The following is a 114,608-nucleotide window of genomic DNA, read 5'->3' as shown; positions in this document are numbered from 1 at the left end:
CGATGTGGCGCTCTGGAATCGAATTGTCCGCGGACAATAGCTCTGTGTTCCGCAGCCCAATGGGTGCGGTTGCCTGTTTAAATGCCATGTTTTTTCACGACAACCTGGTCTGAAAGGCCCCGTCAGGTCCTAAATCAGAAAAAAGGCAACAAAAATGGGTCAACCGAATCGGTTGTTGTTGACTGACGTGGAGAAGCTGGTAAATCTGAAAGTGCAAAGAACAGATTGGGCTCTCCTAGGGAAACCTTGGGGGGCTCTTTCTTTTTGGGCTGTTGGTCGTGCTCCTTTTGATGTGGTTCTGCTCGTTTATTGGTTAGTCCGGCGTTTGCGCCGACTGCCACGCCTCATAGAGACGCGTAAGCTCAGCTTCTGCGTTGTTACGCATCCACTGAGCAAATTCTGGGGCTTCGGACTTTGACAGTTTAAATGTCAACGCGCGGGCCGTTTCTTTAATTTCAGCCGAGACTGTTCCATCACCCAGTTTGATCGTCAGGGTAGGGGAGGGGGCTGGTTTTGCCGCCGCTTTGGCCGTCAGGGATTGTGCAACCGCATCACTGATCAATCCAAACCGGTCGTCAGAAGTCTTGGCAGTGTCGAGGTCAAGTGTGTGAGCGATCTGTTCAAGATCGACATCATGGGTGCGCATCTGATCGGCAAGCTCTTCCCAGCGACGCCGTCCGATGCCATGGGCGGACCCAATCCGCTCGATGACGGATTGGGGAATGGAACGCGCGACCTTGGTCATGCGCGACAGCATCGGTTTGTCGACGGCCAAGGCATCAAGAATGATCGCTTGCTCATAGCCGCTTGTGGCCAACTCAGCCGCAAAAAGCGCCTTTTCAATGAAACTGGGGTCCAGGCGCTGTGTGTTTTCCTGGCCTTGGGCGAGAATGGCCTCCTCGTCAGACAGAGACCGAACAAGGGCCTTTGCGGGGAGCCCAAGAGACCGTAAGGCCCGCAATCTGCGGCGACCATACACAATCCGATAATGTCCGGGCCGATCCGCGAGAGGTCGAACCATGATGGGGACTTGTTGACCATGGGCCTTGATGCTCGCCGCAAGGGCTAAAACATCGGCATCCGTAAAGGACAGGCGATCCTTGGGACCGTTCTCTTCAATGACATCGACCGAAATTTCTCGCACAGCATTGCTTGCGACATCCTTCAAGGTCGATTTGACACCACTCATGGCACCGGTATTGGGAAAGCGCGGTTTTTGCTCGCCGCTGGACGTCGCGGCGCTACCAGTATTAGGTGGGGCAGGGGGCTGGAACAGGTTTCTACGGGCCATCAGTCAGTCTCCCTTCCCCAAGCGTGCTGAATCGTCTTTTCAAACTCGTCAGCGACGCCGTTCACGCTTTCAAGGATGCGATCCAGCGTCTTTTTCACAACCTGTGACGGCTCCAGCTCATAGATGGTTTGCTGTGTCATGCCGGCGTCAGAGATTGCCGTGGATTTAAGCATCGGCGTGGTCAAAACCTGATCGAGCAAAATCGACCTCAGGAAACCCGCCATTTGCGATTGCGGGACGTCCGTTGGTTCATATCTGGCAATCAAGAATTTGAGGAAATTCCAGTCAATCGGACCGGCCGCCTCTTCTAGGGTTTGGACCGTTTCTCCAGCCATTTCAAGGAATTGCGCCATTGAGGCGACATCCAACATGCTTGGAACGACTGTGATCAACAGGCCGGTTGATGCCAACAATGCCGTCATGGTCGTGAAGCCCAGTTGCGGTGGGCAATCAATGATCACGAGATCGTAGTTTGCCTCAACTTCGTCGAGGGCGATCACGAGGCGCTGAGTAAAGGGGGGATCGACCCTATGCTGAAGCGCATAGGCGGTTTCTGTCTCGTACTCAGACAACAAAAGCCCCGCAGGCGCGAGGTCGAGATTGTGAAAATAGGTCTTTCGGATGACTTGGCTTAAGGGAACGGGGTCATCGTATTTGAGCGCGTCATACACTGTGCCGCTCTCAGCAAATTCGATCTCAGGACGATATCCGAACATCGTCGTCAAGCTGGCCTGCGGATCCATATCGACGGCCAGCACCCGATAGCCTCGCAAGGCGTAACGTTGCGCCAAGTGGATGGCGCTGGTCGTTTTGCTTGAGCCACCTTTAAAGTTCACGATGGAAATCACCTGAAGAGCGTCATTTTCGCGACGGCCAGGGAGATAGGTATCGCCATTTCGACCTGTTCGGGCCATCACATGGCGGATTTGGTCGATCTCTTCTGCGCTGTAGAGCCTACGGCCTCGGGTATCTGTCTCGACATCCGGGAAATCGCCTTCCTGATGCCGTGTTCTGAGATTTGACATGCTGATGCCAGTGAGCTCAGATACTTCGGCAGGGTGGAACTTGCGCAGCGCTTTCCGGCTGTCTGGCTGAAAGCTATTGCGCATATGGGTGTTGAGCGCTTCCGACAAGCGCGCAGCATTTGACGCAATGGAAGCTGCGATGGAACTGGAATCTTCAGTTTTCATGTTTAAATTCACTCTGCCTTGTTGACCTCTTACTGGGTCTTTCTCGTTTCGTCGCTAAACGGCGCTATTTACGGCACATTGCGACAACTCAACTCATGACACGCAAGTTATCACGAGGCAATATTTTTTTATCTTTTGCCCATCGGGGGAAGGGTGTGTGTGTTAAGGCTGTGCTCTAACTTTTTCCGTTAACATTATGATAATATAGAATTTTTAAGTAATTTGTGAGGTTTCGCAACATGTTGTGGGAGAACAGCCTCGAACCTCAAGCGCTGGTCATGGATGCGCGCTTCGAATCGGCTCTTTCTTCTGAATATCCCACATGTGACCCGGGAGGGGATGATTGTGGGGTGGGAAGCGATCCAGCCCGACGTGTCACCATAGGCCGTTAACTTGACCATGCCAGCCCGGCCTTTGTCCATCATCCGCGCCCATTTTTTAAAGTTTACTCTTTTTGTCGGTTAATATATCGTCTAAATCGTTTCTACATATTGATGCATGACTGCCCTCCCAGCCGCCGCCACGAGTCAGTCTTTCTTAAAAGAAAGCAAAGCGATGTTTGGACAACTCCTAAAGGGGGTCGCATGTGCGATTGCCTTTGCAGCCCCTGCGGCTGCGGCAGAAACACAATTGACCACACTGGCCGGCAAAGTCACGGTTCAGCCCGACCCGACTGAGGTGATCACATTCGACCTTGGCGTGTTGGACACCCTGACGGCGTTGGGTGTTGATGTGACGGGCGTTCCCTCACCAATATATGTTCCGGCTTTGGAACACTTAGATGACGGCACGCGGCCCCGTATCGGGACCTTGTTCGAGCCGGATTATGAGCAGGTCTTTGCCCTCAAACCTGACCTCATGCTCGCGGGATCGCGCACGCGTGAAAAAATTGCGGCCTTGGAGAAAATCGCGCCAACTGTGGATATGTCGCCATTCTCCGATGATATTGAAAAAGTGGTCAAAACCCAAACCACTGAGCTTGGTGCCCTGTTTGGAAAAGAGGCCAAAGCGACGGAGCTGGTCGATGACCTTCACACGTCGCTCGTAACCCTGCGGGCTCTGACGAAAGACGCTGGAAAAGGTTTGATCATCATGACCAATGGCCCGAAACTGTCCGCCTTTGGGCCGGGATCGCGCTTTGGTTGGGTGCATGAGACCTTTGGCGTGGAGCCGCTTTTGGACAACGTCGACGCGGAAACCCACGGCGAGGCCATCAGTTTCGAGTTCCTGCATGAGGTCAACCCGGATTGGTTGATCGTCTTTGACCGCACCAAAGCCACGCGCGGCGATGGCGCAACCGCAGATGTGACCCTGAACAATGAGCTGGTGGCGCAAACCACGGCGATGCAAAAAGGGCAGGTGATCTATGTCCATCCGGCAGATTTTTACATTGCCACGACCGGGGTGCGTTCGCTGCAAGACACGGTAGACCAATTTATCGCCGCCTTTGGCGCCGCTCAATAAGCGTTTGTAGCGTGAAATCTCTGCATCTTCATATGGGGCTCGCCTTGACCAGTATTTTGGTCATGGCGCTTCTGTCTTTGACCATCGGTGTCGCTGATATGTCTTTCGGTGCGGTGCTTCACGGTCAAGTCGATGATGCGCTCATTCTGCTGGCAAGCCGGGTGCCCCGCACCATGGCGCTGATCCTGACCGGGGCGTCTATGGCGATTGCCGGTCTGATTTTTCAAATGCTGACGCGCAACAAATTCGTTGAACCTGCCACGGCCGGAACGGCCGAAAGTGCGGGGCTCGGCCTGCTTGTTGCGGTGTTCTTTTTGCCGACCGCACCGATGTTGGCCAAAATGCTCCTTGCATCCGGCTTTGCCATTGCGGGCACGGTGCTGTTTTTGCGTCTTCTTGATCGGTTGCCACGGCATCAACCGTTGCTCGTGCCTTTGGTCGGGCTGATGTTGGGCGGGGTGATTGGCGCTGTGGCGACGTTTTTCGCCTATCAGACCGATTTGCTGCAATATCTCGGCATTTGGACCACGGGTGAGTTTTCCGGCGTGTTGCGTGGGCGCTACGAACTCCTTTGGATCACCGGCGGTTTGGCGTTGATCGGGTATCTCTATGCGGATCGGTTTTCGATCATCGGCATGGGCAGCGATGTTGCCATCACACTGGGGCTGAACCATCGCGGGGTGATGTGGTTGGGGCTTTTGGTCGTCTCTGTCATCACTGCCGTTGTTGTTGTCACCGTCGGGTCGATCCCGTTTCTCGGTCTCATCGTGCCGAATATCGTCAGCCGGATGGTGGGAGACAACCTGCGGGCAGCGGTGCCATGGGCGGCGAGCCTTGGCGCGGGGCTGTTGTTGTTCTGCGATATCTTGGGGCGGGTGTTGCGCGCCCCTTATGAGGTGCCGATTGGCACAATTCTAGGAGTGCTTGGATCGGCGGTGTTTTTGATGCTTCTTTTGGGACGGCACAGCCATGCCGTCCGATAGGTTTGTACAGATTGCCCTCCCACAAACGGGTCAGGCTCCACTGGATCGGGCGCGCGCACGCGTGCTGATCCTTGGCGCGCTTTCTCTCGTGGCGCTCGGGCTTTTTCTCACTCTGGGCGTGCCGGGCGGGGCATGGGGATTTGCACTTCCGTTTCGGGCCGGGAAACTCGTGGCCCTTGTGCTTGTGGCCTATGCCATCGCCACCTCTACCCAGCTTTTCCATGCCGCCACCCGCAATCAAATTCTTACCCCCGCCATCATGGGGTTTGATGCGCTTTATTTGATGCTTCAGGCCGGGTCGGTCTTTTTCTTCGGGGCTATGGCGACACAAGATCTTGACCCGATCCTCAAATTTTCCCTCGAAGTGATCGTGATGATGGTGTTTTCCACCGGGCTGTTCCTGTGGCTTTTTTCCGCGCAGGCACGCGATTTGCATCTTTTGGTGTTGGTTGGGATCATTTTCGGCACGCTGTTTCGCAGTCTGTCCAGTTTCATCTCCCGGATGATTGACCCCAATGATTTCGTTGTCGTGCAAGGGGCAACCTTTGCGCAGTTCAACACGGTCAATATTGATCTTTTGTGGATCTCACTGGCGCTCTGTGCGTTTACATTGCCCGCTCTGTGGGCGCTACGCCACCAATTTGACGTGCTGGCACTGGGTCGGGACATGGCGATAAACCTTGGGCTGCCCTATCGGCGGGTCATGATGATCACCTTTGCGACGGTTGGCCTGTTGGTTTCGGTGTCGACCGCGCTTGTCGGGCCCGTCACGTTCTTTGGTCTGTTGGTCACCCATCTGGCCTATCGTCTTTTGCCCGGTGCGCGGTTTGGGCCGACATGGATCGCCGCGAGCCTTGTTGCGGTGATCTCTCTTGTCGGCGGTCAGGCGGTTTTTGAACATGTGCTCGACTTCAAAGGCACGCTCTCCGTGGTCATTGATTTGCTTGGCGGTCTCGTTTTTCTCACCCTCTTGCTCAAAGGCGCGCAGCGATGATTCAAATCTCCGATGTCAGCCATCAGATTTCGGGTCTTCCGATCCTCACCGATGTGACATTCACCTTGCCAAAGGGTGGGATCACCGCCTTGATCGGGCCAAACGGCGCAGGCAAATCCACGCTTTTGTCGCTTATGGCGCGGCTGAGTAAACTGCAAACCGGCGCAATCTCCTTTGATGGCGCGGATGTGTCGACGACACCAACACAAGCGCTGGCCAAGCGCCTGTCCATCCTACGCCAGGACAATAGCGTTTCCGCGCGTCTCACGGTCGAAGATCTCGTGGGTTTTGGCCGCTACCCGCATCACAAAGGCCGGCCCGACGCGGAGGATCATCGCCTTGTCCAAGAGGCGCTTACGGCGATGGCACTGATGCCTTTGCGCCAAAGATTTTTGGACGAACTTTCCGGCGGTCAACGTCAACGCGCCTTTGTCGCCATGGTTCTGGCTCAGGACACGGATTACGTTTTGCTCGATGAGCCGTTGAACAATCTGGATATGAAACACGCCCGCCAGATGATGGAACGGCTGCACGACACCGCCCGCGAGCAGGGCAAAAGTTTCGTGATCGTGATCCATGACATCAATTTCGCCGCCGCCTATGCCGACCGCATCGTTGCCTTGAAAAACGGCCGTTTGCACGCCGTCGGCACACCGAAAGACATCGTCACACGCCCGATGCTCAAACAGGTGTTTGACCTCGATATCATCGTTGAAAACATTCGAAACCTTCCCGTTGCGATACACCAAATCGCGCCTTTTCCAGAGAGACAGGAGCACCCATGACCGAGACATCTGCAACCTGCTATGGCCTTGCCGCTGGCGCATTTGCCGTGCCCCGCTTTGATAAAATCGCCCTGCAATTGTCCGAACACGGATGTGAGTTAAAGCGCAATGAGGCGTGGATGAGTGGCGCAACAGACCGCGGGCAGTTCGAAATTCTGGGCGAGGAGGGGGCAATCAAAATCAGCCTCTCGGCCAAGGATGCCAGCACATTGTTCATGCTGCGCGATCAGATTCTCCATATTGTCGATCACGCCGACCCAGATCTTTTGACCCAATTCGAATGGACCGGCACCTTGCCGGATCAAGGTCCGCCAGCGAATTTTCGTCTGGCTGAAGTGGTGGAGGTGACACAGCCTTTCCCGCATTTTTATCGCGTGACGCTTAAGGCCGACAACATGGCGCATTTCGCCAGCGGTGCGATGCATTTTCGTCTGTTGTTGCCACCACAGTGGCGCAGCCCGGTTTGGCCGGCGATCGACGCGACGGGCCGCACCCGGTTTCCGACCGGCGAGGATCAGCTCCACAATCCGGTTTACACCTTTGTGTCGATTGATGTGGCGACCGGAATTTTTGCCTTTGATGTGTTCATCCATGACGGTGGCCGGATCACTGAATGGGTGCGTGGGGCGCAGGTCGGTGACACGATTGGCATGATGGGACCGGGGGGAGGGCAGATGCCGCAGGCCAAGGTCCTGACTCTGGTCGGTGACGAAACCGCACTGCCCGCGATCCGGCGTATTTTGGCGGAGGCCGCGCCGGAAGTGGCCGGGCAGGCTTATATCGAAGTGGACGGGGCGGAGGATATTCAGGATCTCATCAAGCCCGAAGGCATTACGGTGACATGGCTCATGCGTGGCAGGGATCTTGGGCCTGTGGACACGCTGTTTGCGCTCTATGGTGATGGGCCTGTCGACCCGATGCCGTTCATATGGTGCGGAGCGGAAAAGTTTCAGGTTCAGCGCGCCCGCAAACATTTTCGGGAGACGCTTGGGATCGGTCCCGAGCAGAGCTATTTCTCAGGTTATTGGCGGAAAGAGGGCTAAAGAGGCACATAAAAACCGGGCCAGCGCATGCGCATGGCCCGGCGGAGTTGCCGACGATCATATCATCGGTGCCTGATTTTAGTCGCCCGTTCCGAACAGATGCAAAAGCCCCTCGGCCAAGGGAAAGGGCACGACAGTGTCTACGCCAAAGCGTAAGGCCAGCATGAAAAACACCACGTCGATCATCGGTGTCAGACCGGGTTTACGCTTTGGTCGCGCGGTGAGGCCGAGATCAATCATGGACCTTTGCCACTTCAATGCGCGCGCTTGGGTGTGGCAACGGCGCTATGAAAATCCGGGCGGCGAGGTTTTCAAGATCCTGCCTCAGGGCGTCGAGCACTGCTTCAAACCAGGTCAGTGCCGCAGACGCGGGGATCGCCACCGCCATCCCGGCCGCGGTGGTCAAAAGGGCTTCCCAAATGCCACCTGCCAAAAGTGCAGGGGCGGCTTTGCTTCCGGCCTCTTGCAGCGCCTGAAACGCCGAAATCATGCCCAAAAGGCCCAACAAAGGCGTGATCGTGGCAATCGGTTCCAGCGCGCGCAACCCGCCCGAGGCTTGCCCCAAAAGAAGTTTGGCGATGCGGGCGGTTTCTTCGCGCGCGGTCTCATCCGGTGGATTTTGCCGGGCTGTCATTGCGGTGGCGGCGAGGCGGCTGCGGTAGCCCTTGCGTCCAGACACGATGCCAAGGGCATCTCGGGTCTGCCCCGCTTCCCAACGGGTCACCGCGCGCGCAGAGGTGCGGCGCGACCACGCCCCGATCAAAACATAGCGCCAGAGTTTTCACAGGATCAGCGCTACCGTTGCTACAGACAGAGCCGCAATGGCCCAGATCGAAGGGCCATCATTGATGAGGAATGTCATGGCGCGATTGTGTGCCGCAGCCACCAGACCCGTCGGGGCGGTGGCGGGGGTTCTGATGTCGCATTGACCAAGGGCGCCGGTGCGGGATAGGGACCGCAGGTCTCTGGTCCGGTTCTTCAACAGAGCCTTCAGGCGATCCATCGGACAGGGGCTGAGGGGCTGAGGGGCGGGCAAGGCATCAATGGCAGGGGATTGAAACGCAGGAGGTTGAAAGCCGGGCGTCTCAGGCGCGGTGCTGAGCTGAGGTGTCGTTTCCTGCGCGTGTGCGGTGCTGACAGGTGTGGCGAGCGCAAGGACCAAGGCGCAGCAAAACTGGCGCGCACTCGTGCCCAAGGCTATGCTAGGCTGGTGCTGTGTTTTTAAAAATCGTTCATTCGCCGCCCTTCACTTTTGTCATTGCAAAGGTATGGGCATTTGCCAAAGGCATGAACCATCACCGTAAGACGTCCATGTCGTCAGATGCTTTATGTTCGATGGATCGTGCGGTCACCTTGCCTAAAACTCTGCCCACAGGTTCGGATGTGAACGCAGTCGGGCGTGATGGCTGATCGAGGTTCGGGGCCTAAAGCTATGATGGTCCGACGATTTGCTTTTGCGGTTCTATAGAAAACCTCTGATGGCAGGCCAAGAGTAGCTTACTAAATTACTAAGACTTAAAATTGCGCGTTTGAACAGAAATCAAAGACCTCTTCGCAGCTTTGTCATGTGCTGAAAACGTCACAAGTACTTTGTGCTCGCCCAATGCCCCTGCCAAATGGGCTCAGCCATGGCGTCGCCGCCTTGGTCGTAAGCAACAGGCTGCGATCGGCGTTTGCGCAGATACCACCATGTGGCCAAACGTTGATAGAATGAGCAATTTTCAGGATGTCGGAAAATCACAACGGCATCGGCCCGCGCTTTCTCCCACGCCGCTTGTTTTGCCTCAAGGGTGCTGAAAGCACGGGTTTCGATCTGTTCGTCACTCAAGTCCAGAATCAGCGTTCCGGAGGGGGTAGAGGGGATTTTTTCATGTTTCATATCGGGTCACCAAACAACTGACCTTCAGATTGACATGGCGTCCTTAATATTGAAAATTCAGACTTAAAATAGATCATATTGGAAAAACTTATATGCTCACGCATCGTCAGATTAGGTACTTTCTTGGGGTGGCCGAGGCGGGCCAAGTGTCGGCGGCAGCGCGCGCCTTGAACGTATCGCAATCGGCCGTGACACTTTCGATCAAGGACATGGAAGCTTTTCTTGGTACGGCATTGTTTGAGCGTTTGCCAACAGGTCTGAGGTTGACCCGGGCCGGACAAAAATTCAGGCACCACGCACATGATATTGTCGCGTCCTTCGAGGCGGCCGTCAAAAGTGTAGAAGCTGATAGCGATACGATTTCGGGTCATGTGCGTCTCGGAATGAGTTGGACGCTTTCAAGCTATTTCGCCTTTCCTGTCATAGAACATTTCACCCGCCAGCATCCTCAGGTCGACGTCCAACTCACAGAGCAACCTAGAGAGATCCTGGAACAGGCGCTTGTTGATGGCCAGCTCGACTTGGCTTTGATCCTCACCTCGAATTTGACATCTGACATTGGTTTGAAAAGTAAGACGTTTCATAAGTCACAGCGACGCCTGTGGACCAGCCTGGATCACCCGCTGACAAAACAGGCGAAGGTGACGTTGGCTGATGTTGCCAAATACCCCTACGCCGTCTTGCATTCAGATGATGCCGAAAAACAGGGCTTGGCACATTGGACAGAAGAAACCGGCCATCCTGACATCAAATTGACCTCCACCTCCGTTGAGGCCGTGCGCAGTTTTGTCGCCACCGGTCAAGCCGTTGCGATCCTGAGCGATGTTGTCTACCGCCCTTGGACACTGGACGGGCGAAGGGTGGAGAGGATTGATCTGGCCAAATCCATCCCGTCCATGGATGTCGGCATCGCTTGGAACGCAGGCCGGGGTCTCAGCCCTGCTGCCAAACGCCTGCGCGAAGCATTTGATAAATCAATGCCTAAAATGTGATTCCGTCTGTCGCCATTTTTGGCGCTTTTTGGGTGACGGCAAAAGAGCTGCTGCACCGGCCAACAGCTCTTTTGCCCTGCAGGTGTGGTTCTGAACATTCTGGCTTGGCATTGCGAGCCGCCGCCGTTGACAACCACAACCTGCACGCCCTGCGGCTCTCGTGCGGGTCCGTCGCCTACTGCGATCAGTATGACGGATTGAGGAGACAGACGAATGAAACGATCAGACGCATGAAGTTTGCAACGCTCTCAGGGTTAGCGCACCCTCGAAGAGGCTCCGGTCTACAGAACGCGAAGATGCTCTGGTTGTTCGACCAAAGGTCCAAGCAGCACATCGCCAAAGATGGGCTGATACCTCTTGCGGATGTCCTGATCTTCTTCAAAGGACAGGGCATATTGCCCGATTTGGTGGAAATAGGTGAGGCGCGCCCGCACTGTGCTTTCGTCATCGGAATAGCCCATGGCCAAAAAGGCCCGGACCAAAAGATCAATGCGCAGAGTGTCGATGTCTTTGATCTCACGCGCGACGGTCGCATCTCTGCGAGACCATTCCCGGACAGCAAGGTCAAGGCGCGGACTAAAAGGGTTCTCGTCGACCCAGACATGGACAATGTCGCTAAAGAACTGGACACCGTCGATGTCTTTGGCGTCCTGCAATTTTAGGAACGGGGCGCAATTTGAAGCCCGCCACACATTCATGAGGCCGTCGTGAAGATCCTGCAAACTTGAAAAGTGAAAATAGAAACTGCCACGGGTCACACGGAGCAAGCGCGCGAGCCGATCAATTTTTACCGAAGAGATCCCGCCGGTTTCGAACGCCTCCCGGGCGGCGGCAATCCACGCCTCGCGTGAGAGTGTCTTGCGCCCTTTCGAGCGCTGAGGCTCATCTTTTGCCTCCCCTGCGGGACTATCATCGAGATCAGACACAACACTCTCCTTTGCGGTGGAGTATACGGATGACCAAGCGGGGCACAAGGTATTGTGCCTCCCACAGGGGGAACCGCGTTGTATCGCTGCGCGAAGGATTACGGCAGGCTGCCAATGCGCTCCGCCATAAGGGCAAAGAACGGTTCAGGATCAATTCGGCGCAGCACGTTGCAATTGCGCTCTTGGCCCGTGACATGCCACCAATCGACGACCGTCATGCCGATGGTGACGGGAGAGGAAATGTCGACCGTCACATGGCATTGGCGTTGCTCGAAAATCTCAGGCTTTAACAAGTAACCGGTGACGCAAGCGTCATGGATCGGTCTGGCCTCTGTCGGGAACTTATGGCTGCCATAAATACGAAAAAAATCGGCCAAGTTCGCGGCCTCAGTCGCGGTGCGGCTACCCGTGTCACGCAAGCTGTTGATCCAACCGGGGGTCATCTGCGCCGTATAGGTACAGTCGATACCCGCCATCGTGATCGGCACACAGGAGGCGTACACCTTATGGGCAGCATGTGGGTCAACAAAGATGTTGAACTCGGCGGCAGGCGTCGCATTGCCGCCTTCAAAGAACCCGCCGCCCATCGACACGACTTCGCGAATCCGGGGAATGATACGCGGCTCCATGGTCATCGCCATTGCAAGATTGGTCATCGGCCCAAGCGTGCAGACCGTCAGCTCGCCTTCGGGGGCTGCCATGATGGTCCGGACCAGATAGTTGACCGCATGTTCGGATTGCGCGGCCGTTGTGGGTTCCGGCAAATCGGCACCATCCAACCCCGTTTCGCCGTGGATATTCTCCGCCGTGATCAGTTTGCGTACGGTCGGCCCAGGGCAGCCCGCATAGACTGGAATGTCAGGGCGTTGTGCAAGTTCCAGAACTTTCAAAGCATTTGTCGTTGTGCGGGCCAAAGGGACGTTTCCGCCAACTGTGGTGATGCCGATGACGTCAAGCTCTTCGGGGGAGCCCAGAGCAAAGAGGATCGCGAAGGCGTCGTCCTGACCGGGATCGGTATCAATGATTATTTTTCTGGCTGCCATGATCCGATGAGTCCTTTTTTCTGATTATCTATTGCCGACTGCGCTTTGATATGTAGAAATACAGTACTGTATTGTATGTTCAAGTGGGGGCTCGAAAATGAACACCAATGATCGTGGGGATTTTTCCGAAATTCCGGTGCTGGACGTTGCGCCGCTTTACGGGACGGACCGCGAAAAAATTGCCGCAACCGCAGCGCAGTTGTGCGATTATCTTGAGAATATCGGCTTTCTCTATGTGGTCGGGCATCAGGTCGCGGCACAAAGCGTCGAAGCGGTGCGCGAGGCAAGCAAGGCCTTTTTTGCTTTGCCTGAAGAGCAGAAACTTGACGTCAAAATTGACAAGAACTTTCGGGGATATTTGCCCTTTGCCGGGTCAACCATCGTGACCTCATCGGTGGAAGCCGTCAGCAAGCCCAATCAAAGCGAGTCCCTCTTTTTCATGCACGAAGTCGATGAGACCGACCCGCGTTGTCTTGCGGGGGAGCCTTTGCAGGGGCCAAATCAATGGCCGACAGAGGACCTGCTACCAAACTTTCGCCCGACCATTGAGCACTATGTCGACGGCATGAGCACGCTGGCCCGCAAGATGGTGGGGGCCATTGCCCTGTCGCTTGGGCTGCCTGAGGACAGTCTTGATGCTCATTTCGAAGACCCGACAATTTTTCTGCGGTTGCTGCATTATCCGACACAGCCCAAAGAAGAGGGGCTGTTCGGCTCGGCCCCGCACACGGATTATGGCTTTATCACGCTTCTGGCGCAGGACGATGTCGGCGGGCTTGAGGTCAAGAATAAAGACGATGAGTGGATCGCGGCCCCGCCGATCCCGAATGCTTTCGTGATGAACGTCGGAGACATTCTTGCGCGTTGGTCGAACCATCGGTTTGTCTCGACGCCGCACAGAGTGGTGAATTACTCAGGCCGGGAGCGCTATTCGCAACCCTTCTTCTTTGACCCGTCGATGGACGCGATGATCGAAACGATTGAGGCCTGCGTCCCGACCGGAGAAACGCCAAAGTCAGGTCCCGTGCGCTATGGCGACTACCTGATGGAACGGATCGACAAAAATTACCATTATAGAAAAAAAGCGAGCTGAACCAACAGCCGCCCCCGCCGGAGCGGCCCAATTGGCCGCCTCCATCACGCACAACATGGAGAAAGAGATGAACGATACAACACTCACGGCGGCCGCCTTTGTGGCCCTCGCCCTTGCGGCCACGCCGAGCTTTTCTCAGACGGTGACCCCCAGTGATTCCGTTCGTGAAAGTGGATTGCTGTCGGTGGCCAACACGCTTGATTTCGCGCCTTTCGAATACCTCGATGAGACCGGTGAACAGACCGGGATCATCATTGAGCTTGCAGAAGAGGTTGCGGACTTGGTCGGTGCAGAACTTGACATTCAGCGCACGCCGTTTCCCTCGATGATCCCCGGTCTCGCCGCAGGCCGGTTTGACATCGCGTGGGAAACCTTCTCGGCGACACCGGATCGGCTCAAACAGGTTGAATTTGTGATGTTCCTGAAGGCAGGTGTTGCCGCGTCAACGCTGCCGAGTCTGGTGGACACGTTCTCTGGGGATCATCCTTTGTGCGGCAAACGCGTTGGCGTGTCGGCTGGCAGTGCCTCTGATTTCCTTGTGGACGAATTGAATGTGACCTGTGCGGACAACGATCTGGAACCGATCGACAAATCCGTGTTCAATTCTTCAACCGATATTGTTCAGGCGGTCATGTCCGACCGGGTGGACGCCCGGATGGATGATGCAACCGCGTCGAGCTATTTCGAAGTGACCAGTAAAGGACAACTCGTCGTCTTGCCCACGCTCTATAACGTCGCGCCGCTTGGCTTGGCGGTGAGCAAAGGCGATAGCGCAACAGCCGAGATGATGGTCAGTGCGCTTGAAACCCTGTTCGAAAACGGCACGTATCAAGGCATCCTTGAGTCCTATGGCATGGGAGCCTACGCCATTGACGCGCCGTATCGCGTCGACAGCATGGACGATTTGCGCGCGGAATAAGGCCATAACACCCGGCCCGTCTGGTCGGGTGTCCACATATCTACCAAATGAGGGCACAGGTGGTGACCAGACCGGCTCAGCCAGACGCACAGGGACAGAAGACCCAAATCCATGGGGTGGACGCACTGACCGTGGTTCCAAGGCGCAATTACGCGATCTGGATCGGCACTGTGGTGGTGTTGGTCCTTGCGGCGCTGATCCTCAGAGCCTTCGCCAGCAATCCGGCTTTCGCTTGGGGCACAGCCTGGGGTTATATGTTCCATCCGTCGATCCTGCGTGGCCTTGGCAACACGTTGTTGCTCACGGTTTTGATCATGTCGGCCGCCACGCTGATTGGCACCGCCGTTGCGATCATGCGCGTGTCGCCAAGCCCAATTCTACGAACCTTCGCCGGTGTTTACGTCTGGTTCTTTCGCGGGGTTCCCTCGCTTATCCAATTGATCTTCTGGTTCAATCTGTCTCTACTGGTGCGCGAAGTGTCTCTGAGCTTGCCGTTCATTGGCGAGGTCTTCTCGGTGCGCACCAATGATTTTATGACGCCGTTTTTCTCGGCTGTGGTGGCGCTCGCCCTCTGTGAGGCGGGCTATATGGCCGAGATCATCCGCGCAGGCATCAAGTCCGTGCCGTCTGGTCAAGCGGAGGCCGCCCGGGCGCTGGGTATGCCGTATCGCAAAATCCTAAAACAAATCATCTTGCCGCAAGCGATGCGGTTTGTCGTTCCGCCGACCGGGAATGAGGCGATCAACCTGTTGAAAATGACATCCCTCGTGACCTTCATCGCCGTCGATGATCTGTTCTATTCGGCTCAAAGCATCTATGCCCGCACCTTTGAAACCATCCCGCTGCTGATTGTCGTCGCTGTTTGGTATCTTGCTGTGGTCAGCATTATGTCCGTCGGCCAGTTTTACATCGAACGATATTTTGGTCGTAGCGACAGTGGTCACGAGCCGGAGGCTCTGCTGTCTATTGTGTCGCGCGGTCTCTTCTTGGGGCGGAGAAAGGAACGCGACAATGTCTGAAGCGCGCAAGATGAACGCAGATCGGTTTGGTGTGCCCGCTGAGTCGATGATCTTTGCGCGCAATGTCCGCAAGACATTCGGTGCATTAGAGGTTCTTAAAGGCGTCGATCTTGATGTGCCAAAGGGGTCGGTCGCCTGTATCATCGGCCCGTCCGGGTCAGGAAAAAGCACCTTCCTGCGCTGTATGAACCACCTCGAAAAGCTCACGGGTGGTATTATTCTCGTTGATGGGGATTTCGTCGGCTACGATTTGGTGGGGGATAAGCTCTACGAATTGAGGGAAAACCAATTGTGCCGTCGCCGTGCGGAAATTGGCATGCTTTTCCAATCGTTCAATCTGTTCTCACATATGACGGTGATGGAAAATCTGATCCAAGCCCCGGTTCAGGTGCGGGGCACGCATGTGGAACAGGCGAAGGAAGAAGCCGCCGCCCTGCTGGCTCGTGTCGGTCTGTCCGACAAAGAGGCCGCCTATCCGCGCCAACTGTCTGGCGGTCAACAGCAACGTGTCGCCATTGCCCGCGCTCTGGCGATGAAACCGAAAGTCCTGCTGTTCGATGAGCCGACATCGGCGCTCGATCCTGAACTCGTGGGGGAGGTTCTTGGCGCGATGCGCGATCTCGCCGAGAGCGGGATGACGATGGTTGTCGTGACCCACGAAATCGCTTTTGCCCGTGAAATCGGGGATCAGCTTGTGTTCATGGACCAAGGCCAAATTGTCGAACGCGGCAATCCGCGAGAGATGATCAGCGACCCGCAATCGCCTCGGACACGGGAATTTCTGTCGCGCGTGCTTTGAGGGTTGGATCACCCCGGTGATCGCCTCACAGTGAGACTGGCCGCTATGGCTTATCTTCACTGCGCCCCTGATGAAAAGCTGCCGCCGTGCCGCCCGCAGTGTCCATTGTAGGACACGGCGCGCCCCAGCGCTGTGTGCAAAAAGACAAATCCCGGCTCTCACAATATATCACACTCGACCGCGCAACGTGGTCCTGCCGATCGACGCAAGCACTGAGACTACGCCCGCTTCGAGCGGAACTGATTTTGCACTTCGATGCCATTTTTAGCACCTGTGATTACTTTCTGTTCGTCATCCCTCCCTTGCATTTTTGCTTTTCTCATTTTGATTACGTCAGACTTGCATGGACGCGCTGCAGAATGGCTAAAGTACAGTACTGCATGTTGACTGCTGAAGTCAGCATGAAAGGCAATAAAACATAGGATTTTCAATGACTTTTAATGCACAAGGGATGTCCCGCCGGTCATTGCTCGGCATGATTGGCACTGTTGCTGGCAGCGCGGTCATGTATAGCGCTATGACTGAAATGGGGTTGGCTCAATCCTCCAATTGGGCAAGTCGACCGGAGTTGAGCGGCGCGCCGAAAGGCACGCGAATTTTGGTCCTTGGGGCTGGTCTTGCCGGTATGACTGCGGCGTTCGAGTTGCGGAATGCTGGCTATGAGGTGAAGGTTCTCGAATACCGTGAAAAGGCTGGCGGGCGATGCTGGACACTGCGTGGGGGCGACACTTACACGGAGCTTGGGGGATTTGAGCAAAAGGTTGAGTTTGAGGACGGCAACTACCTCAATCCCGGTCCTTGGCGCATCCCAAGCGACCACTTCGCGGTGCTTGATTATGCGAAACGGTTTGGCGTGGAGCTGGAGCCGTTCATTCAGGTCAACTACAACGCCTATGTCCACAACACCGAAGCCTTTGAGGGTAAACCGCAGCGGTTCAAAGAAATTGACGCCGATTTCAGAGGCGGTGTCAGCGAACTTTTGGCCAAGGTTGCGGATCAGGGCAAACTGGATGGGCTGGTCAGCGCCGAAGATGCGAAAATCCTTGTCTCGGCCTTGAAACGCTATGGCGCCCTGGATGAAAACGCGGCCTATGTCACAGGCGAGGACTCGTCGTCCCATCGCGGTTGGTCCAAGGCAGAAGGCGGCGGTGCCGACGGTGAACCCATCCCGTCCGAGCCGCATGATTTGTCCACCATTCTCAATTCCGATTTGTGGAAGAGCCTCACGGGCGGTCTGCACCTGCACATGCAGACGACCATGTTCCAACCTAAGGGTGGCATGGACATGATTGCGCAGGGCTTTGAAAAACAGATCAAAGACCTGATCACCTACAACGCCAAGGTTGTGAAAATTCGCAACACCGACGACGGCGTCGATGTCACATGGGTGCCGTCAGATGGGGCAGGGGCCGCGGTGGTGGAAAGTGCAGATTACTGTATCTGCACCATTCCCTTCTCCGTTTTGGGGCAGATTGATCATGATTTTTCTGCGCGGATGTCTCATATCATTTCGACCATGCCCTACGCCTCTTCGACCAAGGTTGGTTTGGAGTTCAAGCGGCGGTTTTGGGAGCAAGACGAGCACATCTATGGTGGGATCAGCTACACCAACTTGCCGATCTCGCAAATCTCTTACCCGTCTACGGGATATTTCAGCGATGGCCCCGCTGTGCTTTTGGCGGCCTATAGCTGGGGCGCGTATTCTTATCAGTTCAACGCCTTGCCGCCTTCTGAACGGGTGGCCAAAGCCTTGGAATATGGGGCGCAGATCCACCCGCAATACACCGAAGAGTTCAAGACCGGCGTAGGCGTTGGTTGGCACCGCGTGCCATGGACGCTCGGCTGTTTCGGCCTGTGGAATGACCGCGAGGCCGACTACATGGAGGCGACGAAAATGGACGGACGCACATTGATGGCAGGCGAACATATTTCCTACCTCCCGGCGTGGCAGGAAGGGGCGATTTTGTCTGCTCTCGATGCCATCAAACGCCTGCACGCCACAATCATCGAAAACTGAGAACAGGAGAGACATCTATGAAGCATATATTTATGGCTGCCCTTGCCGTCTCAGTTTTTGCTGTGCCGCTTTGGGCCGACGAGGTCCGTCCTGACACTTCTGGCTGGTTTGAGAACCCGGCTAAGTTGGATCAACGTGGAGGTGAAGATATCTACCGCGCGGTCTGTGCAGCGTGCCACATGCCTGACGGCAAGGGCGCGCAAGGGGCGGGGATGTATCCGGCCTTGGCGGGAAATCACAACCTCGAATTCGCGGACTACCCCACCCACGTCGTGCTCAACGGGTTGCGTGCCATGCCCGCTTTGGGTGGCCAACTTGATGACGCACAAATTGCCGAGGTCGTAAACTACATTCGCACGAGCTTTGGCAATAGCTACGTCGAAGATCCCGCCACAAGCGATCTGGTTGCGGCGAGCCGCTGAACCTTCTGGCGCCGGGTGATCGCCCGGCGTCCTCTCTCCCTACATTCAAAAGGAATATAACATGTTGTCCATTAAATCTCTGCTCTCCGCTTTGGTTCTGTCCAGCTTGGCCGTGCCTGTTCTTGCAGAGGAGCCTGTGCGTCACCCGCTGCCGAACTCGACCTTTCCGATCCTTCAGGCTGTGGAAGTTCCTGCGACTGCGACCACGGTTTACCTCTCGGGCACTGTCCCGGGTGTGTTGAACGCAGACGCGGAAAAGGGCACAATCGCGGCCTATGGCACAATGGAAGAGCAAACCGTCTCCGTGCTGAACCGCATTCAGGCCACTTTGGAGTCGCTGGATATGAGCATGGGCGATGTCATCAAGATGCAGGCTTTCCTTGTGGCTGAGGACGACAAACTGGTGGATTTTAGCGGCTTTATGGACGGCTATACACAGTTTTTTGGCACAGAAGACCAGCCAAACCTTCCTGTGCGGTCTGCTCTGGTTGTCGATGCTTTGGCGAATCCGGGCTTTCTTGTCGAACTTGAAGTGACGGCTGTCCGTCCTTGATCTGACGCGTCAAATCTATGACAACCTCCGAAGCCACAGTGTGTTCCGTGGCTTCGGAACGGCGATTGTCCCGAGAGACTGCCGATGGAATCCACCGGCGCGTCATCGGTTGGGCTGTCAACGACCGGATGAAACGCGACCTGGCCATCCTCAACGATCACAGCGGGCAAAGCAGATTCAACCGGTTGTCGCAGCACCATTGATCATATCCTGTTTGAGCAGTTGGTCGAGTACTTCTGCTGGTGTTCGCCAGCCGCGTGTTTTGCGTGGTCGCGTGTTCAGGGCATGGGCAACCGCATTCCATTCGTCTGTGTGATGCTGATCGAGCTCCGTTTCTGTGCGGAAGCATTGTCGGCGCAAACCATTGGTGTTCTCGTTGCTGCTGCACCGCCAGTGGCTTTGCAGGCCGCAGAAGCAGACGTCAAGCGGGAGCCTGGGTGAATTGTAGCCACATATGGGGCAATTTCGCCCAATTATTAGTCGACTGAATAATTTATTTACAAGCAACCGTAATTTTTACTTGTCTGAATCAGTTCGCTTAGAGATCGTTGTTATACGAACAAAAACACAGCCAGTCTCAATTGGCCAAGTGATGTACATATCCAACAGGAGCGCACTATGAAGAAGGACATCGTTTCCCAATCTTCCCTTTCCCGCCGTTCGCTGCTGCGCGGTGCTGCCGGGGCTGGGCTTTTACTGTCAGCGCCCGGCCTCATCGGTCGCGCGCATGCACAGTCCGGCGACGCTATTCGCCTCGGAGCCCCGTTCCACCGCACTGGCATCGGTGCCTCTTATGGGCGCTGGTATGAACGCACAGCAAACGCTGCCCTTCAATTGATCAACGAGCAGGGCGGCATCAACGGTATGCCGGTTGAAATGATCGTTGAGGATGATGGCACCGACCCGAAACGTGGCGTGGAGGTGATGGAGAAATTCGCAACCGAACACAGAGTCGACGCAGTTTTCGGTCACCTCTATTCCCACGTCGTCGCTGCCACGGCGCCGCGCGCGGGCGAATTGAAAATGCCGTATTTCCTTTGCTCCGAGGCGCACACTCTCGCGTCTGGCGCCTTCAGCCGCTATTGTTTTCAGCCCTCGATCACCGATGTGAAAAGCCAAGTCGTCTCGATGGCACCGTGGATTTCCAACAATCTGGGCAAGAAAATCACCCTGATCTACCCGGATTTCAACTTTGGCTATGATCATCGCGACAACATGACTGCCGCGATTGAAGCGCAGGGTGGTGAAGTTGTGGCATCGATCGCGATTCCGCCGACCGAGACCTCCTTTACCCGCTACATGCCAAAAATTCCGTTCAACACCGAAGCGATCTATCACGTGATGGTGGGCCCGGCTGTTCTGACCTTTGTGAAAGAACTGGGCGAGCATCTTGGCAGGAACCGCCCGGAAATCTTTGGCTTTATCGACAGTCTCGAAGGTGTGGATATGAATATTCCACAGCTTGAGTACCTCGAAGGCACCTACTTCTGGGAGGCCATGCCGCGCTATGCACAGGCAAATCAATCCGAGTTTGACAAGTTCTTCCGCGAAAAAGTTGGCGTGGATTCCAATGGCGCTTCGCTTGGCGATCCGAAAGACATCGCGACCTACGCGCATATGTTCTCCGTCTGGGAGACCTTGTTTGCGATGAAGGCGGCGATGGAAAAGGCCGACTACAAAGGCCCGGATCAAAAGATCGACTTCTTGGAGGCGATGGAATCCATCACCGGCTTCGAAGAATCGAACGAGTTCCCGCAGGGTGACAAGCTGTTCAACGGCAAAACGCACCAGTCCTTCGGGCATCAGAACATCTCCAAAGTCACGGACGGCAAACTCGATGTGGTGTATCGCACCACGATCGAAGAAACGCTCTACCCGGACGAGACCGACTACACGCAGATGTCGTTCTGATCTCATCTCTCTGCGAAGGCTGATTCATGACGGCCTTCGCCCCTTAAACTTCAAAAAAATCGGACGGGTTTGCTTTCATCGGCAGGAACGAACCGATTGGAGTACGCACAATGGACATCGCTCCATATCTCTTGCTCGCCACATTGGAAGGGCTGGTTCAGGCCTCCGTTTTGATGCTGACGGCGCTTGGTCTTTCGCTGGTGTTCGGCGTGATGCGCGTTGTGAACGTCGCGCACGGCGAATTCTTCATGGTCGGTGCGCTGATCGCCTGGGCCTGTGGGGTCTATATCCCGGGCCCGCCTGCTGTAGGCTTTGTCATCGGCTTGGTGGTCGCGCCGCTGTTCGTTGGGGGGCTTGCCTGGTTGGCCGACTGGGCCGTTCTCAAACGCATCAATTACAACCCCGAGGGCACCATCGTTTCGACGATCGGGATGCTCTATATCATCCAACAATTCGCGCTTTTGACCTTTGGTCCCGATGCGCGCGCCGTCGATGCGCCATTCTACTACACGATCCGCACGCCTTGGTTTGGGTATTCGAGTTACAAGCTCTTTATCATTGTGATCGCCTTGGCGCTTGTCGCCGGTCTGTGGTTCATGCTGCGCCGCTCCAAAGTCGGTTTGCTGATGCGGGCCACCCAGTTTGACAAAGAAACGGCGCAGAATTTTGGCATTCCCGTGGACAAGGTCTATTCCGCTGTCTTCGCCATTGGCGCCATGCTGGCCGCCATCGGTGGGGTGCTCGTCGTGCCGAACCAACAGGCGCATTACCTGATGGGCACCGATCCGCTGCTTCTGTCTTTTGTGGTCGTCATCGTCGGCGGACTGGGCTCGATTCCGGGCACCATTGCCGCCGCCGTGCTCATCGGCCTCTCCGATGGTTTGCTCTCTGTGTTCTTCTCTCCGACACTGGCCAAAATCGTATCGACACTGCTCGTCGCCATCGTTCTGGTGTTCAAACCGCAGGGCCTGTTCTCCGGAAAAGGAGCGCGCGCATGAGCCTGCACTCCACAGAAATTTCCTCTGTCAAGGCCGCGAAAGCGGCTGAGGCGAAGAAAGGGAAGGATCGCTTCATGATCATCCACAACGGCAGGCTACTTGCCCTGTCCCTCGCCACGCTTTTCGTGATTTTCGTGTTGCAGTTTGCATTGAGTGACTATTTGGTTCTCGCTTTGACGCGTATTTTGATCATGTCGATCTTCGCCATGGGATATAATATGTTGATGGGCTACACGGGTCTCCTGAGCCTTGGACATGCGATGTTCTTTGGTTTTGGGCTCTATGCGGCCGGGTTGTCGAGCTACTATTTTGGCACATCCCTACCCGTGTCCTTTGTCATCGCGATTGCCGCCTCTTTGGTGTTCTCCTTTGTCATCGGGCTTTTGGCGCTGCGCACCGAGGGCGTGTCCTTTATGATCGTCACCTTGATGTTCGCCCAGGCGGCCTATCTGGCGACGCTCTATTTCTCGAAAATCACTGGCGGTGATCAGGGCCTGACCCTGCCGACCGATGCGCGTTCCTTCTCCTTGCTCGGGGCCAATTTTGACATGACCTCGGATGTGGTGCGCTTCAATCTGGCGTTCGGTATCTTTGCCGTGGTGCTGATTTTCTTCTTCTTCGTGACCCAAGGCCCACTTGGCCGCCTGTTCACCGCCGTGCGCGAAAACGAACCGCGCACCCAGATGTTGGGCTTTGACACCTACCGCGTGCGCCTTGCGGCCTTTACCCTGTCGGGCACCGTTTGTGGCCTTGCCGGTGCGCTCTACGCCCTGATGTTTGGCTATATTGGCTCGGCCTTTGCGGGGTTTCACTACTCGATCGAGGCGCTTTTGTTCACCCTCGTCGGTGGTCCCGGCACGCTTTTGGGTCCGCTTTTGGGCACCGGCATCATGACCATGCTCATCGACCGTCTGAGCGGCATCACCACCGCCTATCTGATCATCATCGGGATCATCCTCATCGTTGTGAACATGTGGTTCCCCAAAGGCATTCTTGGCACCATTCGTGAAAGGTGGGTCCCATGGCTGAAGTAACTCTTCTTGAAACGCGTGGTCTTGCGCGCCATTTCGACGGGCTCAAAGCGGTGGATGGGGTGGATTTCACCCTCAACGTCGGAGAAATCCGCGCCATCATCGGGCCGAACGGGGCGGGCAAATCCACTTTCGTGAGCCTGCTCTCCGGGCGCATCCCCCCCTCTGCTGGTCAGGTGTTCTTTGACGGCAAAGATGTCACCAATCTTCCGGCGTTCAAACGCGTGCGCCTCGGCATCGCCTATACGTTTCAGATCACCAACATCTACCCCAGCCTGACCGTGTTGGAAAACATCGAAATCGCGGTTCAAAACCGGCTTAAACCGTCGCTGTTTGGCGGTGCGAGCGAAGCGCAAATTCAGTCCGAGGCGGCCCTTGCCGCACAGGCTGTCGGGCTTGGCGACCGGATCGGGGACACAGCGGGCAACCTCGCCTATGGTCACCAGCGTCTGCTGGAAGTGGCGATGGGGCTTGGTCTTGAGCCGAAATTGTTGATCCTCGATGAACCCACACAGGGCCTCTCGGATGCCGAAATCAAGAACTTCATCGAAGTGGTGAAACGGGTCAATGAAACCGCCACCGTATTGATTATCGAACACAATATGGACGTGGTTTTGGCGCTGGCCGACCGCATTACCGTGCTCGAACGCGGTCGTCTTTTGGCCGAAGGCACGCCGGATGAAATCGTCGAAAACGTCGCCGTGCAGGCCGCCTATTTGGGAGAACCGGCATGAGCATGATGTCTGTTAAAGGCTTTGACGCCTTCTATGGCCGCAGTCAGGCGCTGCGCAATTTTTCGATTGAGTTGAAAAGTGGCGAGGTGCTTTGCCTTTTGGGGCGCAATGGCGCGGGCAAAACCACAGCGCTGAAAACCATCATGGGCACGGTGCGCCCGGCGGCGGGTACGCTGATGCTCGACGGCAAGGATTTGACCGGCGTGCCAGCCAAGGACATTCCCCGCGCGGGCATCGGCTATGTGCCACAGGGACGGCGGTTGTTCACCGAGTTGACGGTTTGGGAAAACCTCGAAATCGGCCTGTGGACCCGCAACACCGACGTCAGCGCGCTCGATCATGCGTTGGAACTTTTTCCAGTGCTCAAAGAGCGGATGACTCAGCGCTCCGGTACTTTGTCGGGCGGCGAACAGACCATGTTGGCCATGGCGCGCGCCATGTGCATCAATCCTTCGGTGATCATGCTTGATGAGCCGACCGAAGGCCTGATGCCCTCCGCCATTGCCGGAATCCGCGATGCGGTGATCAGGTTGCGTGACGAAGGTGTCGCCGTACTTTTGGTAGAACAGCGCGTCGATGCCGTTCTTTCCATCGCCAATCGCGTCGCTTTTATGGACCACGGCGAAATCAAAGCCGAATTCGATATCGAAGAGGTGCGCGCCAACCCGGAGCTTCTCCACCACTATGTGGGGGTCGGTCGTTAGGCCGTCCTCCCTCCGTCGTCCAAAAGGGGAGTAAAGTATGAACCAGTTTAGCCCTGCCGAGCTGTCCCCGGATGGCGAACTTATGTCGGAATCGATGCGCTCTAGATATGACTTTATCGTCTGTGGCGGAGGCACCACCGGCAGCGTGGTGGCGCGGCGCCTCGCCGAAGATCCAAACGTCTCGATCTTGTTGATTGAAGCGGGCGGATCAGATCGTGTGCCGCAGGTGATCGACAGCACGCAATGGATGTGGAACATCGGCACATCGCGCGATTGGGGCTATAAAGCGGCTTCCTCCAAAACCGTCAACGGTCGCACACCGCTTTTGCCGATGGGCAAAGTCTTGGGCGGCGGTTCGTCGATCAACAGCTCGGTCTGGGCGCGCGGCCATATGAACGACTTTAACAACTGGGCCGCCGCCTCGGGCGAAGAGGGCTGGAATTACGACAACATCTTCAAGGTCTATTGCAAGATCGAAGATTGGCAAGGCACCCCGGAGGCAAAACGCCGCGGCCAGGGTGGGTTGTTGAACATCCTTCAGCCGGAAAATCCGTTTCCGCTCGTTGCAGGTCTGATCAAAGGCGCTGAGCCGGAAACCACAATGGGACCGCTGAGCTCGTCGTGTCAGTTGCAAAAAGTCATGGGCTATCTCGACGAAGGCAAAACCGTCGGGGCAGAAACCGTGATCGGCGGCGGGCGCATTGGTGAGAGCGGTTTTTTCATGGAGCCGACGATCCTTGCGGGCACTACAGATGACATGTCCGTGTTGTGTGGCGAAATCTTTGGCCCGGTTCTGGCCTGTCAGGCCTTTGCGGCGCCTCTCTCGATAAAGTTGCCGCCGAAGCCAACGACATCGATTTCGGTCTTGCGGCCTCGATCTGGACCCGTGACATTTCCATCGCGCATAAGCTGGCGAAAAAGGTCAAAGCGGGCTCCGTTTGGATCAACCAACATAACTTTTATGATCCGGCCTTGCCGTTCGGCGGTTACAAACAATCCGGTTGGGGACGTGAGGAGGGCTCTGAAGCCTTCTGCACCTTCACCGAAGTCTAAACCGTCTGTGCCGCACTCTAAGCCGGACCAAGGTCAGGGCGTTAGGGTCCTCTCGGATCGCTCTGGCTTTCCTTTGTTTCTACAGGATGAGGGCCATGACCCTTTTGCATCTTCGTGGGTCGCAGAACACAGTCCCTGTGTCGTTTGACCATCGGTTTCTACGCGCCATGACTCGCGCCATGACCGCGTTTCTCTGCGCCATGCCTGCCGCCGCCATGGCCCATGAGGCGGCGGGTGGGTTCATCCTGTTGATGCCAACGGAGATTTATATCTTCGGTGCGGGTCTTGCGGTTTTGGCCAGTTTCCTAATCCTCGCAATCGTGCCCGCCGCCCGGTTTCATCGCCTGTTTGCCTTAGAGGTCCGCGTCTCAACCGCTCCGTGCCGCATCCCAACTGCGCCGCTGTCGCTCCTGTCGCTCCTGTCGCTCGGCTTCACCCTGTTTTTGCTCTATGCTGCACTGGCGGGTCCGGATGATCCGCTGACCAATCCGATCACCCTCGGGGTGTGGACCTTGGGATGGATCGTCCTGTCTGTGATGACGGTCGTGTTTGGCAATCTTTGGCTTTGGCTCAATCCATGGACCGGCCTGTTACAGATTTTGGGACTTGGCAAACGGCCCATTTTGACCCTACCCAAGCAGATCGGGTTTGGCGTCGCCTTGGTGCAGATGTTCTACCTGGTCTGGATTGATCTGATCTCGCTCCATGCCACCGATCCAGAGGCCTTGTTCGTGCATGTGTTGTGGTTTTTGGTGCTCAATGGTTTTGGCATGATCCTGTTTGGCACAGAGGAATGGACACGGCGCGCCGAGCCTTTGCATGTGCTTTTTTCCCTGCTCGCGATCCTCTCGCCCTTTGCCTGTACGCAAGGTGGTAAGTTGGGTTTGGTGTTCCCCGGTGCGCGCGTGTTGCGTGACGCGCCGCTCTCTTTGAGTGCCAGTGCCTTTGTCATTTTTATGCTGGCCTCCGGCACGTTCGATGGGGTGTCGTCCACGTTTAAATGGTTGCAGCTTTTGGGCGTGAACCCGCTTGATTTTCATGGCCGTTCTAGCGTGATGTGGCCCAATTCTTTGGGGCTGGTCGGGGCCTTTGTCTTGGTCGCTTTGGTGTTTTTCGGTGCGATTTGGCTGGGCGGTTGCATGGTCCAAAGCACCGTGTCCTTTGCTGTGCTCGCGGGACGCTGTGTCTATACATTGGTGCCGATCTATGTGGCCTATATGCTGTCGCATTTTGCCACCCGCCTGATCATGGATGCGCAATATCTGTGGATTGTGCTCTCTGATCCTTTGCACAAAGGCTGGGATATTTTCGGCACCGCCTACAACCATCCGAGCCAATCCATGTTCAACACCGAATCGGGTATTCATCTGATCTGGGCGTTTCAGACCGGGGTGATTACGCTTGGTCATATCGTCGCCGTGCTCATGGCTCATGCCGTCGCCTTGGACACTCATCGCCGTCCGCGCGATGCGGTTTTGGGCCAGGTGCCGTTGGCGCTTTTGATGGTCGGATATACCTCGCTCGGGCTGTGGCTTCTTGCCGCGCCGCGGCTGTGAGGGGAAGAGGTCATGCTCTGTCTTTTGCTGGAGGTTCTTGGGGGTTTTTTGCGCAAACCCGTGAAATATCGGTGTTTCGCGTTCGAAAATGCTTTCGTGATCCGCTTTTATTCATTAGCATACTAACAAATAATACCATCCTCAAATCGCACAAGGATTCCAAAAATGGATGAGATCGAACATGTCGACATTGCCGTCATCGGTGCAGGTCTTGGGGGCGCCGCTGCCGCCGCACTTTTGTTGAACGCAGGCTTTTCTGTGCACACGTTTGAACAGGCCCCCGAGTTCAGCCGTCTGGGCGCGGGTATTCATGTCGGCCCAAACGTGATGAAGATTTTCCGCGAAATCGGCCTTGAACAACGCCTGTCTGAGATCGGATCGCATCCGGATTTCTGGTTCTCGCGTGATGGCAACACCGGCGAATACCTGTCCAAAATTCCGCTCGGAGATTATGGCCGCAAAGAGTACGGCGCCTCCTATATCACCATTCACCGAGGTGATTTGCACGCGGAACAGATCAACATCCTGCCCAAGGATAAAATCCATTTTGACCACCGTCTGACCGGGATCGAAGAGCGCGACACGGATGTGCTTTTGACCTTTGCCAATGGCAACCGGATCGCCGCCAAAATCGTTGTTGGCGCAGATGGTATCAATTCAATGATCCGCGAGACGCTTTTGGGCGTTGAAAAACCGCGCTATTCCGGTTGGGTTGGACACCGCGCGCTGGTCAATATGGACAAGCTGAAATCGACCGGGATCGACTTTGAGCCCTGTGTGAAATGGTGGTGGGAAGCCTCGCGCCACATCATGGCCTATGCCACCAAGGGCGATGGGTCCGAATATTATTATGTCACCGGCGTGCCTGCCGACACATGGGATCACGACACCAGTTTTGTCGACAGTTCGCGCGCAGAAATGGAAGCGATCTTTGGCGGCTCGCATCCGATGGTGCAGGCGCTGATCGACGCGACAGAAGAGGTCACCAAATGGCCGTTCTGGAACCGGGATCCGATGAATCTCTGGAGCCGGGGCCGTCTTGTGATGTTGGGCGACGCCTGCCATCCGATGCGCCCGCATATGGCGCAAGGGGCCTGTATGGCCATCGAGGATGCCGCCGTTTTGACCCGGGCTTTGTCGATCACGGGGCTGACAGATTACGCCAGCGCGTTTAAAACCTACGAGAGCACGCGCATCAAACGTGCCACCAAAGTGCAAAGAATCTCCAACGCCAACACATGGCTGAAACAGCCTGAAGACCCTGCCTGGGTCTATGGCTATGATCCGATGACGGCGGAACTGAGTTGACAAAAGCGGCCCCGGAAACGGGGCTGCTTTTATGTGGACCAGAGAGTTAGGTCAGAGGATTAAAGCTTAGGCCGCCGCATTTGAAATACCGTTTCAATCGCGGCGAAATCCTGGTAGCCAAGCCTGCTCAGAGGGGCGTAGGACAAGACGTCAAAGCGGCCGTCTTCGGTCAGGCAGTCGTCGCGCAAATGGATGGCCTCGACCCGCGCGAGGATCATCAGATTGCCCTCACCCTCAAGATCAATCGGCTGTGTCAGGCGGCACTCCATTGACGCAGGGGCATGGGCGAGCCTTGGGCAATCTATGGTCTCACATTCCGCCATCGGCAATCCCAGCACCTCAAATTCGCTTTGATCCGCGGCATAGGGCGCAGAGGAGGCATTCAACGCGTCGCGGTCGGCAAGCCCGGCGATGTTGATGCAAAATACGCCCGTTTCCAGAATATGACTGTAGCTGTCCTTGCCCTTGTCCCGATCCGATTTGCCACCAATGGACGAGACAATCACCTGCGGCGGCGTATAGGCCACGGCGTTGAAAAAGGAATAGGGCGCAAGGTTGGTCGCGCCACTGCTGCCACGCGTGGATATCCAAGCAATCGGGCGGGGGGACACGATGGCAGAAAACGGATCACGCGGCAGACCGGAGCCATCTCTTGTCAGGTAGAACATCACTTTACTCCTGTGTCGAAGATATTCAGGGAATTATCTCGTGCTCGGCACCTATGCGATAGGGGCGAAACTGCACAGCGCTTGTCGGCTCAGGCCCCTGCGCGTTCGGTCGGTGGCAGCGGCGCGGGCAACTCCGGTCAGGGGCCTTGGTCGAGCGGAGCCCGACCAAAGTCTTTTCAGGGTATAAAGTTGTATCGCTTACTGGGTCGGTTCTCCGGCGGACAGCAGGCCCGCTGAGATACCGACGCTGCCCAAGATCACCTCGGACGGCGCACTGGGGCAGCTCCAATTTGAGGTGTCGTTCACATCGCCCTCGCCCGAATAGTGCGCCTGTGCCGGATAGGGACACAGGGGCATCGAGCGGGTGACGTCCCCGGCCTCAGTCAGCTTTTCAGCGGCGATGGTTGCAGGGGCCACGCCGTTTTCCACCCAGTTCTCAAGGGCTGCCAGCGTGTTGAAGCTGTCGGGGCCCGTCCCGCCGGAACAGTGACCCATTTCCGGCACCATAAAGAGGCGCGCGCTTTGTGAGAGTGCGTCATAGCCGCCTTTGCGGCGGGCGAGATCATCCACGAACCGAACGGTGCGGAACGGGCTGAGCGCATGATCGCCCCAACCGTGGTAGAGGATCATCTTTTTGCCCTGATCGAAAAAGGCTTCTGTCTCATCAAGGCCGGAACCGTTGCCATCCTGTGTCATCTTGATGAAATATGCGAGGGCATCGGACGGGATGGTCCCGTCGGCATCAATGCCAAAATCGCGCACATTGTAATCGGGGTCCTGCATCACGAGATACTGGATGATGTGGTCAGAAAACGCCCATTCGATCGGCGCAGGCGGGTTGCCGTCATTGCCCCAAGGCTCCGCCGCCGTGATGTCGTCAGCTGAAACACTGCCGCCTTGGAACAGGCTGAAGCCGCCGTCAAAGAGGACCGGCGCATAGCCGGGATAGACCAGACGGCCATCGTCGGTATGAAGCGCTGTGAAATAAGCGCGAAGCGCTGCGGCCTGCGGTTTCGTCAGACAATTATCACTGTCCGCGCCATCGCAAATCAGGCTTTCGGGCGCAAAGGAACACGCCGCCGGATTCTGGATCATACCGTCTGTCACCCCGTCGACTGCATCACAAGATGCCATGACTGCGTTCTGGATTACGGGCAGCGTGTTGGGGAGGATCTGGGCATCGTCGGCGAGAAGCTGATTGATCTGGAAATGCTGGATTTTCAGCATGGATGAGACATCCATGAAAGCCGCGCCCGAGATGACCCCATCGAAGTCGTCGGGATACCGGGCGGCGGCGACTTGTGCCATGCGGCCACCTGTCGAGCATCCGCTCAAATAGGAATAGCCGGGGCTCTCGCCATAAACCGCTTGGGCAAAAGCTTTAGCCGTGTTGGTCACAACATGTGAGGCACGATAGTAGTAATCGGCGATGGCGGGCGCATTCGGACTGCCGTCTTCGATCAGGGCAAAGCTTGCGTCAAGACCGCTTTCGGCGGTGTGGCCAAGATCGGTCATGGCGGTGACATAGCCAGAGTCATTGGCGTAGGCCACATCAACCGTGTTGGCCGAAGCTTTAACAGTGCCCGCGAGGCCGCCGTTGCCCAGCATTAAAAATCGGTTATTCCATTTTTGCGGCAGGCGAATCTGAAATTTTGCAAGCCCTTCGCCGATGTTATTGCCTTTGGTAATGACCGTACCGTCAACCAGACAAGCAGGGGTTCCCGAGGCTGTCGCGGTTACCTCGGTGACCGTCACCCCGTCAATATCGTAAGATTGTAGGCTGATACCGAACATTCAAAGGCAAATGCGTCTGTTGCTGTGCATAACTGCGCCGATATAAGTCCTGTGATAAGGACACCTTTGGTGTGCATGTTTTCATCTCCATGTTGGGGAAGGGAGCGCGCAAGATGGCGCGGTATGGCCCGTTTCGGGTCCGATTGGGGCCACCCTTTTTGTGGGATGTGCCCGGCTTTCAGGCTGGCTGAGAGACGATTTATAAGTGGTTCAGCCAAGTTAGAATATCGGCACTGTCGGTGACATCGGCGTATTTCTGATCCATGTCGTAGAGGTTGGCCTCATGCGGTGCCTTGGCGCGATCCGCGCAGCAATCGCGCGGCACCAGAACATTATAGCCCGCCTGCACCGCATCGACGACAGTCGCACGCACACAACCTGATGTGGTCGCTCCAGTCACCACGACAGTGTCCACACCCGCGCCGGTCAACAGCGCATTCAGCGTTGAGCCGAAAAACGATGAGGCGCCTTTCTTGGTGACAATCGCATCCTTGGGCTGAATGCCAGTGGCGGCGTCGATCTCCACCAACCGTGTGCCCTCGATCAGTGCGCGCATGCCAGTGGCCTTTTTCAACCACGGGAGCTTGTCCAACTCGCCAGGATGGTAGGCGATGGTGGTGAAGATCACCGGAAAGCCCTTGGTCCGCGCCAGATCGCAAATCTCTTTGGTTCGAGCCATCTGAGCGCTGGCATCCGAGGCGGTCGGATATTGCACATCCGTGAACCCGTAGGAGAAATCCACCACGACGATGCCGGGGCATATCCCGCGCGGAACCGGCGCGCCAAACCCTGCGGCCTTATAGATGTCTGTCTGGGACATAGTGTTTCCTTCGGAAAAAATGGGGCGACCACAAAGTGGTAAGCAAGAGGCCGCCCCGGATGCGTCTGAGACCGGGGAAGCCTCAGTGCCGCTCCATCTGAATCTCTTTGACCACGATGTCGCCGTCGATCACGATCGGTTCGTCATCTAAGAACAAAGAGCAATTGCGCATCGGGATGTCGAGATGACAGGCGGTGTCGTTCGGCCCGCCCAACTCGTTGTTTGGACCCGTCGAGAACATCACGTTGCCGTAGAAACTGCGCGGTTCCATACCCATGCCGCCCGGGAAAGCCCCCGGCACCATGTTGTGCCACTTTGCGTTCGGGTTCATCCCCCAGCCGACATGGCTCATGCCAAGCCCGCGCGGATCGTTAAACGCATCCATGTAGGACTTTACCAGTTCGGCATCGAGACCGCCACGCATATCCGTGATCCAACCTTTTTTGATCGTGTAGGTGATCGGCGAGCTGACATACATATTCTGCGGCAAAAGCACGTCACCAGGGGCCACGACGATCGTCCCGTCTACCCCGTCATCATCGCCGCCCGTGAACACAAAACCCGACGGCCAGTGATCCCAACGCCCCGGTTCATCGGTGCAGGCATATTCCGTCACTGCCGGATAGGTGTTGAGTTTGTAGGTCACATCGGTGCCATGCCTTGATGTGATGCGCATGACCTTGGCTTTCGAGAGCATCTCTCCGGCAATAGTCACTTTCTCTTTGATTTCCTGCGTTGGCAACATCCGCGCCAGAAGTTCGGGTGGCTCGACTGCGGTCAAAATCCGGGTGCCAGCCGCCTGAATCGCAAATTGTTCCGGCGAGAACAACAAGAAGATACAGTCGATCAACATATCGCAATTTTTCAGCGCCTCGACCGCATCGGGCAGGGCGGCCAGCCCGGTTTGACCCACGGCCCATTCCCCGATGATCGGCGGTGCGGGCAGGCGCATGTGATACATGCTTGCGCCAAGCATCCGCCCGGCGGCCATAAACGCATCGGCATAATCGAGGCGCTCATTGCCTTGGGTCAGTACGATGAGGCGTTCATCGCTTTGCACGCCCGACATCTTCAGCTGATGCAGGCAGATTTCCGTGAAACTGGCGTGATCCATTTCTGTCGTCCCTGTCTGTTTATGTGATCGGTCTCAGGCCGTGAAATCCATGGTGGCGGCAAGGAAGCCTTCAAGGTTGTCCCAAGGGATCATGTGTCCCGCGCCCTCGACCCTGCGTACCTCCATCGACGGCAGGAGCGCTTTGAGTTCCGCCTCATCCTCGTCTTGGATGACTGGCGCATTGCCTGCGATCACAAGCCGGGTCGGGATTGTGAGTTTCGGCACATCGGCGTGAATGTCGTCAGTATGAAACCCGTCATAGGCGGTGCGAATTGCGCCCCAATGACAGGTGTGTAGCCATTCGGCCCGCAGTGCGAGCTGTTCGTCGCTCCATGTCGGGCAATAGGCGCGCATGTCCTCTTTGGTGCACCCCTTCACAGCCATTTTGATCGAGTCGCCATACCAGGCCCAAGGCGACGGGTAGGCGCGGCGGTTTGGGCCGGAGACCGGCGGATCGACCAGAATGGCACCTTTGAACACATCGGGTTTGGTCGCCACCGCACGGATCGCGGTGCGCGCGCCCATCGAATGGCCCATGACGATGGGCTGTTCCAAGATCTCGGCCAGTGCCACCGCATCAGCCGCCATAGCATCGAGCGTGTAATCCAGGTCTCCCGTCTCGCTCAACCCGCGCCCACGCACGTCGAGCACATGCACGTCAAATGCCTCCGCGAGGCGTTCGGCGACGAAGCCCCATGTGATCGCAGGCGATGTGATGCCGGGGATAAGCAAAAGCTGCGGCCCTTGCCCCTCATAGCGGATCAAATGATGACGAATGCCGTTGGCGTGCAGGTTATATCCAAATCCCATCTCAACTCTCCTCAATACGCGCCGGACAAAAGCGTCCCGCCACCCGGCACACGGGTGTCAAGGTTCAGCGCTTTGAGCATCTGCCATGTCGTGGCGATGGCGGCAGTCAAAACCGGTTTGCCGGTGATCGCTTCGGCCATGGAAACGGCCGGCAGTGACGGCATTTGGACGCAGGCCGACAGCACCACGGCGTCCACATCGTCGGTTTTCAACCGCTTGACGATCTCCGGCAGGTTCATCGGATCATGTGCCGCAACAGCCAAATTGTCCTGAATTTCAAGCGCAATGTAGTCGCTGACCTCGATGCCTTCGTTGCGGATATATTCCACCACCATTTCGGTCAGCGGCTTCATATAGGGCGCCACTAGGGCAATGCGTTTTGCGCCGAGCGCCCGGATGCCTTCGATCAGCGCCCCTGCCGAGGTCACAACCGGGGCGGGGGCGTCATTGTCGGCGGCAACCTGTGCCAGACGCGGGCCCGACACGCAGTGATAGCCTTTGCCCATGGACATGATCGCCACGAGACAGGCGTAGCCCATCACGTCGACCTTGGCATCGGACAGCTCAAGTGCGCAGCGGTCGCTGTCCGCGTCCATTTTCGCGAGCTCTTCCTTGGTCACATGCTTCATGCGCATCCTTGAAGAGTGAAAGGTGAACCGCTCCGGCTCAATGGCTTCGCGGGCTTTCAACAAGGCTGGAATTTCCGTTTCCATGGTGACGTTTGAACTGGGGACAATTTGCCCGATACGAAAGCTTTTCAATTGCGTGTCTCCGCTGTGACGTTAGGAGCACGTTAAATTAATCATATGTATAATAACAAGTCTAAATATTGAGCAGAAATAGGACTTATTCTGCTGTGGGTTAGCTGTGGTTCAGGGGGCGGCGCGCATGCCTGCGGACAGGAATGTCACCAGTTGGTGCAGCATGTCTTCTTTTCCGAATCCATTCAGATGCCCGTCAGTCAGGTCGTCCAAACGCCCCAAATCATTGAGCATGAAAAGGTAGGTGCCGACCAAAAAGGCCATGCGAGTCGAAATCACATCGCGCGGAATATGTGGCAATGCATCGCACAATGCGCTGATGTAGCGCTTGACGGAGGCGTCGTAGACCTCTCGGCGCAGACGCAGGGCATGTTCTTCGGGCTCGGCGTGAAGCCGCGCTTGCAAAGCGACGAAGGCCGCACCGTTGGGGCCGGAATATTTCATATCCCACTGAGGCTTAAGGTAAGCCAAGAGAATATCTTCGACCTCGGGATTGGGCGTTTTCTCCAAAAGTCGGTCGAGATTGACATGGCGATGCCCGGCCAAAAACCCGCCACGCCGCAGGAAACAGGCGTCAAACAGATCCGCTTTCGAACCAAAGTAATAGCGCGTCAAAGCTTGGTTCACATTGGCGCGCCCGGCGATGTCGCGCAGGCTTGCGCCCTCAAAGCCAAACTCCGCAAAAGCCAGTTCCGCCTGATCTAGAATCACATCGCGCAAATCTTCGCTTTTGGAGGGGCGACCGGGTTTGCGGTTCTGAGAGAGTTTGGAGGCCGTTGCCATACTGTAAACCTTTAACGCGTCTGGGTCGGTAAAAATTATCTAACTGTATAGTCAGGTGAGCTTTTTGAGCAGATCGACAAATTGTTTTGCTTCATGCGGGGTCAGCGGGGCAAGCGTGTCTTCGGAAATCTGTTGCATCCGTGGCAGCGTATCTTCAATCAGAGCACGCCCCTTTTGCGTTGTGGACAACATATAGCGCCGTTTGTCTGTCGGGTCTTTTTCCATCTGGATCAACCCCCGGCTGATCAATCGCGAGACCACGCCTTTGGTGGTGGCGGCATCCATGCCAACAAGGCGCCCGAGGGCATTTTGCGACATCGGCCCGGCCTCGTTGCGCAGGCGAAACAGGGTTGAAAATTGCACCGAAGTCAGGCCGTCGACGATATGCTCGGCGAAAATACTCAGGTGGCGTTGGTTGGCAAGCCGGAGCAAATAACCGACTTGCTCTTCAAGCACATAATGCTGTTCCTGGCTTTCTGTCATCGGTCTGACGAATCCTTCGACGTTTTTCAGAGCTCCGCGGGGGTGCTATGGGGTTAATGTGTAAAAACACGCAGGACGCGCAAGCACAAGCCTGTGGACGTTTTTCATTTGGTCCAAGTATTCCACGCATTCGGAAAAGAAACCTAGAAATTCGTGTGAGGCGGTGTGGATGGCTTTGACGGCTGCCTGTCTATTGATCGAAAGCTGATTAAAATTTAGGCGTGTTTGTCAAATTATAATATTCAATCGAATAATTTGCAATTAACGTTTGCATGCATACGAATATCTTGCTCACACTGGATCATATAATTGCGCAAAACCGCAAACTCATGGCCAAACATGGGGCAAAATGAAACGCACGCTCACTATAACTCTGAACGGGGTCGAGGTCACCACAGAGGTGCCTGCGCACGCACTGCTCTTGGATGTGCTGCGTGAGACCTTTGGTCTGAATGGCCCGAAATACGGCTGTGGCAAGGCTCAATGTGGTGCTTGTACCGTTCTTGTGGATGGCGTCCCGGCGCGCGCCTGCATGTTGGCGGTCAGCCGGGTTCAGGGTGCAAGGATCACGACACTCGAAGGTCTGGTTGATCCCGAAACCGGCGCGCTCTCGCCGGTGCAACAGGGGTTTTTGGACTGTGAGGGTGCGCAATGTGGCTATTGTCTCAACGGCATGGTGATGGCTGCGACCGCGCTGCTGAAGCGTAGTCCCGATCCCAAAACCGAAGATATTGTTCAAGCTTTGCGTCATAACCTATGCCGTTGCGGCACACATAAAGAGATCATCGCTTCGGTCAAACGCGCTGCTGAATTGATGCGGAAGCGTGCCAATGCCTGATGTCGTCCCATCCGCATTGGCCGTGGTGATCGAGGGCCCAAACGGGCCACACACCTATATTTCCCTCGACGCAAAGGGCAGGGCAACCGGATTTAACGGCCATGTGGATTTGGGCACGGGTATCACCACGGCGCTGGCGCAGATCGTCGCGGAGGAATTGGACCTGCCGCTGTCCAACGTCGAGATCGTCCTTGGCGACACGGCGCGCACCCCGGACCAAGGTCCGACGATTGCCTCTGAGACCATTCAAGTCGCCGCGATCCCGTTGCGCAAAGCGGCCGCTCAGGCGCGCATTTGGTTGGCGGATCGTGGTGCACGGGCGTTGAATGCGCCGTTGGGGCAGGTCGCGCTCAAAAACGGTGTGGTCCATTGGAAAGACACTCAGCGCAGCTACGCCGACTTGCTTTTGGACCAGAATGTAACGCTGACCTATGATCCCGACACGCCCACGAAAGACCCCAAAGACTATACCATCGTCGGAACAAAGACTCCGCGCCGTGATCTTGAGGACAAGCTGCGCGGGGCGCATCTTTATATCCACGATCTGAACGTCGAGGGCATGGTGCATGGTCATGTCTTGCGCCCGCCCTATGCCGGGCGTGACAGCGGGGATTTTGTCGGCAGGAGCCTGATTGGTTATGATGAGAGCGCGGTGCAGGACATGCCCGGCTTTATTGCCGTGGTGCGCGAGGCTGATTTCCTCGGTGTCGTGGCCGAGACCGCAGCCCTGGCTCAAGCGATTGCTGAAGCCCTGCCGACTCGTTGGCGGATGCCGCCGAACCTGCCCGATATGTCAAAACTTGCCGACACCATCCGCCACCAACCGGCCACGCCGCGTGTGCTGGATGGAACCGGTGATTTCGACACTGCTTTGGAGCAGGCGGATCATGTAAAAACCCGCAGCTATATCTGGCCCTATCACGAACATGGCTCCATCGGCCCGTCCTGTTCCATCGCCGATTGGAACGGTGCACAGCCGATCATTTGGTCCGGCACCCAAAACCCGCATATGCTGCGTGGCGATCTGGCCGAGCTTGTCGGGCTGAATGCTGAGGCGATTGAAATCCGGCGCTATCAGGCGGCGGGCTGTTATGGCCGCAACTGTGCCGATGATGTGGGCGCGGATGCGCTTTTGCTGTCGCGTGCGGTGGGCAGGCCTGTGCGGGTGCAACTGACCCGGGCACAGGAGCATCTTTGGGAACCCAAAGGGGCGGCCCAGGTGATGGATGTGCAAGGAGGGCTGAAAAAGGCGCGGCTTGATGCCTATGCGATTGACACATGGTATCCATCGAACCGGGCACCGAACCTTGGGTTGTTGCTAACCGGGCGGGTCGATCCCGCGCCGCGTCCCGCCGATATGGGCGACCGCACCATCGTGCCGCCCTATGAAATTGCCAACAAGCGGATCACCGTGCACGATATGGCGCCAATTGTGCGCGCCTCTTGGATGCGTGGCGTCTCGGCCTTGCCCAACACCTTTGCCCATGAAAGTTTTATGGATGAAATGGCGTTTGAGGCGGGCGAAGACCCGGTCGCTTTCCGGCTCAGGCATCTCAAAGACCCGCGGGCAATGGATTTGGTGCGCCGGACCGCTGAGGCTGCGGGCTATGTCCCGCATGATGGTCCGCGTTTGCGGCGCGAAGGGCGGATGGCCTATGGTCAGGGCTTTGCCTACGCCACCTATGTGCATGGGCCTTTTCCCGGCACAGCCGCTGCCGCTGCCGCTTGGGTGGTGGATGTTGCGGTCGATCTCGAGACCGGAGAGACCACCCTGTCGCGGGTGTTTGTTGGCCAGGATCAGGGCTTGGTGATCAACCCGGACGGTGTGCGTCAGCAAATCCATGGCAATGTCATCCAGACCGCCAGCCGGGTGATGGCCGAAGAGATCACCTTTGACGAGATCGCGCCTAGGGCACAAAGCTGGGCCGCCTATCCGATCCAAACTTTCCCCGCTGTGCCCGACATCGAGACGATGCTGATCGAGCGCCCCGATGAGCCGGCTTTGGGTGTGGGCGAAAGTGCCGCGGTGCCGTCTGCTGCTGCCATTGCCAATGCGATTTTCGACGCCACGGGCGTGCGGATGCGCGAAGTGCCGTTTACGCCCGAAAAGCTGCGCCGGGATTTGGCGGTTCAGGCCGGGGTACGGTTGAGGCTGCCATCGACCCAAACCCACCCCGCCAAAAAAAGCCGCAAGATCGGGGCTTTGGTCGCGGCCCTTGGTGGTGTGTTGACATTGGGTGCGGTTTCAGTGCCGCTGCACCGCAGCATTCCCCCGACAACGCCGCCCGCGCCGGCCACCTTCTCTGCCGAGACCCTCGCGCGGGGCAAAGAGGTCTTTGCTCTGGGGGATTGTGCCGTCTGTCACACCGCCGAGGGCGGGGTGAAAAACGCGGGCGGCAGAGCGGTCCCAACGCCCTTTGGCACGGTCTACACCACGAACCTGACGCCCGATCCTGAAACGGGGCTTGGCAGATGGTCGTTCGAGGCCTTTGAGCGCGCCATGCGCCACGGCATCAGCCGCGAGGGTCACGCTCTCTACCCGGCCTTCCCCTATACCTCCTTCGCCAAAATCGACGGCGCGGATATGTACGCGCTTTATGCTTATCTGCAAACGCTGCCCGCCGTTTCCGCGCCGACGCCCAAGGCTCAAATGATTGCCCCTGCCAATCTGCGTAACGGGGTTGCGGCGTGGAATTGGCTCTATCACGATGCCACACCTTTTGCGCCCGATCCGGCCCAATCTGAGGCCTGGAATCGTGGCAAATATCTCGTTGAGGCGGCGGGTCATTGTTCCGGCTGCCACGCGCCGCGCAATGGGGCAGGAGCGGAAATGCCCAATATGACCGGCGCTGTGGTCGAGGGGTGGTATGCACCGCCGCTTGAAGGATTGGCCAACGCACGGATGAATTGGGACGAGGCAAGCCTCTTTGCATATTTGCGCAAAGGCCACGCGCCGAATGCCAGTGCCTCCGGCCCGATGGCCGAGGTGGTCGAAAGCCTGCAAGAGGTGCCCGATCCCGACATCCGCGCGATGTCGGTCTATTTGGCCTCGCTGATGGCCCCCGCACCAGACTCTCTGCCTGAAACACGCGCCCTGCCGCGTGAGGCCGATCTGCCGCCAAGCCGCGCCAGCCGGCTGTTTGAAAGCGCCTGCGCCTCCTGTCACGATCCGGTATTTGCCGACAGCCTCACCGTGGCGCGGATACCCCTGACACGGGCTCCGGTCTTGCGCGCGCCGACATCCGAGGCGTTGACGAGCGTACTCAACGAGGGCCTGCGCGCCCCCGAAGGTCTTGATCTGCGCGATATGCCGTCTTTTCGGGATGAGTTTTCTGACGCCGATCTGACCGAGTTGACGCAGTACCTGCGCGCCCGGTTCGCGCCCGATTTGCCCGCCTGGCGATGACTTCGGCTTTGAACAGGTCATTGATCGTCTCGGCCCGCGCGCTATCGACCTCGGTCTTCTTGACCCAGTCGTTCAGGGTGTGAGCTGCGCAGCCGATCTTTGCCGCAATTGGCATGATCGTCGGCCAACGCGATCCGTCCTGACTCGTGTTGTCGAGGACCAGCCGCCCATCACCGTTCGCCCGGCTGAGGGCGGCGATGATCTCGCTGCATCATAAAAGAGCGGGCCTTTGTTTGGCCTCGGTTGACCGTTTCCGTGTCGCTGGCATGGGACGGTGCCTTCGTTTCACGCATTACGGATCGCGGACCCAAGATTGTGCGGAACTGCAAGGGGACGATAGCCACTTTCGTTCACGGTGTCTTCCACGGCGCGCCATCAGCCAACTCATCCGCCAAAAAGTCGATCAGTGCCCTCAATTTTGCGGGCATCGGGTGAATGTGTGGCCAAACAGCGCTGATCGGCATATCGCGGGTTGTGGCCTCGGGCAGGACCTGCTCAAGCTGCCCCGACGCGATGGCGGGGAATGCGATGAAACCCGGCAGCATGGCGAGACCAATCCCGGAAATTGCGAGATCACGCATGGTTTCACCATTGTTGACCATGGCGGCTTCACGGACGGCCGGATGCACGTCGCGACGACCGGTGCGAAACCGCCACAGCGTGGAATTTGGCATGTGGCTATAGCCGATAACGGGCTGACCAGTCAGATCCAGCGGCGTTTCGGGTCGGCCATGACGGTCAAGATACGCGGGAGAAGCGCAGGCAACCGAGACATCGTTGCAAAGTTTCCTGGCCATTAGCGCGCTGTCCTGCAACGGACCGATCCGAACGGCGAGATCGAAACCCTCACGCGCCAGATCCACTGTCCTGTCGTCATATTCGATACGCAGGCTCAATGCGGGATTTTGCGCGGCAAACTGTCCAAGGATCAAAGAGAGGTGCAGTGTGCCAAAACTCATGGGCGCGGCAATCGACAAGGTTCCGCGCAGCTGTTCTGTACTGCCCCAGGCCGCCGCTTCGGCGGCGGAGCGCAAATCGGCGAGTGCGGGGCGGATACGCTCGGCAAATCTCTGAGCGCTTTCTGTTGGGGCGATCCGGCCGGCATTGCGCCGAAACAGGGCGGTTCCCAATTCAAGCTCCAAGTCGCTGATCCGTTTGCTGATCACGGATTTCGACAGGTTGAGCCGCGCGGCGGCCGCCGTCACGGTTCCGAGTTCGAGAACGGCGAGGAACGTTTCCAGTTGGTCGAGATCATAACGCATAGGGGAGGAATACCCGTGTCGTTCGCATTTGTCGAACGCCATGTGCGGCATTGGCTGTCTGGATAGAACCGTGTCCCGTCCCCAAATTCGACGCAACGAAAGGAGGCCGATCATGCAACTTACCGGTATACATCACCTGACGGCCATCACCGCCGATGCGCCCGCAAACAATCGCTTTTATACCGAAACTTTGGGAATGCGGCGGGTCAAAAAGACCGTCAATCAGGACGACACCTCTGCGTATCATTTGTTCTTTGCCGATGGCGCGGGCCGCCCTGGAAGCGACCTGACCTTTTTTGACTGGCCGGTTGCGCCCGAACGGCGTGGCACGCATTCGATCAGCCGTACTGGTTTGCGGGTGGCTGAAAACAGTCTGGAGTATTGGGCCAATCGCTTGCGCGATGCCGATCTGACGGTTGGAGAGATTGCCGCACTTGACGGGCGCGCAAGCCTCGACTTCGAAGATCCCGAAGGTCAAAGGTTTCGCCTGATCGCGGATCAACCGGGAACGGCCCATCCTTGGGATCGCAGCCCGGTTCCGGCGCCTACCAGATCCGGGGTCTGGGTCCGATCACGATCTCCGTGCCCGATCTTACGGCAACAGATCTGATCCTGACCAAGGTCATGAACATGGGGAAACTCCGGGAATACGCCAGCCCTGATGGCGTCGGGCAAGTCCATGTCTATCGCATGGGCGATGGTGGCCCATCGGCGGAACTGCATGTCGCGGTCCAGCCGGATCTGCCGGTGGCCCGTCAAGGGGCGGGTGCGGTGCACCATGTCGCTTTTCGCGTGCCGGATGTACCGACGCTCCACAGGTGGGCGCAACGGTTGAATGACTTTCACGTGCCGTCCTCCGGCGAGGTCGAACGGTATTACTTCCGCTCGCTCTATTTCCGCGAGCCAGGCGGCAATCTGTTCGAAATCGCCACAGACACACCCGGTTTTGCCGTGGATGAGCCGTTCGAGACCATGGGCGAGTCACTGTCCCTGCCGCCCTTCCTCGAAACGCGGCGGGATCACATTGAGGCGGGATTGAAGCCGCTGGACTGACCTTTTGAAGAGCTGCCGATTCCGGCGGCTCTTTGCATGCACAGCAAAGTTGCTAACCATTCGATAATTTTGCAAGATTTCAGGATGAGCAGGGGACGTAGCAATGACTGAATTTCCAATCTGGCGAAAGCCGCAACACCACATGGATGCGGAAAACCCGACAAACCACGTTCATTGGGTCGAATTGTTCTTTGATCTCGTCCATGTGGTCACAATTTTCCTGTTGGGGAATTTCCTGTCGCATCACTTGGACTGGCACGGGTTCCTGATCTTCACGGGCCTCTTCATCGCGTTTTTCTATGCGTGGGCCGATAGTTCAATCTATAACTCGCTCTACATCTCCACTGATATTCCCCATCGCCTTATCATGGCGGCCCAAATCGTGACTGTCATGTTCTTTGCCGCCTCCCTGAATGCGGTGACCGGCAAGGGTTGGGTCTATTTTGCACTGGCATTCGCCGCCAACCGCGGGTTGACCGGATTGCTGTATTGGCGCGCGCGCGGCGGCGAGAACGATCGCTGCGGCTTGGCCTACGAACAAGGACGAAACTTTTTCATCCTCGCGATTGTATTCGCCCTATCCGCCTTCTTGCCAAAGCCCTTGGCCTATTGGCTGTTTGGTGCAGGGCTTATCGCCATCCAACTGCAATACATGTTGCCAAAGATAGGCACGCTGAGGTTGGAGCGTTTCGTGCCGCGACTTGGCCATATCTCCGAACGTTTCGCCCTGATCATGCTGATCCTGCTCGGTGAGGGGTTCTTCAAGATGGTTGTTACACTGTCTGACAAGGGCATCTATAAACTCGGGGCTGGGGCCTTATTGAACATGGCCATCGGTGGCCAGTCGCTTTTTGCCATGGCCTGGGTCTATTTTGATGGTGTCGGCAACGCAAAGCCGAAATCCCGCATGTTGGGGACGTTGCTGGGGTACTGGTTCGGTCACATCGTTCTGATGTGGTCAACGGTCATGGTCGGTGTGGCGTTGGCCGGGGAAATCTATGTCGGCATTCTGGCCCCATACCCATACGACTATGGCATCATCGGAACCGTTGGCCTGAGCGTCTTTCTGGCATCGATCTGGCTGTTGCAACAGCTTGTCGAAGGGCGCGATACCACGCGTCGGCATTCTCATGGCGGCGTGCGTCTGTTTGGGATCGCTGTGACGGTCGTCCTGCTTCTGGTTCTGCCCCATGTGCCAGCCATCGTGGGCAACACTCTGTTTGGGACCGCGCTTTTCTCACAGATCGTCTGGCCACTTAGCATTGCCCTTCGCGAAAGACGTGCCAAGAGATGACCGGGACCGCCTCTCATGTACGGCATCGGGTTTATCAGACCCTGGAAAACCCCAGTCGCACTGACCGGGCGTCTTGGGCGATTGAGATTGGTCTGATCCTTCTCATCTTTGCCAGCGTCACTGCAGTGGCACTGGAAACCGTGCCAGACCTGTTCGCACGTTATCGGGTTGAGTTTCGCCGCTTTGATCTCTTTGTCACCCTCGCCTTTTCCGTGGAATATGTCGCACGGGTCTGGGCCGCGCCCGAAGCCCGGCCGGACGAGCCCGCGTGGCAGGCCAGACTGCGCTACATGCGCTCTCCGATGGCGGTGATCGACCTTGTCGCGATCCTGCCTTTCTATCTGACGCTTCTCATGCCGCTGGACTTTCAACTCTTGCGCGTTTTGCGGCTGTTGCGCATCTACAAGCTGACCCGGTATTCGCCAGCGCTGTCCGTTCTGATGGCGGTGATCCGGGAGGAGGCGGCGACGCTTTTGGCCGCCTTTTCCATCCTGACGATCCTGCTCATATTCGCCGCTGCCGGTGCCTATATGGTCGAACACGAGGCACAGCCGGATGCCTTCGGTTCTGTGCCCGCCGCGATGTGGTGGTCGATGGTCACGCTGACGACCGTCGGATACGGTGATGTTACGCCAATCACGCCGCTGGGGCGGGTATTTGGTGGGGCGATCACCATTTTGGGCGTCGGCATGGCCGCGCTTCCCGCCGGTATCATCGCCAGCGGTCTGGCCGATCATCTGCATCGCCGCCGCGATCTGTTGCGCGAGGAATTCCGCTGTGCGCTTGAAGACGGGCAAATCGACTTGGGCGAAGGTCGCAAGATCGAAAAGCTTCGCCGCGACCTTGGCATCAGCAGAGAAATCGCCCACAGCATCCATCAGGACGTGCGGCGCAAGCAGGTTCAACGATCCCAATGCACATGCCCTCAATGTGGGTATGAATTCCAACACATAGGAGATGAAGAATGAGCACAATCCTTGGGATTTCCGGCAGCCTTCGTAAAGCCTCTTTCAATACAGGACTGTTGCGCGCGGCAGTAGAGGTGACATCCGATGACGTTCAAATCGACATCGGGTCCATTGCCGATGTGCCGCTCTACAATGCCGATGCCGAAGCCGCCGAAGGTTTGCCGCCGGCGGTGCAGGTATTGCAGGCGCAGCTTGCATCGGCGGACGGGGTGTTGCTGGTTACGCCCGAATATAACAACGGCATCCCTGGCGTCTTCAAGAACGCGATCGATTGGATGTCACGGGGCGAGGGGTTGAAGCTGTTCGTGGGGAAACCCATCGCCGTGATTGGTGCCTCTCCGGGCGGGTTTGGTACAATCATGGCACAGAACCATTGGTTGCCGGTCTTGCGAACGCTGAAATGCGATCTGTGGACAGAAGGCCGCCTGATGGTCTCGCGTGCGGGCAGTCTTTATGATGAGGCGGGCAATCTGACCGACGACAAGACGCGCGCGATGCTGGGCGATTACATCAAGTCCTTTGCCGCCAGCCTGTAGGCCGTGAGCCGGACTTTCCCGCTCACGGTCTCGGCAACCGGATCGACGTGGTGCCCTTCGACCTGCCGGACATTGGCAATGTCAATCAGACCCCAACCCGGTCTGATTGATCTCCGTCACGCCTGACAATTCGGCCATAACCTCTACTCCTTATGGATCTTCATGGATCTTCGCCAGGTTTGGTTGTGAACAGATCGGCCCATTCGGGATGCTTGGCGTATTGGCTGCGCACAAAGGGGCAAATCGGAATAATGCGGAACCCGGCGCGGCGCGCATCCTCCAGCATGTAGTTCAGCAGGGCCTTGGCAACGCCATGTCCGCTCATTGTGGCGGGCACGCCGGTATGATCCGCACTGATGATGCCCGCGCCTTGATGGCGAAACGTGATCTCGGCTTCGGCGTCGATCCCGGCGAGACGGGCGACGTATCGCCCGCGCCGTGCGCCCTCTTCTTTTGACAGTATGAGGTCGGTCATCTCGGTTCTCCTTGCGGGATCTTTGCCAGCCATTTTGCGGCGATACGCACATCTTCGGGCGACAGGTCGTGTCCGGCGTCGATAATCTGGGCATTGAGAGTTGCGCCGCCCGACGTGAGGGAGGCTTCCAGTTGCGGGACCATGCGCCCGAACGGGTCCTGTGCGCCGGTCAAAAGTAGAACGTCGCTGTCTGTCAGATCGGCTGTTGGTGCGTCTTCGAGCGCCTCGATCCCACGTAGCAGGATGGCGCGTTGCACCACACCGGGATGCAACCGCAAGATTGCACCCAACAGGTTTGCCCCGTTGGAATACCCAAGGAATGTCGTCGTTTTGGGGTCTAGCCCATAACTCCGGGTCGCCCCCTCGACGAATGCCACAAAGGCGCGCGCCTCTGCACGAATGTCGTCCTGATCATAGGTCACGGCGTCAAAGCGCCGGAACCAGCGCGTGATCCCTTCTTCGGTGGCTCGGCCACGAACCCCCAAAAGAGTGGCGCGCGGATTCAGCCTGGCCGCCAAAGGCATCAGATCGGCTTCATTCCCGCCGGTGCCATGCAACAGCACAATGGTAGAGCCGTCGGGGGTGTCCGGCGTATGGAACCGGTGAACAAATGGCAGGTCTCTCATGGGTCTCCTTTCCTCGCCCGGACGGGCAAACTGCGGCAGGGTCACGCGCAAATCAGCAGCGCGCGCCGCATCTGTGGCCGGAATCATCAGGGTCTCACCCAGATGGGCGGCGTCTTCATCCGCGGTGAAGCCGGGGGCATCGGTGGCGTATTCGATCAGCGTTCCCATCGGTTCACGCACGTATAGCGACAGGAAATACTTTCGATCATGCACATTGGTCACACCGTTCTGGGTCACACCGTCCTGCGTGCGCAGGTCCAGTCGCATCTGGCGAAGGGCATCGACATCACGGGCTCGAAAGGCCACATGGTCGAACATACCTGTGCCGGGGAGTGCCGGAACGAACCCTGCCGAGGCCCGCACATCCACCACGTCCTGATCCGATCGCAACCGGATGAACGGCCCGTCTCGCAACGCTTCGGAATAGCCAAACCGCACCAAGAAATCCGCCGTCGCCTGCGCATCCTCCGACAGGAGGGTCACGCCGTGTATCCGTGTCGGCGCGACGGGATCGGCCAGCGGGGCGGTGGCCAGCGCATCGCCGCCCACGAGTTTCACGACAATCCCGTCGGGATCGCGCAGCCGCAGCACTGTTTCGCCCAGTTCCCGCGTCGGCCCGCTGACCTGAATGCCTGCGGTCATCGCACGGGTCAGCCAATCGCCCAAGCTGTTTTTGGGAACCGTAAAGGCGACCTCAGACAGCGCGCCAAGACCGACGCGGCCCGGTGCGCCGTCCTGCCAGACCAGAAAGGTTGTGATCGAGCCTGGACTGCCCAAAGCATCGCCGTAGAACAGGTGCAATTGCTCTGCGTCCTCGTAGCCGCCGGTCTGTTTCACCAACTTGAGGCCGAGAAAACCGGCATAGAAATCGACGTTCTTTTGAACATTGCGTGTGATTGCGGTGACGTGATGGATGCCGGTTGTCATGGTGCCCCTCATTTGGAAACAACTCTCTGTCCGCCAAATGGGGACGTCACAACAGTCTCTCAACACCGACGATATGGAACCCTGCGTTCCATGGTAGCGAACAGCTATCGCTTTTCAAGGGCGCGCTTTTGCGGCTAACCTGAACCTGAAAGGAGAGTGCCATGAGTTGGAATCCCGCTCTTGACCCCGGCTGCCCCGACGAGATCGGTGTGGATGCCATCGAGACCCTGATCATACCGCGCGCCCGCGATCTGGGCGGGTTCGAGGTGCGGCGCGCCTTGCCTGCGCCACGACGTCAGATGGTCGGCCCGTTCATCTTTTTCGACCAGATGGGACCGGCCGAGTTTCTGACCAATCAGGGCATCGACGTGCGCCCACATCCGCATATTGGCCTTGGCACTGTCACGTATCTCTATCAGGGCCATTTTCAGCACCGCGACAGCCTTGGGACCAACCAGGTGATCCGTCCAGGTGCGGTCAACTGGATGGTCGCCGGACGCGGCGTGACCCATTCCGAGCGCAGTACTTCCGAGTCGCGCAAGGCCCCGCAAGAGCTGTTCGGTATCCAGACATGGATGGCCCTGCCCGAAGAGGATGAAGACCGTGCGCCGTTGTTCGAACATCATGGCCAGGGCGCCCTGCCTATGATCGAAGCCGAGGGGATCGAGGCCCGGCTGATCCTCGGTACAGCCTATGGCGAAACCGCCCCGGCGACGATGTTCTCGGAAACCTTTTATCTGGATGTGACGCTTGCACCAGACGCGCGCTTCCCTCTGCCGGACGATCATGAAGATCGCGGGCTTTATATCACCCATGGTGAGGTCGGCATCGCGGGCGAGACCTTTGAGGCCGGTCGTATGATGGTGTTCCGCCCAGGCGATAAGATCACCGTGCAGGCTGGACCGCAGGGCGCACGGTTGTTGGCACTTGGCGGGGCCACGCTGAACGGGCCGCGCCATGTGTGGTGGAATTTTGTGTCCTCCAGCAAGGACAAGATCGAGGCAGCCAAGGAAGAATGGCGCGCCGCGAATTGGGGCAAGGGTGTTTTTGAGTTGCCCGAGGACGACAAAGCCGAGTTCATTCCATTGCCAGAGAAGTGACAGTCATGAAAACCGCAAAAGACATTCGCGATTTCTGGTTTGCGGGCACGGTGCAGCCCTATTGGTTTGCCCGTTCCGATAAGGTCGATGCGCGGATCAAAACCGATTTTGCCGAAACTTATGAAACAGCGCATCGCGGCGATCTCGATCACTGGATGGAGAACGCGGCGGACGCGCTTTCGCTGGTCATCGCCTTGGACCAGTTCCCGCGCAACCTGTTCCGCGGCTCGGGCCGGTCCTTCGAGAGTAATGATATTGCCCTGACCCATGCCCGTACGGCGCTGGATCGCGGCTATGATCAGGACCTTTCGGAAACCGAACGCCAGTTCTTTTACCTGCCCTTTATGCATTCAGAGATGCTCGCCGATCAGAACCGATCCGTGAAACTCTACAAAGCGCTCGGCAACGAGAATGCACTGGATTTCGCCCATCAGCACCGCGACATCATCGCCCAATTTGATCGGTTTCCTCACCGCAACGTAGTGCTGGGGCGCGATAATACGCCAGAGGAAGCGGAGTTTTTGAAAACTCATTCAGGGTTCTGAAAAGCATCCACTATCCGTAACACACCAACGACCTGCGTCGACAGGCCCGCGCCAGAAGCACAGTCCCGGCAATCGCACTAACCGCCCGACCCGGAACCGACCGATAAATGCGGAAAGGGATGAACCTATTCTGACAGTTCCGTTTCAGCCGATGCGCCCCAAACGTGTTGAATGTCAGATGATTTTGGCCTGCACGTCACAAGCCGCCCAAAAATTGAAAACCAGACCTTCGCGCAGATCGCAGCGAAGGGCGGGTTTGAGGCCAAATTGCGCATTGTATGAGCGGTTTCAATCTGTTTAGATTTCCATCTTTGAAATGCGCGAGCCGGTGATTATGAAGAAATTCTTTGCGTACCTTAGTCTCTTTATTCCGCAATCCTTGTTGTCGACAAAATACATCGTTGAACGCGTCTCACTTATGGCTGATGATCCAGCCACTTGCGATCACGAATGGGACGTTGTCGCGGGCATTTTAGATACCGTCGAACTGCAGGTTCAATGTAGAAAGTGCGCTACATATAGCGAGGTCCCTAGCCCGACCAAGGAAGAATGGGACGCCTGCTATGGAGCGATGGAGAATCCGTATCCTTGGGAAGACAAATCTCGCATCAGATACTATCACGTTGATGACACGCCCCACTGATTTTCAAAACTTCGGTGTTTGATCACTGATAATGACCCAACGGCAGCTTTGTCCCGCATTGCAGACAGTGACCCACACCGCGCCTAAGGTCCGGGTAGGGGTCAGACCTGCATGACGGTTGGCCCGATATTGCGTGACGCGGCCTGCTGATAGGATTCAGAAAGTCAGCCACATCGCGTCAAAGATGTTCGACATTCGACAATATGACTGCGCGTGTTGTATGGGCTGGCTTCAAAAGGGCGGCAGTCAATGCCTCTTTTGTGGCTTGTGAATAGGTATTTAAAATACTAATACAAAAGATAAGCCAGTGACATAACAGGGCTGATCAAATGATTTGCAAGACGCACAGCCAGATGGCGACCGTTACGTGCCTTTCACTTTGTGAAAGGATGCTGCCCGCATGACCGATAAAGATGCTTTAGACGCATTGCCCGGCGAATTGTTGATGTGGATTCTGATTGTCAGTGAAGTGCTCGTCTTCGGGGCGGGGCTGACCGTGTTCCTGTCTGTTCGGATCACCGACCCCGACGGCTTTGCCGAGGCACAGGACATGTTGGATCGCACGGCGGCGGGGATCAACACGATTGTCCTGATCACCAGCGGCTTTCTCGCAGCCTTGGCCAATGCCTTGCGCCGGGGCGGCGCGCGGACGAAAGCGCGGTTTTGTCTTGTCGCGGCGGCTTTGCTTGGCGTGGTGTTCCTATGGATCAAAGGGGCGGAGTTTGCCTCCAAGGCCGCCAGTGGCATCGTTTGGGACACCCATGTCTTTTTCAATTTCTACTTCATGCTGACAGGATTTCATGCCGCGCATGTCGCAGCCGGTGTCGTCCTGTTGTTGCTCGTTGCCTGGCGCGATCATGTTGACAACATAGAGGACGCCACGGCGTTTTGGCACATGGTTGACCTGATCTGGGTGCTGCTCTTTCCCGTGATCTATCTTTTGCAATGACACATCGGTCGCTTTATATCGCGTGGGCGCTGCTGGTGGCCCTCAGTTTTGGCTCAACAGCTCTGTCGGCATCGGGGATCTGGGCGCAATGGCCCGTTGTGGCGGGCGTGGCAGTGATGGCGCTTGCCTGGCAAAAAGCCCGGATCATCCTTGCCGACTATATGGGACTGCAGCGAGCACCAAGGTGGCGGCGCGGGTTCGATGTGTGCTTGACGGGACTATGCCTTCTCATGCTGGCGCTTTACGCCGCGCCTCTCGTGCTGTGAACGCCAAGGCGCTAAGGCGATCCGGGTAGATCCGAACCGCTTTTCGGGGCGGCATGCCCACGATGGTGACCGAGGCCGATATTCTGGCGGGCGCGTGCGAGTGGCGGACCGTCTGTGCCATGCCTCAGCGCCGCGCGGTCTGGGCGGTGGTCACGCTCTTGGTGTGTCAGAGGGTTTCAGGGCGGTACACACAATCGGCCAATGTGCTGCGGTTGAGGTCGGCAACAAAGGCCGCCTCGGCTTGGGTCAGCCGCGCCTTCAACCGGCATTGCGGGGTCAGTGTGCAGGCGTTGCCGCTGGCCGCGAAGCATTCCACCAGGGCTTGGTCAGCTTCGAGTGTCGCGATCACGTCGCCCAGCCGGATGTTTTCGGGCGGACGGGCCAATGCCGCGCCTCCGCCCCCTCCGCGCCGGGTTTCCAGATAGCCTGCGGTGGCGAGGGCCGAAATCACCTTGGCTAAGTGATTGCGGGATATTTGGAACTCGTCGGCTAGGTCCGCCGTGGTGAAGGGTCGGTCAGGGTCGCCTGCCATGCGCATCAAGACGCGCAGGCCGTAGTCGGTGAAGGAGGTGAGGCGCAAGGTCGCAGTCCTGATTTGGTAATTGAAGTGCGTATTTGGGGAATGATATGCGTATTTTAGATACCAATTTGCTGCGGCCCGCGCAAGGGCCGGGGCTATGAGCCTGAGAAAGGGCCTACGATGAACACTCTTGCCGAAGCGGACGTCCCCCAGGAAACTGGCGCGCTAATCGACCATATTTTGACCCGGTATCATGAAATGCACCGCGCTGACTTTGCCGCGTTGATGTTGCTGGCGGAGCGGGTCGAGCACGTCCATGAGGGCGATGCGGAGGCGCCCGTGGGTTTGGCTCAGGCCCTCGCGACGCTGGCGCATGAGATGGAGGATCACATGACCAAGGAGGAAAGGATCCTGTTTCCGGCCATGCGAGACGGCGGGGGCGCGGGGATCGAGCATCCCATAGCGGTGATGCGGGCCGATCATGACGACCACGCTGAAAACATCGCGCTGATCCGGCAACTGACACACGATCTGACTCCTCCAGAGCATGCCTGCGGATCTTGGCGATCACTCTATAGCGGCACGTTGACGCTGTTTGATGATATTGCCGCCCATATCGCGCTGGAAAACGACGTCCTTTTTCCGAGGTTCGAGCGAGCGTAAGGGCAATGATGACGCTGACACGCGTTTCGACGCAGGGACGCGGGGCGCGCGCGCTATCCCTCATGGTTTTCGACGCCCCCGTAACGTCTGTCCAAGCTGGCGGCACGGCGTCCAAAGCCCGGTGTCATCGGCACTGCGTTGTCCGCGGCAGGTGACCACAATTCATCCGCACTCCCATCACCCACAACCCCATGGCATCCCGCTTGACCTGATCGTGACGGAGACCAAGATCGCGACCAAGATCGTGACCAAGACCGGGTTGCTTGCAGAACGGACCCTCTGATCATGAGCATCCATGCAGATGTCAACACCCGCCCTCCGGGCCCCGGACGGACCGCCGCCGCGCGGCTGGCCTGTGTGCTGATACAGCCGTTTCTGTCCCGTGTTGTCCGTCGAACTGCCGCGCGGCACCCGTCGCTCTTTGCGCGGCTTGGGCCACACCAGACGACCGATTTCCTGATCGACCCGGTGGAACTGCCTTTCGCGCTGCACCTGCGCCCTGATCCAGAGGCGCTGGTGTTCCGCGCCGTGCCGCGTGATGCCGCACCGCACACGGGTGCCGCGATCCGGGGGCGGTTTTTGTTGCTGCTGGAGTTGGTCGATGCCGAACAGGACGGCGACGCAGCCTTTTTTTCGCGCGATCTGGAGGTGAGCGGCGACACCGAGGCCGTGGTGCGGCTGCGGAATGCGCTCGACGATATCGACGGGTCTCTGGCCGAAGAAACGGCGGCGATGTTTGGAGCGCCGGGACGGGCCATTCTCGCACGGCTGCGGCGGGCCTATCTCAACGACACCAAAGGACAGGAGTGCATATAATGAGCCTTGCCGAACTGATCTGCCCCGCTGGCACCCCCGCCGCGCTGCGGACGGCCGTGGATGCGGGTGCCGACGCCGTTTATTGTGGGTTTCAGGATGCGACCAACGCGCGCAACTTTCCGGGCCTGAATTTCACGCCTGACGAGCTTGCCGCATCGGTCGTCTATGCTCATGCCCACGGCACGAAGGTTCTGTTGGCGCTCAATACTTATCCGCCCGCCGGCAAGCTGGATCTGTGGCGGCATGCGGCGGATACCGGCGCTCGGTTGGGTGTGGATGCCTTTATCGTCGCCGACATGGGCGTGGCTGATTACATCGCCCATGCTCACCCGCAGGTGCGGCTGCACTTGTCGGTGCAGGCTGCTGCCTCGTCGCCCGAGGCAATCCGCTACTATTGCGAAAGTTTCGGGGTAAAGCGCGTGGTTTTGCCGCGTATTCTGACGATCCCAGAAATCCGCCAGATCCGCAGGGAAATCCCCTGTGAGATCGAGACCTTCATCTTTGGGAACCATGGTTTGATGGTCGAGGGACGGTGCAGCCTGACGAATTATCTCACCGGGCAATCGACGAACATGGACGGTGTCTGCTCGCCCGCCTCGGACGTGGAATATGTGCGCGATGCCGACGGGTCGATGTCTTCGCAACTTGCGGGGTTCACCATCGACCGGTTCGGTCCAGACGAGAAGGCCGGGTATCCCACGATCTGCAAGGGCCGCTACACTGCGCCGCACCGACCCGAGGGGTACTATGCCTTTGAGGAACCGGTGAGCCTGAATCTCTCGCGGTTGCTGCCCGAATTGATTGAGGCCGGGGTCCATGCATTCAAGATTGAGGGACGACAGCGGTCGAAAAGCTATGTCCGGGGTGTTGTGCGGGCCTTTCGTGCGGCGGTGGATGATATCAAGGCGGGGCGCAAGGCGAATATCGCGGATCTTCTCGCGCTGACCGAGGGGCAGAAGCAGACCCAAGGTGCCTTCGAAACAAAGAAATGGCGGTGACCAACATGACGAAATTGACACTCGGCCCCATCGCCTATCACTGGTCCGCCGAGGCGCGAAGCGACTTTTATGCCCGCATCGCTGACGAGGCCCCGGTGGACGACGTCTATCTGGGCGAAGTGATCTGTTCCAAGCGCGCGCCCTTTCACGAGGCCGAACTGCCCGCCACGATCGACCGGCTGGAGCGGGCGGGCAAGCGGGTGATCTTGTCCACGCTGGCCGAAGTCATGCTTAAACGCGAGCGCAAGGCGACCGACGATCTGGCAGGGATCGACGCGCCTGAGATCGAAATCAACAATGCGGCGGGCCTCTTTGCGCGGGGTCGGCGCCCGCACCGCATCGGTCCGTTCATGAACGCCTATAACGAGGCAACCATCGGATGGATGGCCGCACGGGGCGCGACCCATGTCTGCCTGCCGTCCGAAATGCCAGCCCCGGCCATCGCCGTCGCGGCGCGTGCCGCAAGCGATTTGGGGCTTGGTGTTGAGGTACAGGTCTTTGGCCGCGTCTCACTCGCCGTCTCAGCGCGCTGCTACCACGCCCGCGCCCATGGCCGGACCAAGGACAATTGCCAGTTCGTCTGCGAAGAAGATCCCGACGGTATGCCACTGCGCAGCCGTGATGATCAGCCAATCCTGCGGGTGAACGGCATTCAGACCCAGTCTGAGAGTTATCTTGACCTGTTGCCCGAAACCCCGCAACTGGTGGCCGACAGGGTCACCCATCTTCGGCTGATGCCGCAGAGGGTGGACATGGTTGCGGTGGCGCAGGTGTTTCGCGACGCGGTGGACGGCAGGCTGTCGATGAGCGAAGCAGACGCGCGCCTCGCGGCGCTGAGCGGTGATGCGCGCCTCAGCAATGGCTTCTACCATGGTGCGGCGGGCTACCGGCGGATCGCCATGGCGGCACCGGTCTGACTGCGGGACGAAGTCCACAACTCGATCCCGGCCTTGGCGCAGATATGTGCCTGCACCGGTCCGCGTGCGGTGAATGGCCCACATCATCATGCCTGTCATGCGCAGAGCATCGACCGGCCCATCCCCCTTTTAACACCTATGCCCATTTCGCGGATTTTGCGCTTGGGTTCGGTGAACTTTATGCGTGCAATATCAACGGAGCCCACTTTTCTCTAAGTGGTTATTGTAGACATAGACCCATTTTGCCGTTTAAAAATTCACCAATTTTTACGTTAACTTTCATTTAAATTTGACAGGGCGAGTCAGTTGCGTCAAGTTTCACGTTAACAATAACGCAAAAGCCAGAGATTCAATCGCTGGCGAAATAACGCACAACGCACCCCTTGGAGGTCAAAAATGAAAATTGCTGTGCCAGACAGCGCAGTGGAGGCTATCCTCCCGGCTGTCGCCGACTTTTTGAGCGCGCCTAAGATGGTCGTGGGCGGCCAAAGCTGCGAGGCGCTTTCCGGCCAAACCTTTGCTGTCTACGATCCGGCAACAGGTGGAGAAGTCGCTCAGGTGCCCGCAGGTGGTGTCGAAGATGTCAATGCGGCAGTGGCTGCCGCTCGCACGGCCTTTGAAGGCCCTTGGTCCAACATGAGCGCCATGGCGCGTCAGTCCCTGATGCTCAAGCTCGCGGATCTCATCGAGGAGAACGGCGAAGAGCTGGCCCAGATCGAGACCTTGGAAAACGGTAAGAACGTGATGATTTCACGTCTCATCGAGGTGCAATCCTCCGCCGAATACATCCGCTATATGGCCGGTTGGGCGACCAAGATTTATGGTCAGACCTTTGACGTGTCCATCGCCATCCCCGAGGGCACAAAATACCAAGCGCAGACCCGCAAAGAAGCCGTCGGCGTGGTTGCGGCGGTGACGCCGTGGAATTTCCCGCTCAACATGGCCGTCTGGAAAATCGCACCTGCATTGGCGGCGGGCTGTACCGTGGTGTTGAAGCCTGCCGAGGAAACACCGCTGACCTCGATGTATCTGGCGAAACTTTGCCTTGAGGCCGGGTTCCCTGAGGGGACGGTCAATGTCATTACCGGCACCGGTTCGGACGTGGGCGCGCCTTTGGTGGCGCATCCTGGGGTCGATAAAGTCACCTTTACCGGCTCGACAGAGACCGGAAAACTCATTGGCATTCAGGCGATGAAAGACATGAAGCCGGTGACATTGGAATTGGGCGGCAAAGCCCGATGGTTATGTTCGACGATATGGATCTTGATCTGTTGGGCCCGGCAATCGGCATCGGTACGATGTTCAATTCCGGCCAAACCTGCACCTCGGGCACGCGGCTTTATATCCAAAAAGGCATCTACGAAAAGGCGCTCGACATCATCGCAGCCATCGCCGGGAGCCTGCCGATCGGTTCTGGGATGAACCCGGGCAATATGATCAATCCGCTGGTCTCAGCCAAACATCAGGCCCATGTCAAAGCCTGTATTTCCAAAGCGATCGAGCAAGGCGCAAAGCCCATTCTCAACGGGGCAGCCCCGAATGAGGGCTATTACGTTGCGCCGCAGATTTTTACCGAAACCACTCAAGACATGGCGATCATGCAGCAAGAGGTGTTTGGTCCGGTGATCTCAGTCACGCCGTTTGGCGACGCCGATGAGGCGATGACCATGGCCAACGATACGATCTATGGGCTTGGCGCGTCGATTTGGACCACGGATGTCAACAAAGTCATGCGCTACGTGCCGAAACTCAAAGCCGGAACAGTTTGGGTCAATGCCCACAACATCCCCGATCAAAACATGCCCTTTGGTGGCTTTAAACAATCGGGTGTAGGCCGTGAACATGGCGCAGGCGCACTTGAGAATTATCTCGAAACGAAATCGGTTTGCGTGGCGTATCCCGCGTAGACTGCATGGCCCTGTCCCTTTCCCCGAGGGGCAGGGCCTAAAGATCCTGTGTGTCTGACACGCAGCTTACCCCGCGAAGCCCCCGCCATAGAGGGGTCGCGACAACAGAGAGGAATGATCTGAAGATCGAGATGTACCCTCGGTCGGACGCCTTCCTTGTCACTGCAAAGCTCCCTCCCTCGTGTTGGCACCGCTGGCACGAACCGCTCTTTCTTTGTCCATTGCCAAGAGGCTCATCTCCCCATGAATGCCCATACCTATCCTCAGCTCTCCGCCGATCTGAACGGCAAAACATTTGATTATATCATCTGTGGTGCCGGGTCCGCCGGCTGCGTGATCGCCGCGCGCCTGTCCGAGGACCCTGCGGTTTCCGTCCTTCTGGTGGAAGCAGGTCACGGTGACACGCCCGATATGGTCTCCACCCCGCTGCGGGTGATCGACATTTGGTTTTCCGATTACGATTGGGGCTTTTCGACGGTGCCGCAAAAACATGCCGGAAACCGCCAAGTCTATTGGCCGCGGGGCAAGGTCATGGGTGGCTGTTCGTCGATGAACGGCATGATCTATGTGCGCGGCCATCAGGCGGATTATGACGCTTGGGCGCTTCAGGGCAATTATGGTTGGGATTGGAAATCTGTCCTGCCGTATTTCAAGAAAATCGAAGATTTTGAAGGCGGTGCGGATGACTATCGTGCCACTGGTGGACCGCTACGTGTGATCAAGGACTACGAGCCGCACCCGGTGATGCAGGCTTTGGTCAAAGCCGGTGTCGAAGCAGGCATTCCCTATAACGAAGATTACAATGGTGAGACCACTGACGGTATTTCGCGCATCCAGTTCAACATCAAAGAAGGTAGGCGCGCCTCAACGGCGGCGGGTTATATCGACCCGATCCACAACCGCGCCAATCTGACGGTGATGAGCGGCGCGCGGGCCGAGAAGGTCTTGATCTCTGAGGGCGTTGTCACCGGGGTTCGACTTGCCACGGCTACGGGGTCGGTCACGCTCAATGCCGCCAAAGAGGTGGTGCTTTCTGCGGGGACTTTGGAAAGCCCGAAAATCCTCATGCTCTCAGGGATCGGTCCGAAAGAGCACTTGGCCGAACATGGCATTGGTTGCATCTGTGATCTGCCGGGCGTGGGCCAGAACCTGCATGACCACACCTTCCTGCCGATGGTCTATGAGAGTAAGCCGGACTACCCGTTCCCGACCGACCCGAACCTGCCACCGATGCAGGTGCATATGTTCACCAAATCGCATCCCGACATGGCGGTGCCGGACCTTCAGCCGCTGTTTTTCTCGGTGCCCGCCTATGCGCCGGGGCAGGAGGGGCCGATGAATGCCTTCACGCTCCACGCTGCGGGCATTCGTCCAACGTCGCGTGGTGAGATGCGGTTGACCGGGGCGTCGATCAACGACCCTGTCGCGCTCGATCCAAATCTTTTGTCGACCCAATATGACGTTGATTGCCTCGTCACCTCGATGAAGCAAATTCGCGATCTCACCTCTCAGCCTGCGCTCAAAGACTGGGTGACGCGCGAGGTCTATCCGGGGCCGGAAGTGCAAACGGATGAAGCGTTGGCAGAGTATGCCCGCTCTTTCGTAGGCAGCTATCACCATCAGGTTGGCACCTGCGCCATGGGCACCTCGGCCATGTCGGTCGTCGACCCTGAATTGCGGGTCTATGGCGTCAAAGGGCTGCGTGTGGCGGACGCCTCGATCATGCCCGCCGTGCCGTCCGGCAACACCAATGCTCCGGCCATCATGATCGGCGAAAAATGCGCTGATCTTATCAAGTTCAACGTCTGTGCCAGCGTTTGAACCGTGTGTTCCAAGGATATTCAACATGACAAAGCTCACCATGAATCGTCGTCACCTGATTAAATCCACCGCAGCGGCAACCCTGTTTGCGCCGTCGATCGTGTCTGCCCGCCGTGCCCATGCCGCGGGGGGCACCTTGCGGGTTGGGTATGTCTCTCCGCGCTCCGGCGCGTTGAGTCAAATCTCTGAAAGTGACGGCTTTGTCATTGACGCCGTGCGGGATACGTTGGGCGGTAAACTTGAGACGGCGGCAGGGGCGCTCGACATCGAGATCATCGAAAAGGACACGCAGTCTGATCCGAACCGGGCGGGCGATATGGCCTCCGATTTGATCTACCAAGATGAGGTCGATCTTGTGCTCGTCGGGTCCACACCGGATACGACCAACCCGGTTGCGGACCTGTGTGAACTCAACGGCGTTCCATGCCTCTCTGCGGCCACCCCATGGCAGTCCTGGTACTTTGGCCGCGGTGGTGCGCCAATGGAGAAAAGCTTTACCTACACCAACCACTTCTTCTGGGGGTCTGAGGATCTTTTGGCGGTATATTTTGGCCTTTGGGCCGGATTAGAAACGAATAAAGTCGTCGGCGCGCTTTGGCCAAACGACCCGGATGGGATCGCTTTTGCCGATCCGAATCTGGGTTTTCCGCCCGCTCTGTCTGAGGCTGGCTATACCCTTGTCGATCCGGGCCGCTACCAAAACCTGAAGGATGATTTCTCCGCCGAGATCAATGCGTTCAAATCCGCAGGGGTCGAAATCGTCACTGGTGTCATGCTTCCACCTGACTTGGCGACCTTCATGACACAGGCCAAACAGATGGGCTACACGCCGAAATTCGTCACTGTGGCCAAAGCTGCTTTGACTCCAAAAGGTGTTGAAAGTTTCCCGGATGGTTTGGGTGAAAACCTTTCCGGTGAATATTATTGGGGGCCACAATACCCCTATGTGTCGTCGCTCACCGGCCAATCGACCGAGATGCTTTGTGCCGCTTACATGGAGGGCACAGGCAACCAATGGCTGCAAGGCACAGGCTATGTTCATGCCCTGTTCGAGGTGGCGGTGGATCTGCTCAAGCGCACAGAAGATGTGACTCCCGAGGCCGTTGTGGCGGCGATGAATGCCACCGATTTGAACACCTGTGTTGGGCATATCAAATGGGGCGATTTCGCTTTGGCGCCAAACGTTGCCAAAACGCCGGTCGCAGGCGGGCAGTGGCAATCGGACGGTGAGGGGGGCTTTAAATTGGTCTGCACCTTTAACGATGTCGCGCCTGATATTGTGACCAACGGCACTTTGGAACCGAAGGTTTGGTAAGTGCTGTGACTGAGGTATTTACTCCCTCGGGACCCGTGCTTGAGGCGCGGGCCCTGACCAAGCGCTACGGCGCTTTGACGGTCAATGATGCGGTGTCCTTTTCGCTCGCAGCGGGTGAGGCGCTTGGTGTGCTTGGTCCGAACGGTGCAGGTAAAACGACGCTGTTGAAAATGCTCGCGGGATCGACCGCCCCAAGCGCCGGACAGGTGCTCTATGACGGGCGCGATATGTCCGGGCTGACCGAACCCGCACGCTGTCGCCAAGGCATTGTGCGGACCTCGCAAGTGCCGCAACCGTTTGAACAAATCTCGGTTTGGGAAAACGTTTTGACGGCGGCCTATCACGGCGGGGGCCATCATGGCGATGCGGCGGAAGAGGTGGCCTACACCGCGCTCAAGCGCACGGGACTTTTGGAACGCCACGAAGAAATGGCCGGAGCGTTGTCATTGATGGGGCGCAAACGGTTGGAATTGTCGCGGGCACTGGCCTGTGAACCCAAGGTGCTTTTGCTGGATGAAATCGCAGGCGGCTTGACCGATTTTGAGGTCCACGACCTTGTTGTGCTGATCCAAGATATTCGTACCTCAGGTGTTTCGATCATCTGGATTGAGCATGTGGTGCATGCGCTTGTGGCTGTCGTGGATCGACTCATTGCCTTGGATTTCGGTCAATTGATTGCCGAAGGCACTCCCGACGAGGTGATGGAAGGCGAGGCCTTCAAACGCGCCTATTTTGGCGAGGATGCGATTTTAGAAGGGGTGCGCTGATGGCTTTGCTTGAGGTTGAAAACCTATCCGCCGGATACGGATTGTTTCAGGCCCTTCGCGGAATTTCCTTGGCTGCTGAGGAAGGCGAAACCTTGGCCATCGTCGGGGCCAATGGTGCCGGCAAAACAACATTGCTGCGCACGATTTGTGGCGCGCTTCCGGCGATGACGGGTCGGGTGTCCTTTGACGGCACGTCGATTGAAAACAGTTCGGCGCATCAACTGGCCCGGCTTGGTATTTCGATGGTGCCAGAGGGGCGCAAACTGTTCCCAAGCCTCACGGTCGAAGACAATTTGATCATCGGCAGCTATCCAAAACGCAAAGGCTTTTGGACGGTGGAGCGCGTGTATGCGCTTTTCCCCGAATTGGTCAAACGCCGCAACAATCGCGGGCTGGATCTGTCAGGCGGGGAGCAGCAAATGGTCGCGATTGGCCGGGCCCTGATGGCCAATCCCCGGTTGTTGTTGATGGATGAAATCTCCCTTGGCCTTGCGCCTATTGTGGTGAATCAAATTTACAAAAGCCTGCCGGAAATCAGCGGCCATGGCACCTCTATTGTCCTTGTTGAACAGGATTTGAACCGGGCACTGAGTGTTTCCAATCACGTCTATTGCCTGCTTGAAGGCCATGTTGAACTGTCCGGTCTTTCGGCCCAGATGGATCGCCAGGCCTTGATCGACGCTTATTTTGGAGCAAATGCATGATTGCGACGTCTACCATGCTCAACGGTGTCCTTTTGGGCGGTCTTTATGCGCTTTACGGGCTGGGTCTGTCTTTGACATTCGGCATTATGCGCACCGTCAATCTCGCCCATGGGGACATCATTGTTCTCGCGACCTACCTCGCGCTTATAACCACGCAGGTGTTGGGGCTGACGCCTCTCATGTCGCTCGCCGTGCTTGTTCCGGTGATGTTTTGTATCGGCTACGGGCTTCAACGCTTGATCCTCAATCGCACGCTGAAAGACGGGATGATGCCGGCGGTGATCATCACCTTTGGCCTGTCTTTTGTCATTCAGAACGGCTTGCTTTTGGGCTTTTCCGCGGATCGTCAGGTGCTGCGGCAGGGGGCGATTGAAACCATGGGGGTCACGCTCGCGCCCGGAGTGACCATCGGCGTGTTCCCGATTTTGACTTTGGCGGTTTTGTTGGTGATGATCTTTGCGCTTCAGGCCTTTATGGGGCGCACGCTTTTGGGGCGCGCGTTTCGTGCCACGTCAGATGACCCGGCAACGGCGGAGTTGATGGGCATCGACGGCAAGCGCATTTATGGCCTCGCGATGGGGCTGTCTTTTGCCATCATCGCGGTCACTGGCGTGGTGATGGGCATTCGCTCGAACTTCTCGCCGTTTGACGGCCCCGCGCGGCTTATTTTCGCTTTTGAGGTCATCATCATTGGCGGCATGGGGTCGATTTATGGCGTGCTTGCGGGTGGGTTGATCCTTGGCATCGCCCAGACGATTGGCGGCGCGATCAATCCCACATTTTTCCAACTTGCGGGCCATCTCGTGACGCTTGGCATTCTTGTCGTGCGGCCGTCTGGTCTGTTTCCAGAGACCATAGAGAGGGACTGATCATGGCCGAGTCTCAGATCGTGCCCCCCCGCCCGTATGCGCGCACATCGTCGGCTGCGCTGCCACTCGGTGCCCTCGCCGTTATCTTGGCCGCACTCATCACTTTGCCATTTTGGGCCACGGGTTACACCCAGCGCTCGGTGTTGGAATTCCTGTATTTCCTCGCTCTTGCCCAAGCATGGAACCTGATGGCGGGCTATGCCGGGATGATGTCCATCGGCCAACAGGCTTTTGTTGGCATCGGGGCTTATGGCCTTGTGGTCATGGCCGAAGACCTTGGCATAAACCCCTTTCTCACAGTGCCTCTTGCCGCCATTCTGGCCGTCATCCTTGCGGTCCCGGTGAGTTGGCTTTTGTTCCGACTGAAGGGCGCATATTTTGCCGTGGCCACATGGGTCATTGCCGAAACCGTGCGTCTGACGGTGAACGCCAATATTGATTGGCTCGGCGGTGGTCGCGGCCGCACCGTGCGGTCGCTGGGTCAATTTGACCGGCATCTGCGCGAAGACCTAGGCTATTGGGTGGCGCTTGCGCTCGCGATCATCGCGGTGTTTGGCGTGTTTTTCCTGTTGCGCTCCAAAACCGGGTTGGCGCTTCAGGCGATCCGCGACACCGAGAATGGCGCGCGCAGTGTGGGTGTTGAAACCCGGCGCACCAAACGCATCGTCTACCTTTTTGCCGCTGCCATTGCCGGGGCAACGGGAGCGCTGATTTACATTGTTCAGATCAATGTGCGCCCGGACGCGGCCTTTTCGATCAACTGGGCGGCCTATGTGATTTTCATCGTGGTGATTGGTGGGATCGGCACCATCGAAGGGCCGATCTTGGGCACGTTGGTGTTCTTTTTCCTGCGCGACATGTTGGCCGATCTTGAGGCGTGGTCGATGCTGATCTTTGGTCTGATCGCCATCATGATGATGCTCTTTGCTCCAAAAGGGCTCTGGGGTCTTTTGAACACCCATCGGCCTGTCCTCTTGTTTCGTACGGCGCGACGCCTTCCGGAGAGGTTCGCGCCCCAAAAAGAAGGTGAATAGACGTGGCAAAACCGGCTTTTTATTTCGACGAAAAGACACTTTGGTTCACGGCGGGTCTCTCCGCATTGGTGCAGCCTGTTGGCGGCTGGGTTCAGCCTCCGGCGAGTGGCGGCCATGCCGACAGCCCAGATCCCAAACGGCGACTTAAATCTTTGATGGATGTCTCCGGGTTGACGCAGGCATTCGACGTCAAAACCGCAGCGCCTTTGACGGACGCGGAGCTACAGCGCATTCATCCCAAATCCTACCTTGAGGCATTCAAAGCCATGAGCGATGCGGGCGGTGGGGCACTGCATCCGACCGCGCCTTTTTCCGGTGGGAGTTATGAGATCGCGGCACTTTCTGCGGGGCTGGTGAGCCGCGCCGTTTTGGATGTGGCCGAAGGAGCGTGTCAGCGCGCCTATGCCATTTCGCGCCCCTCTGGCCATCATTGCTTGCCCGACACGCCAATGGGATTTTGCATGTTTGCCAATGTCGCCATTGCGGTGCGCTCCGCTCAGGAGGCTGGTATCGGGCGGATTGCGGTGCTCGATTGGGACGTGCATCACGGCAATGGCACAGAGGCCTGTTTTTACGATGATCCGACGGTCTTGACGATCTCGATGCACCAAGAGGCCTGTTTTCCGCCCGGAAGTTCGGGCGCAGTGGAGGCCGCAGGAGAAGGGGCGGGGATCGGTGCAAATGTGAATGTCCCGATTTGGCCCGGCGCGGGGCACGCCGCCTATCTCTATGCCTTTGAGCGTATCGTTGCGCCGTCGATCACCGAGTTCGCGCCAGAGATGATCATCGTGGTCAACGGGTTGGATGCCAATGGTGTCGATCCTTTGGCGCGTATGTTGGCGCATAGCGAGACGTTTCGGGCCCTGACCAAGAGCGTGATGGCGCTTTCCGAAGTGCTCTGTGAGGGCCGTCTCGTGATCGTCCAAGAGGGCGGTTATGCCGAAAGCTATGTCCCTTTTTGCGCGCTTGCCGTTCTCGAAGAGCTCTCAGCCACGCGAACGAAGGTCGAAGATCCATTTCTTGACCTGCTCATCGAACAACAACCCAGCACCGAGGCCGTCACAGCACAGATTGCGGCCTTGGCGCGACACCCACGACACGTCCCATAAACACGGCCGGAAAGGTCGGAACACACTCAATAGGAGACAGCAAATGAAGACGCACATCAAATCTCTGGCCGCCTTGGCCGTCACGGTTTCCACACTGGTGGCCGCCCCGGTGATGGCCAAAGGGACCAGGCTCGACATCCAAAGCGCATGGCCTTTGACCATGCCCGCAAGTGGCGCCAACGCGGCATATTTGGGTGAGACGCTCAATGAAAGCTCAGGTGGGTCGCTTGATGTGACCGTTTATGGCGCGGGCAAATTGGTGCCGTCGCTGCAAATTTTCGACGCGGTGCAACAGGGTACGTTGGACGCCGGTATCACCTCTCCGCTCTATGTCGCGGGTCGCTTTCCGGCTGTGCAATTGTTTGGCGGCATCCCCTTTGGCCCCGACGCCATCACCCACACGGCTTGGCTTTATGACGGTGGCGGGCGCGAAATCTGGTCCGAAATCTACGCCAAACAGGGGGTTGTAACCATCCCCTGTGGCCTGATGGATAGCGAAGCGGGTGGCTGGTACAATTTCGAGATCAACACGGTCGATGATTTCAAAGGCAAGAAGGTTCGGTTTGCCGGGCTGGCCGGCGAAGCGATGGCCAAGGTCGGTGCGTCCATCGTGCTTTTGCCGGGGGGTGAGATCTATCCGGGTCTTGAAAAAGGTCTGATTGATGGCACTGAATTGTCCATGCCCGCCATCGACATCACTCTGGGTCTTCAGCAAGTGGGCAAATACTATTACCTCCCCGGTTGGCACCAACCCGCCGCGATGAACGAGCTGATTGTCAATCAGGCGAAATGGGACAGTCTGGATGCCAGCCAACAGGCTTTGATCGAAGAAAGCTGTAAGGCGGTGAACCTTGAGTCCATCACCTCGACCATGGCGTTGAATGCCAAAGCCGTGGCCGAGTTTGAAGCCGCTGGTGTTGAGATCAAATCCTTCCCGCCGGAAGTCTTGGAGCATCTCCATGCCGCCTTTGACGAGGTGATCGCAGAACAAACTTCCAAAGACGCCGATTTCAAACGGGTCTGGGAGTCGCTGACCGCCTACCGCGCCTCTGTCGCGCCTTGGGCGGAACGTCGTTGAGCCATCTGCGCCGGGGGGATACCTCCGGCGCGCATTTGCAGGGAAGCACATCATGCAAATCGTCATCGCGCTCATTGAGGGCTTCATCATCCGGGTTGGTAAAATCGGCGCGTTGTTTTTACCGCTTTTGATGCTCACCATTCTGGTTAATGTCACCTCTCGATATGCCTTCGGCATTGGCTCGATCGAGTTGGAAGAATTGCAATGGCACCTCAATGCCGTGGCGGTGATGTCCTGTCTGGCATGGGCATATCAACAAGACGCTCATGTGCGCGTTGATGCGTTTCACGTCAAAATGTCGGCCGTGCAAAAGGCCATCGTCGAACTGTGCGGCGTGGTGTTTTTGTTGTTGCCGTTCCTTTGGTTTGTCACTGACAGCGCGTGGACGATTTTTGGCTATTCTTGGCGCCTCAAAGAAGGCTCGCCCATGCCGTCGGGGTTGCCCGCGCGCTACATCATCAAATTCGTGATGGCCGCTGGGCTCAGCCTTTTGGCGTTGCAAGCCGTGGCCATTGCTCTGAAATCCATCCTCTTTCTGTTTGGTCCCAAGACCTACAAAGACTAAGGCGCAATCATGGACATTCTCTTTGTTTTCCTTCTTTTCGCCTCCTTCATGGTGGTGATGTTCTCGGGCTTTCCGATTGCGTTTGTTTTGGGCGGTGTCGCAGTTCTGTTCGCGGCTTTGGGCACGTTGCTCGATGCCTTTAGTGTAGACGCCGATATGGCCTCACTGCGGATGATCGGATTTGTTGCCAACCGCATCTTCGACACGCTCTCAAGCTACTCTCTCATCCCGATTTCGATGTTCGTGTTTATGGGCATGATGTTGGACAAATCCGGTGTGGCGGAGCGGCTTTTGACCCGAATGCATCAAGTGTTGCGGGTGGTTCCGGGTGGCATGGCGGTCTCTGTTGTGTTGATCGGCGTGGTACTTGCTGCCTCCACTGGCATCATCGGGGCATCTGTCGTTTTGCTCGCGACCATCGCGATGCCGGCGATGCGCGGCGCGGGTTACGATGACCGGCTTGGGCTTGGCGTTGTCGGGGCAACCGGGTGTTTGGGCATTCTTATCCCGCCGTCGATCATGCTCATCGTCATGGGGGATCAGTTGCAGATCCCTGTCGGCGACTTGTTCCGTGGCGCGATGGTGCCGGGGCTTTTGTTGGCGCTGGCCTATGTCGCCTATGCCGTGTTTGTTGCATTGCGCTATCCAGATCGCGCTCCGACCAAACCGATTGAAGCGGGGCGTGAGCCGCGCGAGGTCGTGCTTGATTTGATCGGCTCTCTGGTCGCGCCGTTGCTTTTGGTCATTGCGGTTTTGGGGTCGATCATCTTTGGCATCGCCACGCCGACCGAGGCCTCTGGCGTCGGTGCAGCGGGGGCGACGTTGATCGCATTGATGTCGAAACGTCTCACGTGGTCGGGATTTCGGGAGGTGTGCGAAAGCACAGGTACAACCACCGCGTTTCTCTTTGCGTTGATCTTTGGTGCATCGTGTTTTTCCGTCGTGCTGCGCGGATATGGTGGCGATGAATTGATCGAAAATGCGCTTCACGCCATCCCCTTGCCGCCGACCGGGACATTGATTTTGATCCTGTTTATCGTGTTTCTGTTAGGGTTCTTTCTAGACTGGATGGAGATCATTTTGATTGTTGCCCCTTTGGTTTTGCCGGTTTTGACCGCGTTGGGGCATGACCCGGCCTGGGTGGCCGTTCTGATGGCGATTTGCCTGCAGACCTCGTTTTTGACCCCGCCGGTTGGGATGGCGTTGTTCTACCTCAAAAATGCGGTGCCGGATGTGGAAATCACCCACATCTATCGAGCGGTTCTGCCTTTCGTGGCAATGCAAATCGGGATTTTGGTACTCACGCTTCTGGTGCCAAAACTTGCCCTTTGGTGAGAGGAGCAAACTGAAAAAGGGCGCCTGTTGGGGCGCCCTTTCGCGTGTGAGTCGCTGTGATTTCACGGTTTCATCAAAACCGAGGCAGAGGGATAATCCGAGGCCCAAGTGGCAGGAAGAGGCGCAACAAAGACGTTTTCCGTGCGGTTGCGAGTGTAACGCCACGTGCCATCGTCGCATTTTTTGAACGCATTAAACAGGCGCGAAGAACGCAAAAGCGCTTTGCCGTCGGAGAACAGCCAAGGCTGCATATGGACCCATTGACCCGTTGCAGTCAGGCCGTCGGAGGCCACGTTGATCTGCTCCGAGGTCAGGTAGTGACAGTTGAGAATCAGCGCCGGATCGGTTTTGCCGCCCCAGAACCCTTCGAAGTGTTTACGCACGGCGGCTTTGCCTTCGGCGCGGCCAAACTGTCCGGTGTAATATTCGCCAACGCCTTCCCAAACGGCTTCTTCAGAGAAGAGTTCCATAATTAAATCAATGCGTTCTGCATCATCTTTGACGCCATATTCGGGCATCGGGGTGTCGCAAAGAAACATGTAGCGGGATTGTACGCGGCGGACTTCGGCCTCGGCTTCGAGCAGTTCAAGCCGTTTGGTGAGGGCGGCGATGGTGTCAGAGTCGGTCATGTGCGTCCTTTCGGTTCGGCGCTGTGTCGCGCCTTGGATTTTGAGACAAACCTCGGGCAAAAATTGAGCTTTGCGGAGGAGTGTTGCCTGCAATTAAAGCAGTAAAATTACCGTAAATAGGTTTTACAGCACTCTCCGTAAATGCGCAAAGAAATTGTTTCATCTTTCACTTGACCTGTGACGTAAATACGTGAAGATTACTGTAACAGCGTCGCGCTAGATGACGTCAAAGCCCAAACAGGGACCAGAAAATGAACGCACACGCCACCAGCTCTCACGCGCTGGTCCAAGAGCTGTCTATGGGCGGCACTGGACCAACCGTCGTGATCAAAGATTGCATCGACATTGCCGGCACAGTGACGGGCTGTGGCTCGGAAGCCTTTGCTTCTGCCGCGCCAGCCCTTGAAAACGCCGTTGTGGTCGACGCCCTTCTGACGGCCGGATGCCGGATCATCGGCAAAGCCAATATGCACGAACTGGCCTTTGGAATGACGGGCGTGAATGGCTTTCACGGCACCCCTGTAAACCCCAATTGGCCAGACCGCATTCCCGGAGGATCGTCGTCCGGGTCCGCCGTCGCCGTGGCCTCGGGCCTATGCGATTTTGCTATTGGCACGGATACCGGCGGATCGGTGCGCCAGCCTGCGATTTGCTGTGGTGTGATCGGGATCAAGCCCACCTTTGGCCGGATCAGCCGCAAGGGTCTGTCGCCCAAGAACAGCTCGCTCGATTGTGTCGGGGCCTTCGCCCGCGACATGGATATGATCGAGACCGCGATGGCGGCAATGGACCCGACCTTCACCCCTGAAACCCTTGTCAACGCTCCCAAATTGACTCGGATCAAATCTGATCCCGTGGCCGAAGTGGGGGACCCTTTGGTCTATGCCTTGATGGATGCCTATCCGGGCATGGGCTATGAGTGCCTCCCCCATTTTGAAGCGGCGTTTCAGGCTGGAATGACGGTGATTTCCTATGAGACCGCCGCCGCGTTTGGGCATTTGCTCGACGAAGGCGCGCCGCTTGGCACGGATATTCACAAGCGCCTGACGGCGGCACGCCACGTGACCGAGGCGCAATTGGCCGAGGCCGAAGCAGTGCGCACCGCGTTTACCGCCGAAGTGGACGCGCTTTTGGAACAGTATGACGCGCTTGTGACGCCGGCTTTGCCGGTGATTCCGCCGACGCTGAGCGAGGCGCAAGACCCACAAACCATTCTGCCGCTGACGCGCTTTTTGCGTCCGTTTAACCTCAGCGGCCACCCCGCCATCACCTTGCCCGCGCGCACCAACTCCGGCTTGCCCATCGGGCTGCAATTGGTTGGGCGTAAAGGCGAAGAGGCCCGACTTTGCGCGATTGCGCGCTGGATCGTCTCCTGTGTTCCCGATTTTCAGTCAAAGGACCAAAACCAATGACCTCACTGTCCAAACTCTCCGCTGATCAGGCACATGATGCCCTCTACATCTCTGTCTTGGATCAAATCCGTGCCCGTCGGGCCGAGTTTACTCAGCTGCGCCATGTGCCGCTGGATGTGGTGGGGCGGCTACAACACATTGGCGTCTATCGTTCTTTTGTGCCCGCCCGGTTTGGCGGCGATGAGAAAACCCCCGCCGAGTTTTGTCGATTGATCGAAGACATCTCGGCTGCGGATGCCTCCACCGGCTGGGTCGCAAGTTTTGGTGTCTCTGCCACCTATTTGGCGGCACTGCCGTCGCTGACCTATGCGGAAATCTACGGCAAAGACCCAAACACCGTGTTCGCGGGCGCAATGTTCCCGCCGCAAAAAGCCGACAAAGTCGATGGCGGGTTCAGGGTCAAAGGCCGCTGGCCGTGGTGCTCTGGCATCATGGGGGCCTCGCTGGTTGGCGCGGGCATCAAGGTCGAAGGCGATGACACACCGCTGCCTCGTGTGGCCGTGCTGCCCCGCAACAAGGTGTTTGTCGATGAGACATGGAACACCATTGGCTTGTCTGCGACCGGATCGCATGACGCGGTGGTCGAAGATGTCGTGGTTGCCCCTGAGTGGACCTTTATCCGCGGCGGCAAACCCGAGATGGACGATCTGATTTTCAAATACCCGGCGATGGCTTTGGCGTCACAGGTTTTGGCCGTCGTGGCCTTGGGCGCCGCACGCGAAGCACTTGATTTCTTGGTGAAAGACGCTGCCGAGCGTGCCTCGATTACCGGCGCACCGAACCCGGGCGCACGTCCTTATGTGCAGGCCGAATTCGCTAAGGCGCAGGGCATCTTGATGGGCGCACGCGCCGCGTTTTACGACACGATTGAGGCGGCTTGGGAGCAACTCAAGACCACCGGAGATGTGTCGCAGGACATGAAAATTCGCCTGCGTCTGGTCGCCACAAAAGCCGCCCGCGATGGCGCAGAGGCGGCCCGTATTGCCTTTGTCATCGGCGGCTCGGGCGTGATGGAAACCGGCCATACCTTGGGCCGTTGCATGGTGGACGCGGCTTGTGTCGCGCAACACGCCTTTATGGGCGAAGGCACCTGGACCGCCGCGGGGGCCGGTTTTTTCGACCAACCGACCATGCCTGGCTACCCCTAAAACACCCAACTGATTGCACGAAATATTCCCGAAAGAGGACGACCCCATGAGCGACCAAAAGCCGATCCGCACTCTGTTGTGCTTTAACAACCATCCGACATTTTTCAGCCTGCCGTTTGACCAAATCGGCCCGGTTTGGAAAGCCACCCAAGAGTTGATGTCCGGCATTGACCAGATGGAGGGCGTCGAAATCGTCGGGACGTTTGACGACGATCAGACCATGGTGGGGGCTTCCTCTGGCTTTCCATTCACATGGTACATGCTCTGTGATTTCCCGACCCGCGAAGACGTTCAAGCCGCGTGTAACCTGTTGCGCACCATCGTGGTGGGTGAGGGCAATGACCGCCTTTGGAAATACATGACCGTCGAGGCGCGCATGGGCCGCGCTTTGGAAATCCCGCAACTTTAATTTTCCGGGGTGCGCGGTTTCGACGCCATCCTGATGCCACTGAGAAGGAGCTAACATGTCTCTTGATATGCCAAAGTTCAGTGACCTTGACGCACTCTACGACGAAGAGAATGCGCTGGTCGGAACCGCCATGTACGAAGATCCTGATCTCTTTGACGAAGAGATGGAAAAGATTTTCAAAAACACCTGGGTCTGGATCGCACATGAAAGCGAATTCCCTGACAAAGGCTCGTTCAAACTCTCCAACGTCGGTCTTGAGCCGGTGATCGTGGTGCGCGACCGCAAGGGAAAAATCCATTGCATGGTCAACCGGTGTCGTCACCGGGCCGCCACCGTGTGCGAAGTCAAAAAGGGCAAGACCTCGTCGTTCCAATGCCCGTATCACGGCTGGGGCTACGGGCTTGACGGCTCTTTGCGCGCGCTGCCTTACCCGGAACAGTACGGCGATGATTTCGACAAGGCTCAGCATGGTCTGTTGAAACTGCGCACCGAATCCTACAACGGCATGGTCTTTGCGACCTTCAAAGAGGACATGGAACCGCTCGAAGAGTTTCTGGGCGAGGCCGTGTGTCGCTACATCGACCTGTTCATGAAACAGGGCGGTGGCTTCCCGGTCAAAGTGTTGGGCGAGCATCAGTTCACCGTGCCGATGAACTGGAAAGTGCAGTTGGAAAACACCACCGACGCCTATCATTTCCCGGTCGTGCACAAGAGCTTTATGCAAACGCTCGACGGCCAGACCGAAGAGATGTTCGACTTTCTCGACAAGGGCAAAGGCTGGGTTGAGGATCTGGGCAATGGTCACTCGATCATGATGATGATCCCGGAGCTTGAAGACCTCGACGCCAACCTCGGCGCACCGATCCCGGCCCGTTTTGAAGAGCTGGCACAAGAAATCCGTGACGAAGGCTATCCCGAGGATCAGGTCAAGAAAATCGTCCGCGCCGTGGGCGGGGCGGGGTTCAACCTCAACCTTTTCCCCAACGTGTCCTTCTCCTTGGCGTTCTTTCGTGTGCTTACGCCGATCTCGGTTGAGCAAACCGACATTCGTCACATCGCCATCGGCATGGACGGCGGCCCGGATGCCGCCAACCAAGCGCGGATTCGTCTGCACGAGCATTTCCAAGGGCCGATGGGCTTTGGCTCGCCGGATGACGCCGAAGTGTGGGAGCGCATTCAGCGCGGCACCAAAGGCGGCGAAGACCTCAAGATCCTCGTGAACCGCGGCATGGTCGATGAGGTCGACGGGCCGAATGGTCCGCGTGGTCACATCTCCGCTGAGACCGGCATGCGTGCCGCTTACAAAATGTGGAAAGGCTTGATGGCACAATGACTGAGATGAGCAAAATCGACACCAAATCCCTGTTGGCCGATGTCACAGCTTTCATCTGGGCCGAAGGCGCGATGCTGGACGCGCGCGAATATGACGAGTGGCTCGACCTGTGGACCGATGACGGCCTCTACATCATGCCGATCGGCGACACGGTGGATTTCAAAAACAGCGTCAACCTGTGTTATGACAACGCCAAAATGCGCAAAGATCGCATTGGTCGTTTTCACCAAGGGTTCTCCATCTCGTCCGCGCCACCCGCTTTGACGGTGCGCACGTTGTCGCGGTTTCGGATCGAGGGCACAGAAGGCGACTTGGTCACCGTGACCTGCGCCGAGCATGTGATCGAGGACAAATTTGGCCGCCAACGTACTTGGGCGGGCAATATCGCATACACTCTCAAATCCACCGAGGGCGGGTTCAAATTGCACCAAAAGATCATCCGTCTTTTGAACTCTGATGGGATGCTGAATTCGTTCAGCTATCTGTTCTGATGAGCGCGCCTCTTCCAGAAAAAATCTCGACCGCAGTGGTCACGGGCGGCGCGCGTGGTTTTGGCGCGCAGGCGGTCCGGGCACTGCACAAGGCGGGCTACCGTGTGATCATTACCGACGTAAATCCCGGTGAGGAGGCCAAAGCCTTGGCCTCCGAATTGGACCTTGCTGGGGACACCGCGATCACCGCGACATTGGATGTTTCCAAGCCTGAGGATTTCCAAACCGTGCTCGACAAATGTATCGAACGCTATGGCTCGGTCGAGGTCCTGGTCAACAACGCCGCGCGCACCGCTGTGCAAAATGTGCTCGACATTGATCCCGCATTTTTCAACGAGGTCATGGCGACAAACGCTGGCGGTACTTTTGCGGGCTGCCAGATTTTTGGCCGCTATTTCAAAGCGCAAGGCTACGGTCGTATGATCAATATGGCCTCTTTGGCCGGTCAAAACGGCGGCACCGCCACGGGCGCGCATTATGCCGCCTCCAAAGGTGCGATCCTGACGCTGACCAAAATCTTTGCCCGCGATCTCGCGCCGTTTGGCGTGACCTGCAATGCCATCGCGCCGGGTCCGATGGACACGCCAATGGTGCGCGCGGTTTTGGGCGACACTATCGACAACGCCATTGCGGGCATCCCGGTCAAAAAACTCGGCGATCCCGACTTTGTTGCCAAGATGGTTGTCATGTTGGCGGGCCCCGATGCGGGCTTTGTCAACGGCGCCTGTTGGGACGTCAATGGCGGGCTGTATGTGAGGTAATGATGACCGAAAACAACGCACAAAAGCTAAAGGTCAGCGCCCGAATGGATGACCGTGGCGGGATTTCCCGCATTCGGTTCGTGCCGGAAAACGGCGGGGACATTCTCCCGTTTGCGGCTGGTGCGCATCTTGATCTCTATTTGCCTGACCTCGATATGTGGCGGCAATATTCGCTCTGCTCCGATCCTGCGGAAACCGGGTTTTACGAAATCGGGGTTCTCAAAGACCCGAACAGTCGCGGTGGTTCGCTTAAAGTCCATGAAACGGCTGTGGAGGGCGCGGTGTTCACCGTTGAAGGTCCGCGCAATCACTTTCCGTTGGATGAAACGGCCCAGACCACCGTGCTTTTGGGAGGGGGCATTGGCATCACGCCGATGATCGCCATGGCCAAGCGGTTGCACGCCATCGGTAAGGACTTCACACTGCATTATTGTACCCGCTCGGCGGATGTGACGGCCTTTCGCGACGCGCTTGAGAGCTGTGGGTTTGCCGACAAGGTGGTGTTTCACTTTGACGACCAAGACCCCGCACAACGGCTTGATCTCACGCGTGATCTTCCCGCGCCGTCTGCGGCGACCCATCTTTATGTCTGTGGCCCGCAAGGGTTCATGGATTGGGTCATCGAAACGGCGGAAGCCGCCGGCCATGCCAGTGCCAATGTGCATCGCGAATATTTCTCGGCGGATGTGGACCTCTCGGGCGATAGCTTTGAAGTCGAGTGCCGCGAAAGTGGCGTGACGCTGACCGTCGGGTCCGATGACACCATCGCCAAAGCTCTGGCGCGTGCGGGCATCAAGGTCGAAGTCAAATGCGAAGAGGGTGTTTGTGGCACCTGTCTGACGGATGTTCTTGAGGGCGAGATTGATCACCGCGATCAGTTTTTGACCGAAGAGGAACGCGAAGATGGCGACGTGATGTGCGTCTGTTGCTCGCGGGCCAAAGGTCCAAAACTGGTGCTGGATATTTAAGGGGATGATGATGGATTTGACTCAAACCCAACAGGATTTTCGCGAAGGCATGAGCCGCCTTGGTGCCGCTGTGAACCTGATCACCACCGACGGCCCGGCGGGTAAGCATGGCATCACCGCTTCGGCTGTGTGCTCCGTCACGGACAATCCGCCGACGCTGTTAGTCTGCATCAACACCCGCGCATTTGCCCATGATAAATTCGTGGAAAACGGCGTGCTTGCGGTCAATGTTTTGGCTGCCGAACACCAAGAGCTTTCGGGCATTTTCGCCCGCTTTGTCGAAGGCGTGGACCGGTTTTCCTTTGGCGATTGGGAGGCGGGTCCTACCGGCGCGCCGATGCTGACGGATGCCAATGTCGCGTTCGATTGCCGCATCACCGGCCGCCAAGAAGAGGGCACGCATTCGGTGTTTTTCTGTCAGGTCGAAGAGGTCCGCATGAGCGCCAAAGCGCGTCATGGGCTGGTGTGGTTTAGCCGGGATTTCCATCATCTTGTGGCGGAGGAGCAGGCGTGAACCTCACCTTGAACTCAGATAATCCGGCCGAGATCCGTTGTGATCTTTTCAAGGATGGTGTTCAGGGTTTTGATCTCTGCGGGCGTGACGTTGTGAAAACTTTCGTCGCGAATGCGGTAAACCTCATTGAGCGCCTTGGCGCGCAGATCATCACCCTTTTCGGTCAGGCAGACTTCGGTCACGCGCCCGTCCGTGGGGCGCACGCGGGTCTCAACCAAACCATCGACGATCATGCGCTGAACGATCTTTGTGGTGGTGTTGAGTTTGAGGGTGGAAAAATCCGCAACCTCGGAGACCGACATGTAGTCCTGTTGGTACAGCGAGATCAGAACGCGCCAGCGTGGCGCATCGACACCCAGGGGTTTGAGCCGTCTTTCGAGTGCGCGCGTGTAAAAGGCGTTGACCCGGTTGATCCAAAAATAGGGCCATGTATCACGGAAATGATCGGGTTTTTGGGACTCTTCGGGGGGCGCTATTTTTGTCATTATCGGTCTCTCCAAGTCCCGTTTTCGTCGCGTGGATTATAGAATAACACATATGTATCAGTATGATGCGGTGATTTTTCCAATAACTAAAGAACTCCCCGCGAAGGGCGTCATACCATCAAAATGCATCAATAGGGAATGTGAAAATGAACATGAAACTTAAAAAGATCGCCGCCACGGCGACAACCATCGCACTCTTCTCTGGCGCGGCGTTTGCCGACACGGTTCTCACCATGAACAGCTGGCTGCCCCCGACCCATCCGCAAGTGGCGGAGTTGTTCGTGCCATGGGCGTCGGACATTGAAAAAGTCACCGAAGGTCGCGTTAAAATCAACATCTTGCCCGCTCCGCTTGGCCCGCCCCCCGCGGCGTTTGATTTGGCCAAAAACGGCATCGCCGACATCACGTATTCGGTGCATGGCTACACGCCGGGTCGGTTTAAGACCTCCGTTTTGGGGGAGATGCCGTTCCTTTCCGATGATGCCGTGGCCACGTCTGTTGCCTTTTGGCGGGTTCAAGACGCGATGCTGAAAGACGCGGGCGAATACGACGGCGTTAAGGTTTTGACCGTGTTCACCCATGGCCCTGGCGAGATTTTCTCGCGCAAACCCATTGAGACCGCAGAAGATGTGTCGGGTCAAAAAATCCGTATCGGGTCCACTATGGCGCATGACATTGCGACCAATTTGGGGGCGGTTCCGGTCGAAGGCCCGTCGTCCAAAGCCTATGAGCTTTTGAGCCAAGGTGTCGCGGACGGGATTTTCTTTCCCTTTGAAACAGTAACCTTTTTTAGCCTCGAAGACATCTTGGACTATGGCTACACCGTGAAAGGCGGGCTTTATAATTCCGCCATGTTCGTGGTCATGAATGAAGCCAAATGGAACAGCATTTCGGCTGAGGACCAGGCCCTCATCGAACCTCTTTTGGGCGAAGCTTTCGCGCGTCGTGCGGGCGAAATGTGGAATGCTGCCGACGCCAAGGGTCGGGCTGAGATGGAGGGAAAAATCACCATCAAAGCTGCCTCTGACGAGGAGGTAGCCGCGCTCAAGACCCGTCTTGCGCCGATTGTGGAAGAGCGGATCGCGCAGATCACAGAAGCCGGTGTCGATGGTCAAGCGGCCTATGACATGATGCTGTCCGAGATCGCTAAAATCGAGTCTGAAAAATGATGAACCTGTCCGAACTCATTGCCGGGCATCACGAGGATGGGCTGCCGCGCGCGGTGGCCCGACCTTTTCACCATGTGATTGCTTGGCTTTGCGCCGTGCTGTTGATCCTGATGATGGGCTTGACCGTCTTCGACGTGTTGGGGCGCTATTTGGTGAATGCGCCGGTGCCGGGGTCGACGGAACTGACCGAAATGCTCTTGGCCGCGATCATTTTTTTGGGTCTCCCGGCGGCGAGCCTTGACCGGGAACATGTGACGGTCGATCTCTTTATTGACCGCCTGCCGGATTGGATCAATCGGCTGCGTGAACCTGTGGTTTTGCTGATGTCGGCGGGTGTGCTTGGCGTCATTGCCTGGCGTCTTTGGATCACTGCGGCTCAGGTCGCCAGCTATGGCGGCACCACTGCGACATTGGAACTGCCCGTGGCCCCCATCGGGTATCTTGCCTCTTCGCTCACTTGGGTCGCGGCGGCACTCACCCTAGCCGAAGTCTTTTATCGCCCGAAAAAGGAGGCCTGATGATGGCTCAACTTATGGCCCATTGGGAATTCGGGACGCTTGTCCTCTTTATCCTGTTGTTTCTTGGCGTTCCGATTTCCTTTGCCTTGGCCCTGATCGGCACGGCGGGCACGGCGGCCATCATCGGGTGGTCCCCGTCCTTTTCGCTGTTGGGGCAAACCTATTTCGAACACAGCCGCAGTTATTCGCTGTCGATCCTGCCGCTGTTTTTGATGATGGGGAATTTCGTGGTGCAATCGGGCATCGCGCGCGATCTCTATTCTGCCGCTTATGCGTGGCTTCGGCATCGTAAAGGTGGGCTGGCCGTGGCGACTGTTGTGGCCTGTGGCGGGTTTTCTTCGGTCTGCGGATCGTCCTTGGCGACCGCATCGACCATGGCGAAAATCGCCCTGCCGAACATGCGCAAATTTGGCTACCCGGACAGTCTTTCGACCGCCTCCATCGCGGCAGGCGGGACTTTGGGTATTCTGATTCCGCCCTCCGTGATCTTGGTGTTTTACGGCATCATGACCCAACAAGACATCGGCAAGCTGTTCCTCGCGGGCATCCTTCCGGGCATTTTGGGGGTGATCCTATATGCGCTTGCGGTTCGGATTTCGGTGCATTTTGGCAAGTTTGAGTTGCCGACTGAGGCCAAGCTTCCGCTCAAGGATCGCATCATCGCGCTCAAAGGGGTCGCTGGGGCGCTTGGGCTTTTTGCCTTTGTCATGGGCGGCATTTATTTTGGTGTGTTCACCCCGACGGAAAGTGCCGGTATGGGGGCCGGGGGCGCGTTCCTTTTGGTGCTGTTGCAAGGGCGTCTGACCGTGACCAAAACGCTTGTCACCCTCTATGAAACGGCCAAAACCACAGCGATGATGTTTTTTATCCTGTTCGGTGCACTGACCTTTGCCAACTACGTCAACCTGTCTGGGATGAGCCGCGACATTCAAGTCTTGGTCACCTCCGTGGGCGATCATCCTTTGGCGGTGATCGGGATCATCACGGTGATTTACCTGATCCTTGGCTGTGTCCTTGAGGGTCTGTCGATGATCACACTCACCGTGCCGATCTTTTATCCTATCGTCGCGGCGCAAGGGTTCGATCTAATTTGGTTTGGCATCTATGTCGTGATCGTCACCGAGGTGAGCTATATCACACCGCCCGTTGGTCTAAACGCTTTCGTGCTCAAATCCGTGGTCAAAGACGTGCAGCTCAGCACGATCTTCCGCGGTCTTGGGCCCTTTCTTTTGGTGGATGTGTTGCGCGTGATCTTAATTCTCGCGTTTCCGGCGCTCGTCTTGTTCGTTCCCAACATGATGTAGCGCGGTCGCACCAACTGCGGCGGGTCGTCCGGCAAGAGATCCGTCGCATTTTTCTTTGCCCTTGCCGCCTTAAGAGCTTGAAAATCCATGAAAGAGTTTACCTATCTGTCTCACCCGCGCCGTGTCCTGTTTGCGTCAGGCGCGCGCCGATCTCTTGGGGATGAGCTTGATCGGTTGGGCATCACACACCCGCTGATTTTGACCACACCACATCAAGAAAACGCCGTTGAGGACCTGACTGATGGGCTCATGGGGCGGAACTGGTCGCAGTTTTCCGGTGCCGCCATGCACACGCCGATAGAGGTCACCAAAGAGGCGCTGCGCAGCTATGAAAAGCGCAGCGCGGATGGGGTGGTCTCCATTGGCGGCGGCTCGACCATCGGTCTGGGCAAGGCGCTTGCCGTGCGCCAAGGCTGTGCACACATCAGCCTGCCGACGACCTATTCCGGTTCTGAGATGACCGACATTTTGGGCGAAACCGATGGTGGTCAGAAAGTGACCCGTCGCGACGCGAAAATCCGTCCCGATACGGTGATTTATGACGTCGATTTGACGCTGGGGCTGCCGGTCGGGCTTTCGGGGCTTTCGGGGATAAACGCCATGGCCCACGCGGTTGAGGCGCTCTATGCCCCGGATGCCAATCCGGTCAGCGACCTCATGGCGCTGGAGGCCATCGGCGTTTTGGCCGAGGCGCTGCCAAAGCTCGCGGATGCGCCGCGAGACGCCGATATCCGCGCTCAATTGTTCTACGGTTCGTGGCTCTGCGGTCTTTGTCTTGATAGCGCGGCGATGTCTCTGCACCACAAGATTTGCCACACGCTGGGTGGCAGTTTTGATTTGCCCCATGCCGAAACGCATACGGTCATGTTGCCCCATTCGCTTGCCTATAACGCCCCGGCGATTGCCCCGGTGATGGTGCGTTTGACATCTGTGCTTGGGGCCGATCCGGCACAGGCAATTTTTGATCTGTCTGGTCGTTTGGGGGCGCCGCGTGCGCTGTCCGATCTGGGTATGCCCGAAAGTGGGATCGGCAAAGCGGCGCAGATGGCGCTGAAAAGCCCCTATGCCAATCCTCGTCCGCTCGAAGAGGCGGCTTTGAGTGCGATGTTGACGCGCGCCTGGCATGGTGAGGCCCCACAGTCATAACCAAGTTTGGGAGGAGACGCTGATATGCGTGGCTATTTTGAAGAGAGTAAATCCGTAGAGGTGGTGAACGGCCGTATGGGCACGGATGTGCCGGAGCGGTTGGCCACGGTGATGCGCGCGCTGGTTGCGCATCTGCACGCGTTTGTCAAAGACGTGGAGCTGACCGAAGAGGAATGGGGCAAGGCGATCGAATTCCTCACCAGCACGGGCCAAATTTGTTCCGGTGAACGCCAGGAATTCATCCTGCTGTCGGATGTTTTGGGCGTGTCGATGTTGGTTGACGCGATCCAGAACCGCAAACCAAAGGGTGCGACGCCCTCCACCGTGTTTGGTCCGTTTCACGTTGAAGGCGCGCCAGAGCGTCCTATGGGCTTTGACATTTCACTGGACGGAAAAGGGGAACGATGCCTGTTTGAAGGTCGGATTCTGGACATCGACGGCACTCCGATTGAGGGGGCTGTGATTGACGTGTGGTCCGACAATGCGGAGGGCTTTTACGATGTGCAACAGCCCGATATTCAGCCCAAATGGAACAATCGCGGGGTGTTTAAAACCGGGCCCGATGGGCGCTACTGGTTCTACGGGATCAAGCCGGTGTCCTATCCGATCCCTGATGACGGCCCGGTTGGGCAAATGCTGGGCCATATCGGGCGGCATCCGTTCCGCCCGGCGCACACCCATTTTCGCGTGGTGGCGGAGGGCTATAAGCCGTTGATCACCCATACATTTGTGGCGGGCGACCCCTATCTTGAGGGCGATACGGTTTTTGGCGTGAAAGGCGATCTGATCGTTGATTTCGTCCAAGAGGATGAAGGCGAACGGACCGGAGAGTGGACGGCGCGGTTTGATTTTGTTTTGGTCTGATCCAGAGCGACAGTTTCCACGACAAAGGGGCGCCGTAAGGCGCCCCTTTTGCATTTCAGCTCAGTCTTTAATGCGCTATTTTCAAGCGATGATTTTGGATGGCCGCGCGGATTGAGGAGGCGATGATCACCACGATAACGATGGCAAGGAACGCCGCAATCGGTCGGTCTACAAAGTCCAGCGGGCTGGTGACGCGGGCCATGGCGGCGCGGAGTTTGACCTCCATGATATTGCCCAAAACCATGCCAAGGATGATCGGAACCACCGGAAGGTGGAGCCGTTTGAGGATCAGCCCAAGCACCCCGAAGGCGGCGGCAATGGCGCAATCCACGGCGGAGTTGCGCAGCGAATAGACGCCGACAAAACTCAGCATCAGGATCATCATCCCCAAGAACCGCGTGGGGATGCGGATCAACCGGATCAGCCAGTTGGAGGAGACCAGCATAAACAGAATGACGATCACGTTGAGCGCCAAAAGCGCGATGTAGAGCGCGTAGATAAAGTCGATATGATCGCGGAACAGCGCCGGGCCGGGCACCACGTTGTGGACGTAGAACACCGACAACATCATCGCGGTCAACGCCTCGCCGGGGATGCCAAGCGCCAAAAGCGGGATCATCGCGGCGGCGGGCACGGCGTTGTTGGCGGATTCGGAGGCGACGAGGCCTTCTTCAGAGCCTTTCCCGAATCTTTCAGGCGTCTTGGACCGTTTGCGTGCCAGAGTGTAGCTCATGAATTGCGCGGTGAATTCGCCGACGCCGGGGATCATCCCCATGACCACACCAAAGAATGATCCGGTGGCGGCAACGCGTTTGTATTTGAGCACGCCGAGCATCTCGCGGCCCATGCCGCCTTTGACCGGGGCGGCGTCTGGGGCGCTTTCTGGATCGACCAGCAAGGAGAAGGCCTGAGAGATCGCGAACAGACCCAAAACCACCACAATCAGGTCGAGACCAGAGGTCAGCCAGTCTTGGCCAAAGGTGAAGCGCATGGTGTATTTCACCGGCTCCATGCCTACGGATTGCAACAAAATCCCCAGACCTGCCATCATGCCCGCCGCCGCGATCTGGCCGCGGTGAGCGACGATGACCAAAACGATGCCGAGCAGGGCCGCAAGGAAGATTTCGCGCGCGCCAAACATCGGGGCGATTTTGGCCAGGAGCGGCGACAACAGGATCAAGGCGAGGATCGATAGGATGCCGCTGAAAAATGACGCGCCATAGGCAAGGCCGAGCGCTTTGGTCGCCTCGCCGCGTTGGGTCATCGGGTAACCGTCATAGGTGGTCAGCGCGTTCACCGCCGTACCCGGCGTGTTGATCAAAACGGCGGGCAGCGATCCCCCAAACATCGAAGACCCGTAAATCCCCAACAGCATCACCAACCCAACCAGCGGCGGCAAGGCAAAGGTGGCGGGGAGTAGGATTGCGATCGCCACAGCGGGACCAACGCCCGGAATGGCCCCGATGACCACGCCGCCAATGGAACCAATCATGAGGGCCACCAAGACGTCGAAACTCATCAGGAGGGAAAGACCGGAAAGAAGCGCATCCATTTCGGAAACCTTTAGAAATTGACCATCATGAAGGTGCGGATGCTGTCGGGAAGATAGGCATACAGCGCGCCTGAGGGCACTTTGACATTGAGGCCGGCCTTAAACACGGCGACGACTGCGAAGCCGAAGACGGCGGCAAGGGCGAAGCTTTGTGCGCTGCGATAGCCAAGACGCCAGACCAGCAGCACGGAGAAGAGAATGGAGGCGGGCAGGTACCCGATCACGGGCACGGCGAGCACATAGGCCAAAAACCACGCCACGAATTCCAGCGACCGCGCCCAATAGAGCACCTCTTTGCCACGCCCCGGACTGCGTTCAGAGGCGATTGAGCCGATCAAATGTATTGCGCCGAACCCGACCATCATAAAAACTCCCACAGCAGGCCAGAATGCGGGCTGGGCAAACAGCGGGGTTTTTTCGACCCAGCGGGTTTCTTGCGGCAAAAGCATCAGGCTTACGAGGGCGAAGACCATGAAAGCCGTGGCAAACACGAAATCGCCGGGGCGACGTTGACGCTGAAACAGCTCAACAAAGGATTTTAGGCGCTCCATGGCGTGGTTCCTGAGGCAAGAAGAAGAGACGGGGCCCGAGCAGCCCCGTCGTCAGTATATGAGAGCAGTGATGTCATCGCAGGCGTGTGATCAGTCAATGTAGTCGCTGATCCGTTGAAGCGTTGCGGTATCTTTGAGCATCTGTGCTTCGGACGCATCAATGTCGAGCCAATAGATTTCGGCGCCTGTGTCTGCGGCAATTTGTTGTGCGGCATCAGAGTGGATCACTTTCTCAGCGATGGCCGCGATTTTGTCGCGGGCCACTTGCGGTGTGTCCTTGTGCACGAACAGGCCATTCCATGTGGAGAACGGCAGATCCGCTGCGATCTCTCCGGCTGTTGGGACATCCGGCAAAAGCGGAATGCGATTGTTGGTCACCGACATCAGAATGTTGAGATCATCCAGACAGGGACGGATCAATTGCAGTGTGGTGTTGATGACATCGGCGTCCCCTGAGGCGAGTGTGTTGCAATCGAGCGCATCGAAGGCCGCATCAGAAGCGTAGGAAAAGCCGAGCTCTTTGGCGAGAGCAAGCGTGTGACGCGCGGGGCTTGTTTCGGAGCCGAAATGGCCCAAAGCGACGTCGTGATCTTTGGCGTAGGCGGCAAGCTCTGCCATGGTGGTGTAGGGCGCGTCACCCGCTGCTGCGACGACAAACGGATAGCTCAAGAAAATGCCAACAGGCTCAAACGGGTTGGGGTCAAGCGGACCGATGCCAATGTATGGACCGACCATGGGCACGTCGATCACGAAGGAGCCGACGGTGTAACCATCCGCCGGAGCCAGCGCCACGTCAACCGCACCGGGGAAGGGGCCACCGCCGCCGCCGGGTTTGTTCACCACGGCTGCGGGCACGCCGTAGGTGGCCTGAAATTCGTCCGCGATCATGCGGGTCAGGATGTCCTCCAAATCGCCGGGCGGAAAGGGAACGACAAACTCAACGGGTTTTTCGGGATATTCGGCCGAAGCTGCCAAAGGCATAGCGGCAAGCACGGCGGCGGAGCCGATTTTCAAAAGCGTGGTCATAGTTTCTCCTGTCGAGCGTATCAGCGACTTTGTAAGCCGGTATTTGTTTTTATATGCGATGTACCGCCATCCAATGAGTCTGTGAGAGCATCAGAGGTCAGTTTCACTTTGCCCCCTAAACATGTCATCCACCCAGTTTTCCGCCATTGCAAAACGCGCCAAAAAAGCGATAATTTGCGCAAGTTCCTTTTCCAAACAGATGGAAATTTAAACAGATGGCAGATGCGACGCACGGCCATGCAGCAATTCGCAGTACGGTGCTTGGATCCGTTCTTGATCGTTTGATTGCGCGAGGCGTTTCGACTCAGCCGCTTTTATCGAAACATGGAATGAGCCTTGATATATTGAAGGATCCCTATGCCCGACTTTCAGTGATGGAATACGCGGGATTTATGGAAAGTGCCGCCGCTCTATCCGGGGACGAGCATATCGGGGCCCGGATCGGAAGCGACATTCGTGCCGGGGATCTTGGTCCAATGGGCATCCTTTTGTCCCTTTCGCGGTCAATTTATGTCGGAATTGATCGGATTGTGCGGTCTACGCGGTCGCTTCAAACAGGCACCGAAGTTGCGCTCATCGAAAATGGCGATGATGTGTTTTGGTCCTATCGTTTGGTCGATGGCCACATCTGGCCCCGCAGGCAAGATGCGGAATTCACCCTTGTCGCAACCACGCAGGTGATCCGCGACAATTTTATCAGTCGCTGGGCGCCACAACAGGTTCATTTCGAACATGTGGAGCCAGAAAGCGCACAGTTTTTACGTCGATATTTTGGGTGCCCGGTGCTTTACGGTCAGGCGACAAACCGGCTGGTGATGGATCGTGGCCCGATGTTGGAGATTTACCGTGCGGAGGACACTGCGTTGGTGTCTATGTTGGAACGTCACATCGCGGATTTGATTGAGAAAACACCGCGACGCTCCACGCTTACGGAAGCGACGCGCTCCATCGTCTCTTCGTCTCTCGGGTTGCGGCCCGTGTCGGTTGAGCGGGTGGCAGAAACCCTAGGCCTGTCCTCACGCAACCTTCAGCGCAAGCTGGCGGAAGAAGGCACAAGCGTTCGGATTTTACTTGATGAAATCCGGCGAACGCGAGCCGAAATGCTCTTGCAGGAAGGCACGCAAAGTGTTGGCCGCATTGCGACGGCATTGGGATACGCCGACGGCACAGCCTTTTGGCGCGCCCATAAACGATGGTCCGAACATTCGCCGCGCCAAGTGAAGGCATCGGGGTCGTCGCTATGACCGAGGGTGTTTTGCGCGACATGCGGGCAATCTGATCATGTGTGCCGCGCGGGGATTCGCTATGGGTGGCCATGGAAAATGCGCCACAACATCAAAGCGCTTAAATTTCGCGCAGACCTTAGAAAAACCCGCACAGAGATTGGAATCCTTGAAGATAAAGGGGTTCCGCGATGGCTGCGCCTAAATTGAAAATGCCGCTGCAGCGTGTGGATAAGGCTCGGATGGCGTAAACTATCGGAAAAATGACGCGCCGCGCAATGGGCAAACCTGTCTGCAATCTCGTTTCTGGTCATCAGATCGTCGCCCGTGTTCATTCGGAACCATGGCGGCCCATGACACAGCGACCAAAAGAGAGCCCTATGACAGACTTGCCCAAAATCGATTTCATCTACCTCAATGAACAAGACATGATCAAAGCAGGCGTGACCGATATGGCCGGTTGCGTGGATGCCATGGAGGACATGTTCGTCCTGCTGCACAAAGGCGATTATCGCATGGCGGGCGCGAACAATGACAGCCACGGTGCGATGGTGGTTTTTCCCGAAAATTCGCCCTTTCCCAACATGCCAAAACCCACGGCGGATCGCCGTTTCATGGCGATGCCGGCCTATCTTGGTGGCGCGTATGGCACCACCGGTGTGAAATGGTATGGCTCCAACATTGCCAACCGGGACAAGGGCCTGCCGCGGTCCATTCTGATGTTCACGCTCAACGATACCGATACGGGTGCGCCGCTGGCGATCATGTCGGCAAACCTGTTGTCGGCTTACCGCACGGGCGCGGTGCCGGGGGTCGGCGCCCGTCATCTGGCACGCAAAGACTCGAAAGTGGTGGCGGTCTATGGTCCCGGCGTGATGGGCAAAACCTCCCTTGCGGCTTTCATGGTGGCGTGTCCGGGCATTGACACTTTGAAAATTCAGGGCCGGGGCCAAAAGAGCCTCGACAGTTTCATCTCCTGGACCAAAGAGACCTATCCGCAGATCACCAACATCGAGATCGTCACCGACATCGAAACCCTCGTGCGCGGTTCTGACATTGTGACCTATTGCGCCTCTGGCGAGACCGGTGACGTGTCGAAATACCCGATTGTGAAACGCGACTGGCTCAAACCCGGTGCGTTTCTGTCGATGCCCGCGTCCTGCGAAATTGACGAGGGCATGGAGCAAAAAGACGTGCGCAAGGTGATGGATAACATCGGCCTCTATGAGGCGTGGTTCGAAGAGCTGCCGAAACCCGCCCACGTCCACGTTCCGGTCATTGGTGTGCGGTTCATGGACATGATCCATGAGGGTAAAATGACCCATGATGATCTCGAAGACCTCGGTGATATTTGTGCGGGGGCCACTCCGGGTCGGCAAAATGATGAGGAGATCATCATGCTCTCCGTTGGCGGGATGCCGGTCGAAGATGTGGCTTGGGGTACAACCGTTTACCGCACTGCGATCGCCAAAGGCATCGGCACCAAGCTCAACCTGTGGGACGTGCCTGTTCTGCGTTGATTTGAGTATCCATTTGAAACAGAAAGAAAAAACATGACAAAAATTGTCAAAGTTAAAACCGGTGCCAAGCTGGAACAGCTCAGCAGCTATTCCCGCATTGTGATGGTCGACAACTGGATTTCGGTGTCGAACACCGCCGGGCGCAACCCGCAGACCAAAGAGATTCCCGAAGACCTGCGCGAACAGACGCTTCAGGTGTTTGAGAATATCGAAAATGCGCTCAAAGCCGTGGGATCGGGACTTGAGGATGTGATCTCGACCCGCGTGTTCATCCAAACGCCCAGCGACACCCCGGCTGTGATGGAGATTTTCGGCGAAAAATTTCGTGGCGTTGATCCAACCACCACGGTGACCTGTCCGCCGCTTGGCTCCTCTGTCTACAAAGTTGAGATCGAGGTCAGCGCCTACCGCGGCGCGTCCAAAGCCGAGATCGAATACATCGACACGTCGCTTTGATCGCTCCACATCCCCTCTTTCAAGGACTGCCCCATGGCCCCCAAAACCGCCCCCGTCCAAACCGCCACTGAGGCACCTAAATCCACCTCTGTTGTCATCATCGGCGGTGGAATTGTCGGGGTGACGGCGGCTTTGACCCTCGCGGAGCGCGGGGTCTCCGTCACCGTTTTGGAAAAGGGCCGGGTCGCGGGCGAACAATCCTCGCGCAATTTGGGCTGGATTCGGAAAACATCGCGTGCGCCGAAAGATGTGCCGATGTCTTTGGCCTCGGATGCGCTTTGGGCGACGATGGCGCAGCGTACGGGCGTGGATGTCGGGTATCGGCAAGAGGGCATTTTATTCGCCGCCAAAACTGAGGCAGAAATGGAGATGCATCGCGCATGGCTTGCCTCGGTGGCGGAGTATAACCTCGACAGTCGGATGGTGACGGACAAAGAGATTGCGGAGCTGGTTCCGGGGGGAGGGACGTCTTGGGCCGGGGGGATTTACACCCCCTCGGATGGCTACGCCGAACCGACGATTGCCCCTATCGCCATTGCCAATGCCGCCGTCGCCAAAGGGGCTGTGATCGTCGACAACTGCGCGGTGCGCACACTGGTGCGGTCTGCCGGGAAAGTCAGCGGTGTGGTGACGGAAAAAGGCGAAGTCTCCTGTGATCATGTCATCCTCGCGGCTGGGCTTTGGTCGCGCAAATTCTTGGGCAATATGGGGGTCTCTTTCCCGACTTTGCCTTTGGTGTGTTACGCCATTCGCACCGCGCCGATGGAGGGGCCGACACGTATCGCCGTGGGGACGCCGGATATGTCGTTTCGCAAGCGGATGGATGGGGGCTTTACGGTTTGTCAACGCGGTGCGGTGGGATCGCCCTTGGTTCTTGATCATGCGCTTTTGGGGATGAAATACCTGCCGATGTTCAAACATGGCCGCAACATGTTGCGTATTTCTTTGGGGCGGGAGTTTATCGAAGATTTCAAACTCGCGCGACGCTGGTCGCCTGATCGCATCTCGCCATTCGAGAAACTGCGTACCATGGACCCGCGGGTGAATACCGGCATCAATGCCGAAGCGATGGCCAATATCAAAACCTACTGGCCAGCTTTTGCGGAGATCAAATCCGCTGAAGAATGGGGCGGCACGATGGATATCACGCCGGATTCGCTACCCGTCATTGGTGGGATCGACGGGGTTGGAGGGCTCACGCTTGCCACGGGTTTTTCAGGCCACGGGTTTGGCACTTCGCCTGCGGCAGGGCAACTTGCCGCCGATTTGGTGATGGGCGTCCCACCGATTATTGACCCAAGCCCCTATCGGTTTGATCGGTTTTGAGACTCAAATCCTACCGGGGCGGCGATTTTGGACTGGGTGCATTTTCGAAACGATGTACGGCCAAATATGTCGACGGTGGGGCAGGGGGCTATTCCGTCTCTCGTTCAAGCCGGCTCACATGTATTTGGGTCGCCCACATTGCACACAGGTCTTCCAAAGGGCGAGGCACCGGCGCGTCGGTAAAGAAGTCGTCGATCTCCGAGAGGGATGCGATCCGGGCAGGGGCGGTACGTTTGAGCTTGGTGTGATCCGCAACCAACATGGTGCGGCGAGACTGATGCAGGATCGTTTGACTGACGCCGACTTCGCGCAGATCAAAGTCCAAAATGTCGCCGTCTTGATCAATGGCGGAACATCCGATGACGCCGATGTCGAATTTGAATTGCCGGATCGCGGCGGTTGTGATGTCCCCGATCAGCCCGCCGTCAGATTGGCGCAGTGATCCGCCGGTCACAAGCACCTCGCAATCAGGGTTTCGAGTCAAAATATTGGCCACGTTCATGTTATTGGTGACAACCATGAGATTGCGATGATGCAGCAACTCAGCCGCGACCGCCTCCGTACTTGTTCCTATGTTGAGGAAAATCGCACAGTTTTCGGGGATCATTGCGGCACAGGCCTGTGCCATGGCGATCTTTCCTCCCGCATTCAGCCGCCGCCGCTCTTGATAAGCGATGTTGACCGTGCCGGACGGCAACACCGCGCCGCCGTGAACACGCTCCAACCTCCCGGCATTGGCCAACTCGCTCAGATCGCGGCGGATCGTTTGTAATGTGACGCCAAGATGCTCCGCAAGATGTTCGACCGTCACTTTCCCGTCCCGTCGGGCAATATCAAGGATCTCAGGGAAGCGGATGTTTTGCGACATAAAGAGGCTTTCGGTTTGGTGTGAGGCGATCCTGCTTTGCAATTGTCCTGTGCGGCGGAATCAAAGGGCTGAATGGCCATTGAGCTCAGGCTCGGCCATGTTCGTTTCTGCGTGGTTTTAGCATCTATCGTTTATTTCTACGATAAAATGCGCAATTCTCAATTCTTTTTCTCTGTAAATTCAGGGCGTTTTCGCAATTTTTACAAAAACCGAAAAAAATCGAAAATAAACATTTTCTTTTTAGCGCGACTTTGTCACAGTGCTGTCATCAGGGTTTGGGAGGATCCAACGTGAGCGAGAATGCGCAGATCTGCGATTTGCTGGTGATTGGCGGCGGCATCAATGGCTGTGGAATTGCCCGTGACGCCGCAGGTCGCGGATTAAGTGTGACGCTGGCCGAAATGTCGGATCTGGCCTCTGCGACCTCTTCCGCCTCGACCAAACTGTTTCATGGTGGGTTGCGGTATCTTGAGTATTTCGAATTTCGTTTGGTCCGCGAGGCATTGATCGAACGCGAAACCCTTTTGCGGGCAATGCCACATATCAGTTGGCCGATGCGGTTTGTCTTGCCGTACCAAAAGGACATGCGGTTTGAGAGTGACACGCCAACCTCAAAGTTGCTGTCCCTGTTCATGCCATGGATGAAAGGGCGTCGCCCGGCCTGGCTGATCCGGCTTGGGTTGTTGATGTACGACACTTTGGGGGGGCGGCAAATCCTCCCCGGCACCAAAACGCTTGATCTCAAGCATGGACCAGAAGGCGCACCACTCAAACCCCTCTTTGCCAAGGCCTATGAATATAGCGATTGCTGGGTCGAGGATTCACGCCTTGTGGTTTTGAACGCGCGCGACGCGGTGGCGCGGGGTGCCAAAATCCTCCCTCGGACCAAAGTTGTGTCCGCCAGATCCGAGGGCGGCATCTGGACCGTGACGCTCAAAGATGTCGAAACCGGAGGCACTCACGACATGCGTGCCCGTATGGTTGTCAACGCGGGTGGCCCATGGGTCGGTCAAATCTTGCGTCAACAAATCGGCTCCAACAGCACCGACAATATTCGCCTTGTGCGCGGCAGCCACATCGTCACCAAGCGTTTGTTTGATCATGACAAATGCTATTTTTTCCAAGGCACGGACGGGCGGATCATGTTCGCGATCCCCTATGAGACGGATTTCACCCTGATCGGCACCACCGACAATGAGCATAGCGACCTGTCGCAAAATCCGGTCTGCACGCCCGAAGAAAAGCGCTACATGATTGAGTTTGTGAACGCCTATTTGAAAGAGCCAATCCGCGACGAGGACATCGTCTGGACCTATTCCGGTGTGCGCCCGCTTTATGATGATGGTGCGAGTTCTGCGACGGCGGCGACGCGTGATTACACCCTTAAGATCGACGACAGTGCTGGCGCACCGGCGCTTCATATTTTTGGCGGCAAGATCACGACCTACCGCCGCCTCGCCGAAAGCGCGCTTGAAAAAATCGGCACCCGCCTGACCGTGGCGCAAGGCCCATGGACCGCAGGGGTTGCCATGCCCGGTGGGGATTTTCCCGTCGATGGGGTCGAACCTCTTATCACCGATCTGCGTCACATCTATCCCTTCCTCGATGATCGCTGGGCGCGCCGTCTCATCCGCGCCTATGGCACCGAGGCCCGCGATGTTTTGGGCGCGGCCAAAACGATTGAGGATCTTGGCCAGGATTTCGGTGCAACATTGACCGCCGCAGAGGTCAACTGGCTTATGGACCGCGAATTTGCCCGTACCGCAGAGGATGTTCTGTGGCGGCGCAGCAAATTGGGCCTGCGCACCGTAAAGGCCAGCGCCCTCGAAACCTACATGACCGAGCGCCGCGCACACGCAAAGGACATTGCATGACACTTGAACTTGATGACGTCAGCTATGTTGCTGGCGGCAAGACCTTTATCTATCCGACCAATTTGGCGCTTGAAAACGGCACGATGAATGTGCTGTTGGGGCCAACCTCGTCGGGCAAAACGACCTTGATGCGCCTGATGGCGGGACTCGATGTGCCGACCAAGGGGCGCATTCGCTGGAACGGTGAGGATGTGACCGGACAACGCGTCCAGGATCGCAAAATCGCGATGGTCTATCAGCAATTCATCAACTACCCGGCGATGACGGTTTACGACAACATTGCCTCGCCGATGAAGCTGATGGGGCTTGAGACAGCAGAGATCGACAGTCGTGTGCGCAAGACGGCGGAGTTGATGCAACTGACCCCGATGCTGGACCGCAAGCCGCTTGAGCTCTCGGGCGGCCAGCAACAGCGCTGTGCTTTGGCACGGGCCTTGGTCAAAAACGCCGGTCTGGTGTTGCTTGATGAACCCTTGGCGAACCTGGATTACAAATTGCGCGAAGAGTTGCGCGCCGAAATCCCGCGCATTTTTGCGGAATCCGGGTCGATTTTTGTCTATGCCACCACGGAGCCGGAAGAAGCCCTGTTGCTGGGCGGCAATTGTGCGACCCTTTGGGAAGGCCGGGTGACACAATTCGGCCCGACGGCACAGGTCTATCGTAACCCGAAGGATGCCACGACCGCACGCGTGTTTTCCGATCCGCCGATGAATTTCCTGCATGTGGAAAAACGCGGCGATTTGATGCATTTTGGTCATCAAGAGAGCATCCCTGCGGTGGGCGGACATGTCGCCGACGGCAAATATATGCTTGGGTTTCGGCCCAACCACCTTTCGTTGGAGCCGGGCGACGGCAAGCTTGGTTTTGATGCGACGCTTGGCGTGATGGAACTTACCGGCTCGGAAACCTTTGTGCATCTGTCGCATTTTGACGCGAAATGGGTCGGTTTGGTCCATGGTGTGCGCGATCTGAAGCCGGGTCAAAAGCTGCCCGTCTATCTCGATACATCGCGGATTTATCTGTTTGCTGAGGACGGCACGCTTGTCGCCTCTGCCCCTTATGCGGAGACGGTGTCACATGGCTAAGATCACACTTGAGAACCTTGCGCATTCCTATTTGCCGGACCCAAAGAGTGAAAACGACTTTGCGCTCAAAGAGTTGAACCATGATTGGGCCGATGGTGAGGCCTATGCGCTTTTGGGCTCATCCGGCTGCGGCAAGTCCACGCTTTTGAACATCATTTCCGGCCTGTTGATCCCCTCACAAGGTCGGGTGTTGTTCGATGGCACCGATGTGACGATGTCGCCCACGGCAGACCGCAACATCGCGCAGGTGTTTCAGTTCCCTGTTGTTTACGACACGATGACTGTGCGGCAAAACCTTGCGTTCCCGCTAAAAAACCGGGGTATGGACGCAGCCGAGATCAAACGTCGCGTGCAGCGCGTCGGTAAGATGATTGATATGGAAGCGGAGCTGGATCACAAAGCGCGCGGCCTGACGGCAGATGCAAAACAAAAGATTTCGCTTGGGCGCGGCATGGTGCGCGAGGACGTTAATGCGCTCTTGTTTGATGAACCCCTGACCGTGATTGACCCGCATATGAAATGGGAATTGCGCACCCAACTCAAGCAACTGCATCAGGATTTCGGGCACACAATGATCTATGTGACCCACGACCAAACCGAGGCGCTGACCTTTGCGGATAAGGTCGTCGTTATGTATGACGGTCGCGTCGTTCAAATTGGCACGCCACAAGACCTGTTCGAACGCCCTGCACATACTTTTGTGGGCTATTTTATCGGATCGCCCGGTATGAACCTGTTTGAGGCCACAATTGAGGGCGCCACGGCCCGCGTTGGCGATACCACTGTCGATCTGGGGGGCACCTATGTGGCAAGCGGCAAAACACAGCTTGGCGTGCGCCCTGAATTCATCCGGCTGAGCGCGGGCGGCACGGGTATTCCCGCGCAGATCAACCGCGTCGAAGATGTCGGGCGTCACAAGATTGTCCGCCTGACCGTCGAGGGGCGCGAAACAAACGCGGTCATCGGGGAGGGGGTCGACATTCCCGCAGGGACGGACCGGATCAGTTTTGCGCCCGAAGGGATCAATGTTTACGCCAATGACTGGCGCATCAGTGCAAAAGGGGACGCCGCATGAACAAGACCGTCAATCAAAAAGCATGGTTCCTTGTCCTGCCCGTGCTGATCTTGGTCGCCTTTTCCGCCGTCATCCCATTGATGACCGTGGTGAACTATTCTGTCCAAGACACGTTCGGCAACAATCAGTTCTTCTGGGCGGGCCTCGATTGGTTTGATGACATGTTGCATTCGGATCGGATGTGGAACGCGCTTGGGCGTCAGCTGATGTTCTCCGGCATCATTTTGGCCATTGAAGTGCCGCTGGGGATTTATGTCGCGCTGCACATGCCGAAAAAGGGCTTTTGGTCCTCGTTCTGTCTTGTGTTGATGTCGCTGCCTTTGTTGATCCCGTGGAACGTGGTGGGCACCATTTGGCAAATCTTTGGCCGCGTCGACATTGGGCTTTTGGGCCACGCGCTGGACGCGCTGGGTGTGGATTACAACTACACCCAAGATACGATGGACGCGTGGATCACTGTGATCGTGATGGACGTCTGGCACTGGACCTCGCTCGTGGCGCTTCTGGCCTATGCTGGTCTGCGGTCGATCCCTGATGCCTATTATCAAGCGGCTAAAATCGACCAAGCCAGCCGCTGGGCCGTGTTTCGCTACATCGAATTGCCCAAGATGGCGGGCGTGTTGATGATTGCGATCCTGCTGCGCTTTATGGACAGCTTTATGATCTACACCGAGCCTTTCGTTTTGACCGGGGGCGGTCCGGGCAATGCGACCACCTTCCTCTCCATCGACCTTGTGAAAATGGCCTTGGGGCAATTTGATCTTGGACCCGCTGCTGCCTTTAGCCTGATGTATTTCCTGACGATTATGGCGATCAGCTGGGTGTTCTACACGGTGATGACCACGATTGACAAAAGGGATGGCAAGTAAATGACCGAGACCGCAATTCCAGAAATCGTCAGCCGGACGGGCAAGATGAAAATTGAAAAACCGCGCACCCCGTCCAAGCGGATGCGCCCCTCTGGCGGGGCCGTGGTGATGGGTCTGTACCTGCTGTTCTTGATGCTGCCGATCTATTGGCTGCTCAATATGAGCCTCAAGACCAACTCTGAAATCCTTGGTGCCTTTAGCCTGTGGCCGCGCAATTTGACCTTCGCAAACTATGCGACCATCCTCACCGACCCGAGTTGGTACATGGGCTATGTCAACTCCCTGATCTATGTGGTGATGAACACAACCATCAGCCTCGCCGTCGCGCTACCGGCTGCCTATGCGTTCAGCCGCTACAGCTTCATGGGCGATAAACATCTGTTCTTTTGGCTTTTGACCAACCGCATGGCACCGCCTGCCGTGTTTGCCCTGCCGTTCTTTCAACTTTATTCCAGCATCGGCCTGTTTGACACGCATATCGCGGTGGCTCTGGCGCATTGCCTGTTCAATGTGCCGCTCGCGGTCTGGATTTTAGAAGGATTCATGCGGGGTGTGCCCAAGGAGATCGATGAGACCGCCTATATTGATGGCTATTCCTTCCCGGCGTTTTTCGTGAAAATCTTCACGCCCCTCATCGCAAGCGGCATCGGCGTCGCGGCGTTCTTTTGCTTCATGTTCTCTTGGGTCGAGTTGTTGCTGAGCCGCACTTTGACCTCTGTGGAGGCCAAACCCATCGCCGCCACCATGACCCGCACCGTCGGGGCCGCAGGTGTCGACTGGGGCGTACTGGCCGCCGCGGGTGTTCTGACCATCGTCCCCGGTGCTTTGGTCATCTATTTCGTGCGCAACTACATCGCCAAGGGCTTTGCCCTGGGGCGGGTGTAAAGGATGCGTCGCTTGAAAGGAGTTCGCTATGCTTGACTGGATGGCCTGGACATGGCCCACCGCCACATTTTTTCTCATCATCGCCGCGCTTTTGGCCACGTTTACGGTGCTGGCGATCAAATTCCCCGAGATGCCCCGCAAGGGTATTCTACAGATCGAAACCACGCGGGGGGATCGGTTGTTCATCACGCTCTTGGGGTCCGCGTTTGTCAATCTTGCGTGGCTTGGTTTGGGCGTTGGCCCACAAGCTTACGCCTTGATTGCCTGTCTGGTCTATGCCGCAGCGGTGTTTCGCTGGGTGTAGGTGCTGACAAACTCCGGCCTGAAAATGGAAGAGGTTCAGGCCGGCTTTACGCCTACGTTCAATCAAAGGGAGGAAACCTACATGAACGTCTTACTGAAATCATCAACGGCTCTGGGATTGGCGCTTGCGCTCACCCAACCCGCTTGGGCCGATATGGCCGCTGCGACTGACTTTCTGGACAACGAGATCGCGGGCCTGTCGACCCTGTCCCGTGCCGACCAAGAAGCAGAAATGCAGTGGTTCATTGATGCCGCTCAACCGTTTCAGGGCATGTCGATCAACGTGGTCTCCGAGACCATCACCACCCATGAATACGAATCCCAAGTGCTTGCCCCTGCGTTCACAGCCATCACGGGGATCAACGTCACGCATGACCTGATCGGCGAAGGTGATGTGGTCGAAAAACTGCAAACCCAAATGCAGTCCGGCGAAAACATCTATGACGCTTATGTCAACGACTCTGATCTGATCGGCACCCACTGGCGCTATCAACAGGTGCGCAACCTGACCGACTGGATGGCGAATGAGGGCAAGGATGTGACCTCGCCGACGCTGAACCTCGCCGATTTTATCGGCACACAGTTCACCACCGCCCCCGATGGGGATCTGTATCAGCTCCCGACCCAACAGTTCGCGAACCTCTATTGGTTCCGCTATGACTGGTTCAATGATCCTGACATCAAAGCGGCCTTTAAAGAAGCCTATGGTTATGATCTCGGTGTGCCTGTGAACTGGTCAGCCTATGAAGACATTGCCGAATTCTTTACCGGGCGCACCATTGATGGCGTCGAAGTCTATGGCAACATGGATTACGGCAAAAAAGACCCGAGCCTCGGCTGGCGCTACACCGACGCGTGGATGTCCATGGCCGGGATGGGCGACAAGGGTGAACCGAACGGGCTTCCGGTCGACGAATGGGGCATCCGTGTGAATGAGAAATCGCAACCCGTTGGGGCCTGTGTCGATCGTGGTGGGGCAACGAACTCCCCTGCGGCTGTCTATGCCATCGACAAGGCGATCAAGTGGCTGCAAGACTACGCCCCTCCCTCAGCGGCGGGCATGACCTTCTCTGAGGCGGGTCCTGTTCCGGCGCAGGGCAATATCGCGCAACAGATGTTCATGTACACCACCTTTGTTGCACCTCTGGTCGCCTCGGATGCGGTGATGAACGAAGACGGCACACCAAAGTGGCGCCTCGCCCCAAGCCCGCATGGCGTGTATTGGGAAGAGGGCATGAAAGTTGGCTATCAGGACGTGGGCAGCTGGACCTTGATGAAATCCACTCCGGTGGATCGGGCCCAAGCTGCGTGGCTTTACGCACAGTTCGTCACCTCTATGACTGTCGATGTGAAGAAATCCGATGTCGGCCTCACGTTTATTCGCGAGTCCACCATCAATTCCGACCACTTCACAGATCGCGCGGACAAACTTGGGGGCCTGGTCGAATTTTATCGCTCGCCGGACCGTGTCCGTTGGTCGCCTACGGGTACAAACGTGCCCGACTATCCGAAACTTGCACAGCTGTGGTGGCAGAACATCGGCGACGCCATGTCCGGTGCGAAAACCTCGAAAGAGGCGCTTGATCAGCTCTGTGGTGACATGGAAAGCGTGATGGCACGTCTGGAACGCGCTGGAATCCAAGGCGATCTTGGTCCGGTTCTCAACGACAAAGAGGACGATAGCTATTGGTTGGAACAGCCGGGCGCACCGAAGCCCAAGCTGGACAACGAGGACGAAACCCCGATGACCATCGGCTATGACGAACTTGTTTCCTCCTGGAAGCAATAAGTTTGTGACCCTTGCCGGGGCGCGGCAGATCTGCTGCGCCCCGTTTTTGTGCCCGGCTGCTTAAGCCCGGCCGTTTTGCCTGAACGGGGAGGACCCTCATGACATATATTCTTGCCATTGATCAGGGCACGACCTCCAGTCGGGCGATCTTGTTTGACGCCCAGTTGCAAACAGCGGCTGTTGCCCAAGAAGAATTCCCGCAGTATTTTCCACAATCCGGTTGGGTCGAACATGATGTGTCGGACCTCTGGGCCACGACCGCAGGCACCTGTCGTGCGGTCATTGAAAAAGCCAATATAGACACACGCGACATTGCCGCCATCGGGATCACCAACCAACGCGAAACCACTGTGGTGTGGAACCGTAAAACGGGTCAGCCCATCCATAATGCCATTGTCTGGCAAGACCGGCGCACCGCCGCAATCTGTGAGAGCTTGCGCGCAGAAGGTCATGAACAGATGTTCACCGACCGTACCGGATTGCTGATTGATCCGTATTTTTCCGGCACGAAAGTCAAATGGTTGCTCGACACGGTCGAGGGCGCGCGCGCTGCGGCCAAAGCCGGGGATCTTTTGTTTGGCACCGTTGACAGCTACCTGATCTGGAAACTGACGGGCGGCAAAGTGCATGCCACCGATGCCACAAATGCGGCCCGGACCCTGTTGTATGATATTCGCAAAGGGCGTTGGAGTAAGACGATTTGTGATCTCTTGGACATTCCCATGGATATGCTGCCCGAGGTCCGCGATTGCGCCGCCGATTTTGGCATGACGCGCTCCGACCTGTTCGGGCATCCCCTTCCGATTCTGGGTGTCGCAGGCGACCAACAGGCGGCCACAATTGGTCAGGCCTGCTTTCGGCCCGGCATGTTGAAATCCACTTATGGCACTGGTTGTTTTGCTCTGATGAACACCGGCGACACGCCCGTCACCTCGCAAAACCGTTTATTGACCACCATCGCCTATCAACTGGACGGCAAACCCACCTACGCACTCGAAGGTTCGATTTTTATCGCCGGGGCTTCGGTTCAATGGCTGCGGGACGGGTTGAAAATGATCCGGGATGCAACAGAAACCCAACCCTTGGCCGAAGTTGCCGACGAGGAGCAGCCCGTGATCATGGTGCCTGCGTTCACCGGACTTGGAGCGCCCTATTGGGATGCCGAGGCGCGCGGAGCAATTTTTGGCCTGTCGCGCAACTCGGGGCCTGCCGAGTTCGCCCGTGCGGCGTTGCAATCCGTCGGCTATCAGACCCGTGATCTCTTAGAAGCCATGCACCGCGATTGGCGCGCGCCCGAAGGCGATGCGATCCTGCGGGTTGACGGCGGCATGAGCGCATCGGATTGGACCATGCAATTCTTATCCGACATCATCGGTATGCCCGTTGATCGCCCCGCGTGCCAAGAAACCACCGCCATGGGTGCTGCGTGGCTCGCGGGCAGCCGCGCAGGCCTATATCCGGATCAGACAGGCTTTGCCGAAACGTGGTTTTGCGACCGGCAGTTTGTGCCAACCATGACGGCGGGTGATCGAGACGCCAAGTATAGCGCATGGCAACGGGCGGTTCGAGCAACACGCATGTTTACGGCGCCATTGCCAGCCTGAGGATGCGGTGAACGACGCGCCAAGTGTGAACAGATATTGCCGTCAGTTTGTAAAATTTGGAGACGGGGCTCATGTCGGCAAGTTATGGAGGCACTTGGGACGTTGGGTCATAAAGTGATTAAAATGAAAAACGTTATTTCCATCCGAGCCATTTGATCTATGTCATTTTCAACCCTATTTGGGGCGCTAACCTTATACGTTGGGAGGTGATGGCCCGCTAACATGTGGCGAAGCCTGAAAAAGTTATCGTTATACTGTCGCCAGTATATGGTATATATACTAAATATTGTCTATTTGATATCTTAAGGGTATGAATAGGCAAATCGGACTAATCAAGAGGCGAATCTGCGCCGATATGGACGCGACAGAATTGCTTTTATGAGCAGAAGTAGATAAGGTAGCCGCGCGGTGGGTGGGTTTTTTGCTAGTATTCGCGCTGAAGAGTTTTGTTAAATTGGAGTGCGGCGAACGTGTCGGCGAAAAAAAGTCAAAATGAAACGGTAGAGCGTCAGGAATTGGCAAATGTTTTGCCTCTTTCCATGAGCACGGCTGCACCGGATCGCCTAAGCTCCAAGTCTGGCCTGAGCGGCGTTGCCGCCAGTGCGATTGGCATGGGGCTGGCGATGCAAAGCGGTGTTGCCAACAGCCTGTGGGCTTCTTCGACAGAAGATATGGATGTCGAACCTACCGACGATGATTTTGACCCGACGCAAGCGCCCGTGACACCTGATGATGTGAACGGGGATGATGTGGCTGCGGAGAATGTAGCCACAGAGGCACCGGCTGCGCTTACAGTCGATGAGACGGCTGAAAGCGTGGGTGTGGAGCCAGAGCTTTTCCCTTCTGGTGCCGTGGCCGCATCGGGCCGAACGTCAGGCGTGGCCAATGCGGGTGCCGCTGCGGAGGCGATGACCGAAATGTTGTCTCAGGACGACGCCGAAGGAGATGATACGCGCCTTTCGGATGAAGAGGGTCCCTCTCAAACTATTGATTTTATTGGGTCTGACACAGAGGGTTTGGTCGGGTCTGTTCTTGATCCCGTGTTGGGGGAGGATGGCCTTGTCGACGACCTCCTCGATGCCCTGTTTGGTGAAGGTGGGTTGCTGGATGGGCTTCTTGGGGATGAGGGGCTGCTTGACGATCTGCTTGACGGGTTGATCGGGGAAGGCGGCATCCTGGACTTGGAGGTTCTTGAAGGGCTTCTGGGCGAAGACGGTCTTTTGGATGGCGTGGTCGAAATCATTCTGGGCGAAGACGGCCTCCTGTCCGATTTGATTGGAGAGGATGGGCTTTTGGGCGACCTCCTTGATCCGCTGCTCGGGGATGGCGGTCTTTTGGATGGTGTGCTTGACCCAATCCTTGGAACGGGTGTGATTGACGACCTGCTTGGCGAGGATGGCATTGTTTCTGGCGTTGTGGACGACCTGCTTGGCGATGGCGTCTTGTCGATGAAATCGTCGGCGACATCCCTGTGGTCGGTGATCTTGTCGGGTCTGATGGCATCCTGGGGGATGTGTTGGGGAGCGATGGTCTTCTTGGGGGGGTGCTCGGTCTTGGTGGTGCGAACGCCGAGACTCTGGACGAGTCCTCCACAGTGCCTGATGAAGGATATATCGAGTCTCTGATAGATTTCGATGCTCCCTTGGGTGAGGCATCCGATACGGTGTCAGAGCTTATTGAAGGTCTGTCGTCTGGGACTGTTGATGACTTAATGTCGAATCTGCTCGGCGATACCGATGTGTTGGGTTTCGATGTTGCACAGGGCGATGTTGGAGGCTTTGATGATTTGTTTGCGGGCCTTGCGAGCGAAGATAGCCTGACGGGTTCTTTTGTGGAGCAGGGCTTGCTCGGTGGCGTGGCCTCTGCCGTTGCGAGCGACGATGTTGACTCCCTTTTGAGCGAAATTCTTGGGCCCCCCAGCAGTGATATTCTGGCTGGCGGTGACGCATTTGATGTTCTGCTTGAGGGCGCAGGTCAGGATCTGTTGAGCGGTGTTGCCGAGGTCGGTGGGATTCTTGGCGATTCGGATGGCATTTTTGCGGGCATTGCGGATATTGTTCAGTCTGATACGTCTCTGCTTGATGGACTTTCCTTCGATCAAGATGATCAGGTTTAAGTGTGATCTAGTCACATAATTACATCCTTTGCCTTGATATTCATTTTGAATAAATGAATATTCTGCCATATGCCTTTTATTGGGCGGTTTCTTTCATGTAGTCCTTATGGGTAACTGTTGGCGGTTGCCTTAATCAAAAGGACATGGTGAAATCATTATGGTGGAGTTTGATAGGGGGGATGGGGTGCCTGAAGTTCTTTTTGGAAGCAAATGGCTCCTTAAGATATTTGAAATGATTGACGTGATTCTATGGCCATGCTTTCACGATGTTAGGTTTGGGCATGTTTTTCCCACTCACAGCTTGAGTTCACAGGAATGACCGCATCTGTCCTCTTTCAGGCCAGCGATGGCAGAGTTGCGCCAATGACGACGTCGCGCCTTGCGTTGACGTTGCCGGGTCGTTTGACGTTGATGCAAGATCAGGCGGAGATCGCGGGATTTGAAAAACTTGGCGCAGATTTGCATGTGACCTTGGCCGATGGCTCCGAGATCATGGTCGAAGATTTCTTTGTGATAGGGCCTGATGGTACATACAGCCTGTTTGCCGATGAAACGGGTGTTCCGGTTGTGACCGGTCTGATGGTGCCTGAAGCCGACATGGCCTTTGTTGACCCGGCTGTTGCGGTAGCGCACAATGTACCGGCTGACGACGCAGGCGAGGGTGGCGTGGAGCTTTCCCATGAGAATGGCGGTGCGCTTGATCCCTTTGTCATCACCGGCTACGGCATCGGGGCCGCAGGCTTGCTTTTTGCCATGACCCAAGAGGAGGAGACCCCTCATGGGGAGGGCGTCGATTTGGCAGCGCCCGATCAAGCTGACCTGCAAGATGTAGAAGTGACTGAGAGTGAAGGTATTTTTTCGACATCCTCAGAGGGTGCCACAACACACTCCTTCGATATGATCATATCAGAGGGGCAAGGTTTGCTTGCTGGTCTGGATGTTGGGGAGTTGCTGTAATGCCAGTCCACATCAGGAAAATCGGCGCATTTTTCGAACGTTCTCTGAAAGCGGTGCTATGGCTTTCACCGCTTATTTTTGCCCTGTCGACCCCCGCACATGCACAAATGTCGCTTCAGGAAGCCGTCCTGATCGCCACGGCAAGTGATCCAAGTGTCGAAGCGCTGCGCCAGAAAGTTGCGGCCAAAAATGTCGATATTCAAGCCGCCAGAGATGCCTATTTCCCCTCGATCAGCCTGTCAGGAGACAGCAGCACGACGGACAGTGACGGGCCCGGTGTCACGTTGAGCGTGACGCAAGTCCTGTTTGATTGGGGCCGCACACGCAGCCAGATTGCCGAGGCGTCCCAAGTCCGGGTGCAAGCCGTTTCGGATTTGAAGATGGCGGTCGAAGACCTCACCTTTGAGATTGCGGGATTCTTCCTTGATGTTGAGGTGATGGATCGCAAAATTTCTTATACAAAAGAATACATGACGTTTGCGCGTCGTCTGGCCGGTCAAACGCAGGACCGAGCGGCGGCAGGGGTGAGCGACAACAGTGAAGTGGCGCGGGCGCGGTTGGAAATTTCGCGTGCCGATGAGCAGATGTCCCAGCTGATGGCAAACCGTCAGATTGCCATGGCACAGCTTGAGTTTTTGATTGGCCAAAAGGTGGACGCGGTCCAACTTCCGCCGCCTCTGCTGTTTTCGGAGCACTATGGTTCACGAGATAAGATCAGCGCAGCGATCCGGATTGCGCCCGGTTACATTGCGGCACGCGCCGCCGTTGCCGAAGCCGAAGCCGGGGTGCAGGTCGCGAAGGCGCAACGTTTCCCAACGATCAACCTTCAGGCACAGGGACGCATGGACCTCAACGGCGGCGATACGCAGACGGCAATTGGGATATCTGCCGGCGTGGATCTGAATTCGCGAGGGTTTGGTCAACGCAAAATACAATCTGCACAGTTGGCCGTAGAGGGGGCAAAAGCCTCGCTTCAAGGGCAAGAGCGGCAGCTCATGAACATCGCAAGTAGCGCGCTTGAACGTCTAAGCCTGTTGCGTCGCAGTGAACAATCCAGGGATGTTCAGCTTGTCGAAGCCAGAAAGGTCTTGCAGACCTATGAAAAGCAATTCGTTGCCGGTCAGCGGGAAATTCTCGACCTTTTGACCACCGGGCGAGATCTCTACGACGCACAGATTGACAAGATCGACACTTACGATGAGCGTAAACGCACTGAATATGAAGCTGCCAAAGACCTTGGTGTCTTGGGCACCATGCTTTTGGCTGGAGCGACGGTGCAATGATGCGAGATGGAAAGAGGTACTGAAATGAAAGATACCGTGTCTCACGATCCTCTTGTTCTCGGACTTTTGGAACTGTGCCGTTTGCAAGGCGTTTCGACCTCTGTCACGCAGTTGACCACAGGGTTGCCGCGCGATGTTGGCGCGCTGTTGACGCCAGATCTGGCACCGCTGGCCCTGCGGCGTGCCAATATGAGTTGCCGGATTAGCCGTGAGCCGCTGCGCGCCTTGCCGGATCATAGCTTTCCGGTGCTGCTCTTTTTGAAAGATGGCCGCACACTCATTCTCGAAACTCTGACGGAGCAGCGGGCGACCGTCGTTCTGCCTGAATCCGGAGGCGGAAAAGCGATTTGGACCTTCGAGGAACTCGACCGTTTGCATGACGGAAAGGTCCTCATCTCCAAACCGATCGACATCGTTTCGGACCGCCTCGATGGCAAGAAGGCCGGGCGTGAACATTGGTTGCTTGGCCCGCTTTGGGAGAACTGGTGGATCTACCGCGATGTGATGATCGCCTCCTTTGCGGCCAATATTCTCGCAGTCGCTACGGCGCTTTTTTCGATGCAGGTCTATGACCGCGTTGTCCCAAACAACGCGTTCGATACGCTTTGGATTCTGTCGAGTGGGGTCGGCATCGCGATTGTGCTCGAATTGGTGCTGCGGTTGATGCGCTCGTCTCTTGTCGATGTCTCCGGTCGTGACCTTGATCTGCGACTGTCGGCCCAGCTTTTTGACAAAGTCGCCAATATGCGGTTGGCCAACCAACCTGCGTCGACGGGGGTTTTTGCCAATCAGGTTAGAGATTTTGCTGTGGTGCGAGAGTTTTTCACCTCAAGCACGGTCACGGCGATTTGCGATCTGCCTTTCGTGCTTATCTTCCTTGGCGTGATCTGGTTTATCGGTGGCAATGTGGCTTTGGTTGTCCTCGCCGGTGTCGTTTTGAGCGTGTTGCCCGGCCTGCTGATGCAGAAAAAGCTTGCGCGGGCTTCAAGGGAAAACACGCGTGAAGCTGCGGCACTGAACGGTCTGCTTTTGGAGACGATTTCCAATCTTGAAACCGTTAAGGCCTGTCGTGCCGAAGGCCGGTTGCAACGTGCGCATGCACAATTGACCGCGGCAATGGCGACGACGGCCATCAAAACGCGGAATTTGACGACATTGATGAGCCAACTGGTCAGCTCTGTGCAAAGGCTTGCCTATGCAGGCGTCGTCATCGCCGGTGTTTATCTGATCAGTGCCGGGGAATTGACGGTCGGGAGCCTGATTGCCTGTACGCTTTTGTCCACGCGCGCGATGTCGCCGATGGGGCAGGTGGCCGGACTCTTGGCCAAGTGGCAACATGTCCGCGCAGCTCTGGAAGGTCTGAACGAAATCATGAAGCTTTCGGTCGAACGCCCTTCGGATCGTCACTTTGTGCGAGCCGCCGAAATGGCGGGGGATTACCATCTGCAAGATGTGGTGTTTCGCCATGACCCGCAGGCACCGCCCGTTCTTGCGATCCCTGAGCTGAAAATCGCCCAAGGCGAGCGGATTTCGCTGCTTGGTGGCAATGGTGCGGGGAAATCAACGATGTTGCGGCTTTTGGCCGGGTTGACCGATCCGCAAGCGGGCAGCGTTCTCGTCGATAATCTTGCTCTTAGCCAAATTGATCCAATCGATCGGCGCCGCCAAATTGGATATCTGCCCCAAAGCGTGGCGCTGTTTCAGGGCACCCTGAGGGAAAACCTGCTTTTGGACCATGGGCTTCATTCGGATGATGAATTGCTTGAGGCGCTCGATGCGGTCGGACTTGGGAAATTTGTGCGCCAGCACGTCAAAGGTCTCGACCTTCGGATTCAAAGCAATGCGAACGTATCCGGTGGACAACGCCAGTCTATTGGTTTGGCGCGTGTCCTGTTGCAAGATCCGAAAGTCGTCCTGCTTGATGAACCGACCTCTGCCTTCGATCATGTGACCGAAGCAAAGGTGATCGCGCATTTGAAACAATGGCTCCAAGGGCGGACAACGATCATTTCGACGCATAAGCGCGAATTGCTTGGGCTGACGGAGCGCGCGATTGTTCTAAGTGACGGGCGAGTGGCCCGCGATGGGGACTTGCTGCAAATCTTGAACTCTGCCCGTGCAAATTCGGTTCAGCAAAAACCTGTTCAGGCCGTCAAATGACGAGCGCGGATTTGGTCACCACAAGCCATATCGACGGGAGCTACCGTCGTCAGACATTGAAACGGTCGCGTTTGGTCATTCAAACCGTCGTTTTGTCTCTCTTTATCGCTATCGGTTGGGCCGCAATTGCGCAGATCAATGAAATCACGCGCGGTGACGGGCGGGTTGTTCCGTTGCGTCGTTTGCAATCCATTCAAAGTCTGGAAGGTGGGATTCTTGCTGAACTGCATGTGAGCGAAGGCGATATTGTTCAGGAAGGTCAATTGATTGCCCGTTTGGACCCGACGCGGTCGGAGACGGCATTTAATGCAACGCAAGCGGAGATCACGGCGCTTAAGGCGGAAACCATGCGGTTGGAAGCCGAGGTGATGGAGCAACCGCACCTTGAATTTGGGCCGACACCAAACGAGGCGGAGGCCGGAGAATTGCGCTTGTTTAAGGCGCGGCGCACCAAGTTGGAGGCCTCTCTGATGTCGCTGGAGGAGGAGCGGGGCACCATTGAACGCCAGATCGAGATCACAAGCCCTTTGGCCGCAGGGGGATCGGTGAGTCAGATTGATCTGTTGCAACTGCGCCAACAAAAAGCGGAGCTGGATGGCAAGATCAATGAGGTCCGAAATGTCTATGTGCAGGACGCTTACAAAGACCTGGCTGCGCGGCGGGCGAAGCTGACGACTCTCCAACAGGAATTGATCCAGAAACAAGACGAATTCCAACGGACGGAAATCCGCTCTCCTGTGGCTGGCCGGGTCAACAATATCAAAATCACCACGCTTGGCGGTGTTGTTCAGCCGGGCGAACCGATTATGGAAATCACTCCGACGGACGATCAACTTTTGATCGAGACAAAAGTGAAACCGCAAGATGTTGCTTTTGTTGCGCCGGGGATGCCTGCGAGTGTGAAAATCACAGCATATGATTTTGCCACCTACGGGGACTTGCGGGGCACGGTGACCCAGATTTCCGAAGATACGGTTGAAGAGGACACGGCGCAGGGTCCGCAGGATTTTTACCGCGTCATGATCCGCACGGATGTCAGCTATCTTGAGCGTTTTGGCGAGCAGTTTGCCATTCGTCCGGGGATGGTGGCGCAGGTCGATATCGAAAGCGGCAAGCGGTCCGTTTTGAGTTACATGACACGGCCCCTGATGCGCGCGAGACTGCGCTAGGTCAGCGAGGATGTGGGGGCATCCTTAAAGACCATACATAACGCAAAATAACCGAGATTTTGAAGAGAAAGACGACCATGCTGCCGCAGTATTTTTGGAGTGTCACCCGATGTACGGGGACTTTTATGCGTCGGTGTATCGTACCGTGCGCGGGTCTTTCACTGATTTCGGGGGCGTCGGCACAAGGGGTTCAAACCTTTGAAACGATTGAGGTTCAAGGCGCTGAATTTATCCCAGAACACGACATTCAAATGACATGCGGCGCGGTAGAAGGCGTTCCTTATCTCACGATTGAATTGCGCGCGATTGAGGATTGCCTCATGTCGACGGGGGTGTTCGAAACTGTGAAACTGATCCCCAACGGGGAAACGCTGGTAATCGCAGTGAAAGAGGTGAACACGCGGCCGGGCCGTGTCGAAGCCTCGCTGTCCTATGCCTCTCAGGATGGGCTGATCGGCGGATTGTTCTTTGAGCGCTATAATCTTTTGCCGGACACATATGGGTCGGTCAGGTTGGAATATAACCCGGAAGTAAAGCGCGGAGGTGGCCGCTTGTATCGGACCGATGTCCTCGGGAGTGACTTTGATCTGGGGGTGAAGCTGGGCTGGGAAGAATTGTCTTTCGATGACAGCTCTTATTCCAAAGAGACGAAGCAGCTTGAAACCTATCTTGCATGGATGCCGAGCCAGAAAACCCGATTGGAAATGGGCGTGGGGTATCGTGATTATCGTCTTTTCGATGTGGACGATGACGCGAGCGCTCTGTTGGTCTCCGAACAAACTCTGGGCATTTCGGCGCCCTTTTTACGCTTTGCACTGAACCATAGCTCTTTGTCGGAGGAAGAAAACGGGTGGGGCACGTGGGAATATAGTGTCGGAATAGACCAGTATTTTTGGAACCTTGGCACCGATGACAGCCTGTCGGATTTCAGGTTTGAAAGCCGCTCTTATGTGCCGCTTGGTCAGATGTGGCGGATGCTTGTCTCTTTGGATGCCGGGAGGGTGTCCAGTCTTGATGGAAATAACGCAACGCGTGTCATAGACCGCTTTGCTCCGGGGGGCGGCAGTTTCCGCGGATTTGCGCCGCGTGGGGTTGGGCCGCATGATAATGGCGACGCGCTTGGTGGAAACACATTTGCCGTCTCTTCGATCGAAATACAGGGCAATTTCGAGGACGTTGTGAATGTGCCATTGGTTGGTGGCGTTTTCTTGGACACCGGCGCGTCCTGGGCGTTGGATGACACTCTTGGTGGTGTGATTGATGATGGGTTCCATCGACGTAGCTCAGTCGGTCTTTCGCTTGCATTTGAAGTGGGACGCGCGCCGGTCTCGCTCTTTGTGGCGAAGCCCATCGACAAACAAGACGGTGACAAAGAGCAGGTGTTCGGTCTCCGTCTCAGTACAGCATTTTGAGGACCGCTTTGTTTGTCGAAACACAGCGCTGCATGAGAATGCAGTGAAAGTTTCTACAAACCGAGATGCCAGCATTGGAAACCACATCTCTTCTGCGCTGAATTCGAAACATGGCAGTACGAATATAATGAGCTGAGGCGTCTCAGGGCAGGCGCCTCAGCTCATGGCCCTGACTGAAAGCGTCACGTCTCTGCCGGGCTGTGTTTCGGAGTATATAAAGAATTATCCTTATTGCCATGGTTGAAATCTTTAGTATTGCTTTGTTGATATTTTCCATCCTAAGGTATGTATGTCGGCATTGCTTATGCTGTGACTCGACGCAGACATGGAACGTCTCGTGTTTGCCAACAATGTATATCTTTCAGCCGCCGCATATGCCGGTGGTGAAAACAGGGAGTGCGATGAGATGGCAGAGATGAGCATTCTTAACGGTTCTCATGGCCATCCTTATAAGCCCCGGACGAACACTAGACGTGTCAGCCTCGAAACCAGACTCTTCCATCGTCTCGATGATGAAATGGCACAGGCTGACAGTGCCTACTCAGAGGTTATTGACCTTTTACGTGTGAACCGTCGTGTCTTTGACCCCGCGTTCCTGCCCCGCAAGATGAGGTATGCGGCGACCGACACATCAGGCCACCACATCGTATTCGACGTTCTTTTCGGATTGCGGGCCCACCTTGGCGCGATTCGCAATGTCGTGATGCCAGTTCGGTTGCTCGCAGCGTCCGGGCGAAACGGAAAAGGCGCGATTTAAATGTTACAACAGAGTTTTGAAACATCAGGCGCCGTTGCGGTGACCCACACTGTAGGGCCTGAGAAGGTGAGTGTTCTTGCGTTGTTGGATTGGGATCATCTGCCTCACGAATTCTGTCGGTCGGATCAAAAATTTCGCGTGTCGCTTTTGGCGGGGCAGGACTGTGATCGTGCGCTTGAGATTCTGGTTCAGCTCAACAAAGCGCCGGATATTCTCATTGTTGATGAGGATTTTTTTGGATCACCAGAAGCTGCGGCAGACGCCTGTACCCAGATTCGCCGCTTTCAACCCCATATTCATATCATCGCGATTGAAAGTGAAATGTGGGAAGGCGAATCTGTCTTGGCGTCTTTTGGGTTATGCCACGAAATTTTGCCCGCTAAATGTGGTCAGCGGGCAATTCTGGGCAAGCTTGAGACATTGAACTGAGAGGTCTTTCGCGGGGCTTTTTTGCTTACATGATATTCATGTCGCGGGCGACAATCACAGCCTGAGTCCGGTTGTTGGCACCCAGTTTCGTGCAGATTGATTTGACATGCATTTTAACTGTGGCCTCGGCGAGAGAGAGGCCTTCTGCAATCTCGCGGTTTGGGAGACCTTCAGCCAGGAGCGAAAGCACTTCCATTTCCCGGCCGGAGAGAGGCGATTTGGCGGTGTCGCGTGCCTTTAGTCTTTGGTGATCAATCAGTTCAACAGGGATATACCGACCGCCTGCCGCCATAAAGCGGATTTCATTGGCGAGATCTTTCAGGGATGCGGTCTTGAGGATCACACCTGCACTGCCATTTTCCAAAATTTCCGAAATGACCTGTGCACTTGGGGCGCTGGTCAACAGAGCTGCGGGCCGGCCGCCATTGTTTTCAAGGACTTTACTCAGGCCCGAGACACCGTCCATTCCGGGCATGTTCAAGTCAACGAGAACCAGATCAAACGGGCCTTCCTTCTCCATGATCGAAAGTGCCACGTTAAGATCGGGCGCCGTTGTGACATCGAATTCCGGCAAATTTGACAGAAAATGTTCAAACATTTCGAGGACCATCGCATGATCATCCGCGATCAAAACGCGAATTGCCGTAGCTTTGGACGACTCTGTGGATTGAGCTGCCATCGCGCGCTTCTCCCTTCTTGTTACTTTCACCGGATTTGGTGCTTGCCTTGTTCCCCGTGACGTGCGGGCAATTAGCGTAACATGCACAAAAAACAAGTAAATTACATCTAAAGTACTATATTGAATCTCTGCTGAACTGCAAGTTTAGAAGAGACCGCACGCTTAACAGGCACGGGGGGGTCAGTTTAAGGCGTCGATGGCATCCTTTGTTCGAGTGAGGGCCACTTTGAGACGCTCCTCACAGGGGGAAAGGGGCGCGCCGTCATCGAATGCGCATTCCATGGCGCGCAGGCATGATTCCAACTCTCCTAGACCCGTGAGGCTGCAAGCCCCTGTTGCGGCATGAAGCATCCGACCCGTATCGGGGCCGACGCCCTCCTGTTGCAGGTTTGAGAGGACGCTGACCGCCTCGCTGTGGGCGCGTTGCATAAAGGAGATCGCTCCAGCCCGCCCCAGTTGCGAAAGCAGATCCTCGACGATGCGGGCCTTTAGAGGGCCGTCTGTCGTTTGGGACTCGTCTTGTGGCGCGGGTGCTGTTTCGGGTGCTGTTCGCTGTGGGGCATCGCTATCTGATCGCGTGAACAGAATACGCCGGAGCGCGTTACGTAATTCCGCCGGTTGGATTGGCTTTTCAAGAACCTGGGCAATGCCCACTTTGGAACACGCGTTCAGGATCGAATCAGCGACATGTGCGGTCAGCGCGACGATGGGGCCGTTCCAATGGGTTTGGCCTTGCTGTCTGACGCGCTGCGCAAATTCGATCCCCGACATATACGGGAGGGTCATGTCGGTCAGGATCAAATCCAGTGTTTGGGTGATCTCAGGTCGTTCCAGTAGGGAGAGCGCTTCAACACCATTGCCCGTCGCCCACACTTGCGCACCCGCACTTTCAAGGACGTGACGAATCCAATCGCGGCTTGAGGGGCTGTCTTCGACTAGGATCACCGAGATGCCCGCGAGCGGCGCGTCTGAAAGAGGCTGCAATGTCGCGGGGGTCTGCAACCGATTTGGTTGTTCGCTTTTTTGTAGTGTGACAGTCGCGTGCATCGTCGTGCCAATCACTGGCCGATGCTCGGTGTCTTGCGTCGAGTCAGAGACGGCATATCTGTCGGAGACATGAATTTTGCCCCCGAGTTGGCGCAAAGCATGTGCCAGAACATTCATGCCCGCTGAAGGGCGCGCGTTCGCAGTGGCCGCTGTAGTGGCCGGTTGACGCGCCTCAGTTTGGCCGAGCGCCTCGACCAAGCGCGCTTTCTGTTCTGGGGGGAGGCCGCCGCCCAAATCCGAAACTGTGAGTGTGATCATGAGACGATCAGTCTCGTCGGTTGGGCTGGGAAGCGGATGGCAGGACAGACCGATTTCCACCGCGCCTCCGCCATATTTCACTGAATTATCAATCATATTCTGGAAAACGGCGCGGACAAAACGCACTGGACCATGCACCCATATGTCATCATGCGGATCAAGCCACAGCTTGAGGTCAACGTTTTGTTTGCGCGCAATCGGGGCGATCATCGTGAGCAGAGTGCGCAGCTCTTCGGTGATGTTGAACGTTTCGTCCGGTTGAAGGCCGGTGACACTTTGTTCGCCGCGAATGACGCCTAAAATATTGCTGATGTGATCCAATGCCAGTTCGGCCGAGTGATGAAGCTCTTGGCGAGCCGCTGCTTTATCCGCTGCCGTCTTGCGGTCGTCCTCATTGAGTACGTTATCGGCGGTTGCGAGCAAGGATTGGATCGGTGTGCGCAGGTCATGTGCCACTCTCATGAGCGTGGCAGCCCGCGCGCGATTGCGCAGCCACGTCGCTTCGTGGTCGTTTTCGGACAGGCGTAAAAGATAGCCTTCTCCAACGCAAAGCGACACATGTACGACCTCCCCCTCCAATTCAGTGGAACCCAAAGACAGAGAGGCTGCGGTGCTGCCCGCCCGCTGGGCTTGGGTACAGAGGGCAGGCCAGTCTAGCGCATCATGAATCCCCTGTTGATCGAGGTGCAGGCGCTGTGCGGCAGCATTGGCCAAGAGAACCTTGCCGCTTTCACTGGCCAAGATGGAGGGCCGGCGATCCGTCGCAATCAAACGGGCGATGGTGTTGATGATAGGACGCATTGCCGTGCCTGCAGTCTCGGAAGGTGTGGAAGCAGCCTTAGAAGCCAATTCGGACGTCTCTTTCATTTCGGGGGCGCCTTATGCTTGTGTTGAGGCATCGCAATGCGTCGTTTTGAGGTAATTTGCCGACTATTTCGGCGTGTTTAAAGCAGATTCCACAGGAACCGGGGTGTTTTTGCAGGTTTGACGCCGTTAACCATTCCAAAGGATATTAATGAACCAAAGTATTGATTTTGATACATACGTTTGATAATCAAAAGGCAGGGGTGAGCCCCATATTTTTATTCGTGGCCGCCTGGGTGCTGCGTCATAGAGGGATTTATAACAATGGCGATGAGTGGACTGGTTGCGGGTGATGTTGTGGATGTTCAAGTCAACGTGAACAGAGAGAGCATTAGCCGTTATGTGAAATCTAACTCTGATCTGGTCGTTGAACTGGTCAACGGCGATAGCATCCGTGTGAGCAATTTTTACACCGCAGCAGGGAATGGCGACGTGCACCGCCTTATTTTGGCGGATGGTACCTTCAGTGGTGTTGAGGGCATTCTTGGGGAAGAAGTCGCGGCCGCGGGACTCGGCAGTGCTTTTACGCTTGATGAGATTGGTGCCGGCCTTGCCGCTCTTGCAGGTCTTGGCGCGGCGGCGCTTTCTGAAGAGTCCGGGTCTGACGAGACCCCTGAACCTGAGCCGACACCCGAGCCGGAGCCTGAACCTGAGCCGACACCGGAGCCTGAAGTCGAAAGCGGTGTGTTGGATTCCATTCTTGCCGATGATGGTCTGCTTGGTACTTTGACGGGCAACGAAGGCGGCCTTGGGGCTGTCACCGGATCGGATGGGTTGCTTGGAACTTTGGTAGGCAACGAAGGTTTGCTCGGCGCGGTCGCCGGAGAGGATGGCCTCGTCGGCTCGCTCCTCGGCACTGGACTCATCGGCGATGAGGCAGGCTCCGGTGATCCGTTGAACAGCGTCACCGAGGGCCTTTTGGGAGAAAACTCTATCGTTGGCGGCTTGCTCGGCAGTACGGGATTGACGGATGGGCTTCTCGGTTCCGATGGGATTGTTGGCGGTCTTTTGGCCGAAGATGGTCTCGTTGGCGGCCTGTTGACCGAAGACGGCCTTGTGGGCGGACTTTTGGCGGAGGATGGCCTTGTGGGTGGCCTCCTGGGCGGGGACAGTCTTGTTGGCGGTCTGCTTGGGGAAAATGGTCTTGTCGATGGCCTGATCGGTGAGGACGGTTTGGTTGGCGGCCTTCTTGGTGATGGCGGCCTCGTTGGTGGGCTTGTTGGTGGCGACGATGGCCTTTTGGGTGGTCTGCTAGGTGGCGAAGACGGTCTCCTCGACGGCGTGCTTGGCGGTGATCTGCTTGGCGGCCTGACCGACGGTCTGCTGGGCGGCGAAGACGGTTTGCTTGATGGCGTGCTTGGCGGTGATCTGCTTGGCGGCCTGACCGACGGTCTGCTGGGCGGCGAAGGCGGTTTGCTCGACGGCGTGCTTGGTGGTGATCTGCTTGGCGGCCTGACCGATGGTCTGTTGGGTGGTGAAGACGGTCTGCTCGACGGCGTCCTTGGCGGTGATCTGCTGGGTGGCTTGACGGGCGGTCTGACGGGCACCGATGGCCTGCTCGATCCGGTTGTGTCGGACGGTGGTCTGCTTGGCGACTTGACCGGGAACGGTGGCCTCTTGGGCGATGTGACGGGCAATGATGGCGTCTTGGGTGATGTCATTGGCGATGCCGGTCTTGTGTCGGATCTGACGGGTCTGAGCCTGGTCACGGATGGCACTGCGGATGCGTCCGGTGGTCTTTTGGGCGGCTTGACGGATGGGTTGCTTGGCGGCGATCTTCTTGGCGGCCTGACCGATGGCCTGCTGGGCGGCGAAGACGCTCTCATCTGATCGCAAGCGGACTGAAAAATTCGACAGCGCCCTGCCAATCGGTGGGGCGTTTTTGATTCGCTAAGGCGTACGTCTCTTTACGTAAATTCGGCGTACCACTTGCCCTCTAAGGTTGAAGCAAATTACGGCAGTTCTTTTTGCAGAGGCGTATTGACAATAGTCCTAATGAATATAAACATACATACTTAAGTCTTTTGAATTACTGATGGTAATACTTTCAGGTGTGATTCAGAGGGGTCAAAATGGGAACAGGAGTGGAACCATGGCAAACAAAACAATCTTAGTCTCCGCCACGGAGACGCGCGTCAACTTGGGTATCGATCAAACTGGCTTGGAAACATACAGCCGGTCTGGAGACAATCTGATCATCGATCTGGGCAACGGCGATACGATCACCGTCCAACGCTATTATGTGCCTGCGGCAGACGGGTCCTTGCACAGTATTGTTTACAGTAACGACATGATCGTTGATGGCGATCCTGCGGCGGCTGGCCTGGGCATGGGCTTCTCTGAGGAGGGAATCGCTGCCGCCGTTTTCGGTGGGCTCGGCCTTGCGGCTCTGGCAGCCGGTGGCGGTGATGACAGCGATGCGGATGCTGACGCGGATGCAGATGCTGACGCAGATGCCGACGCGGATGCTGACGCCGATGCGGATGCTGACGCGGATGCGACGCGGATGCCGATGCTGACGCAGATGCGGATGCTGACGCCGACGCGGATGCAGATGCTGACGCGGATGCGGATGCTGACGCCGATGCGGATGCTGACGCCGACGCAGATGCAGATCAAGGGCTCCTTGATCCTCTCATCGGAACGGGCGGGTTGCTCGGCGGTTTGACTGGCGATGGCGGTTTGCTTGGGGATGTGACCGGGTCCGGCGGTCTTCTGGGCGGGATTGCCGGTGACAGCGGGCCTCTGGGCGATCTGGGGTCGACTTTGACGGGCCAGCCCTTGCTCGGGGATGGTGTGCAGGCCGGTGGCGAGACGGGTCTTTTGGATGGCCTGGTTTCAGACGGCGGTTTGCTTGGGGACATCACCGGCAACGGCGGCCTTCTGGGCGATGTGGCCGGGTCTGACGGTCTTCTTGGTGATCTGCTTCTCAACGATGGTGTGCTTGGCGGGCTGACGGGTTCTGATGGGCTTGTTGGCGGGTTGATTGGCACAGGTCTGCTTGGCGAAGACCCGGCTGACTCGGGCGACACGGGTGGCGGTCTTCTCGACGGCCTGACCGATGGTCTGTTGGG

110 protein-coding genes and 4 pseudogenes (1 of these 114 running past the window's edge) are annotated in these 114,608 nt (G+C 56.9%); 84 read left to right on the top strand and 30 right to left on the bottom strand.

Features of this window, described 5'->3' with window-relative positions; all coding sequences use genetic code 11:
* The 3 genes from repC to repA form a co-directional block, all read right to left on the bottom strand.
* Positions 1-88: the 5' end (the start) of a plasmid replication protein RepC gene (repC, locus tag C8029_RS05540; RefSeq protein ID WP_009573265.1), read on the bottom strand. It extends 1,007 nt beyond the left edge of the window; the window shows 88 of its 1,095 coding nt (coding positions 1-88); the start codon lies at positions 86-88; its stop codon lies beyond the left edge, outside the window.
* A 225-nt stretch (positions 89-313) separates the two neighbouring features.
* Positions 314-1,291 (bottom strand): plasmid partitioning protein RepB, encoded by a 978-nt coding sequence (repB, locus tag C8029_RS05535; protein ID WP_152002453.1) that lies wholly within the window; start codon positions 1,289-1,291, stop codon positions 314-316.
* Entirely contained in the window at positions 1,291-2,481 is a 1,191-nt protein-coding gene (gene repA / locus C8029_RS05530; protein ID WP_152002452.1) for a plasmid partitioning protein RepA, read from the bottom strand. Before repA ends, repB begins: the two co-directional genes overlap by 1 nt.
* Before the next feature lie 555 nt (positions 2,482-3,036).
* Here repA and C8029_RS05525 point away from each other — a divergent pair.
* The 5 genes from C8029_RS05525 to C8029_RS05505 are packed head-to-tail and all read left to right on the top strand — an operon-like array spanning position 3,037 to position 7,750.
* A complete protein-coding gene (locus C8029_RS05525; protein ID WP_193217596.1) occupies positions 3,037-3,945 on the top strand; it encodes a siderophore ABC transporter substrate-binding protein in 909 nt (302 codons plus the stop codon).
* Between the two features lie 32 nt (positions 3,946-3,977).
* Positions 3,978-4,928, top strand: coding sequence for an ABC transporter permease (locus C8029_RS05520; RefSeq protein WP_152002459.1), 951 nt, complete (start codon positions 3,978-3,980; stop codon positions 4,926-4,928).
* On the top strand, positions 4,915-5,922 hold the full coding sequence (locus C8029_RS05515; protein WP_226946240.1) for an iron chelate uptake ABC transporter family permease subunit: 1,008 nt from the start codon (positions 4,915-4,917) through the stop codon (positions 5,920-5,922). The genes C8029_RS05520 and C8029_RS05515 overlap by 14 nt, the downstream gene beginning before the upstream one ends.
* Entirely contained in the window at positions 5,919-6,707 is a 789-nt protein-coding gene (locus tag C8029_RS05510) for an iron ABC transporter ATP-binding protein (protein ID WP_152002450.1), read from the top strand. Before C8029_RS05515 ends, C8029_RS05510 begins: the two co-directional genes overlap by 4 nt.
* Positions 6,704-7,750: a siderophore-interacting protein gene (locus C8029_RS05505; RefSeq protein ID WP_152002449.1), complete on the top strand. Its 1,047-nt coding sequence runs from the start codon at positions 6,704-6,706 to the stop codon at positions 7,748-7,750. Before C8029_RS05510 ends, C8029_RS05505 begins: the two co-directional genes overlap by 4 nt.
* Before the next feature lie 114 nt (positions 7,751-7,864).
* On the opposite strand, the pseudogene C8029_RS05500 reads toward C8029_RS05505, so the two are convergent.
* From C8029_RS05500 to C8029_RS05490, 4 genes and pseudogenes are all read right to left on the bottom strand, one after another.
* Positions 7,865-7,990 (bottom strand): annotated as a pseudogene (locus C8029_RS05500) (ExbD/TolR family protein); the annotation flags it as partial.
* Entirely contained in the window at positions 7,983-8,513 is a 531-nt protein-coding gene (locus tag C8029_RS05495) for a MotA/TolQ/ExbB proton channel family protein (RefSeq protein WP_009573256.1), read from the bottom strand. The pseudogene C8029_RS05500 and the gene C8029_RS05495, both read right to left, overlap by 8 nt.
* A gap of 18 nt (positions 8,514-8,531) precedes the next feature.
* On the bottom strand, positions 8,532-8,753 hold the full coding sequence (locus C8029_RS22275; protein WP_226946239.1) for a hypothetical protein: 222 nt from the start codon (positions 8,751-8,753) through the stop codon (positions 8,532-8,534).
* A 576-nt stretch (positions 8,754-9,329) separates the two neighbouring features.
* The gene (locus tag C8029_RS05490) at positions 9,330-9,629 is read right to left on the bottom strand and encodes a hypothetical protein (protein WP_009573254.1); all 300 of its coding nucleotides are present in this window, start codon (positions 9,627-9,629) and stop codon (positions 9,330-9,332) included.
* A 92-nt stretch (positions 9,630-9,721) separates the two neighbouring features.
* Here C8029_RS05490 and C8029_RS05485 point away from each other — a divergent pair, with 92 nt between their 5' ends.
* Complete coding sequence (locus C8029_RS05485; protein WP_009573252.1) at positions 9,722-10,621, top strand: LysR family transcriptional regulator; 900 nt, start codon at positions 9,722-9,724, stop codon at positions 10,619-10,621.
* A gap of 281 nt (positions 10,622-10,902) precedes the next feature.
* On the opposite strand, the gene C8029_RS05480 is transcribed toward C8029_RS05485, so the two are convergent.
* Complete coding sequence (locus C8029_RS05480; protein WP_009573251.1) at positions 10,903-11,547, bottom strand: TetR/AcrR family transcriptional regulator; 645 nt, start codon at positions 11,545-11,547, stop codon at positions 10,903-10,905.
* Between the two features lie 98 nt (positions 11,548-11,645).
* A complete protein-coding gene (locus tag C8029_RS05475) occupies positions 11,646-12,590 on the bottom strand; it encodes a nucleoside hydrolase (protein ID WP_152002448.1) in 945 nt (314 codons plus the stop codon).
* A 97-nt stretch (positions 12,591-12,687) separates the two neighbouring features.
* Between C8029_RS05475 and C8029_RS05470 the strand changes: the two genes are divergently transcribed.
* The 7 genes from C8029_RS05470 (at position 12,688) to C8029_RS05440 (ending at position 19,412) form a co-directional block, all read left to right on the top strand.
* Complete coding sequence (locus C8029_RS05470) at positions 12,688-13,683, top strand: isopenicillin N synthase family dioxygenase (RefSeq protein WP_009573249.1); 996 nt, start codon at positions 12,688-12,690, stop codon at positions 13,681-13,683.
* A 67-nt stretch (positions 13,684-13,750) separates the two neighbouring features.
* Positions 13,751-14,602 carry a transporter substrate-binding domain-containing protein gene (locus C8029_RS05465; RefSeq protein ID WP_152002447.1) on the top strand — a complete coding sequence of 284 codons (852 nt, stop codon included), beginning with the start codon at positions 13,751-13,753 and terminating at the stop codon, positions 14,600-14,602.
* A 59-nt stretch (positions 14,603-14,661) separates the two neighbouring features.
* Positions 14,662-15,621, top strand: coding sequence for an amino acid ABC transporter permease (locus tag C8029_RS05460; protein WP_226946238.1), 960 nt, complete (start codon positions 14,662-14,664; stop codon positions 15,619-15,621).
* Positions 15,614-16,420: an amino acid ABC transporter ATP-binding protein gene (locus tag C8029_RS05455; RefSeq protein WP_152002446.1), complete on the top strand. Its 807-nt coding sequence runs from the start codon at positions 15,614-15,616 to the stop codon at positions 16,418-16,420. Before C8029_RS05460 ends, C8029_RS05455 begins: the two co-directional genes overlap by 8 nt.
* 430 nt (positions 16,421-16,850) lie before the next feature.
* On the top strand, positions 16,851-18,437 hold the full coding sequence (locus C8029_RS05450) for a flavin monoamine oxidase family protein (RefSeq protein ID WP_152002445.1): 1,587 nt from the start codon (positions 16,851-16,853) through the stop codon (positions 18,435-18,437).
* Between the two features lie 17 nt (positions 18,438-18,454).
* Entirely contained in the window at positions 18,455-18,859 is a 405-nt protein-coding gene (locus C8029_RS05445; RefSeq protein ID WP_009573244.1) for a c-type cytochrome, read from the top strand.
* Between the two features lie 61 nt (positions 18,860-18,920).
* The gene (locus tag C8029_RS05440; protein WP_009573243.1) at positions 18,921-19,412 is read left to right on the top strand and encodes a RidA family protein; all 492 of its coding nucleotides are present in this window, start codon (positions 18,921-18,923) and stop codon (positions 19,410-19,412) included.
* Positions 19,413-19,589: 177 nt separating this feature from the next.
* Here C8029_RS05440 and C8029_RS22270 read toward each other — a convergent pair.
* Positions 19,590-19,838: pseudogene (locus C8029_RS22270) on the bottom strand (IS30 family transposase); the annotation flags it as partial.
* Positions 19,839-20,030: 192 nt separating this feature from the next.
* On the opposite strand from C8029_RS22270, the gene C8029_RS05435 reads away from it, so the two are divergent.
* The 8 genes from C8029_RS05435 (at position 20,031) to C8029_RS05400 (ending at position 28,707) form a co-directional block, all read left to right on the top strand.
* Positions 20,031-21,323 carry an ABC transporter substrate-binding protein gene (locus C8029_RS05435; protein ID WP_152002444.1) on the top strand — a complete coding sequence of 431 codons (1,293 nt, stop codon included), beginning with the start codon at positions 20,031-20,033 and terminating at the stop codon, positions 21,321-21,323.
* Between the two features lie 110 nt (positions 21,324-21,433).
* Complete coding sequence (locus C8029_RS05430; protein WP_009573241.1) at positions 21,434-22,321, top strand: branched-chain amino acid ABC transporter permease; 888 nt, start codon at positions 21,434-21,436, stop codon at positions 22,319-22,321.
* Entirely contained in the window at positions 22,318-23,355 is a 1,038-nt protein-coding gene (locus C8029_RS05425) for a branched-chain amino acid ABC transporter permease (protein WP_009573240.1), read from the top strand. The genes C8029_RS05430 and C8029_RS05425 overlap by 4 nt, the downstream gene beginning before the upstream one ends.
* Complete coding sequence (locus C8029_RS05420) at positions 23,343-24,086, top strand: ABC transporter ATP-binding protein (protein ID WP_009573239.1); 744 nt, start codon at positions 23,343-23,345, stop codon at positions 24,084-24,086. Before C8029_RS05425 ends, C8029_RS05420 begins: the two co-directional genes overlap by 13 nt.
* A 2-nt stretch (positions 24,087-24,088) precedes the next feature.
* Positions 24,089-24,790 carry an ABC transporter ATP-binding protein gene (locus C8029_RS05415; RefSeq protein WP_414632321.1) on the top strand — a complete coding sequence of 234 codons (702 nt, stop codon included), beginning with the start codon at positions 24,089-24,091 and terminating at the stop codon, positions 24,788-24,790.
* Positions 24,791-24,827: 37 nt separating this feature from the next.
* On the top strand, positions 24,828-25,991 hold the full coding sequence (locus tag C8029_RS05410; protein WP_152002443.1) for an aldehyde dehydrogenase family protein: 1,164 nt from the start codon (positions 24,828-24,830) through the stop codon (positions 25,989-25,991).
* Positions 25,939-27,399 carry a hypothetical protein gene (locus C8029_RS05405; RefSeq protein WP_193217595.1) on the top strand — a complete coding sequence of 487 codons (1,461 nt, stop codon included), beginning with the start codon at positions 25,939-25,941 and terminating at the stop codon, positions 27,397-27,399. Before C8029_RS05410 ends, C8029_RS05405 begins: the two co-directional genes overlap by 53 nt.
* A 165-nt stretch (positions 27,400-27,564) precedes the next feature.
* On the top strand, positions 27,565-28,707 hold the full coding sequence (locus tag C8029_RS05400) for an FAD-dependent monooxygenase (RefSeq protein ID WP_009573235.1): 1,143 nt from the start codon (positions 27,565-27,567) through the stop codon (positions 28,705-28,707).
* 59 nt (positions 28,708-28,766) lie between these two features.
* Here the strand turns inward: C8029_RS05400 and C8029_RS05395 are convergent, their stop codons facing one another.
* The 8 genes from C8029_RS05395 to C8029_RS05360 all read right to left on the bottom strand — a co-directional run bounded on the left by C8029_RS05395 (position 28,767) and on the right by C8029_RS05360 (position 35,940).
* On the bottom strand, positions 28,767-29,375 hold the full coding sequence (locus C8029_RS05395) for a flavin reductase family protein (protein ID WP_009573234.1): 609 nt from the start codon (positions 29,373-29,375) through the stop codon (positions 28,767-28,769).
* 198 nt (positions 29,376-29,573) lie between these two features.
* Positions 29,574-31,169 carry a tannase/feruloyl esterase family alpha/beta hydrolase gene (locus C8029_RS05390; RefSeq protein ID WP_152002441.1) on the bottom strand — a complete coding sequence of 532 codons (1,596 nt, stop codon included), beginning with the start codon at positions 31,167-31,169 and terminating at the stop codon, positions 29,574-29,576.
* A 199-nt stretch (positions 31,170-31,368) separates the two neighbouring features.
* Complete coding sequence (locus tag C8029_RS05385; protein ID WP_009573232.1) at positions 31,369-31,989, bottom strand: isochorismatase family protein; 621 nt, start codon at positions 31,987-31,989, stop codon at positions 31,369-31,371.
* A gap of 82 nt (positions 31,990-32,071) precedes the next feature.
* Positions 32,072-33,103: a 2,5-dihydroxypyridine 5,6-dioxygenase NicX family protein gene (locus C8029_RS05380; RefSeq protein ID WP_152002440.1), complete on the bottom strand. Its 1,032-nt coding sequence runs from the start codon at positions 33,101-33,103 to the stop codon at positions 32,072-32,074.
* A 33-nt stretch (positions 33,104-33,136) separates the two neighbouring features.
* Complete coding sequence (locus tag C8029_RS05375) at positions 33,137-33,913, bottom strand: alpha/beta fold hydrolase (protein WP_152002439.1); 777 nt, start codon at positions 33,911-33,913, stop codon at positions 33,137-33,139.
* 11 nt (positions 33,914-33,924) lie between these two features.
* The gene (locus C8029_RS05370) at positions 33,925-34,674 is read right to left on the bottom strand and encodes a maleate cis-trans isomerase family protein (RefSeq protein WP_502707583.1); all 750 of its coding nucleotides are present in this window, start codon (positions 34,672-34,674) and stop codon (positions 33,925-33,927) included.
* A gap of 111 nt (positions 34,675-34,785) precedes the next feature.
* The gene (locus tag C8029_RS05365; RefSeq protein WP_009573228.1) at positions 34,786-35,457 is read right to left on the bottom strand and encodes a TetR/AcrR family transcriptional regulator; all 672 of its coding nucleotides are present in this window, start codon (positions 35,455-35,457) and stop codon (positions 34,786-34,788) included.
* A gap of 51 nt (positions 35,458-35,508) precedes the next feature.
* Positions 35,509-35,940, bottom strand: a complete 432-nt coding sequence (locus tag C8029_RS05360; RefSeq protein ID WP_009573227.1) for a MarR family winged helix-turn-helix transcriptional regulator — start codon at positions 35,938-35,940, stop codon at positions 35,509-35,511.
* Between the two features lie 349 nt (positions 35,941-36,289).
* On the opposite strand from C8029_RS05360, the gene C8029_RS05355 reads away from it, so the two are divergent.
* Together C8029_RS05355 and C8029_RS05350 are read left to right on the top strand one after the other, a co-directional pair.
* Positions 36,290-36,778: a (2Fe-2S)-binding protein gene (locus C8029_RS05355; protein ID WP_009573226.1), complete on the top strand. Its 489-nt coding sequence runs from the start codon at positions 36,290-36,292 to the stop codon at positions 36,776-36,778.
* A complete protein-coding gene (locus tag C8029_RS05350) occupies positions 36,771-40,184 on the top strand; it encodes a molybdopterin cofactor-binding domain-containing protein (RefSeq protein WP_152002438.1) in 3,414 nt (1,137 codons plus the stop codon). Before C8029_RS05355 ends, C8029_RS05350 begins: the two co-directional genes overlap by 8 nt.
* 350 nt (positions 40,185-40,534) lie before the next feature.
* Here the strand turns inward: C8029_RS05350 and C8029_RS05345 are convergent, their stop codons facing one another.
* Complete coding sequence (locus C8029_RS05345) at positions 40,535-41,446, bottom strand: LysR family transcriptional regulator (RefSeq protein WP_009573224.1); 912 nt, start codon at positions 41,444-41,446, stop codon at positions 40,535-40,537.
* Positions 41,447-41,558: 112 nt separating this feature from the next.
* Between C8029_RS05345 and C8029_RS22265 the strand changes: the two genes are divergently transcribed.
* The 5 genes from C8029_RS22265 (at position 41,559) to C8029_RS05325 (ending at position 45,297) form a co-directional block, all read left to right on the top strand.
* Positions 41,559-42,056 carry a VOC family protein gene (locus tag C8029_RS22265; RefSeq protein WP_226946237.1) on the top strand — a complete coding sequence of 166 codons (498 nt, stop codon included), beginning with the start codon at positions 41,559-41,561 and terminating at the stop codon, positions 42,054-42,056.
* Entirely contained in the window at positions 42,029-42,499 is a 471-nt protein-coding gene (locus C8029_RS22260; protein WP_286189725.1) for a VOC family protein, read from the top strand. The genes C8029_RS22265 and C8029_RS22260 overlap by 28 nt, the downstream gene beginning before the upstream one ends.
* A gap of 103 nt (positions 42,500-42,602) precedes the next feature.
* Positions 42,603-43,793 carry a low temperature requirement protein A gene (locus tag C8029_RS05335; RefSeq protein ID WP_152002437.1) on the top strand — a complete coding sequence of 397 codons (1,191 nt, stop codon included), beginning with the start codon at positions 42,603-42,605 and terminating at the stop codon, positions 43,791-43,793.
* Entirely contained in the window at positions 43,790-44,761 is a 972-nt protein-coding gene (locus tag C8029_RS05330) for an ion transporter (RefSeq protein ID WP_009573221.1), read from the top strand. Before C8029_RS05335 ends, C8029_RS05330 begins: the two co-directional genes overlap by 4 nt.
* Positions 44,758-45,297: an NADPH-dependent FMN reductase gene (locus tag C8029_RS05325; RefSeq protein ID WP_152002436.1), complete on the top strand. Its 540-nt coding sequence runs from the start codon at positions 44,758-44,760 to the stop codon at positions 45,295-45,297. Before C8029_RS05330 ends, C8029_RS05325 begins: the two co-directional genes overlap by 4 nt.
* A 160-nt stretch (positions 45,298-45,457) precedes the next feature.
* On the opposite strand, the gene C8029_RS05320 is transcribed toward C8029_RS05325, so the two are convergent.
* Positions 45,458-45,772, bottom strand: a complete 315-nt coding sequence (locus C8029_RS05320) for a GNAT family N-acetyltransferase (protein ID WP_009573219.1) — start codon at positions 45,770-45,772, stop codon at positions 45,458-45,460.
* Positions 45,769-47,325: a VOC family protein gene (locus C8029_RS05315; RefSeq protein WP_152002435.1), complete on the bottom strand. Its 1,557-nt coding sequence runs from the start codon at positions 47,323-47,325 to the stop codon at positions 45,769-45,771. Before C8029_RS05315 ends, C8029_RS05320 begins: the two co-directional genes overlap by 4 nt.
* Before the next feature lie 161 nt (positions 47,326-47,486).
* On the opposite strand from C8029_RS05315, the gene C8029_RS05310 reads away from it, so the two are divergent.
* From C8029_RS05310 to C8029_RS05295, 4 genes are all read left to right on the top strand, one after another.
* Positions 47,487-48,425 (top strand): pirin family protein, encoded by a 939-nt coding sequence (locus tag C8029_RS05310; RefSeq protein ID WP_009573217.1) that lies wholly within the window; start codon positions 47,487-47,489, stop codon positions 48,423-48,425.
* A 5-nt stretch (positions 48,426-48,430) separates the two neighbouring features.
* A complete protein-coding gene (locus C8029_RS05305; RefSeq protein ID WP_009573216.1) occupies positions 48,431-48,970 on the top strand; it encodes a DUF924 family protein in 540 nt (179 codons plus the stop codon).
* Between the two features lie 1,043 nt (positions 48,971-50,013).
* Positions 50,014-50,562 carry a cytochrome c oxidase subunit 3 gene (locus C8029_RS05300; RefSeq protein WP_152002434.1) on the top strand — a complete coding sequence of 183 codons (549 nt, stop codon included), beginning with the start codon at positions 50,014-50,016 and terminating at the stop codon, positions 50,560-50,562.
* Entirely contained in the window at positions 50,559-50,828 is a 270-nt protein-coding gene (locus C8029_RS05295) for a cytochrome C oxidase subunit IV family protein (protein WP_152002433.1), read from the top strand. Before C8029_RS05300 ends, C8029_RS05295 begins: the two co-directional genes overlap by 4 nt.
* A gap of 166 nt (positions 50,829-50,994) precedes the next feature.
* On the opposite strand, the gene C8029_RS05290 is transcribed toward C8029_RS05295, so the two are convergent.
* On the bottom strand, positions 50,995-51,408 hold the full coding sequence (locus tag C8029_RS05290; protein WP_152002432.1) for an Rrf2 family transcriptional regulator: 414 nt from the start codon (positions 51,406-51,408) through the stop codon (positions 50,995-50,997).
* A gap of 120 nt (positions 51,409-51,528) precedes the next feature.
* Between C8029_RS05290 and C8029_RS05285 the strand changes: the two genes are divergently transcribed.
* The 15 genes and pseudogenes from C8029_RS05285 (at position 51,529) to C8029_RS05215 (ending at position 67,246) form a co-directional block, all read left to right on the top strand.
* Positions 51,529-52,011 (top strand): hemerythrin domain-containing protein, encoded by a 483-nt coding sequence (locus tag C8029_RS05285; protein WP_152002431.1) that lies wholly within the window; start codon positions 51,529-51,531, stop codon positions 52,009-52,011.
* 285 nt (positions 52,012-52,296) lie between these two features.
* Positions 52,297-52,827, top strand: a complete 531-nt coding sequence (gene ubiT, locus C8029_RS05280; protein ID WP_152002430.1) for a ubiquinone anaerobic biosynthesis accessory factor UbiT — start codon at positions 52,297-52,299, stop codon at positions 52,825-52,827.
* Complete coding sequence (gene ubiU / locus C8029_RS05275; protein WP_152002429.1) at positions 52,827-53,825, top strand: ubiquinone anaerobic biosynthesis protein UbiU; 999 nt, start codon at positions 52,827-52,829, stop codon at positions 53,823-53,825. Before ubiT ends, ubiU begins: the two co-directional genes overlap by 1 nt.
* 5 nt (positions 53,826-53,830) lie before the next feature.
* The gene (gene ubiV / locus C8029_RS05270; RefSeq protein WP_226946235.1) at positions 53,831-54,742 is read left to right on the top strand and encodes a ubiquinone anaerobic biosynthesis protein UbiV; all 912 of its coding nucleotides are present in this window, start codon (positions 53,831-53,833) and stop codon (positions 54,740-54,742) included.
* Positions 54,743-55,138: 396 nt separating this feature from the next.
* A pseudogene (locus C8029_RS22900) lies at positions 55,139-56,649 on the top strand (aldehyde dehydrogenase family protein).
* Positions 56,650-56,892: 243 nt separating this feature from the next.
* Positions 56,893-58,470, top strand: coding sequence for a GMC family oxidoreductase (locus C8029_RS05260; RefSeq protein ID WP_152002427.1), 1,578 nt, complete (start codon positions 56,893-56,895; stop codon positions 58,468-58,470).
* A gap of 25 nt (positions 58,471-58,495) precedes the next feature.
* Entirely contained in the window at positions 58,496-59,785 is a 1,290-nt protein-coding gene (locus C8029_RS05255) for an ABC transporter substrate-binding protein (RefSeq protein WP_009573205.1), read from the top strand.
* A gap of 5 nt (positions 59,786-59,790) precedes the next feature.
* A complete protein-coding gene (locus C8029_RS05250) occupies positions 59,791-60,552 on the top strand; it encodes an ABC transporter ATP-binding protein (protein WP_051130646.1) in 762 nt (253 codons plus the stop codon).
* Complete coding sequence (locus C8029_RS05245) at positions 60,552-61,256, top strand: ABC transporter ATP-binding protein (protein ID WP_009573203.1); 705 nt, start codon at positions 60,552-60,554, stop codon at positions 61,254-61,256. The genes C8029_RS05250 and C8029_RS05245 overlap by 1 nt, the downstream gene beginning before the upstream one ends.
* On the top strand, positions 61,253-62,125 hold the full coding sequence (locus C8029_RS05240; RefSeq protein ID WP_009573202.1) for a branched-chain amino acid ABC transporter permease: 873 nt from the start codon (positions 61,253-61,255) through the stop codon (positions 62,123-62,125). The genes C8029_RS05245 and C8029_RS05240 overlap by 4 nt, the downstream gene beginning before the upstream one ends.
* 2 nt (positions 62,126-62,127) lie before the next feature.
* Positions 62,128-63,159 (top strand): branched-chain amino acid ABC transporter permease, encoded by a 1,032-nt coding sequence (locus tag C8029_RS05235; RefSeq protein ID WP_152002426.1) that lies wholly within the window; start codon positions 62,128-62,130, stop codon positions 63,157-63,159.
* Positions 63,160-63,161: 2 nt separating this feature from the next.
* The gene (locus C8029_RS05230) at positions 63,162-64,268 is read left to right on the top strand and encodes a histone deacetylase-like amidohydrolase (protein ID WP_152002425.1); all 1,107 of its coding nucleotides are present in this window, start codon (positions 63,162-63,164) and stop codon (positions 64,266-64,268) included.
* Between the two features lie 43 nt (positions 64,269-64,311).
* Positions 64,312-65,346: a TRAP transporter substrate-binding protein gene (locus C8029_RS05225; protein ID WP_152002424.1), complete on the top strand. Its 1,035-nt coding sequence runs from the start codon at positions 64,312-64,314 to the stop codon at positions 65,344-65,346.
* Positions 65,347-65,398: 52 nt separating this feature from the next.
* On the top strand, positions 65,399-65,911 hold the full coding sequence (locus C8029_RS05220; RefSeq protein WP_152002423.1) for a TRAP transporter small permease subunit: 513 nt from the start codon (positions 65,399-65,401) through the stop codon (positions 65,909-65,911).
* Positions 65,912-65,920: 9 nt separating this feature from the next.
* Positions 65,921-67,246 carry a TRAP transporter large permease gene (locus tag C8029_RS05215; protein ID WP_152002422.1) on the top strand — a complete coding sequence of 442 codons (1,326 nt, stop codon included), beginning with the start codon at positions 65,921-65,923 and terminating at the stop codon, positions 67,244-67,246.
* Between the two features lie 62 nt (positions 67,247-67,308).
* Here the strand turns inward: C8029_RS05215 and C8029_RS05210 are convergent, their stop codons facing one another.
* A complete protein-coding gene (locus C8029_RS05210) occupies positions 67,309-67,875 on the bottom strand; it encodes a nuclear transport factor 2 family protein (RefSeq protein WP_152002421.1) in 567 nt (188 codons plus the stop codon).
* A 251-nt stretch (positions 67,876-68,126) separates the two neighbouring features.
* Between C8029_RS05210 and C8029_RS05205 the strand changes: the two genes are divergently transcribed.
* From C8029_RS05205 to C8029_RS05170, 8 genes are read left to right on the top strand one after another with little or no spacing between them, the layout of a single operon-like run.
* Positions 68,127-69,287, top strand: coding sequence for an amidase (locus C8029_RS05205; RefSeq protein WP_152002420.1), 1,161 nt, complete (start codon positions 68,127-68,129; stop codon positions 69,285-69,287).
* Positions 69,284-70,435 carry an acyl-CoA dehydrogenase family protein gene (locus C8029_RS05200; RefSeq protein ID WP_152002419.1) on the top strand — a complete coding sequence of 384 codons (1,152 nt, stop codon included), beginning with the start codon at positions 69,284-69,286 and terminating at the stop codon, positions 70,433-70,435. Before C8029_RS05205 ends, C8029_RS05200 begins: the two co-directional genes overlap by 4 nt.
* A gap of 46 nt (positions 70,436-70,481) precedes the next feature.
* Complete coding sequence (locus C8029_RS05195) at positions 70,482-70,844, top strand: hypothetical protein (protein WP_009573193.1); 363 nt, start codon at positions 70,482-70,484, stop codon at positions 70,842-70,844.
* 55 nt (positions 70,845-70,899) lie between these two features.
* On the top strand, positions 70,900-72,177 hold the full coding sequence (locus C8029_RS05190; RefSeq protein WP_009573192.1) for an aromatic ring-hydroxylating oxygenase subunit alpha: 1,278 nt from the start codon (positions 70,900-70,902) through the stop codon (positions 72,175-72,177).
* A complete protein-coding gene (locus C8029_RS05185) occupies positions 72,174-72,668 on the top strand; it encodes an aromatic-ring-hydroxylating dioxygenase subunit beta (protein WP_152002418.1) in 495 nt (164 codons plus the stop codon). Before C8029_RS05190 ends, C8029_RS05185 begins: the two co-directional genes overlap by 4 nt.
* Positions 72,668-73,429, top strand: a complete 762-nt coding sequence (locus C8029_RS05180; RefSeq protein ID WP_009573190.1) for an SDR family NAD(P)-dependent oxidoreductase — start codon at positions 72,668-72,670, stop codon at positions 73,427-73,429. Before C8029_RS05185 ends, C8029_RS05180 begins: the two co-directional genes overlap by 1 nt.
* A gap of 2 nt (positions 73,430-73,431) precedes the next feature.
* Positions 73,432-74,397, top strand: a complete 966-nt coding sequence (locus tag C8029_RS05175) for a PDR/VanB family oxidoreductase (RefSeq protein WP_226946234.1) — start codon at positions 73,432-73,434, stop codon at positions 74,395-74,397.
* A gap of 10 nt (positions 74,398-74,407) precedes the next feature.
* Positions 74,408-74,911 carry a flavin reductase gene (locus tag C8029_RS05170; protein ID WP_009573188.1) on the top strand — a complete coding sequence of 168 codons (504 nt, stop codon included), beginning with the start codon at positions 74,408-74,410 and terminating at the stop codon, positions 74,909-74,911.
* A 14-nt stretch (positions 74,912-74,925) separates the two neighbouring features.
* Here C8029_RS05170 and C8029_RS05165 read toward each other — a convergent pair whose 3' ends face one another.
* The gene (locus tag C8029_RS05165) at positions 74,926-75,396 is read right to left on the bottom strand and encodes a MarR family winged helix-turn-helix transcriptional regulator (protein WP_009573187.1); all 471 of its coding nucleotides are present in this window, start codon (positions 75,394-75,396) and stop codon (positions 74,926-74,928) included.
* Between the two features lie 146 nt (positions 75,397-75,542).
* Between C8029_RS05165 and C8029_RS05160 the strand changes: the two genes are divergently transcribed.
* The 5 genes from C8029_RS05160 (at position 75,543) to C8029_RS05140 (ending at position 80,397) form a co-directional block, all read left to right on the top strand.
* Complete coding sequence (locus tag C8029_RS05160; RefSeq protein WP_009573186.1) at positions 75,543-76,565, top strand: TRAP transporter substrate-binding protein; 1,023 nt, start codon at positions 75,543-75,545, stop codon at positions 76,563-76,565.
* Positions 76,562-77,083: a TRAP transporter small permease gene (locus C8029_RS05155; protein WP_226946233.1), complete on the top strand. Its 522-nt coding sequence runs from the start codon at positions 76,562-76,564 to the stop codon at positions 77,081-77,083. The genes C8029_RS05160 and C8029_RS05155 overlap by 4 nt, the downstream gene beginning before the upstream one ends.
* Before the next feature lie 14 nt (positions 77,084-77,097).
* Positions 77,098-78,387: a TRAP transporter large permease gene (locus tag C8029_RS05150; protein WP_152002454.1), complete on the top strand. Its 1,290-nt coding sequence runs from the start codon at positions 77,098-77,100 to the stop codon at positions 78,385-78,387.
* A gap of 87 nt (positions 78,388-78,474) precedes the next feature.
* Positions 78,475-79,533 (top strand): maleylacetate reductase, encoded by a 1,059-nt coding sequence (locus C8029_RS05145; protein ID WP_152002417.1) that lies wholly within the window; start codon positions 78,475-78,477, stop codon positions 79,531-79,533.
* A gap of 24 nt (positions 79,534-79,557) precedes the next feature.
* Positions 79,558-80,397: an intradiol ring-cleavage dioxygenase gene (locus C8029_RS05140; protein WP_152002416.1), complete on the top strand. Its 840-nt coding sequence runs from the start codon at positions 79,558-79,560 to the stop codon at positions 80,395-80,397.
* Positions 80,398-80,464: 67 nt separating this feature from the next.
* On the opposite strand, the gene C8029_RS05135 is transcribed toward C8029_RS05140, so the two are convergent.
* From C8029_RS05135 to C8029_RS05125, 3 genes are all read right to left on the bottom strand, one after another.
* Entirely contained in the window at positions 80,465-81,949 is a 1,485-nt protein-coding gene (locus tag C8029_RS05135) for a tripartite tricarboxylate transporter permease (RefSeq protein WP_152002415.1), read from the bottom strand.
* Between the two features lie 11 nt (positions 81,950-81,960).
* Complete coding sequence (locus C8029_RS05130) at positions 81,961-82,500, bottom strand: tripartite tricarboxylate transporter TctB family protein (RefSeq protein WP_009573180.1); 540 nt, start codon at positions 82,498-82,500, stop codon at positions 81,961-81,963.
* 90 nt (positions 82,501-82,590) lie between these two features.
* Positions 82,591-83,526 (bottom strand): tripartite tricarboxylate transporter substrate-binding protein, encoded by a 936-nt coding sequence (locus tag C8029_RS05125; protein WP_009573179.1) that lies wholly within the window; start codon positions 83,524-83,526, stop codon positions 82,591-82,593.
* A 215-nt stretch (positions 83,527-83,741) separates the two neighbouring features.
* Here C8029_RS05125 and C8029_RS05120 point away from each other — a divergent pair, with 215 nt between their 5' ends.
* The 4 genes from C8029_RS05120 to C8029_RS05105 all read left to right on the top strand — a co-directional run bounded on the left by C8029_RS05120 (position 83,742) and on the right by C8029_RS05105 (position 88,051).
* Positions 83,742-84,770 carry an AraC family transcriptional regulator gene (locus C8029_RS05120; RefSeq protein ID WP_009573178.1) on the top strand — a complete coding sequence of 343 codons (1,029 nt, stop codon included), beginning with the start codon at positions 83,742-83,744 and terminating at the stop codon, positions 84,768-84,770.
* A 359-nt stretch (positions 84,771-85,129) separates the two neighbouring features.
* Entirely contained in the window at positions 85,130-86,269 is a 1,140-nt protein-coding gene (locus tag C8029_RS05115) for an ornithine cyclodeaminase family protein (RefSeq protein ID WP_152002414.1), read from the top strand.
* Positions 86,270-86,302: 33 nt separating this feature from the next.
* The gene (locus tag C8029_RS05110) at positions 86,303-86,725 is read left to right on the top strand and encodes a Rid family hydrolase (RefSeq protein WP_152002413.1); all 423 of its coding nucleotides are present in this window, start codon (positions 86,303-86,305) and stop codon (positions 86,723-86,725) included.
* Between the two features lie 33 nt (positions 86,726-86,758).
* A complete protein-coding gene (locus C8029_RS05105; protein ID WP_152002412.1) occupies positions 86,759-88,051 on the top strand; it encodes an NAD(P)/FAD-dependent oxidoreductase in 1,293 nt (430 codons plus the stop codon).
* 88 nt (positions 88,052-88,139) lie between these two features.
* Here the strand turns inward: C8029_RS05105 and C8029_RS05100 are convergent, their stop codons facing one another.
* The gene (locus C8029_RS05100) at positions 88,140-88,919 is read right to left on the bottom strand and encodes a DeoR/GlpR family DNA-binding transcription regulator (protein ID WP_009573174.1); all 780 of its coding nucleotides are present in this window, start codon (positions 88,917-88,919) and stop codon (positions 88,140-88,142) included.
* A gap of 290 nt (positions 88,920-89,209) precedes the next feature.
* Here C8029_RS05100 and glpD point away from each other — a divergent pair, with 290 nt between their 5' ends.
* The 17 genes from glpD (at position 89,210) to C8029_RS05015 (ending at position 108,686) form a co-directional block, all read left to right on the top strand.
* The gene (gene glpD / locus C8029_RS05095; protein ID WP_152002411.1) at positions 89,210-90,793 is read left to right on the top strand and encodes a glycerol-3-phosphate dehydrogenase; all 1,584 of its coding nucleotides are present in this window, start codon (positions 89,210-89,212) and stop codon (positions 90,791-90,793) included.
* Positions 90,790-91,878, top strand: coding sequence for an ABC transporter ATP-binding protein (locus C8029_RS05090; protein WP_152002410.1), 1,089 nt, complete (start codon positions 90,790-90,792; stop codon positions 91,876-91,878). The genes glpD and C8029_RS05090 overlap by 4 nt, the downstream gene beginning before the upstream one ends.
* Complete coding sequence (locus C8029_RS05085) at positions 91,871-92,953, top strand: ABC transporter ATP-binding protein (protein WP_152002409.1); 1,083 nt, start codon at positions 91,871-91,873, stop codon at positions 92,951-92,953. The genes C8029_RS05090 and C8029_RS05085 overlap by 8 nt, the downstream gene beginning before the upstream one ends.
* On the top strand, positions 92,950-93,822 hold the full coding sequence (locus C8029_RS05080; protein ID WP_009573170.1) for a carbohydrate ABC transporter permease: 873 nt from the start codon (positions 92,950-92,952) through the stop codon (positions 93,820-93,822). Before C8029_RS05085 ends, C8029_RS05080 begins: the two co-directional genes overlap by 4 nt.
* A 45-nt stretch (positions 93,823-93,867) precedes the next feature.
* Complete coding sequence (locus tag C8029_RS05075; RefSeq protein WP_051130648.1) at positions 93,868-94,707, top strand: carbohydrate ABC transporter permease; 840 nt, start codon at positions 93,868-93,870, stop codon at positions 94,705-94,707.
* 28 nt (positions 94,708-94,735) lie between these two features.
* Complete coding sequence (locus C8029_RS05070; protein ID WP_009573168.1) at positions 94,736-95,011, top strand: DUF2160 domain-containing protein; 276 nt, start codon at positions 94,736-94,738, stop codon at positions 95,009-95,011.
* An 81-nt stretch (positions 95,012-95,092) separates the two neighbouring features.
* On the top strand, positions 95,093-96,799 hold the full coding sequence (locus C8029_RS05065) for an ABC transporter substrate-binding protein (protein WP_009573167.1): 1,707 nt from the start codon (positions 95,093-95,095) through the stop codon (positions 96,797-96,799).
* Between the two features lie 98 nt (positions 96,800-96,897).
* Positions 96,898-98,403, top strand: a complete 1,506-nt coding sequence (gene glpK, locus C8029_RS05060; RefSeq protein WP_152002408.1) for a glycerol kinase GlpK — start codon at positions 96,898-96,900, stop codon at positions 98,401-98,403.
* A gap of 539 nt (positions 98,404-98,942) precedes the next feature.
* Positions 98,943-100,028, top strand: coding sequence for a hypothetical protein (locus C8029_RS05055; RefSeq protein WP_152002407.1), 1,086 nt, complete (start codon positions 98,943-98,945; stop codon positions 100,026-100,028).
* Positions 99,998-100,519: a hypothetical protein gene (locus C8029_RS05050; RefSeq protein ID WP_152002406.1), complete on the top strand. Its 522-nt coding sequence runs from the start codon at positions 99,998-100,000 to the stop codon at positions 100,517-100,519. The genes C8029_RS05055 and C8029_RS05050 overlap by 31 nt, the downstream gene beginning before the upstream one ends.
* A 315-nt stretch (positions 100,520-100,834) precedes the next feature.
* Positions 100,835-101,476, top strand: a complete 642-nt coding sequence (locus tag C8029_RS05045) for a hypothetical protein (RefSeq protein ID WP_152002405.1) — start codon at positions 100,835-100,837, stop codon at positions 101,474-101,476.
* Entirely contained in the window at positions 101,476-102,759 is a 1,284-nt protein-coding gene (locus C8029_RS05040) for a TolC family protein (protein WP_009573163.1), read from the top strand. The genes C8029_RS05045 and C8029_RS05040 overlap by 1 nt, the downstream gene beginning before the upstream one ends.
* Before the next feature lie 24 nt (positions 102,760-102,783).
* On the top strand, positions 102,784-104,919 hold the full coding sequence (locus C8029_RS05035) for a type I secretion system permease/ATPase (protein WP_009573162.1): 2,136 nt from the start codon (positions 102,784-102,786) through the stop codon (positions 104,917-104,919).
* A complete protein-coding gene (locus C8029_RS05030; protein ID WP_009573161.1) occupies positions 104,916-106,088 on the top strand; it encodes an HlyD family type I secretion periplasmic adaptor subunit in 1,173 nt (390 codons plus the stop codon). The genes C8029_RS05035 and C8029_RS05030 overlap by 4 nt, the downstream gene beginning before the upstream one ends.
* Before the next feature lie 125 nt (positions 106,089-106,213).
* Positions 106,214-107,500, top strand: coding sequence for a BamA/TamA family outer membrane protein (locus tag C8029_RS05025; RefSeq protein WP_193217594.1), 1,287 nt, complete (start codon positions 106,214-106,216; stop codon positions 107,498-107,500).
* Between the two features lie 325 nt (positions 107,501-107,825).
* The gene (locus C8029_RS05020) at positions 107,826-108,257 is read left to right on the top strand and encodes a hypothetical protein (protein ID WP_152002403.1); all 432 of its coding nucleotides are present in this window, start codon (positions 107,826-107,828) and stop codon (positions 108,255-108,257) included.
* On the top strand, positions 108,258-108,686 hold the full coding sequence (locus C8029_RS05015; protein ID WP_152002402.1) for a hypothetical protein: 429 nt from the start codon (positions 108,258-108,260) through the stop codon (positions 108,684-108,686).
* Positions 108,687-108,711: 25 nt separating this feature from the next.
* On the opposite strand, the gene C8029_RS05010 is transcribed toward C8029_RS05015, so the two are convergent.
* Both C8029_RS05010 and C8029_RS05005 read right to left on the bottom strand, forming a co-directional pair.
* Positions 108,712-109,452, bottom strand: coding sequence for a response regulator transcription factor (locus C8029_RS05010; RefSeq protein ID WP_226946241.1), 741 nt, complete (start codon positions 109,450-109,452; stop codon positions 108,712-108,714).
* Between the two features lie 93 nt (positions 109,453-109,545).
* Complete coding sequence (locus C8029_RS05005; RefSeq protein ID WP_152002401.1) at positions 109,546-111,537, bottom strand: hybrid sensor histidine kinase/response regulator; 1,992 nt, start codon at positions 111,535-111,537, stop codon at positions 109,546-109,548.
* A gap of 261 nt (positions 111,538-111,798) precedes the next feature.
* Between C8029_RS05005 and C8029_RS22665 the strand changes: the two genes are divergently transcribed.
* The 3 genes and pseudogenes from C8029_RS22665 to C8029_RS21960 all read left to right on the top strand — a co-directional run.
* A complete protein-coding gene (locus tag C8029_RS22665) occupies positions 111,799-113,364 on the top strand; it encodes a BapA prefix-like domain-containing protein (protein ID WP_152002400.1) in 1,566 nt (521 codons plus the stop codon).
* Positions 113,365-113,626: 262 nt separating this feature from the next.
* Positions 113,627-114,202: a BapA/Bap/LapF family prefix-like domain-containing protein gene (locus C8029_RS21965; RefSeq protein ID WP_193217593.1), complete on the top strand. Its 576-nt coding sequence runs from the start codon at positions 113,627-113,629 to the stop codon at positions 114,200-114,202.
* Positions 114,187-114,608: pseudogene (locus C8029_RS21960) on the top strand (BapA/Bap/LapF family prefix-like domain-containing protein); the annotation flags it as partial. The gene C8029_RS21965 and the pseudogene C8029_RS21960, both read left to right, overlap by 16 nt.

The organism is Roseobacter sp. TSBP12 (assembly GCF_009129705.1).
Taxonomy (GTDB): Bacteria; Pseudomonadota; Alphaproteobacteria; order Rhodobacterales; family Rhodobacteraceae; genus Celeribacter; species Celeribacter baekdonensis_A.
Note: the sequence above shows the minus strand (reverse complement) of the source record. Positions and strands in the feature narration are given on the sequence as shown.

Coding starts and splice junctions, on each gene's coding strand:
- repB (WP_152002453.1), bottom strand. CDS start 1,291: ATGGCCCGTAGAAACCTGTTCCAGCCCCCTGCCCCACCTAATACTGGT.
- repA (WP_152002452.1), bottom strand. CDS start 2,481: ATGAAAACTGAAGATTCCAGTTCCATCGCAGCTTCCATTGCGTCAAAT.
- C8029_RS05525 (WP_193217596.1), top strand. CDS start 3,037: ATGTTTGGACAACTCCTAAAGGGGGTCGCATGTGCGATTGCCTTTGCA.
- C8029_RS05520 (WP_152002459.1), top strand. CDS start 3,978: ATGGGGCTCGCCTTGACCAGTATTTTGGTCATGGCGCTTCTGTCTTTG.
- C8029_RS05515 (WP_226946240.1), top strand. CDS start 4,915: ATGCCGTCCGATAGGTTTGTACAGATTGCCCTCCCACAAACGGGTCAG.
- C8029_RS05510 (WP_152002450.1), top strand. CDS start 5,919: ATGATTCAAATCTCCGATGTCAGCCATCAGATTTCGGGTCTTCCGATC.
- C8029_RS05505 (WP_152002449.1), top strand. CDS start 6,704: ATGACCGAGACATCTGCAACCTGCTATGGCCTTGCCGCTGGCGCATTT.
- C8029_RS22275 (WP_226946239.1), bottom strand. CDS start 8,753: ATGGATCGCCTGAAGGCTCTGTTGAAGAACCGGACCAGAGACCTGCGG.
- C8029_RS05490 (WP_009573254.1), bottom strand. CDS start 9,629: ATGAAACATGAAAAAATCCCCTCTACCCCCTCCGGAACGCTGATTCTG.
- C8029_RS05485 (WP_009573252.1), top strand. CDS start 9,722: ATGCTCACGCATCGTCAGATTAGGTACTTTCTTGGGGTGGCCGAGGCG.
- C8029_RS05475 (WP_152002448.1), bottom strand. CDS start 12,590: ATGGCAGCCAGAAAAATAATCATTGATACCGATCCCGGTCAGGACGAC.
- C8029_RS05470 (WP_009573249.1), top strand. CDS start 12,688: ATGAACACCAATGATCGTGGGGATTTTTCCGAAATTCCGGTGCTGGAC.
- C8029_RS05465 (WP_152002447.1), top strand. CDS start 13,751: ATGAACGATACAACACTCACGGCGGCCGCCTTTGTGGCCCTCGCCCTT.
- C8029_RS05455 (WP_152002446.1), top strand. CDS start 15,614: ATGTCTGAAGCGCGCAAGATGAACGCAGATCGGTTTGGTGTGCCCGCT.
- C8029_RS05450 (WP_152002445.1), top strand. CDS start 16,851: ATGACTTTTAATGCACAAGGGATGTCCCGCCGGTCATTGCTCGGCATG.
- C8029_RS05445 (WP_009573244.1), top strand. CDS start 18,455: ATGAAGCATATATTTATGGCTGCCCTTGCCGTCTCAGTTTTTGCTGTG.
- C8029_RS05440 (WP_009573243.1), top strand. CDS start 18,921: ATGTTGTCCATTAAATCTCTGCTCTCCGCTTTGGTTCTGTCCAGCTTG.
- C8029_RS05435 (WP_152002444.1), top strand. CDS start 20,031: ATGAAGAAGGACATCGTTTCCCAATCTTCCCTTTCCCGCCGTTCGCTG.
- C8029_RS05430 (WP_009573241.1), top strand. CDS start 21,434: ATGGACATCGCTCCATATCTCTTGCTCGCCACATTGGAAGGGCTGGTT.
- C8029_RS05425 (WP_009573240.1), top strand. CDS start 22,318: ATGAGCCTGCACTCCACAGAAATTTCCTCTGTCAAGGCCGCGAAAGCG.
- C8029_RS05420 (WP_009573239.1), top strand. CDS start 23,343: ATGGCTGAAGTAACTCTTCTTGAAACGCGTGGTCTTGCGCGCCATTTC.
- C8029_RS05415 (WP_414632321.1), top strand. CDS start 24,089: ATGATGTCTGTTAAAGGCTTTGACGCCTTCTATGGCCGCAGTCAGGCG.
- C8029_RS05410 (WP_152002443.1), top strand. CDS start 24,828: ATGAACCAGTTTAGCCCTGCCGAGCTGTCCCCGGATGGCGAACTTATG.
- C8029_RS05405 (WP_193217595.1), top strand. CDS start 25,939: ATGACCCTTTTGCATCTTCGTGGGTCGCAGAACACAGTCCCTGTGTCG.
- C8029_RS05400 (WP_009573235.1), top strand. CDS start 27,565: ATGGATGAGATCGAACATGTCGACATTGCCGTCATCGGTGCAGGTCTT.
- C8029_RS05395 (WP_009573234.1), bottom strand. CDS start 29,375: ATGTTCTACCTGACAAGAGATGGCTCCGGTCTGCCGCGTGATCCGTTT.
- C8029_RS05390 (WP_152002441.1), bottom strand. CDS start 31,169: ATGTTCGGTATCAGCCTACAATCTTACGATATTGACGGGGTGACGGTC.
- C8029_RS05385 (WP_009573232.1), bottom strand. CDS start 31,989: ATGTCCCAGACAGACATCTATAAGGCCGCAGGGTTTGGCGCGCCGGTT.
- C8029_RS05380 (WP_152002440.1), bottom strand. CDS start 33,103: ATGGATCACGCCAGTTTCACGGAAATCTGCCTGCATCAGCTGAAGATG.
- C8029_RS05375 (WP_152002439.1), bottom strand. CDS start 33,913: ATGGGATTTGGATATAACCTGCACGCCAACGGCATTCGTCATCATTTG.
- C8029_RS05365 (WP_009573228.1), bottom strand. CDS start 35,457: ATGGCAACGGCCTCCAAACTCTCTCAGAACCGCAAACCCGGTCGCCCC.
- C8029_RS05360 (WP_009573227.1), bottom strand. CDS start 35,940: ATGACAGAAAGCCAGGAACAGCATTATGTGCTTGAAGAGCAAGTCGGT.
- C8029_RS05355 (WP_009573226.1), top strand. CDS start 36,290: ATGAAACGCACGCTCACTATAACTCTGAACGGGGTCGAGGTCACCACA.
- C8029_RS05350 (WP_152002438.1), top strand. CDS start 36,771: ATGCCTGATGTCGTCCCATCCGCATTGGCCGTGGTGATCGAGGGCCCA.
- C8029_RS05345 (WP_009573224.1), bottom strand. CDS start 41,446: ATGCGTTATGATCTCGACCAACTGGAAACGTTCCTCGCCGTTCTCGAA.
- C8029_RS22265 (WP_226946237.1), top strand. CDS start 41,559: ATGCAACTTACCGGTATACATCACCTGACGGCCATCACCGCCGATGCG.
- C8029_RS05335 (WP_152002437.1), top strand. CDS start 42,603: ATGACTGAATTTCCAATCTGGCGAAAGCCGCAACACCACATGGATGCG.
- C8029_RS05330 (WP_009573221.1), top strand. CDS start 43,790: ATGACCGGGACCGCCTCTCATGTACGGCATCGGGTTTATCAGACCCTG.
- C8029_RS05325 (WP_152002436.1), top strand. CDS start 44,758: ATGAGCACAATCCTTGGGATTTCCGGCAGCCTTCGTAAAGCCTCTTTC.
- C8029_RS05320 (WP_009573219.1), bottom strand. CDS start 45,772: ATGACCGACCTCATACTGTCAAAAGAAGAGGGCGCACGGCGCGGGCGA.
- C8029_RS05315 (WP_152002435.1), bottom strand. CDS start 47,325: ATGACAACCGGCATCCATCACGTCACCGCAATCACACGCAATGTTCAA.
- C8029_RS05310 (WP_009573217.1), top strand. CDS start 47,487: ATGAGTTGGAATCCCGCTCTTGACCCCGGCTGCCCCGACGAGATCGGT.
- C8029_RS05305 (WP_009573216.1), top strand. CDS start 48,431: ATGAAAACCGCAAAAGACATTCGCGATTTCTGGTTTGCGGGCACGGTG.
- C8029_RS05300 (WP_152002434.1), top strand. CDS start 50,014: ATGACCGATAAAGATGCTTTAGACGCATTGCCCGGCGAATTGTTGATG.
- C8029_RS05295 (WP_152002433.1), top strand. CDS start 50,559: ATGACACATCGGTCGCTTTATATCGCGTGGGCGCTGCTGGTGGCCCTC.
- C8029_RS05285 (WP_152002431.1), top strand. CDS start 51,529: ATGAACACTCTTGCCGAAGCGGACGTCCCCCAGGAAACTGGCGCGCTA.
- ubiT (WP_152002430.1), top strand. CDS start 52,297: ATGAGCATCCATGCAGATGTCAACACCCGCCCTCCGGGCCCCGGACGG.
- ubiU (WP_152002429.1), top strand. CDS start 52,827: ATGAGCCTTGCCGAACTGATCTGCCCCGCTGGCACCCCCGCCGCGCTG.
- ubiV (WP_226946235.1), top strand. CDS start 53,831: ATGACGAAATTGACACTCGGCCCCATCGCCTATCACTGGTCCGCCGAG.
- C8029_RS05260 (WP_152002427.1), top strand. CDS start 56,893: ATGAATGCCCATACCTATCCTCAGCTCTCCGCCGATCTGAACGGCAAA.
- C8029_RS05255 (WP_009573205.1), top strand. CDS start 58,496: ATGACAAAGCTCACCATGAATCGTCGTCACCTGATTAAATCCACCGCA.
- C8029_RS05245 (WP_009573203.1), top strand. CDS start 60,552: ATGGCTTTGCTTGAGGTTGAAAACCTATCCGCCGGATACGGATTGTTT.
- C8029_RS05240 (WP_009573202.1), top strand. CDS start 61,253: ATGATTGCGACGTCTACCATGCTCAACGGTGTCCTTTTGGGCGGTCTT.
- C8029_RS05235 (WP_152002426.1), top strand. CDS start 62,128: ATGGCCGAGTCTCAGATCGTGCCCCCCCGCCCGTATGCGCGCACATCG.
- C8029_RS05225 (WP_152002424.1), top strand. CDS start 64,312: ATGAAGACGCACATCAAATCTCTGGCCGCCTTGGCCGTCACGGTTTCC.
- C8029_RS05220 (WP_152002423.1), top strand. CDS start 65,399: ATGCAAATCGTCATCGCGCTCATTGAGGGCTTCATCATCCGGGTTGGT.
- C8029_RS05215 (WP_152002422.1), top strand. CDS start 65,921: ATGGACATTCTCTTTGTTTTCCTTCTTTTCGCCTCCTTCATGGTGGTG.
- C8029_RS05210 (WP_152002421.1), bottom strand. CDS start 67,875: ATGACCGACTCTGACACCATCGCCGCCCTCACCAAACGGCTTGAACTG.
- C8029_RS05205 (WP_152002420.1), top strand. CDS start 68,127: ATGAACGCACACGCCACCAGCTCTCACGCGCTGGTCCAAGAGCTGTCT.
- C8029_RS05200 (WP_152002419.1), top strand. CDS start 69,284: ATGACCTCACTGTCCAAACTCTCCGCTGATCAGGCACATGATGCCCTC.
- C8029_RS05195 (WP_009573193.1), top strand. CDS start 70,482: ATGAGCGACCAAAAGCCGATCCGCACTCTGTTGTGCTTTAACAACCAT.
- C8029_RS05190 (WP_009573192.1), top strand. CDS start 70,900: ATGTCTCTTGATATGCCAAAGTTCAGTGACCTTGACGCACTCTACGAC.
- C8029_RS05185 (WP_152002418.1), top strand. CDS start 72,174: ATGACTGAGATGAGCAAAATCGACACCAAATCCCTGTTGGCCGATGTC.
- C8029_RS05180 (WP_009573190.1), top strand. CDS start 72,668: ATGAGCGCGCCTCTTCCAGAAAAAATCTCGACCGCAGTGGTCACGGGC.
- C8029_RS05175 (WP_226946234.1), top strand. CDS start 73,432: ATGACCGAAAACAACGCACAAAAGCTAAAGGTCAGCGCCCGAATGGAT.
- C8029_RS05170 (WP_009573188.1), top strand. CDS start 74,408: ATGGATTTGACTCAAACCCAACAGGATTTTCGCGAAGGCATGAGCCGC.
- C8029_RS05165 (WP_009573187.1), bottom strand. CDS start 75,396: ATGACAAAAATAGCGCCCCCCGAAGAGTCCCAAAAACCCGATCATTTC.
- C8029_RS05160 (WP_009573186.1), top strand. CDS start 75,543: ATGAACATGAAACTTAAAAAGATCGCCGCCACGGCGACAACCATCGCA.
- C8029_RS05155 (WP_226946233.1), top strand. CDS start 76,562: ATGATGAACCTGTCCGAACTCATTGCCGGGCATCACGAGGATGGGCTG.
- C8029_RS05150 (WP_152002454.1), top strand. CDS start 77,098: ATGGCCCATTGGGAATTCGGGACGCTTGTCCTCTTTATCCTGTTGTTT.
- C8029_RS05145 (WP_152002417.1), top strand. CDS start 78,475: ATGAAAGAGTTTACCTATCTGTCTCACCCGCGCCGTGTCCTGTTTGCG.
- C8029_RS05140 (WP_152002416.1), top strand. CDS start 79,558: ATGCGTGGCTATTTTGAAGAGAGTAAATCCGTAGAGGTGGTGAACGGC.
- C8029_RS05135 (WP_152002415.1), bottom strand. CDS start 81,949: ATGGATGCGCTTCTTTCCGGTCTTTCCCTCCTGATGAGTTTCGACGTC.
- C8029_RS05130 (WP_009573180.1), bottom strand. CDS start 82,500: ATGGAGCGCCTAAAATCCTTTGTTGAGCTGTTTCAGCGTCAACGTCGC.
- C8029_RS05125 (WP_009573179.1), bottom strand. CDS start 83,526: ATGACCACGCTTTTGAAAATCGGCTCCGCCGCCGTGCTTGCCGCTATG.
- C8029_RS05120 (WP_009573178.1), top strand. CDS start 83,742: ATGGCAGATGCGACGCACGGCCATGCAGCAATTCGCAGTACGGTGCTT.
- C8029_RS05115 (WP_152002414.1), top strand. CDS start 85,130: ATGACAGACTTGCCCAAAATCGATTTCATCTACCTCAATGAACAAGAC.
- C8029_RS05110 (WP_152002413.1), top strand. CDS start 86,303: ATGACAAAAATTGTCAAAGTTAAAACCGGTGCCAAGCTGGAACAGCTC.
- C8029_RS05105 (WP_152002412.1), top strand. CDS start 86,759: ATGGCCCCCAAAACCGCCCCCGTCCAAACCGCCACTGAGGCACCTAAA.
- C8029_RS05100 (WP_009573174.1), bottom strand. CDS start 88,919: ATGTCGCAAAACATCCGCTTCCCTGAGATCCTTGATATTGCCCGACGG.
- C8029_RS05090 (WP_152002410.1), top strand. CDS start 90,790: ATGACACTTGAACTTGATGACGTCAGCTATGTTGCTGGCGGCAAGACC.
- C8029_RS05085 (WP_152002409.1), top strand. CDS start 91,871: ATGGCTAAGATCACACTTGAGAACCTTGCGCATTCCTATTTGCCGGAC.
- C8029_RS05080 (WP_009573170.1), top strand. CDS start 92,950: ATGAACAAGACCGTCAATCAAAAAGCATGGTTCCTTGTCCTGCCCGTG.
- C8029_RS05075 (WP_051130648.1), top strand. CDS start 93,868: ATGAAAATTGAAAAACCGCGCACCCCGTCCAAGCGGATGCGCCCCTCT.
- C8029_RS05070 (WP_009573168.1), top strand. CDS start 94,736: ATGCTTGACTGGATGGCCTGGACATGGCCCACCGCCACATTTTTTCTC.
- C8029_RS05065 (WP_009573167.1), top strand. CDS start 95,093: ATGAACGTCTTACTGAAATCATCAACGGCTCTGGGATTGGCGCTTGCG.
- glpK (WP_152002408.1), top strand. CDS start 96,898: ATGACATATATTCTTGCCATTGATCAGGGCACGACCTCCAGTCGGGCG.
- C8029_RS05055 (WP_152002407.1), top strand. CDS start 98,943: ATGAGCACGGCTGCACCGGATCGCCTAAGCTCCAAGTCTGGCCTGAGC.
- C8029_RS05045 (WP_152002405.1), top strand. CDS start 100,835: ATGACCGCATCTGTCCTCTTTCAGGCCAGCGATGGCAGAGTTGCGCCA.
- C8029_RS05040 (WP_009573163.1), top strand. CDS start 101,476: ATGCCAGTCCACATCAGGAAAATCGGCGCATTTTTCGAACGTTCTCTG.
- C8029_RS05035 (WP_009573162.1), top strand. CDS start 102,784: ATGAAAGATACCGTGTCTCACGATCCTCTTGTTCTCGGACTTTTGGAA.
- C8029_RS05030 (WP_009573161.1), top strand. CDS start 104,916: ATGACGAGCGCGGATTTGGTCACCACAAGCCATATCGACGGGAGCTAC.
- C8029_RS05025 (WP_193217594.1), top strand. CDS start 106,214: ATGCGTCGGTGTATCGTACCGTGCGCGGGTCTTTCACTGATTTCGGGG.
- C8029_RS05020 (WP_152002403.1), top strand. CDS start 107,826: ATGGAACGTCTCGTGTTTGCCAACAATGTATATCTTTCAGCCGCCGCA.
- C8029_RS05015 (WP_152002402.1), top strand. CDS start 108,258: ATGTTACAACAGAGTTTTGAAACATCAGGCGCCGTTGCGGTGACCCAC.
- C8029_RS05005 (WP_152002401.1), bottom strand. CDS start 111,537: ATGAAAGAGACGTCCGAATTGGCTTCTAAGGCTGCTTCCACACCTTCC.
- C8029_RS22665 (WP_152002400.1), top strand. CDS start 111,799: ATGGCGATGAGTGGACTGGTTGCGGGTGATGTTGTGGATGTTCAAGTC.
- C8029_RS21965 (WP_193217593.1), top strand. CDS start 113,627: ATGGCAAACAAAACAATCTTAGTCTCCGCCACGGAGACGCGCGTCAAC.